The sequence below is a fragment of the Thiocapsa marina 5811 genome, from assembly GCF_000223985.1.
GTDB classification, from domain to species: domain Bacteria; phylum Pseudomonadota; class Gammaproteobacteria; order Chromatiales; family Chromatiaceae; genus Thiocapsa; species Thiocapsa marina.
The window spans coordinates 339,712-455,054 of sequence record NZ_AFWV01000001.1; the positions used below are offsets into that span (position 1 = coordinate 339,712).

Below are 115,343 nucleotides of genomic sequence, written 5' to 3' on the forward strand. Positions count from 1 at the left end.
TCCAGACCAAGGACGGGCAACAGGTCTATGTCGTCGGCAAGGACAACCGTGTCGCCCTGCGCACCATCAAGACAAGCGGCCAGGTCGGTACCGACTTCGCCGTCAGCGCAGGATTAAAGGAGGGCGAGATCGTCGTCGTCTCCGGCATCCAGAAGATCAAACCCGGAATGGTGGTGACGCCGACGCAAGCCGACGCGACCGGTGCAAAGGCCACAGGAGCGAACGCAACGACGCCTGCCGCAGCGGCAAGCGATAAGACCGCGGAGCCCACCGACCCACCGAGCAAGAGCGGATCGGCACCGGCTCAGCCGCCGGCTGCAGGCGAGACTAGCGAGCCCGAGCACGAGGGGGCAGACGATAGCGCCGCCGATCGCGCCACACCGGCAACGGAGCGCTGAGCATGATCTCCAAGGTCTTCGTCGATCGGCCGCGCCTCGCGGCGGTGGTCTCCACCGTCATCGTGGTGGCCGGACTCCTGGCGATGTTCAGCATCCCGGTGTCGCAGTATCCGGACATCGTCCCGCCCGTGGTTCAGGTCACGGCCAGCTACCCGGGTGCGGATGCTCAGACGATCGCCGACACGGTCGGCAGTCCGATCGAGCAGCAGGTCAACGGGGTCGAGGGCATGATCTACATGTCGTCGACCGCCTCCTCGGCCGGCACCTACAACCTCACGGTCACCTTCGAGGTCGGAACCGACCCGAATATCGCCCAGGTCAACACCCAAAACCGGGTCACCCAAGCCCTCGCGCAATTGCCGCAGGAGGTGCAGTCGCTCGGCGTCACGGTCCAGGCCGAATCGACCAACCTGCTCCTCGTCGTCAGCGTCTTCTCCCCGGACGGCAGCAAAGACCCGATCTTCCTGTCCAATTTCACCACCATCAATGTCCTGAACGAGATTTCCCGGCTGCCCGGCGTGGGCCAAGCCAGTCTCTTCGGGCCGCTCAAGTACTCGATGCGGATCTGGCTCCAGCCCGAGAAGATGTCGGCGCTCGGGATCACCCCGGGCGACGTGATCAACGCCATCGAGTCGCAGAATCTCCAGGCCGCACTCGGACAGATCGGCGGTCCCCCCATCGGCGCGGATCAGGTCCTCCAGTACGCCATCGTCACCGAAGGCCAATTGGTGCAGCCGAGCGAGTTCGAGCAGATCGTGGTGCGCACCGGGGCCGACGGGGCCATCGTTCGGATCCAGGACATCGCCGAGGTCGAGCTCGGCGCACAAGCCTATACCCAGATTTCCTACCTCAACGGAAAGCCGGCCGCGGCCATCGGCATCTACCAGTCGCCGCAGGCCAACGCGCTGGACGTCGCCGAATCGGTCCAAGCCGAATTGGAGACGCTCAAGTCCCGGTTCCCCGCCGGGGTCGAGGCCGAGGTCATCTATGACTCGACGCTCTTCGTGAAGGCATCGATCGAGGAGATCATCTTTACCCTCGGGATCACCTCGGTCATCGTGCTGCTGGTCGTGTTCATCTTCCTGCAGGATCTGCGTGCGACCATCGTCCCCGCGCTGACCATTCCGGTGTCCCTGATCGGCGTCTTCGTCGTGTTGATCGCGCTGGGATTCTCGGCCAACACCATCAGCCTCTTCGCGGTCGTCTTGGCGATCGGCCTGGTCGTGGACGACGCGATCGTGGTGGTCGAGAACGTTCAGCGCATCATGTTGGAGGAGGGACTGGACCGGCGGGCCGCCAGCCTCAAGGCCATGCAGCAAGTGACCGGGCCGATCATCTCCACCACGCTCGTGCTCTTCGCCATCTTCGCGCCGGTCGCCTTCCTGCCCGGCATCACGGGGGAGATGTTCCGTCAGTTCGCCGTGACCATCTCGGCGGCAGTGGCCATCTCCGCGCTGAACGCCTTGACCCTCTCGCCGGTGCTCTGCTCGCTGTTCCTGCGCAAGCCCAAAGAGGCCAAGCGCGGACCCTTCGCCTGGTTCAACACGGGCTTCGACAAGACCCGCGACGGCTACGTGAGCATCGTGCGCATCTTCGCCCGGCGCTCGGCGATCGCGGGTCTGCTCATCGTCCTCATCGGCGGCGCGGCGGTGCTGATCCTCGGCCGCCTGCCCACCGGCTTCATCCCCAACGAGGACCAAGGCGCCCTCTTCGTCGATGTCAGCCTGCCGAGCGGCTCCGCCCTGCCGCGCACCACGGATGTCCTGAAACAGGTCCAGGCGATCGCCTCGAGCACCCCCGGCGTCGCCAACGTCATGACCGTCTCGGGCTACAGCATGCTGACCGGCTCGGCATCCTCCAACAGCGGACTCGGGGTCATCGTTCTCGACCCATGGGACGAGCGCAAAACCCCGGAGCTGAGCATCAAAGGCCTGCTCGGCCGACTCCAAGCACAAATGAGCGCAATACCGGAGGCCACGGTCTTTCTCTTCCCGCCGCCGCCCATCCCGGGACTCGGCTCGGCCAGCGGCTTCGCCATGCAGCTAGAGGCCCTGGGCGGTCAGTCCCCGCTGGAGCTGACCCAGGTCCTCCAGGGTCTCATCGCCACGGCGATGGAAGACCCCCGCATCGGCAGGGCCTATTCCTCCTTCAGCGCCGATGTCCCGCAGCTCTTCCTGGAGCTCGACCGAACCAAGGCGCAGTACATGGACGTCCCGGTCTCAGATGTCTTCGAGACACTGCAAGCGACCTTCGGCAGCACCTATGTCAACAACTTTACCTATCAGGGGCAGACCTACCAGGTCAATGTCCAGGCCGACCAGAACGCCCGCATGACGGTCGACGACTTGTCGGGAACCTATGTCCGCTCCAACAACGGCGATATGGTCCCCATCGGCACCCTGGCGACAATCCGGGATGACTTGGGCGCGGATCTCGTCTTCCGCTACAACGAGTTCCTCACCGCCATGATCAACGGCACCCCCGCGCCCGGATATTCGGCCGGCGATGCCATGGCCGCCATGCAGGAGGCCGCCAAGAAGGCCCTGCCGGACGGCTACACCTTCGAATGGACCGCACTGTCGTTGCAGGAGTCGCAGCAGAGCGCGAGCTCGGAGATCGCCGTCTTCGGCTTGGCCGTCCTCTTCGGTTACCTGTTCCTCGTCGCCTTGTACGAAAGCTGGTCCATCCCATTCGCCGTCTTGACCTCGGTGACGGTCGCCATTCTGGGTGCGGGCGTCACGCTCTGGCTCGCCAAGCTCGACAACGACCTCTACACCCAAATCGGTCTGGTCCTGCTGATCGGGCTCGCCGCCAAGAACGCCATCCTGATCGTGGAGTTCGCCAAAGAGCAGCGCGAGGCCGGCAAAAGCCTACTGGATGCGGCCCTGATTGCCGCGCACATGCGCTTTCGCGCCGTGCTCATGACCGCCCTGGCCTTCATCATCGGCCTCATGCCCTTGGTGCTCGCGACCGGCGCAGGCGCCAACGCCCGCATCCACCTGGGCTCCACCGTGCTCGGCGGCATGCTCTTCGCGGTGATCTTCGGCATCCTGCTCATCCCCGCGCTCTACGTCATGTTCCAGTGGCTCGGCGAAAAGGGGGGAGCTTGGATCAAGCCCAAGCCGGAGGACGCGGACGACGATGCAGGCGCGCAGCCGACGGCCGAGGCCACGAAGGGGGGCGGATAGGCTGTCGCCCCGTCGCCGGCTGATCCACCGTCGGCGACGGGCTCAAGTCAAGGCGGGCGCGTCACGATTGTCGGGAGGATTCCGGATCGAAGGAGGTGAACTGCCGGATCCAGTGCAGCACGGCAGATGTGTCGAGACCGTTCGTTGTCGTTGTCGTCATCGACCATCGATGCGATGACGACAACGAAAATGATCTCGGACGGTGTCGGAATCTCTGCACCGCTCCACTAGGATGCCACACTTGTTCAAGTTCCTGAACAGGTTTAATGCCATGAAAGTCATCACCTACTCCCATGCGCGCAACGCCCTGAAATCCGTCCTGGATGATGTCGTTCGAGATGCCGACGTGACCATTATCAGCCGTCGAGATGCCGAAGGCGATGCCGTGGTGATGTCCCTCGACCACTACAAGAGCCTGGTGGAGACCCTGCATCTTCTCTCGACACCCGCCAATGCCGACGCCCTGGCCCGCGCGATTCGGCAGGATCAGGCGGACGAGGCCCAGCCGCGAACCTTGCTCGACGCGCACGGCGGTTGAGCGTGCGCGGGATCCGACGGCCATCCCCTCAATCGTGGATTCGGCCCGTAGCTGAATGTCCTTACTCATCAGGCCGGACCCTAAGATCGCCCCCGTCATGCTGCCGCAGCGCCAACACTAGCTGCCGCCCCGACGGCGTCAGCCGATACCCCTGCTTGGGGCTCTTCGGTGTCTCCGGACGCGTCAGCTCAAGCCATCCACCGGCAAGCGCTGGGTGCAGATAGTCGTAGAGAAACGTCGGCCGATGCGACAGCCCCGTAAGCGCCATCAACGCCTTGGCCGAGTAGTCGCCCTCACCCATCCGCGCCAACAGGTTCAGAACTTGTTCGCCAGCTTGTTCGGTGCCTTGTTCGGTAGCTTGTTCGGTCGAGGACATCAATGCCTCCCGAATCACCCCCAGCATGAACTCGACGAAGAGGGTCGACGCACCCTCGGCGTTGCTCTCGGCCAGCGCTCGGTAGTAATCCTGTTGATGCGCATGAATGATGCTCTCCACCGGCAAATCGGCGAGCAAAGGGTTCCACCGGCTCAAGATCAGGGTCTGCCATAAGCGGCCCAGCCGTCCGTTACCGTCTTCGAACGGGTGGATAAACTCAAACTCGTAGTGAAAGACACAACTCGCGATGAGCGGATGGACCTCGGCCCTGCCCAGCCAAGCGAACAGGTCCCCCATCAAGATCGCCACGCGATCGGCCGGCGGTGCCATGTGAACAACATGATCGCCCGACATGACGCCAACGCCCCCATGTCGATACGCGCCCGGACGCTCCACCAAACCCGTCATCAGAAGGGCATGAGCCGCAAGCAGATCCTCCTCGCTGGCCGGATTCCACGCCGGAAAATGCTCGTAGGCCAGGAGCGCATTCCTGACCTCTTGGATCTCGCTAGGCGGCGCAATCACCGGCTTGCCTTCCAGGATCGCGGTGATCTGCTGCTCACTCAGGGTGTTGCCCTCGATCGCCAATGACCCATGAATGGTCCGGATCCGGTTGACGCGCCGCAGACGCAGAGCACCCGCCGACTCGGCCGCCACGGCGGAGCGCCCCAGATGCTCGGCGATCTCGGCAACATCAGCGACGATGCCCGGGGTAATCACGAAAGGCGGCGAGTAGGTTTTGGTCATGGATTGCGGCGAGTACCCGCTTGGTATCTTGATCGAGTCAGAAAGCGTACGCGTTATGAAAGGCAAAGCGCAGCGTGCCCATCCTACGAACCCGGTGCCAGCCGGACGGGCAGACCCTATCGACGCCGATGCCCCACCCGGCAACTCGCGCCGGCTTGTGCCCACCCCTCAGCTTCGACATCGCACCAACCGACGATTGCCACGATCGAGGAGATTGAAGCCGCTGATATAGAGTCGTAGGTGCTATCCCGCCGAGGAACAACCACCCGTGTAGGGGCGACTTCAGTCGCCCCTACAAGACTAGCAGCCATACGCACTCTGGATGCGTCATCCCGGAAATCGCCCCAAGCCGCGGGTCGCCTATGGCTCTTGGTTCCGTTACCGCGAGGTTCATACGCCAACGTTGCCGGTTGCTACGAACCCGGCTCAAAGCAGCCCGCCGATGCGCCCCGCCACCGCCTCCCAATCGACAACCGGCGTGAGATGGCACCAACTCAGACGCACACAGCCATTCGCCTCGTCGTCACTCATCCCCATCGCCTTCAGCACATGGCTTGGTGAGTAGCTGCTCGACGTGCAGGCCGATCCGTTGGAGATCGCGACCAGGTCCTTCAAAGCCACCATCAGCGCCTCGGAATCCAACCCCGGGAAGGCCAAATTCAAGACATGATCCATCACCAGGGACTGATCACCCGTCAGGCGCGGGCCGAGCGGCATGAGCGCATCCAAAGCCTGCCGGCGGATATCCCGACAGATCGCATGCCGCCGCGCGCAATCCCGGACCGAAATCTCGGCCGCAGCCCCCAAGGCCGCGATCAGCGCAACCGGCAAGGTACCCGGTCGCAATCCCCGCTCCTGACCACCCCCGACCATCAAGGGCTGAAGCGGTATCCGCTCGTAGCCCCGGCGCCGGGCAACCAAGGCGCCGATGCCCTTCGGTGCATAGAGCTTGTGACCACTGATCGAGATCAGATCGATCCGCGGATTGCGCAGCGGCTCAAGATCCTTGCCGAAACCCTGAGCCGCATCGACGTGGAAGTACGCCGGATGGTCCGCGAGCCTCTCGGCAATCGCATCCAACGGCTGCCGAACCCCGGTCTCGTTGTTCGTCTGCATCACGGACACCAGAGCGGTCTCCGGGCGCAGCGCCACGCGGATCGCCTCCGGATCCACCGCGCCGCTTGAATCGACCGCAACCCGCGTGACCGAGAACCCGGACCGCTCCAGCAGATCGCAGGGCTCCAGCACCGCCTTGTGCTCGATTCGGGTCGTGATGACATGACTCCGCCCGGCATTCGCCTCCGCACGCAACCCGAGAATCGCGAGGTTGTTGCTCTCCGTCGCACCGCTGGTGAAGACCACCTCGTCGCGCTTCGCGCCAACCACCGCAGCGACCTGATCACGCGCTCGCTGCACCGCTTGCTTGGCCCGCGCGCCGAATTCATGGGTCCGACTGCCCTCGTTGCCGAAGTCTTCATCCAAGTAGCAGAGCAGGGTTTTTCGAACTTCGGGCGCAAGCGGAGTGGTGGCGTTGCAGTCCAGGTAGACGGGCATGGGTGACTCCCGGCGGAAACTCTTTGTTGACAGCTCATTTAGGATCAGAGAGCATTTGTTTGTCAAACATTTCACAACAAACATACTTTCCCGCATAAGACGCGGCTTGGCCGTTAACCTCGCTCATCAACCTGTCGAGCCGACCATGGATACAGCGCCCACCCTCACGTTCCCGGTGATTCGCGGTCTCGAAGCGGGCCGCGAGTACTTCGTCGCCATGTGGACGCTCCGCATGCTGCGCCGTATCTCCGTCTTTCACGAAGACGATCTGCCGCCCGAGATGCGTTCCCGACGTACTCTGAATCCTGCGCGAGTCCCGGAGATCTCGGAATACATCCTCGACAATCCCGACGATTATGTCCTTTCAGCGATCACGGTCTCGATCGATTCCGATCTGAGCTTCGATCCTCTCCCCGGTGAAAGCAGGCTCGGCATCCTCCGCGTCCCGATGGATGCACGCTTCGTCATGAACGACGGCCATCACCGCCGGGCAGCCATCATCGAGGTGCTCAAACAGCGGCCCGAGCTGGCGCAGGAAACCATTGCCGTCATGTTCTTCCGAGACACCGGGCTTGAGCGCTGCCGGCAAATGTTCTCGGATCTCAACCGCCACGCCATCCGCCCAAGCCGTTCCCTGGGTCTGCTATACGAGCAACGGGATGACAAGGCGCGCCTTGCCAAGCTGGTCGTGATGGAATCCGAGATCTTCCGGAACATCATGGACATGCAGAAGACCTCGCTCGCGAAACGCTCGCGGAAGCTCTTCACGCTGTCCGCCCTCCATAACGCCTGCGCGGACTTCATGACGGGAATGACCACAGGCAACCTCGCCGACGATGCAGCCTTGGCACGCGGGTTCTGGGAGGCGGTCGCGCTGGAGATGCCGACCTGGATCCAAGTCAAGGAAGGAAACCTGTCCGCGGGCGAGGTCCGAGAGGGTTTCGTCCACGCACACGGGATCACCCTGCAAGCTTTGGGACGGTCCGGGAACGCCTTGCTGCAAAGCCAGCCCGACGACTGGAGAGACCATCTCGTCGCCTTGAGGCGGATCGACTGGTCGCGCAGCAACACAGAGCTCTGGGACGGGCGTGCGCTCGTCGGCGGCAAGGTCGTCAGGGGGAATATCAACCTTGTATTGACCACGAACGTGATCAAGCAGGTCTTGGGGTTACCGCTGGACGCCGAGGAGCAGAACGTCGAGAACACTCACCGGGCTGCTCGCGAGCCGGTCGGTTGTATGCCGAAATGACAACAAGTGATGTCGACCAATCCAAGCTTCGAGACGACATGAGCGCGCCTGAACCACCGACCCGGACCGACATCCCCGGGGACCGGATCCAACCCGCCGCGGGCGCCAAACCCAGACGCTCGGCCTTCGACGCCCTCGGGTTCCGCGCGACCATTACTCAACTCCGAGACGAAATTTGCGCCCTCTATACCGCGGACAACGTCCCGTGGATCGTTGGCTACTCCGGCGGCAAGGACTCGACCGCGACCCTTCAGCTCATCTGGACCGCGATCGCCGAGCTACCGGCCGAGCGTCGCCATAAGACCGTCTATGTCATCTCCACCGACACGTTGGTCGAGAACCCCATCGTCTCGGCCTGGGTCGGCAACTCCGTCAAACGCATGCGCGCTGCCACCGATGAACAAGGTATGCCGCTCCAAGCCCGCATGCTGACGCCGAAGCTGCAAGATCGCTTCTGGGTCAACCTGATCGGCCGGGGCTATCCGGCACCACGGCACAAATTCCGCTGGTGTACCGAACGGCTCAAGATCGCGCCGTCGAACGACTTCATCCAAAGCGTCGTCTCGGCCAACGGCTCGACTATCATCGCGCTCGGCGTCCGTAAGGCCGAAAGCGCCCGCCGCGCCGCCACCATGCGCAAGCACGAGAAGGGGCGCGAGCGTGACCGCCTCAGCCCCAATGCGTCCCTTCCAGGGTCTTTGATTTATTCGCCGATCGAGGACTGGAGCAACGACGACGTCTGGTTCTACCTGATGCAGACCCCCAACCCGTGGGGCCATGACAACCGAGACCTGCTCGGCATGTATGCTGGCGCCTCGGCCGACGGCGAGTGCCCGCTGGTGGTCGACAATTCCACCCCGAGCTGCGGGGATTCCCGCTTCGGCTGTTGGGTCTGCACGCTGGTCGAGCAAGACAGATCCATGGCCGCGATGATCCGCAACGACGACGAAAAAGACTGGATGATGCCGCTCTTGGACCTGCGCAATGCGCTCGATTTTCGCAATGGACCGAAAGATGCCAAGGGTCGAAGCCAAACCGACCGGCACCTGCGCGACTTCCGCCGCATGAGCGGCGCCGTCCAGCTCATGAAAGACGGCCGGATCATCCCCGGCCCTTACACCCAAGAGGCGCGCGGCGCCTGGTTGAAGAAGCTCCTCGCGGCTCAAACCCATATTCGCCGGCGGGGTCCGGCGTCCGTCCGCGACATCGAGCTGATCGGCCTGGAGGACCTCCAAGAGATTCGCCGCATCTGGGTCATCGAGAAGCATGAGCTTGAAGACACCCTGCCCTCGCTCTATCGCGAGGCCACCGGCGAGCCCTACCCGGGCCGTCCCCTGGACGATAACCTCATGATCGGTGCAAAAGAGATGGACGATCTGCGCGCCCTGTGCGGCGACGACCGCCTGCATTACGAGATGACGCGCGACCTTTTGAGTCTCACACGCCAGCAGCGCAATACTGCTCGGCGCGCCGGTCTCAACAAGCGAATCGAACAGCTGATTCGGCGCAGCTTCTATGATGACCCCGACGACGCGATAGACCGCGTCCAGCGGCTTGGTGCGAAGCGAAAGGGCCTCACAGCAGAACAAGCGGAAGCGGGTCCGGATCAGCGGAGGTCGGTAGCCGCAGAAGCGACACCGGATCCGGCCTCGTCCGATACGCCCACCATGCCGAAGAGGGACGGGCTGTAATCGTGCGAAACCTGATCGATAATGAATCGGCTGAAGTGTCCAAGGTCCTTAAGCGATCGACGTCTCGGCAATCAACGCCGACCCAATCGGCAGAGAAGCTCACCACATTTATCGAGTTCTCGGCGATCCGGGGCACGCAGGCCGGCCGGCCCCAATACGCAGTGATCTGGCCGGTCGGGATGCTGATCCGTTTGAGCGCCGAATCACTCTCGCGGATGTCACGACGTCCGTCTGAGCCCATCGACGCACGCCTCGTAGATGATCTCGCCGAGCGTTGTGAAACCGAGCCGGAACGGGTGTTCAACCAACCGATCCTGCTCGGCGTTCTCGGGAGACTGGCGTTCCTTCCAACAGAATCGGCCCCGGACATGGGCGTACTCAGGCTCGATCCGGCCGCCCGGGTCGAGATCTTGGACGGATTTCACCGTCTCGCTGCGATCAAGCAGGCTGGCATATCAGAAGATCAGCTCGCCGATCTCAGCGCCGCAATTCTAATCAGCCCGATCCGGGACCTTTATGATCTGGCAAAGCGCCGCCGCGCGTTGACCAACTGCGCGGGCTCTGCAAAAACCGGAGAGGCGAGCCCGCTGGAGCGCAGAGTGCAGAGCGAGCAGATTGCTAACGAGAGTGTTGCACTCTCGCCTTTTCTCAAGAAGGCTGTCGACCTCAGCCAGCCGACCATCGCGCTGCGCTCGCGGAGACTCTTTACGTTCAAAACCTATGCACGCGCCTGCCGTCCGTTCTTCGACGCCCGAAGAGAGCACACAATCCCGATAACCGCCGAGCAACTGGCTGGCTACTGGCAATCTCTCGCGGACACGCTCCCGGATTGGCAAGGTTTTACGACTCGCCGGATCGGCGGGGGCGAGGTACGAGAAAAGACCGTCCTGGCCAACGCCGGCCTGCTCCGCGCACTGGGACGCCTCGGCGCCCGAGTCCTGGTCGAGCCGCCCGCGCAGCAACCGAAGTTGATCGCCCGGCTCGCCGGCGTCGATTGGCGACGCGACAGCCCGGCATGGCAAGGAACCCTCGTCGCCGACGGTAAGATCCGAACAGGCAGCGAAATCGAGGACGGGGTCTACCTGCACTTGCTCAAGGTATGCCGACTTGGCGCTGACGGCTGATACACCGATTAACCAGAAGGTCAGGCTGCGTTTCATCGGAAACGGGTCCAAAACCACCCCCCGGGAACGGCGCTCCGAAATCAAAGCAGGATCCCTACCGGCAAACTCGCGTCACTCATGGACCTAACGACGGGGAGCGAGCGTAACGAACAACTTGAAGACAGGCCCTATGGACAACCGCAAAACCTGGCTTAACCGACTCGCCAACCTCAACGTCGCCCGGACGGAGCGACGCGGGCTTGCTCCGCATAAACCCCTGATGCTCCTCACGATCATGGACATGATCGAGGACGGCATCATCGCAACCCGGTGGATCGCATACTCGCCCGAGCTGTTCTTCCGTTTCAGCTGCTACTGGGACGTCGTCTACCACCGTCAGCTCAACCGACCCGACATGCGTTTGCCCTTCCACGCACTCGGCGGACCCAGGGACCGGATCTGGGAGCGTTTTACCGACGAGCGACAGCAGTCGAGAGCGAGGGAAACCACCCGCCTCTGCCACATGGACGAATCCTTTTGGAACGCCCTTCAGGATCCGGACTTCCGCCGAGCCGCCCGCATCCAGCTGGTCGCAACATACTTCGAGCCCGGTGAGCAAATCGCACTCTGCGAGCAACTCGGCATTCCGGAGCCGACCACGGAGGCGATCGCCATCATCAAGCAAGACGCCGCCGAATATAGGAAAACTCTAGCCAAGGGTAGAGACTCGAAATTCCGAATCTCGGTACTGACCGGCTACCAGTTCACCTGTGCGCTGACCGGCTACCGGCTGTGTACCACGAAGGAATACCTGGTCGAGGCCGCACACATCCACCAACACGCCGACAGCGGAGACGACGACCCGCGGAACGGCCTCGCGCTGACGCCGGATGCACACTGGATGTTTGATCGCGGACTCTGGACAGTCGATTTCCAAGAGGGTAATTACCTTGTGCGGGTCGCGCATGGTCAATTCGAAGAGGCGTCACCACTCGGCCGAAATCTCGTCGAGCACCACGGCGAAAGACTCTACCTTCCTGGCACCCGCGGTCTGCGACCCGATCCCAAGAGGCTGGCTTGGCATCGAAAGAGCGTGTTTGTGGGTTCCGGGGATTAACCATCGTCAGACCGCACCAATCGCTGAGGCAACTTGAACCGACTCCCGCCGGAATCGATGAACCCCGACACCTTGTCGGTTCTGTCTACATTACGTCGATTGCCGACACAAAACCCTTGAGGAAATTACCCAACGCGAAGATTGGTGGGCCATAGGAAATACGGCCCAAACTTCTTTGAAAACCTAAACTCTCCTCCCGCACCTTTACCTTTTTCGGTCAGCTTGAAATGCTCTCCATCTCGCTCAAGCAGACCCGCATTGAGCAGTTTGTCATTCAGGTCTCCTGTCCGAAGCCCAAGTGCCTTGGCAAGCCGAGAGGTGGTCAGCTTTTCAAACGGGCTGTCTTCCGCGGACTCGACTGCCTGCTCGTGAATTTCGTCTTTGGGCTGCTCCACCTTTTCGGCAGAGAGCCGAACCTCGTCGCTGACCCGGATCAGACGCTGAGCCTCCTCGTAGGCTTCCCGATAGAGCTCGGACTCTTCGTCGCGATCCACAAGGACGCCCATCTCATTGTTGTTCACCTGGCTGAAGTCGTAAAGGTTCATCGACGTGATAATGGCGGAACGCTCGTTCAAGTAGCACTTGGCATGCAGGTTCTGACAGAAACTTGTACGAACAAATGCCAAGGAACGGAGCCAATTGATCTCGTGGGGTGCCAGCTCGCTCTTGCCATAAACGATCCGCACGTCGATCTTCATGCGGTCTTTGTCGGCCAGTAACTCACGGATACGGTCGTTGAATTTGAGGAACGGGCTGATGATGATAAGGCGCTCCCGAGCGGCCTTGATCAACTCTTCCAGAAAGTAGTTCGTCGCACTGGTGTTGAGAAATTTCGCCATTGGTGAATCCTTGTCCGGCTGCGAATACTGATGAGGAATTCGTGATTGGATGACCGTTGGGGCACCAACGGTGGGCAGATTATCTCCCATTACGGCACGGTGGTCTGCAAAGTCGTCGGAGTTTCATGACGACGGCCGCCGACCGTCGGGCATGACGCACCGTGCGGTCGGACGGGGCCGTGACGACGGCAGAGCACAGCGGTTTCGAGGCAGGGGACAAAAACCTCATGCCCCATGCGCTCGGCCGGGCACGGTCGCCGCGTAGTCATCGGCGGGCGGCGCCGACCCGACGGCCGGGGAGTCGACTGCAAGTCGACGATCCCGGGGTTGGGAGGCCAACTGCGCTAGGACACGCTTCGTAAACACGGGTTCGGCGCCTTACACTCGCCCCATGCGCCACCCCATTGATCCCAAAGTCGACTGCGTCTTCAAGGCCCTGCTCGGCTCGGAGGACAACCGCGCCCTGTTGATCCACTTTCTCAACGCCGTGCTGGTCGACGATCTGCCCGCTCCGATCACCGAGGTCGAGATCCTGAATCCCTACGACGAGCGCGAGACCTTTTTCGATAATTTGCGGCTGCACAGGTCGAAACCGAGTGTGAACGTTGGCTAAAATTCTCCAAGGAAGCTGCCCTCGCCGAGGTCGAACGTCTCAAAACGCTGCTGAAACAGAAGGATGTTTAGCGTTCAACCTCGACGCCAGGCTTTCGTTCCGCACGGCTGACGAGGTCGAGGCCCGCGACGCCGCGCGGCGTGTGTTCGTGACCCGAGCCGTCGCGGCACGTGGCGCAGAGCGCCACGGGGCATGCGTGACACCGCGGAGCGGGTGCCACGAGCTCACTTCGACATCAGGTCCACATGGGGCATGGCGGTGATTCCGTCCCGAGCACACGGGACGCCAACGGAGCGCGGCGTTGGCGGGCGGCGAGGATCGCGTCTCTCAAGACCGAGCCATCGCCGGATCGGCGCGCTGCCACCACGCGGGTAGATCTGCGATCGAGTCGATCACGCCGTCCGGGCGGATCTCCGTGTCGAGATCCGCGGCGCGGAACTTGCCGGTGCGCACCAACAGGGTCTTGAGTCCGGCGGCCTGCGCGCCGGCGATGTCGCTGCGGATATCGTCGCCGATCATGAGTGTGTCGGCGGCGGGGCTCCGCAGGGCGGTCAGCGCCGCCTCGAAGAAGGGTCGCGCAGGCTTGCCCAGCACGATCGGCTCGACGCCCGTGGCATGCTCGAGGGCCGCGACAAAGGGCGCGGTGTCCAGACGCAGACCGTCCGGCGCGCTCCAGTAGCGCGTCATGCCGAGCGCGATCAGAAGCGGCCTGGGCTCGGCCATCAGGAGACGGAAGGCGCAATTGAGCGTCGCGTAGTCCCAACCCGCGCCCAGGTCGCCGAGGATCACCGCCTCGGCACCCTCCTCGGCGTCCGGCGGAAGCGGTATCACGCCGGCGAAGTCGGCCCGAGTGGCCGGGTTCACGAACAGCGCCACCCGCGAGATGCCGCGCTCGGCGAGCCACGCGCGCGCCGCCAAAGGCGGGGTGAGGATCTCGTCCGCCTCCACGGCGATGCCGAGCCGCGCGAGCTTGTCCACGATAGCCGCACGGGGTCGAGAGGTGGTATTGGTCACGTACAGGTGCGGAATCGCGCGGCGTCGGACCCAGGCAATGGCCTGATCGGCCTTCTGAATCGGCTCATCGCCCTGATACAAGACACCATCGAGATCGATCAGAATCGCGTTCATCGAAACGGCCTCCTCGAACAAGCTTGTCGATGAATCTATGGCTTCGGGGGACGCGTTTTACACCCCGGACGCGGTCGATCATGATTCGGTCGGTCTGAAGTCTCGGCTACGGCGCGAGAGAAGGCCCTTTGGCCAGTTCCTATCGATGCGAACAAATTTGGTCATTCACGGGTCGAAGCCGATCACGAACCTTGGCCAACGGTCCCCGCGAGCCCCGGCGTCGAGCCGGCGTCTCGCCTGTCACTGGAGGAGCATGCGATGTCAGAAAAACCTGTCGCCGTCGTCACCGGCGCCAATCGCGGTCTGGGACTCGAGACCAGCCGTCGGCTGGCGGCTTTGGGCTACAGGGTCATCGTGACCGCCCGGCGCGAGGCGGAAGGCCGCGCCGCCGCCCGGGCTCTGGCGGATGCCGGTCACGATGTCCGCTTCCAGCCCCTGGAGGTGACCGACGAGACGTCGATTCAGGCCCTGGTCGAGACCGTTCGCGGGATCGGCCGGCTGGATGTCTTGGTCAACAACGCCGGAATCGTCCCCGACCCCAAGCCCGGAACAGAGGAGGCCAGTGTCTTTCGGGCAGACCTGGAGACGGTGCGCCGAGGTATGGAGACCAACGCACTGGCGCCGTTGCGGCTCTGCCAGGTGTTGATCCCCTTGATGGAAGGCCGAGGTCGCGTGGTCAATGTCTCGTCCGGCATGGGCCAGCTCGACGAGATGAACGGCTGCTGTCCGGGCTATCGGCTCTCCAAGGTCTCGCTCAATGCGCTCACTCGGATCTTCGCCGACGAGTTGCGGGAGACCGGAATCAAGGTCAACGCGGTCTGTCCGGGCTGGGTCCGTACGAACCTGGGCGGCGAACGGGCACCCTTGTCGGTCGAGGAAGGCGCGGAGGGCATCGTCTGGGCGGCGACGCTCCCGGATGACGGGCCGAGCGGCGGCTTTTTCCGACATGGAGAGCCGATCCCCTGGTAGCTCGAGCTCGATGTCCGGGGTGGTCGGCGACCCGAGCAGTCGACAATACCGCGAACGGCACGGCTCGCGTTTGCCTCGAGAGACGGGAGGCGCGGGCTGATCCGAGGCGAGCAACCGACCAAACGACCGTCCCGAGCAGGATCTTGCAGCCGTCCACATATCGTTTTATGGTCGCGCCATGAGCTCAAGCGTTGCACTCTATGAAGCCCTCACCACGGCACCCGACGACCGCACCCGTGCGCGCGTCATCGCCGAGGCGTTCGAGCGTCTGGAGGAACGTTACCCGCACCTTCCAGACTTGGCCACCCAAGGCCATGTCCGCGAGGCCGAGCTGCGGCTGCAGAAAGAGATCGAGCAGGTCAGAGCCGATCTGCGCGCCACCGAGCTTCGGCTGCAAGGTGAGATCGAACAAGTCCGTGCCGAGCTGAAGATCGACATCGAACACCTCCGCGCCGAGCTCAAGGCCGACATCGAGCAGATCCGTGCCGACCTGCATGCCACGGAGCTGCGGCTGCAGAAGGAGATCGCACACGTGAAGCTGGATCTGCTCAAATGGCTGGTCCCGCTGATGTTCGCCCAAGTGGCCGCCATTGCCGCACTGGTGAAGCTCCTTTAAGGCCTTGCAGGAAACGCCTTCCCTAGTGCGCAGCACAGGGCGGCACCTTGCCCTGCTCCAGGCCGAGCGCGATGGCGAGATACCGAAACTGTAGGTCCAACCCGCCCTGTTCGTTGCTCAGGGTGTTGTCCATGCCCTCGCGCACCTCTTGTGACAGGGACCATCCCAGAGGCGGCTCCACGTATCGGTTTGCCACTGCCGCAACCGTCTCGGCGTCGACGGCTCCGAGCGCGGCGAGCCTCGCCCGAAGCACGGCGGCGAGCGGGACCTCGATGACGGTTCCTCCCAGTCCCTCGACCAGATCCGCCGCGATGACTTCGGCCAGTTCTCCGCGCGCCGAACGTGTCTCCAGCAAGGCCTCCACGGGCGCCGTGACTTCACTGACGGTGGCGTTGAAGCCACCACCGCTCGGGAACCGGTCGACACTGCCGTCGCGCCGACAGAGATTCGGTGCGGTCGGGTCGTTGTCGACTCCGAAGATCGGTCTGCGCGCCACTAGAAGAGCAACAGCGCGAGACCCATCCCGAGGTAGAGCCACCCGAGCAAGGTCTCGCTGCTCGGCACCGCGGAGCCGATCCGCAGAAAGGTCCAGCCGATCGCGAGCGGCACCAGACTGCCGACGACGCGCGGCCACCAGCGTCGCCCGAAGGCCGCGTACTTGGGATCCAGCGGGTAGCCGGGATACTCCACGCCGAGCGTGAGCCGGGAGGTGTACCAGAGCGACAGGGAGCCGACCAGCGTGCCGATGAGGAACAAGAGGTTCCAAAGGAAACCAAGATCGGCGAGCGCGAAACCGCGCTCGGCGGAGATGCGCAGCAGATCCTGCCCCTGGGAGGTGAACGCAAACAGGATTACCAGAACGGCGGTCCCGCCCACGTTGTAGGCGATCAGCCAGGGCACCCGCAGCAGCGAGTCCCAGATGAACTTGCGCACCGGCGAATCCCAGTAAAACCTGACCCGCCGCACCAGCCTGCCGTCGTTCGTTCCCGGAGTGCTCATGGCTGTCCTCCAGCGCATCATGGACACGCATGGTGGGTTTAAACCGCGGCGGACAGCGGCCACCCCGAAGGCCCTCGGGACGAGGGCTCATCGCAACGGCACGGACGCCGCGCAAGCCTGTATACACAGCAAGTATAGAGTACGCCTGACGAGGAGCCAGGCCCCCTGACCCTACTGAAACCGATCATCCGATCGGTGGTCGGAGACCGCCGAGGCGACGTTCTCGAACCATCCGCTGCGCACCTCTTTCGGCGTGTCGAATGCCGGCACATAGGGCTTGATGTCCAGGAGCGGGGTTCCGTCGAGAATATCCACGTTTGTGATGTACAGCAGACCGCTCTCGATCTTGTCCAGTTGTACGATGGACAAGCCGATCGAATTCGGGCGCTTGGGTGCTCGGGTCGCGAACAGTCCGCGCGGCTCTCGATCCAAAAACGGCACGGGTTGAAGATCGAATCCGCGGCTATGGTGAAAGTGATAGAGCAGGATCAGGTGCGAGAAGCCGTCGAGATCCTTCAGACCCTCCCGAAACGCCTCGAGCACCTCGATCGTCCCCTGGACACCAAGCGCACCGGTCGGCTGGATCGGCATGTCCGTGGGCTTGGCAAAGGGGGAATGGATGGTGCCGATCGGGCTGTACTCGATGTTCATAGGGCCTAAACCGCGTCCGGAGTGCTATACGTAACGTTCATTTCGTGTCGGGCTCAAGGTTGTTTCCGATCGCTGTCGCGACGCGGGTTAGGTGACGATAACCCCTCGCTTGGTCAGCTCACGGCGGGTGTCTGGTGGATGAAGGTCGGGTCGGTCAACTGCCGCAAGACGAAATCCGCCACATCGGCCCGACTGATGCGTCCACCCTTGATCGAACGGTCGCGTCCGAAGCGGTAGGCGCCGGTGCGTGGACCATCGGTCAACCCGCCCGGGCGCACGATGGTCCAGTCCAGGCCGCTCGCCTTGATGAGCCGTTCTTGCTCTTCCTTCGCCATCATGATCGGTTTCAGGGTCAGATCCATGATGACGCGAAACGCCCAATTGATCTGCTCGCGACTGTCTCCGACGCCGAGCGAGGTCACGGCGATCAGCCGACGCACGCCGGTGTCGCGCATCGCATCCAGGATCACGCGCGTGCCGAGCGCCTCGATCGGCTCGCGGCTCCCGTGCGAGCCCAGCACACAGATCACGGCGTCGGCACCTTGAACGCAGCGGGTCGTCGCAGTCTGATCCAGGACATCCCCCACGACCAAGGTCAACCCTGTCCGCTCCGCGAGCTTCGATGGATCGCGCACCAGAGCGGAGACGGCGTATCCCTGCGCGAGTGCCTGATCCAGAACCTGGCGCCCGGTTCCACCGGTTGCGCCGAAAAGAGCGATATGCATTGGATGCTCCTCGTGAAAGCCGGCGGCCGTTCCGGTCTCGGATTAAGCGTCAGGTTACACCCCGCAGCCAGGCCGCACCACGCACGCCAGTCCGACGGTGCTCGCCTTCGCGGCGTCTGCGCGGACCTGACGGAGATCCGGCGGCACCCCGAACACGGGGTGACCGGGAGAGGCTCACGCCGCGGCGATACGCCAGGCGGGATCGTACTCGACCCGCGATCATCCCCTCGTACCCGACCGGCCCGGCTCGAACGACTCTTCCGTCCAATCGACCCCGGTCAGCAGCACCGAGAGCATCCGCGCACGCTCGGCGCACGACAGATAGAGATTCGTCACCAACCCTGACCGATAGGCAGGGTTCGGGAAAAAGGCCTGGAACGCGAGTACCTCATCCTGATAGCCGAAGCTACCGAACCCGTAGCCCATCGGGGTTTCGCTTAGGGCGCGGGCGTTCAGCTCGAGCGCCAGTCGTCGACCCTCCGCGTCCGATGAGACCGAAACGGGGAACCGTTGCCGTAGCGCCAGGCCGTGGCCGTACCAGGGGTGGGTCTGATCCGTGGCGAGCTCGCAACGCGAGGAGCCGCGTTTGCCGTGGGGAAACTCCGCCGTGAAGCCGGTCGCGTCCCCGGATCCAGTCATGGCCGGGGACTGATCCAGATAGGTCTCGGCGAACCCTTCGAGCTCCTCGCCCGGCCAGCGCGACGGCGCCCGGCCCTCGGCATCGAGCCGCAGCAGGGCCTCGGCGATCAGCGCACTCGGCTGGGCGCGCGCTCCTTGCTCGGGATGCGCGCTCTGCGCGGACACCGCGCCAACCGCCTCGGCGATGGCAGAGGCGCCCCGATCGGCATCACGGATCTGAAGCATGGCGGCCAGGCCGATCAGTCGACGCATCCAGCCGTCGATATCGGCGTACACCCGCACCAACGTGCAAAGATCCAGGGTGCGGCGGGCCGGATCGTAGACCGGGCCGGCCATCCCGGCCGTGCGCAGCGCGACCGCCTGCAGCACCTGCAGGACCTCCTCGTCGAGATGCAGCTCGCGCAGCAGCTCGGTGCGCACCAACACAAGATCGGCCGACGCGCCGCCCGGCCCGGTGTCCCGGCCGATGACCTCCAGCGTCTGCGCCTGCCGGTGCGGCCACCAGCGGAAACCGCGCGCGGTCTCCTCCGACCAGGCATCCTCGACCTGGAACAGCTCGGTGCGCAGCCAATCCAGCGTGTTCCCTCCAACGCTCATTGCGATACTTCCCTCGTTTAAGTCCCGGTCGATCCCGCCCGACGCTCCGCTCGGCCCGATCAGGATCCGGCGGCCGACTCCTCCAACACCACGTCGAAGAGCTCCAGTACCGGATGACCGGCATAGGTCCCCTGAGGCGCCTTCGCCTGTGCATGGGCCTTGTGGAACGCCTCGGACTCGCGCCACGCATCGAAGTGGCCGCGCGAGGCCCAGGTCGTGTGGGATGCGTACAACGTGGTCTCCTCGTCCTCCGGCCCCTTGAGGAGTCGAAAGGTCACGAACCCCGGCACCTGTGCGAGCCGGGACTGGCGCTCCCGCCAGAGGCGCTCGAAATCCGCCTCGAAACCCCGGTTGATGCGAAAGCGATTCATGGCGATGAACATCGATCTGGTACCCCGCGCTGTGGCTGTAAGGAACGGTTCAAAGACAAGTAAAAACAACGCGACGAGAGGCACCGGTACCCGTTCCCTAACGCTGCCGACGAAGACCCTTCGCCGACCCTCCTCCGGGCCTGCTCATTGCGGCCGGCACAACACCGGGCGGAGGAAAAACTGCCGACATCGGGCGTCGACTGACAATAGGCACGGCCCTGGGCAATCTTCCAAACGTCCTCGGCGGGCTCGTCACCCCGGTTGAGCACGGCAAGACCTCCGTCTTCGCGCCGGCGACAGGTGGCGGTCACCTGTTCCAGACCGCGTTCGACGCGGTGATCCAGACGGGCGATCTCATGCCGGTTGCCGAGGTCGCGCTCGGCGTCGAAGCCCGCACGGGCTCGATACCCTCCGGCACCCCTGTGCGGCCGATAGTCAGCAGGATCGGGAGCATGAGAAGGAGCAAGGGCGGCGACGGGCGAGGATTCATCGCGGGTATACCGGGTCGGGTGACTGTCGGTGTCGTTCGCACGTCCGTCGCGGCATCATACCTCGCTCGGAGGCCGGTCGCTCGATACGTTTTTGGGTCCATGCCGGGGAATCATGATTCCTTCTTCTACAGCCGAAAGAGCAGGCTTATTTCCAACACCGGCTCGCCACACCCTGGCAACATAGGTGCCGGCAGTTGGTTGCCAACCCTGTGGAATAAACTCATACCTCCAATCCGGATGCCCTTCTTCATGCAACTGCACATGGTAATGATTGTCCATATCCCAGCGAGTGATAGTGATAGAAGCAATTCCTTTTGAAGGAGTATCCGAGTCATAGGCGGATATTGCCGAAACGATATTGGGGCCAGCCTGCTTTTCGGAGAATCCTACAACAGCAAGGAAGATGGAAAACATAAGCGGTATCGGATTCCAAAGAAGCACCGAGGCAATGACACCAAGAGCAGCCCCGAGCAAGAACCACTTAGGCATTCGAGCCGCAAGCCTTATGGTTGGCCGCAAATTCTCGATTTGTTGTTCGACCGAGAGCCTTTCCATTCGGGTGGCCTGTCAGTTGATTCGACAAAGTGTCGGCCAAGCGGGATCGGCAGGGCCCGCTGACCCGAGTCGGGACGGATTCCGCCTAGCCGGCGCTTGGGCCTCGCTCGTAAGACCGACCACCCAAAACATCAGTCGCTCGTGACACCCGCTCTGCGGTGTCACGCATGCCCCTGGCGCTCTGCGCCACGTGCCGCGATGGCCGAAGTGACGAGCAAGGCCGGCGCTTGAGCGCCTTTCGGATTCGGCGAAACGCGTACGGGGTCCATACACGACATCCACCCGGTGCGCGCCGGCAGAGGGTCGGCGTTCAAATAAACCTCGCTGATCTTGGCGCTATTCCGCTCAATCGACTGAATCGTTACTAAGAACCCTCGCCGCCGCGACCGCTGCCTGACCCAAGGAGAGACCACCGTCGTTCGCCGGTACCTGTCGCTGCAACAGCACCCGGAGACCGTCCGCCTCGAGCCTGCGCGCGACGGATTCGAGGAGTAGCCGGTTCTGGAAGACGCCGCCCGAGAGTGCGACGGTCGAGATCTCGTGACGTCTCGCTAGATCCCGGGCTAGTGTTCCGAGTGCCGTCGCGAGTCCGACGTGGAAGGCGGCGGCGATCTCCTCGGGCGGACGGCCGCGGGAGATGTCTGCGAGCAGGGCGTCCCAGAGCGGTGCCGGATCCAAGATCTCGCCGGTCGGCACGATCGAGCGGGCGAACGGATAGCCGTCGCCGTCGCCGACCCGGTCCATGGCGACAGCGGCCAACGACTCCAGTGCGATGGCCGCTTGACCTTCGTAGGTCAGCACCTCGCCGCCGACATCCAGTGCCGCGGCGACTGCATCGAAGAGCCGCCCGGCCGAGCTCGAGAGCGGCGCGTTGAGTCCGCGCGCGATCAAGGTCTTCAGGATCCCGAGCGGTTTGGCGTCGAGCCGCTCGATCGGCTCGAGCCCGGCGAAGCGCGCGCGCCACGCCGCCCAACCGCCCGCGCTCTCCAGGTGCGCATAGAGGTTGCGCCAGGGCTCCAGGATCGCGCGTGTCCCGCCGGGCATGGCCACCGGTTTGAGATGAGCGACCCGTTGGAAATCCAGGTAGTCGCCGAGGAGAAACTCGCCGCCCCAGAGTGTGCCGTCGCTGCCGTAGCCGAGTCCGTCGAGCAGGATGCCGAGAACCGGACCGGCATCCAAGGGCCAGCCGTTGTCGGCCAACGTCGAGGCGAGATGGGCATGGTGATGCTGCACCCCGATCAGCGGCACGCCGTCGCGCGCGGCACGGTCGCGCCCGATCAGGCTGGAGCGATAATCCGGGTGCAGATCGACGACGAGCGCCTCGGGGACGACCTGGAAGAGGTCGAGATAGAGGGCGAGGGTCCGCTCGTATTCGCGCGCCGTCTTGGCGTCCTCCAGGTCGCCGAGGTGTTGGGAGAGGATCGCCTGAGCGTCGCGGATCAGACAGAAGGTGTTCTTGAGCTCGCCCCCGAGCGCGAGCAGCGGCGGTGCGGCCTCGAAGCCGGGCGGCAAGGCCAAGGGTGCTGGGGCATAGCCGCGTGCACGCCGCAGCAGACGCGCCTCCCCCGCCATCACCCGAACCACCGAGTCGTCGACCCGATTGAGGATCGCCCGGTCATGCAGCAGCAGGATATCGGCGAGCTGGCCGAGTCGTCCGAGCGCATCGGCGTTGTCGATACACTGCGGCTCTTCGCTCAGATTGCCGCTCGTCATCACCAAGGGCCGATCCCAGTCCGCCAAGAGCAGATGGTGGATCGGACTGTAGGGCAGCATGACCCCCAAGGTCGTCTGACCCGGCGCGACATCCGGCGCCAAGGGCCACGGCGGCGCACCGCGACAACGTAGGATGGGTGGAGCGCAGCGAAACCCATCCTCCAGGCCCGGATGGCCCGATTCGAGATCCGGTAGAGCGCAGCGAAACCCATCAGGCGCAACCGCATCATCCGCCGATGTCTCGACCCGATCCGTCCCGCCCGAATCGAGCCGATCCAAGAGCAGGATCGGCGCGGCCGGAGCCGAGAGCAGCGCCGCATCCTGCCCCGTCACTCGACAATAACCCCGGATCACCTCCAGGTCGCGCGCCATGAGCGCGAGCGGCTTGGCATACCGCCGCTTGCGCCGACGCAGCTCGGCAACCGCATCCGGGTTTGTCGCATCGCACGCGAGATGAAAGCCGCCGATCCCCTTGATGGCCAGGATCCGCCCATCGGCCAGGAACCGGCTCGCCGCGGCGATGGCATCCTCGACACCGAGCACCACCGGATCGAGGGGCTGCCCCGCGGCGTCCTGAAGCCAGACCCCGGGGCCACAGACAGGACACGCATTGGGTTGCGCATGGAAGCGTCGGTCAGCCGGATCCTTGTACTCGGCCGCGCAGTCCGGGCACATGGGAAACGCGGACATGCTGGTCCGGGCACGGTCGTAGGGGATGCCGGCGACGATGCTCAGACGCGGCCCGCAGTGCGTGCAGTTGGTGAAGGGATAGCGATGGCGCCGATCGGCGGGATCCCTGATCTCGGCGACGCAGGCCGCGCAGGTCGCGGCATCGGCGACGATCCCGGTGTGCACGGCGGTCGCCGCGCTCTCCAGGATGACGAAGTCTTGCTGCTGCGCGAGGTCCGCCAACCCCTGCGGATCCGCGATCGGGCGCCGCTCGACCGAATCGATGCGGGCCAGCGGCGGGCATTCCTCGTACAGACGCTTCAGAAACCCGCTCACGCCGGCATCGTCCCCGGCGGCGCTGCCGCGGACCCGAATCAGCACGCCCTCGCCGTCGTTGCGCACATCGCCGCGCAGGCCGCAGGCGCGGGCCAGTCGCCACACGGTGGGGCGAAAGCCCACGCCCTGAACCAAACCGCGGACCCGAATCGACTCGGCGGTCACGCTATTTGAGTCCGATCCTTTCGATCCCATCGCGCGCCGGGCCGGCCGAACAGGCGCGGTTGCGCCCGCAGCGCTCGGTCAAGAGCAGGGGCAGCGGATCGTCCGGCGCAAGGTCTCGACAGCGCCCGAAGGTGCGCGTGGCCTGGTCGTCGTCGCCGGCCCGGTAGAGGCGAAGCCCGTCGGACAATGCCTCCCGGGTTCGCAGCTTCTGCTCCCGCAGGGGCTCGGGATCTGCATCGAAGACCTCGTAAAGACGCACCGGGGCCTCGCGACCGGCCACGGTGACGAGATCGATCTCCCGGATCAGGTAGCGCTCGGGATCGTCGAGCGACGCATAGGTGTTGCCCCCGATCAGCAGACCCAATCCGTAGTGTTTGGTCAGGCCCTCGATGCGGGCGGCCAGGTTGACGGTGTCGCCGACCACGCCGCATTTGAGGCGGTTGGCGGCGCCGATGGTGCCGAAGATCATCTCGCCGGTGGCGATGCCCACACCGATGCGGATCGGCGACTGGCCCTGCAGATCCGGGGTCCGTGCCCAGTCCCCGAGACTGCGCAACATGGCGATGCCGGCACGTATGGACGCATCGGCGCCGCGATCGAACACCGCCATGATGGCGTCGCCGACATAGTTGTCGATGAATCCGCCCTCGGCCAGAACCGCAGGCTCCATCCGCGAGAGATAGGTGTTGATGAACTGGATGGCGTCCACGGGCGCCATGCCCTCGAGGAGCGAGGTGAAGCCGCGGATATCCGAGAAGAGGATGGATGCCTTGGTCAGGACGTGGTCGCCCAGCTTGATATCTCCGATGGACGGACGTCCCAGGGTTTCGAGGAACTGGTGCGGGACGAAGCGGGCGTGGGCGAAGGTCAGCTCGGCTTGGCGCTCCAACGAGCTGCGCAGCGAGTCGTAGAGACGGGCGTTCTCGATGGAGACGGCCGCTTGTGCCCCCAAGGTCTCCACCGTGACGCACCGATCCGCCGAGAAGGCCCCGCGCACGCCGGCATTCTCGAGATAGACCATCCCGACCACGTCGCCCTTCGACAAAAGCGGAACGCAGAGAATCGACAAGGCAGCGTGCGCACGGATGTGCGGATCGGATCGAAAGGTCGGATCCGCACAGGCGTCGTCCATCACCACCCGCTCCCGGGCGCGCCGAACAAAGCTCACCAACCCGGTCGGTATCCCGTGAAGGTCGACCGCCGAACCGTCGGGCAGGAGCCGCACTTCGCCATTGGCATCGCCCACGGCCGCGACCTGTAAGCGGTTCTCGACATCGAGCAGCAAGACGCCGCGGGTCGCACCGGCGTTGATCACCATGGCACGCATGACCTCGGTCACCACGTCGTTGAGCGAGACCTTGCGGGCCAGTGCCGCGGCGGCACGGATGAGGGTTGCGCTGTCGACGATCTGTCCGTGACCGCTGCTGCTCGTGCCCGTCTCGGTCAGGTCGGTCAGCACGCCGGTGCGCGGCTGGACCAGATCGGCGTAGCGCTCGGTCAGAACCTTGGACCAGGCGTTCGCACCCCAGACATCGAAGGCATCGACGGCATCACAGAGATAACCCGCCGCCGCCGTGCGGGCTCCTCGACCAAGATAGAAGCGCGCCGCCCGCTCCAGAAACAAGCCGACATCCTGCAGGGCGCCGGCCCGCCGAGCCGCCGCCACGGCTGCGTCGAAGAGCTCCATCGCGCGGGTCGATCGACCGTCGGCCGCGGCCAACTCGGCCCGCAACAGCAATGCCCGATGGGCGAAGTTGTCGGGGCCGTAGCGGGCCCAGCGCTCGAGCCGACGCGTGAGCCGCCACGCGCGGGTCCGCCGTATCACCGATGTTGCAGCGCCGTCGCTCCCACCCAGCTCGATCAGCGCCAGGGCCTCGTAGAACTGGTAGAAGGGCTCGAACGCCATCGAGACAATGCCGTTCAGATTCGCCCGCATGCCGTGTGCCCGCGCGAGTACCTCGCGAAAATCTTCGCGCATCAGGGCATCGAGCATCCGATACTTGTGGAAATAGGCGAGCGAGGTGGCGTCACGCTGCTCCGTCCAAACGGCGAAGCTCTCGTCTTCGCTCTCCCGCTCGTCGTCGGAGCGATCCGCCACATCCTCCAGACCCCGCATGCGCGCGATGCTGAAACCCGCCATCCGCATGATCCGCCGCGTCTTTTCGTGGCGCGCGCCACCCTCCGCGGCCTGATGACTCTCGAGATAATCCGACACCTTCGCCAGCGGCAGCCCCCCCATGAAGGCGTAGGAGGCATGTCCGTAATGATGGTAGCCGTGATGCTCCAGGTCACCGGCGCTGATCGCCTTCTCGGCCCCTTCCAGAAAGATCGGAAGGGTCTCGACCAAGGGGGCCGACCAGTGCTGGATGAAGCCCGCATAGATCATGAGAATACGGCCTTCGAGATCGCGTGCATCCAGGTCGACGGCGAGCTGCCGTGCCAGATCACCGTAGGCCAGGCCACGCACGGGATCCGCCAAGACGGCGCAATGGAGCATGCCGTAGAGGACATAGGCGTAGGCGGACTCAGGCGCATTGCCGTAGCGAACCGACATCTGAACCATGCGCAGCGCGATCAAAGGCAGCAGATTGGGCGCGCTGAAATAGGCCGGCGGCGCCAGCAGGACCATGATCTGCATGGCGGCAAGCTTACGCGGATCCTGCATCCGAGGCCCCTCCGCCAGGTCAAGAGTGGTGCGGCCCGCGAGACGCAGCTTGGCGCTTGCAAGCTCCGCCAGGACCCGAAGCAGATGCACCCGACGGGGCAGCTTCTCGCCGAGCAGCGCCAGCGCACGCAGACCGACATCGAGCGCCCTGCCGTAGGCCATCCGGGAGGTATGCAGCAAGACCATCAGCCCCAGCACCCGGACCTGGTCCAGCGCCGGGCGCCCGCGGCCGAGCAGGCCCTCGGCGATCTCCTCGGCGAGGTCGGTGCGATCCTGCAGATAGGCCGCCTGTGCCTTTTCAAGCGCGATCTCGAACGCGAGGTCAGGCTCGCGCAGCCAGGCGTCCTCACCCAGCATGGCATCGGCAACGTCCAGATACTGCAGGGCCGCGTCGTAGGCGATGGCGGATTTGGTCAAGCGCGCCGCCTGAAGAGCCAGATCGCGCAGACGCCGGCGCCCGTCGTGATCAAGCCGGCGCTGCCCCGCGATCAGATGGTCAGTGATCTCGGTCAGGCGGCCCACCGCGGCGGGGTCCGGGATCTTCTCGAGCAGCAGGGCACCGATGCGCGCATGGATCTGCTCGCGCAGATCACGCGACAAGAGATCGTGAGCCGCCTGCTGGACCCGGTCGTGTTGAAAACGGTAGCGTCGGAGCAATCCCCGATCGCCGACCTCGTCGTCCGCGCTCAGCAGGATATCGGCCGCGAGTGCCGGGGCGAGCAGCCGCACGATCTCGCTCGGATCGCGCTCGGCGGCCAAGCCCAGGATCTCTGTCTCGAACAGATTGCCGTGGCAGGCCGCGATCTGGACCATCTCGCGGGTCGGCGCGGGCAGCTCCAGGATGCGCTCGATGACCAGATCGGCAACGTTGTCGGTGATCTGCTCCAGATCCACCGCGGCGAGATCCCACTGCCAACGCCAGGTCGCCGAATCGTAGAGGAGCAAACCCTTGCGCTGCAGCGCCCGCAGGAACTGCTGCACGAAGAAGGGATTGCCGCCGGTCTTGGCGACCACCCGAGCCGCCAGACCCTCAACCTCGGCCGGCGGGTGTCCCAAGGCATCGGCCAAGAGCTCGGACACCGCGGCATGCCCGAGCGGCCCCACCTCGATCGCGGGAGGAAGCCCGAGCTTCTCCTCCAGGCTGGCGAACAGCGCGGCGACCGGGTGCCCGGCCCCGATCTCGTTGTCTCTGTAGGCGGTCAGGATCGTCAGATGACGGATCTCGGTGTCGGTCAGGAGCAGCTCGATCAGCGAGCGCGAGGCGCTGTCGGACCACTGAAGGTCATCGATGAAGATCACCAGCGGCGAATCCGCACGCGCCAAGGCGCCCACGAACCGGCGAAACACCAAAGACATGCGGATCTGAGCCTCGTTCAGACCCAGCTTGGCCACCGGCGGCTGAGGGCCGAGCAGGGTCTCGTATCCGGGCAGGAGGTCGAGCACCACGCGGGCGTTCGGGCTGAGCGCATCGAGCAGATGGGCACGCCAGGCATCGACCTGCTCGCTCGTCCCCGCCAGAAGACTGCGCAACAGGGCGTTGAAGGCCTGGACGAAGGGCGCGTAGGGGCGAGCCCGCTCGGTCTGGTCGAACTTGCCTTGAATGAAATGACCGCCGGCGGCGGCGATCGGCGCCACCAGCCGCTCGACCAGCGCGGACTTGCCGATGCCTGACTGGCCGGCGATGCGCAATAGGTTACCGCCGCGCTGGCTCTGGTCGGGGCCCGCCATGAGCCCGGTCAACCGCTCGATCATCGCCTCGCGGCCGTAGAGCCGATCCGGGATACGCAACATGCTCGGCACCGGAACAACGCCGTCGTCCGCACGCTCGACGGCATTGATGAAGTCCGTGGCCGTCTGGAAACGATCCTCCGGGTTCTTGCGGATCAGCCTCATCACCGCGTCCGAGAATGTGAGCGGGATGGCGTCGCAGAGATCGCGGGGGGCCGGCGGGATCTCGGTCAGATGCCGGTGGATCAGGGTCGCGGGGTCCGGGTCGGCGAAGGGAACCCGCCCGGTCAGCAGCTCGTAGAGGAGGATGCCGAAGGCGTAGAGGTCCGCGCGCCAATCGACCTGACGGTTCATGCGGCCGGACTGCTCGGGCGCCATATAGGCCAGCGTGCCCTTCGCCGCGAAGGCGCCGGCGGGCTCCTCGGCGAGGTCGGTGGCCCGAATCGCCAGGCAGTAGTCGATCAGCCGGACCCTGTTGAAGCCTTCGTCGACGATCAGGTTCGACGGCTTGATATCGCGATGCACGATGCCTTGGACCTGGTGAAGGTCGGCCAAGATGCGCGCGAGCTCCACAGCGATACGCGCGACGGTCTCGGGCGGCAGCGGCAAGGTCGTCACCGTATCCAGAGAACGATCGCCTTGATCGTCGGATACCAGCATAGGCCCGTTATCGGTCCTGATCAGGGCGCGTGCCGCGATCTGACCGGGGTGGGTCAGTCCGCGCGTAATGGCGTACTCGTTCTCCAGGCGTGCGATGGCGTCCGGCGTCCAGCGCCGCCCGCTCACCGTCTTGCAGATGACCGCTTGTCCGTCGGCGAGACGGCCTCGATAGACGGTGAAGGTTTGGCCACGGCGAATCGGATCCAGTAATGTCGGTGGAGCCGCTCGAGCGAGGATGGCCGGCTGGATCATGTCACGATACTTTGAGGGACCTGTTTCGGATCCAGATAGGTGTAGGGAACATCGCGGCTGCGGTTGCGCCCCTCGATCTCGAGGCTCAACGCGTGCAGGTCGCGCCGAAAACGTGTGACGATCGGCAGCACCGACTGGGTCCCGGCGAAAAAGGCCGGAGCATAGCGCCCGATCGGCATCTCGGTCCGCCTCGAGAGCAAGCGGACCATGAGGATCTGCGTGGATGCGGTGCGCAGATCGGGCAGCGCACGCTCGAGGTCCCTCTCGCTCCAGCTCAGATCCTTATCCCGCGGCGGCGGCCGATAAAGCGCACCCGGGACGTTCGGAATGAAGCCGAAACAGTCGTACTGGCCATTGTTCACGGCCGCATGGCCCGCGGTGGCCGTGTAGACGATCCGAGTCAAAAACCCGCTCAGCTCGTCGCGGCTGCGAAAACCCGCGTCGCGGCCCGGCATATCCGGGATGTTGCCGCCCCGCGGATCGCGAATCTCGGCGTGGAAGGCCTGCAGCTCGTCGTCATTCACGACATCGTCGTCGCTCGCGTAGAAGTGCGCGACCATCGCGGCGACATAGCCGCGGACAATCGTCCACAGTTTAAGGGCATCGTCGCGCCAGGGATAGTCGGGCAATGCCTCGACATCGTCCACGCCGCGCGCCTTCAGATCGAGCGGGACATCCTGCCCGTCCAGGATCGGGTGATCCCGCCAGGCCCGCGCCATCAGCTCGAAGGCCCCTTTCGAGCCGACGGCCATCGTGGAATCGATGGGACCGCCCGGCGCCAGCAGCTGGGTGCGTGCCGAGGTATTGACCGCCATGGTGTAGGCCAAATGGGGCGTCAGGAGCTTGTTGACGGGGTGCGCATCAGGGAGGGTGCGACGCATGGCGACCTTGAAGAGCTCCACGATCAGATGCGTGCTCAGAAGATGCTCCACCACCTCATGGACTTGGGCGTCGGCGGATTGCGTGAAGGTCTTCACCGCCAGCCAGAGCCCCGGATCGTCCTTCGGGGTAAAGATCGGCCCCGCCTCGGGACGCTGGAAGAGCTGGATGGCAACGGGCATCAATCGTCCCTCGCCGTTGACGTAAAACAGTGCAATGGGATGCGCAAGATACCGGCCGGGCTTGACCGAGATGCCTTCGAGCACCGCGTAGTTGCACCAATAGAGCCGCTTCTTCTCGATCGCCGAGGCCAGTGTCTCGTCCGCGTCGAGCAGGCCGGCGAGGGTCGCATCGGTGACCGGAAAGTTGGCGGGGATCTCGGTGAAGCGGCGAAGCATGCGCGGATTGACACCCGCCACCCGCTGGCGGGCAAACTCCGCATCCTCGCGCCAACGCGCCATCGTCGGCGGCTTGTCGCGAAAGCCCCAGAGCAGAAACCGATAGATGTCGAGACCGTTGCGCTTGGCGAGCCAGTTCTCGATCCGGCTCAACGCCAAGGCCAGGTAGGAGACCCCGACGATCCGGTAGATGCGGCCCTGGATATAGCGGCTATAGCGGTCGGCTTTCGGCAGCTCGCGCACGAAAGGCGGCAGTGGGACCGGAACGGTCTTGCGATCCTCGGGCTCGGGCTCGTAGATCTTGAAGACCCGGCGATACCAGGGCGGCGGCTCCCAGGGGGGCCGCTCGCCGGTCGGCTCGACCTGGATATAGCCGTGCAGGTATTGATAGACGCCGCGTGCCTTCTCGAGCTGCTCCCTGCGCTCTTCGCGCCGCTCGGGCGTGTCGTGTTGCGGGAGACAGGGCCGCCTGTAGACATCGTCGGAGACGACGGACGAGACGGTCTCGTCGGCGTAGGCATCGGCAGGCTCGCTGCGCTCGTCGGGGATCCGCGGCGGCTGGCCGCGCAGGCGATACATCAAGAGCCGCGCACGTCGCGGCCACCACCCGGCCAAACGCAGATAGTCGATGGACGGACCGTCTCTGAAGCACCGGGCGGGGATGGTCTGCAACACCGTCTGCGGCAGGTGACGCAGGCTGAACAGGCATTCGTTGCCCTCGGTGTCCTCGAGCGCCTCGGTGATGGTCACCTCGGCGAGATCCCGCCAAGGACAGTCGTCTTCGTTCCAGGGATAGAGCGAGGAGAGCTCGTAGTCCCGATCATCCGAATCGCGCCACTCGAGGAGCTGGATCTGGAACCGGTAACGCACATGTTGCTTGTCGAGACGCCTTCGATACGCGTCCTTGAGGTAATTTCGCCCTCGCCGCTCGTTCGGTTGCGCCTCTTGGAACCAAGGCGTCTGCAGATCGCCCTCGTCCGGGATCCCGTCCCGCTCCGGCGTCTCGTCCCAGGGGATCAGTCGAAACTTCGCATAGCGTTCGACCGCGTCTTCGGCGATGAAGCGCAAGGGGATTTGAGAATAGTAATAGAGGTTTGCAAAGCTCGACGGATCGCGACGCAAGGCATCGCGCACGTTCATGTAGCAGCGTGGATGTCGCTTGAAATAGCCGATCAAATGGGCGCGTCCTCCACGAATACGCGCAAGCGTAAACTGGAAAAACGTATCCATATTCCAGAACGGCGTGCTGTTGCCGTTGTTCATCAGCATGTCGAAGGGACTCTCGACGGCCTCGTCCGCAAACTTCACCGAGGCGCCGCGCACCACCAGAGCGGCATCGTCGAGGAAACTCACGGAGGCATGCCGAAGCCGACACGGAAACACCTTGCCCGGCGTGAAGAATCCGTTGGGCGGCAGATCCACATCCGCGAGGATCCTCGCCTGCCCCCGAACCACGAGCCCGTTCTCATGGCTCATACGCTGGCGGGTGACGATGGAGTTGAGCGTAATGAGGGTGATGATGATGGGCCGCAGCAGGACCATGAAGAACCGACTGCGCAGAAAACGCTCCCAGTACAGAAATCCATAATCACGGATAGCGTCGATCATGTCATCCCCCGGTGTCGTTTGGCCGAATCATGGTCGTGCTCGCCAGAGTCCGATGCTCCCGATTCCGAGATGTCCGCTTCAACGCTCGCCGGGATGAAAGCCTCTATCGAGGATGCCGTCGCGCACATCGGGTCGGGAAGTGCCGCGCAGACGGCGACCCGAGAACGGCGACGCCTCGGCAAGGTCTCGGGCGCTCACCAGCGCTCCGGCAGTTTGCGGTGAATGACGACGCGCTTGCCTTCGAGCGCGATGTAGCCGCCGGCCTTCAGATCCTTGAGGATTCGGCTGATCATCTCGCGGGAGGCGCCGACCAGTGCGGCGAGATCGCGTTGGGTGAGCGAGTCGGTGATGAGGCGACCGTTCTCCTCGACGGCGCGCCCCTGGAGCGTATCCGCAAGACGGCTGTAGACATCGCGTAGGGCGAGGCGCTCGACCTCCTCGGTCAGCTTTCTCACCCGTGCGGCCAGCGCACCGATCAGATGCAGCGCAACGCCGGGGCGCGAGATCAGAAATGCCTGAAACGCCGCCTTCGGAATGACGAGGAAACGCGACGGCGTGACGGTCATCACGGATGCCGAGCGCGTGGAATCCTCGATCAGGGCGAGCTCGCCGAGATAATCCCCTGGACCGAGCTCGTTGAGCACGATCTCCTTGCCGTTGTCGTCGGCGGAGAAGACCTTCACCCGGCCCGAGAGCAAGACATAGAGGGCGCTGGCCTCGTCGCCCTTCTGCATCACCACCGTGTTGGCGCGATAGGTCCGCATTGCGGCCTGATCGATGAGGTCGCCGATACGATCGATCCCGAGCTCCGCAAATAGCGGGATCTGCAACAGAATGTCGCGTGTTTCTTGGTTCATCATCGCTCTTTCCTGCATTCGGCCCGACAGTGCCTCGACAACGGATCGCCGCAGACGATTGAAATTCGGCTCGAAGAAGCCGGAGACCAAGAATCCCCCGGATTGTTGATCCAGAAAGGCCAGCTTCTCCGCCGGACCGACATCACGCCCTCCATTCTCTCGGACCAGACGCTGTTGACACAACATGCCGTAATCGTCGGTCAAGGCGACCGAGGGCAGCAAATCGGCCTCCGCAAGCACCACCGCCTCCACGGCCAGATCCGGGTCGGTCGCGAGACGTCGCAGCAGACTCGCCTCGCCCGCCCCGTCCGGCGGAGCCTCGGGCGGCGGGCCCGCAAGATGTAGGAAACGAAAACAGGAACGCGCATAGGGCACACCCGCCCTCACCTCGGTGGCAAGGACGATCGCGCCGATTCGCTCGATCTCCTCGGGCGCAACGCCGGCTCGCGCGAGAAAAGGCCCCGCCGCGGCAATCGCTAAACGCTCCAAGCGGAAGGACTCACCGTCATTGGTGGTGCCGTCGTGACGAAAATCATGCACGAGCGCGGCGACCACGACCCGCGCCAAACGCTCGCCCGAAAGACCTGCCTGCTGCCCGAGGAACAGACTGCAGAGAACGACCTCGCAGATGTGCTGGCTGTTGTGATACGCATTGTGCACTTGTCCCGCAACCCCGCGATCGATCTCGGCGGCGATGCAGGCACCGGCCGTGACCAATGGGTCACGCGGATCGAGCCCAAGCCTGGCTCCAACGGCCTCGAAGACCTCGGTAGTCGGCCGATCGAGCGCGTCGACCGCCCGAAAACAGGCCACGATCTGATCCGCGACGACGCCGGGCGAGGCCGACGGCGGCAAGACGAAGGGCGCTTTCGAGACGTCGGGAAAGAGGGCCTTCGTCGCACCGGGCGCCGTCACGCCCGAGGGCTCCGCGGCGAAACGCGATCGGACCGAGCCGCACCTCGGCGCGGCGCGATTCGATCGGACCGTATGGTGCGCCCGCAGGTCGAACCGATCGCCGGAGTCGTAAACACCAGACGTATCCTTAAGGGTCTCCGAACAAGCATCGTTGCCTCCGAACGAAGCGCAAACAGCGAAACAGCGATCAGATCAATCCGACCTCGCCGCATTCTAGCCACGACAGATCGCGACCGCGAGCCCGAATAACATTATTTAATCAATGGAATAAGGCGCCGAAGTGCATTCCGCGGCGCCCTTCATCGACAGTGCAAGTCGGCGATTTCGGCAGGCGACGAGCCCAGGCGAGAATCGCTATGATGGCGCCCGAGCCGTCCAACTCCATCGCCGGATGAACCCCATGCCCATCACCGATCCTTGTCGTCGAAAGCGGTTGCCCGCGTCCGTGCTCCTGCTGGTCGCAACAAACCTGATCGGCCTATCCTCGAGCGCTTTGGCCGGCGGGTTCTACGTCCCGATGAAGGGGGCCGCCGCGACCGGTTCGGCAAATGTCGGCCTCGCCTCGGCGGCACGCGACGGCAGCACGCTTTTTTACAACCCGGCCGGCATGACGCAGCTCGGCGGCCTCTTCGTCGACATCGGCGTGGATGCGATCAATGCCGACATCGCCGTCGATAACCGCGGCTCTCAGGCCCGCACGCTCGGCAGCGCAGGCCAAGACGCTCTCTATGCCGGAGCTCGAGGCCACGGCGAGGGTTGGATTCCGGTGCCCAATCTCTTTCTCGGGACGCCGATCATGGATGGGCGGATCTGGGTCGGACTCGCCGTCACCTCGCCGTTCGGGCTTGCATTGGATTACGGCCCGGACTGGTTCGGTCGATACGACTCCTACGACAACAGCATCAAGACCCTCGACATCGCCCCGACGCTCGCCTATCGGATCAACGACGCTTGGTCCATCGGGGGCGGCATCGACGTTCAGTATGCGGATGCGGAGCTGATCAGCGCCCTGCCCGACCCGCTTAACCCCGGCGGACCGACCCCCGGCTCGGACGGACGCTCCAAGCTGACCGGCGACGGATGGGATACCGGATTCAACATCGGCCTGCTCTATCAGCCGAGCGAGCAAACCCGCGTCGGGCTGCATTATCGATCCGGTATGCACCACACCCTGAAGGGCAGCGCCGAGGTCTCCGGCCTGCACGGGCCCTTGGCCGCGGCGAATGGACGCTTCAACACACGGACCGGGCTCGACCTGCCCGACATTTTGACCCTCAGCCTCACCCGGGCCGTGACCCCGCGCCTGACGCTGGCCGGCGAGGTGCAGTGGTTCGGCTGGGATGCGTTCGACGAGATCCGGGTCAGGTTCGCGAACGGCAGTCCCGATCTGGTCCGTCCCCAAGGCTTCGAGAACACCTACACGGTCGGCCTGGCCGCCGAGTACGCACTCCACGCGCGCTGGACGCTGCGCGGCGGCATCCAATACGACGAATCTCCGACCACCGATTTATTGCGCAACACCAGCATTCCGGACAGCGATCTGCTGTGGCTCGGTGTCGGTGCAAGCTACCGCGTCTCCGAGCAACTCCGCCTGGATGTCGGCTATGCGTACGGTCGCTTCGCGCGTGCGGACATCGATCTGACACTGCCCTTCTATGCCGGATCGCCGCTCGAGAGCAGCGTCGAGGTTCGCGGTGAAACGGACAGTCACGTGGATGTGCTGTCCCTTTCGGTGAGCTACCGCTTCGGGGGTTGAATCGCGTCCTGCCGGGCATTCGGTGGTCTCGGGTCGATCGGGCCTTGGCCCCGACTTCGAGCGCCGTGCCTGCCGCGATTCAACCCGGAGATCACCGAACCCCGCGCCTGCGGTAAACGTCCGCGGGGGCGTGGCGCCCCTAGCGGGGTCGCTCAGCTCGACGGCCCACTTCTCGTCCCGCGCCGGGTCCAGTCACCGGAGTCCGCGACCGGGACACCGCGCGTACTCTCCGGGCTGCCGCGCATACCCCGTCTCGGTCCCTCGTTGGATGTTCCGGCGGTCGCGGACTGCCGGGGCCCGCCGACCGGCCTCACGCCACGTCTGGTCCAACCCTCTGCCGAACCGACGGACGTCGTCGCGGCAGAGACCGGCTCGCGCGATCCGACCCCGGTATCGAAGACCGCGACGGTTGCTGCAATGCCCGTGGCGGCGGCGACGAGAACGGCGACAAGTGGCATGGACATGATGGTAGCCTCCGGTGAATGCTTCTTCTGGTATCCCCGATAAGCCGGGGAGGTTCGAGGCACTTGGCCTCGGGAACCAGATTAGACGCCCGCCCCCGCCGGAACACGTGCGCAAGACAGACCGAAAGTGTGTGGAATTCACCGAGGCAAAAGGCCTGCCGCGCCTCGGACGACGACGGGCTATACCGACGTCGACTCTCTATCCTATCCTCGGGCTCCAACCCACGAGGAATCGCCGTATGGCCCGCAAGAAGCTGCTCAGAAAGCGTCCGCATCGCAAGATCGGGGCACCGCCAGGGACACTGGTGCATGTCGGAGAGCCGAGTCAGGAGCCCATTACCTTCGATGTCGTGGCTTACGATGCCGAGCACTTCTCCGAGGTGACCTTCGGCATCGGGGAGGTCGAGCGCTGCTGCGGATTCGGCAAGACGCGGACCGTCTCCTGGATCAACATCAACGGGATCCATGAGGTCGCACACATCAAGACCATGGGTGACTGTTTCGGCCTTCACCCTTTGGTTCTCGAAGACATCCTCAACAGCGATCACAGGCCGAAGCTCGACGACTACGACGACTACCTGTTTCTGGTGCTGAAGATTCCGTTTTACGAGAAGGAGGGAGGATTCCGGGTCGAGCAGGTAAGTCTGATCCTTGGACCCAATTTCGTCCTTTCATTCCAAGAAAAGAGCGGTGCGGTCTTCAAGGGAATACGCGATCGATTGAGAAGCGGAAAGGTTCGTGGGCGCGCGATGGGAGCGGATTATCTGGCTTATGCGCTGATCGATGTCGTGGTCGACCGCTACTTCACGGCGTTGGAGAACATCGGCGACGACATCGAGGAGCTCGAGCAGGCGCTATTCGCGTCCCCGGACACCGACACATTGGAGTCGATCCATAACTTCAAGCATGAAATGATTCAGCTCCGCAAGTCCGTCTGGCCGCTACGCGAGCTGATCGGCAGTCTACAACGCGGGGATTCGAAGCTGGTCGGAGAGACCACACGGGTCTTCCTGCGGGATGTCTACGATCACACGATCCAAGTGGTCGAAACGGTGGAGACCTTTCGCGACATCATCTCCGGGATGCTCGATCTCTATCTATCGGGCATCAGCTATCGCACGAACGAAGTCATGAAGGTCTTGACCATCACGGCGACCATCTTCATCCCCTTGACTTTCTTGGCCGGCATCTACGGCATGAACTTCGAGTATATGCCGGAGCTCAAGTGGCACTGGGGCTATTTCGGCCTCTTGGGGCTGATGCTGATCCTGGCCGTGGGAATGCTGGTGTTCTTCCGCATCAAACGTTGGTTCTAAACCGCGTCCGGAGCGAGATGCTCGCGTTCGGGTAAGCTCGAGGTTTGATGCATCCATCGCCCTTAGCGGGGACGCGGTTTAAGAGTTTTATACTTTCTAAATCTTAAACCACGGCTCGGCACCGCGGATCCAGAAGCGATCGGGGCGACTTGAGTCGCCCCCGATTCAGCCCGGTTGCCGAGGCGAGTCTCCCGTCAGGAGATGCTCTGATAGTAGAGATTCTGCGGATGCTTGGCCTCGGCGAAGAAATACCAGCGCTCGGCGATGAGCCCGAGATACTGGACCACGAAGGCAAGGATCGGGAGGGTTGTCGATTCGATCGCGTAGGCGGCAACGATCAAGAGGATCGGAATCGGAAAGACCAGGACCAGGAAGGTATTGCGAATGAACCGCACGGTCGCCGGACTGCGTCCGTGAAAGAACTCGCGCGTATTGAAGCTGCCGCCCATCGCGCCTTGCGCCTTTTGGACGACAGCGGTGTGGCGCACGCCGATGGCGGTCTGCACGCTGCTCTTGTGCTTGAGCCGGGCGTTGCGCATGAGATGGGCGCCGCGAGAGACGAATGCAGCCAAGGTCAGTACGACCGCCCAAGTACCGAAGAAAGGCACCAGGGGATTGCCGATGTAGGCCGAGTAGGCAGCGGCCAGCATGAACCCGGAAGCCAGGCCCAAGAGCGTGAAGTTGGCGACTGTAAAGGTCGAATGCCATTCCTCGAGGAATTTGACGCTTGCGTAGATCATTGCCGTGGAGACGAAGAGCGCGAAGGAGGCGATCGTCCCGAGCAGCCCCACGAGCAGGGTAGCGTCCACGCCGAGCGACTCGCCGATGCGGAACCAGGGCTGTGTCCAGTGCATCAAGTGCGCAACACTGTAGGCGAATACCAGTGCCATCAGGATCGGCAGAATGATGACCTCGCGCGACAACCAAGAGGTTCTCCACATGGCGGCGGAGCGCCAAGCCCGTTCCGGACGGCCGAGGTGGAAGAAGGATGCACCGAGGCCGATCACCAGCAGAAGGAGTGCGACCAGGCTTCCGATCGCGTAGAACTGATCCTCTTGCGTCGGGAGAAATCGGGCGAGTGCATAGAGTTGACCGGTAAACATGGCCAGAAACAGACCCTGACCGGCGCCGAGCAGCGTGGTCAGAAAGATGACGGAGAATGCGGGGTGCATGGGTGGATGCCTTTGTCCTGTAACCAATGTCCTGTAACGAATGTCGCGTCGGCGAGTCGGATTCATCCGGATCGGCTCGAAGCGCGAAGACGGGTGTCGTTGTGCTCGATCCCTCTTGCGCGCTTGGATCCGCGGGCATCCCTACCAGGCCACGTCGTCCAAGGTCTCCTCACCCGTGTAGGTGGTGAGATCCTCTTTGCGTAATGGGTTGTCGACACGTGTCAGCTCTTCCGGACTGATGTACATCCGGTTCTTCTGACGCGGCAGGTAATGATTAGCCGGCTTGGTGCCCCATTCGGGCATCAACTGATAACCGCCGCGCTCGCGGATCGCCACCGAGACCTCCGAGTCCGGGTCGTGGACGTCGCCGTAGAGACGCGCACTGGTCGGACAGGCCAGAACACAGGCCGGCTGACGATCCCGATCGGACAGGGTGGCATCGGTGATGCGGTCGATGCAGAGGGTGCATTTCTTCATCACCTTCTCTTGCTCGTCCAACTCGCGCGCACCGTAGGGACAGGCCCACGAGCAGTATTTGCAGCCGATGCACTTGTCGTAATCGACCAGCACGACGCCGTTGTCGGCCCGTTTGTGCGAGGCACCGGTGGGGCAGACCGGGACGCAGGGAGGCTCCTCGCAATGCAGGCAGCTTTTGGGGAAATGGACCGTTTCGGTATTCGGGAAGACACCGACCTCGAAGGTCTGCACCCGATTGAAGAAGGTGCCCGTCGGACTGCCGTCATAGGGGTTTTGGTCCACCATCGGGCCTGCCCAGCCGGAGGTGTTCCACTCCTTGCAGGACGTCACGCAGGCATGGCAACCGACGCACACATTCAGGTCGATGACCAGGGCGAGTTGAGTCATGTGTAAATCTCTCCGTTGTCGGCCGTCAGCCGCGGGGTCGGATGTCGGCTTGCGAGCCGACGATGCATCTCATCGCCGGGCCCGAACCAACCGCTGAGGGCCGAAGCTACTTCTTCCCGAACACGCCAGCCATATAGGCCTGCCACTTGCCACGCTGCTTCTCCTGTCCGGGCAGTCGCGGCATGGCATCGAACTGGGGCGAAGTCACCCGCGGCTCGTCCGGACCGGCCTTGTAGACGCGGACCCGGACATCGAACCAAGCGGCCTGACCCGTCACCGGATCCGAGTTGGAGAGATGCTCGCCTGCCGGGCTCGGCGGAAGCTCCTCGGCGATCAGGTGGTTGAGCAGGAAGCCCTTGCGCGATTCGTCCGCGTTGCTCCCGAGCCCCCAAGCGCCGTTGGCCTTGCCGATCGCGTTCCAGGTCCAGACCGTGCCGGGCTCGACCGCCTCGGAGAAGCGACACATGCAGCGAACCTTGCTCAGCGTCGACTCGACCCAAATCCAGTCACCGTCGGCGAAGCCGTGCTTCTTGCCGACGAGCGGGTTGACGAAGAGATAGTTGTGGCTGTGGATCTGACGCAGCCAGGCGTTCTGGCTATCCCAGCTGTGGTACATGGCCATCGGACGCTGGGTGAGCGCGTTCAAGGGGTAGCGCAGGGTGTCGACCAGTTGGTCTTCCAGCGGGCGATGGAAGAACGGCAAGGGATCGAAGTAGGTCTCGACGCGCTCGCGCAAGCGATCCGGCGGCTGGCGTCCGGGCCACTTGCCCTGCGCGGCCAGTCGGAACTTCTGCAGGACCTCGGAATAGAGATGGATGGTGATGGGCTCGGCATACCGGACCATGCCGTGGGCGCGCGCCCAGTGCAGATAGCCCTTGTTCCAGTTGCGCATGTACTGGTAGCTGGGCGGCAGCTCGTGATGGAAGACGCAGCCGTTCTTGGCGTACATCTCCCACTGCTTCGGGTTGGGCTCGCCCTTGAGCACCTGATCGCCGTCCTTGCCGCGCCAGCCGGCCAGAAAGCCGATGCCGGAGCCCGGGGATGTCTCGTAGTTGACGATGAAGTCGGGATAGTCACGGAACTTGCGTTCCCCTTCCGCGGTGACGAAGGCCGGCAGCTTCAGGCGCGATCCCAGCTCGATGATGACGTCCTGGAAGGGCTTGCACTCGCCTTTCGGCGGCAGCACCGGGATGCGCACCGCATCGACCGGGCCGTCGAACTCGGAGATCGGGCGGTCGAGCATTGAGAGCGCATCGTGGCGCTCCAGATAGCTGGTATCGGGCAGCACCAGGTCGGCGAAGGCGACGGTCTCGGAGGAGAAGGTGTCGCAGACGACGATGAAGGGGATCTTGTATTTCCCCTCGACATCCTTGTCCACCAGCATCTTGCGCGTCTCGCTGGTGTTCATCGAGGAGTTCCACGCCATGTTGGCCATGAAGAGGAACAGGGTATCGATCGGATAGGGATCGCCGCGCCAGGCGTTGGTGATGACGTTGTGCATCAGGCCGTGGACCGAGAGCGGATACTCCCAGGAGAAGGCCTTGTCGATGCGCACCGGTCCGCCTTCGGCGTCGACGAACAGATCCTCGGGCTTGGCGGGCCAGCCGAGCGGCATGCCGTCGAGCGGCGTGTTGGGCTGAACGGCCTCGGGTCCGTGCGGCGGCTTGGCACAGGGCGGGATCGGGCGCGGGAAAGGCGCCTTGTGGCGGAAACCGCCGGGCCGGTCGATGGTGCCGAGCAGGGTCATGAGCACGCCGAGCGCGCGGATGGTTTGAAACCCGTTGGAATGGGCCGCCATCCCGCGCATGGCATGGAAAGCGACCGGGTTGCCGGTCACCGAGGGGTGCTCGACGTCCCAGCAGTCGGTCCAGGGAATCGGCAGCTCGATCTTCTGATCGCGCGCGGTGACGCCCATCTCGTGCGCGAGACGCCGGATGGTGTCGGCCGGAATACCGGTGATCTCGGCGGCCCACTCGGGCGTACAAGGTTCCAGCCGCTCCTTGAGGAGCTGGAACGCCGGCTTGACCGGGATCCCGTCGTCCATGTCGAGCTTGTAGCTGCCCATCAGACGCGGATCGGCACCCGGGGTGTGGGTGCTGATGGGGCCGTCGATGTTGCGGTCCCACCAGAGTTTGTTCTCCGGATCGAAGCAGCCCTCCTCCACATGCATCTCGGCGCGATAGAAGAGGCCGTGATCGTCGCGCGACGGATCGTCGATGACCAGCTCGGCGGAGTTCGTGTAGCGCACCAGGAAATCGCGATCGAAGAGACCCTGCTTGAGGATCTCGTGCGAGATGGCCATCAGCAAGGCACCGTCGGTGCCCGGCTTGATCGGCACCCACTCGTCGGCGATCGCCGAGTAGCCGGTACGGATCGGGTTGACCGAGATGAAGCGCCCGCCGCGTCGTTTGAACTCGGAGATGGCGATCTTCAGCGGGTTGGAATGGTGATCCTCGGCGGTGCCGATCATCACGAAGAGTTTGGCGCGATCCAGATCCGGTCCGCCGAACTCCCAGAAGGAGCCGCCGATGGTATAGATCATGCCCGCGGCCATGTTGACCGAGCAGAAGCCGCCGTGTGCGGCATAGTTCGGGGTGCCGAACTGTTTGGCGAAGAGACCCGTGAGGGCCTGCATCTGATCTCGACCGGTGAAGAGTGCGAACTTTTTCGGATCCTCCGCACGCAGGCGCCCGAGGCGCTCCTCCAGCATCGCGAAGGCTTCATCCCAGGAGATCGTCTCGAACTCGGAGGCACCCCGCTCCGCTCCCGCCTTGCGGCGCAGCGGCTTGGTGATGCGCCCCGGCGAGTACTGCTTCATGATCCCGGAGCTGCCCTTGGCGCAGATCACCCCTTTGTTCAGCGGATGATTCGGATTGCCGTCGATATAGCGGACCTCGCCGTCGCGCATGTGGACTCGGATGCCGCAACGGCATGCACACATGTAGCAGGTGGTTTCCTTGACCTCGACTCGCCCGACCGTGCTGTCGGAGTGAGCAATGGGATCCTGCATGTGAGCACCTTTATGCGAGGTAATGAGCCAGACGATTACCGCATTCTAATATTGCGGATGTCTATGTTTCAAACTTGATGCCAGCCCGGGAAATGGGTGACCAAGGGGGACCGAGCGCACAAGCGCCCCGTGAGCGGACCGGCTGTCGACGTGATGAGGAGGCGATCGTGCGTAAAGGCGTGCGGCGGGAGAGACCCCGCTTCGTATCGGCCGAACGAACGGTCGCATCTCCGGCGCTTGCGCCCCGAAGATGCGGATCTTGACGAGCGCCGGAGCCCGACGCGTGCGGCGTCGCGGACTAGGCCGCTTCAGCCAGGGTCGCCGGGAGCCACGAGGCCAAACGCTCGCGCTCTTGGGCGACGTCGATCGCGAAGAAGTGATTCAGCACCTCCAGCGCCTCGTCGAGGTCCTCGCACGGCCACTCGTTGGTGATACTGCGGAAGGTCCAGTCCTCGACGTGGAAGCAGCAATGACCGCCGTTGGCCGCGCCCTCGGCGTCGTAACGGAGCTTGAATCCGGTGTAGGTCCTGGGATCCCATTTGTAGCGGATCGTGTTTTCGGTTTGCTCGAACATGTTTTTCTCAGTGGAATCTGTTGCTTGGATGCCGATCATCCCGTTGGGGAACGTCGGTTGAGCTGCCCGCTCGGCAACGAGAGGAAACATGTCGACAACATGCCGTTTCCTTTTCGTCACACACCGCATCTCATGACTGAAGTTTAGTACCAAAATACAACAAACGACAACCTACCAAGCGCATTTTTTTCGCTAAACCGATCACATGCCGTCAAAAATCCGTCGCGCTGCTCGACGCATTTTTCAAGGAACCGCGAAACAACTGTTGTCGCGATGCGACGCCGAGACAATCAAATACCCCGCGATCGCGCCCCCGTTCGTGTGTCGGTGGCGCAAAACCATCGCATAGCGCGCCGGGCGCGGTTTAACCGCGGGATCGACGCCAACTCAGTGCAAGCGGGTCGTCGGGATCCACATGCGACATGAACGGAAGTCTGCGGTCGTTGTTGGTGATCTGATAGATGAGCCCCATCCAGTTGCCGAGCACGCCCTCGCCGCTGTCGTGCCAGGTATTGTCGAGCCTGTCGACGATGTGCTTCTCGGGGAAAGCCGGCAGGTCGCGCCCCTGATCGAGCGCGTCGAGGATGCGCTCGCGGTGCTCGTCCAAGATGGCGCGTGACTGGACGCCGAAATAGTTCTCGGGAAAAGGCGGGTACTGATCGCGCTCTCCGGCCGCGAAACGGTTGACCTCGCGCTTGTACTCCTTGAGCAGCGAGATGATGTCGTACTCGGGGTGGCCTTGAAAGAAGACCTGACGGAAGCCGTCCGGACTGACCGCGAGATGCACCCCGGCCTCCTCGCTCTCGGCCAGGATGTGTAGACCGGCCGCCTCGAACTGGTCGCGACCGATCGCGTTGAACCGCGAATGCGGCACGTCGAATCGCGTATTCACACTGCTCACCAAGGGGTGGCTGCGGTCGATGACGCGATGCACATAGACACCCCAGCGCTTCTCGCCGAGCGGACGGCGCCGCTGGCCGTAACGAAACTCCAGCACTGCATGCGTCGCCAAGCACGAGCAGAGGGTCGAGCTGACGTTGTGATGTGCCCAGTCGACCACCTCGATCAACGGCTCCCAGAAGGTCTGACTCGCCAGGTCCGGGCCCATGACGTTGGCCCCGGTGATCACCAGGGCATCCAGACCCTCGGCACGGATCTTCTCGAACGGCTCGTAGTAGCGCTCGACGTACTCGCGGGTGATGGGGCCACGGTCGAGCGCGTCGAGCGTGAAGGGGTGGACATAGAACTGCGCGATCTGATTGCTCTGACCGATCAGTCGGAAGAACTGCCGCTCGGTGGCGGCAAGCGCGGCATCCGGCATCATGTTCAGCAGGCCGATATGCAGCTCGCGGATGTCCTGCTGAATCGCATGATCGGGCTCGAGGATCTTGTGGCCCTCTTCGCGCAGACGCTGGAAGGTTGGCAGGTCATTGTGGGCGACGATCGGCATGGGGTCGGTCCTGTCGTTCGGGTTACTGCAACGGCGGGTTATTTCAACTGGGGATCGAAGACCGGCGTCTCGGCCTGTCCGATCGCCGATTCGATCAACTGCAGGAAATCCTGCTCGTCGCGCACGCGCGCGACATCCTCGGACGAGACCGTATAGCCGTATGGACGCGCGATCGCCTCGTAACGGGGCACCCGCGAATGGAACAGACGCGGGAAGACCCAGCGCGTGAAGTCGTCCGGATCCACCTCCGCGACATAATCCAGACCATGAACCGACAGATAGTCCTTGAGTGCTGCACGCAGGAACTCGGGGCGATAGTAGAGCGGCTTCGGATCGGCCTGTGCGCGCTGGATGAGCTTGATCTCGTCCGCCTCCGGGACCCGGATGTAGAGGATCAGGCTGTGCTTGGCGAGCAGATCGATGACCCGCGGCTCGTCGAGCTCGCAGAGGCTCCCCCCGACATCGTTGATGAGATGCGGATAGCTGTAGATCTCTTGGGCCTTCCGCACGAAATCGGGCACATCCATCATCGCCGCGATCTCCGCCTCGCGATAAAGGGCCTGCCGACGGTTGAACTCCCCGAGCGGAAGCCCTCCGCGCTCGGGATTCCCGAGCTTGCCGACGAAGCTGAGGACCGGCCCCAAATCCGTGACCTTGATGTTGTTGTGGATGGCGATCCAGTCCCGACGCAGCAGGTCGCGCAGGAAGGGATCGCGCATCGCGTGCGCCTTGATCAGGTCCAGGATGTGCTCGTTGAGATACCGCGTCCCGATCCGATAGTCCCCGGAGTAGTGGAACCAATCGTTGCGGCGCAACATCTCGGAGAGATAGGTCTTGCCCACCCCCGACATCCCGAGCAGCGTGATGCACTTGTGCTTCCAGCTGCGGAATTCATCGACCTTGAACTTCATTGGATTGAACCGCGCTCTAAGTGACAACCGATGTTTGGTGGGAAACGACCGCTTGAGGAGACCGAGAAAAGCCTGCCCGACGCGGTTCAATGATCAGATATCCAAAGCGTTGAACAGCGCATTTCGCAATGACGGTGGATTTGTGCGGAGCCGCGCCGACCGTGAAACACCCGTGTGATGAGGAACACGCGATCGAGCAAACCCGGACCGATCGATGATGGTAGTGCAGGACGCGGACGGCGACAAACGCGCCGTTCGGCGTTGGTCCGTAGGTCGGGCCGAGCGGGAGCGATTCCCGACACCCACCGGTCGGTCTGGCTGCGCATGCACGGCCTCGCGCCCGCCGGATCAGCGCCGCGCCTCGAGCGCCTCCCAGCGCGCGTAGGTGGTCTCGAGCTCGGACTCCAATGCCTCCAGACGCGCCTTGACCGCCGCGACCTCGTCGCCTGCACTCTGATAGAGGGCCGGATCGGCCAGGCGTTCGTGCAGCTCGGCCTGCGCGGCCTCCAATGCCTCGATTCGCGCCGGCAGCTCGGCAAGCTCGCGGGTCTCTTTGAAGCTCAGCTTCTCGCCCTTGGGCGCAGTTTTGGACCGAGCCGAACCGCTTGCGGGAGGCGACACCGGCGTTTCGGTATCCGCCGGCTTTGCCTTGAACTCCCCGGATCGGCGCGGATCACGTTGACGTACCCAGTCCTCGTATCCGCCGACATATTCGCGGACCCGGCCTTCGCCCTCGAAGACCAGTGTGCTGGTGGCAACGTTGTCGAGCAGTGCCCGATCGTGAGAGACCAGCAAGAGGGTGCCTTTGAACTCGACCAGCAGGTCCTCCAGCAACTCGAGGGTCTCGGTATCCAAGTCGTTGGTCGGCTCGTCGAGCACCAGCAAATTGGCCGGTCGGGTGAAGAGCTTGGCCAGCAGCAGGCGATTGCGTTCCCCGCCGGACAGCGCTTTGACCGGCTGGCGCGCGCGCTCGGGTGTAAAGAGAAAGTCCTTCAGATAGGACAGGACGTGACGGCTCTGGCCGTCGACCTCGATCTTGTCGCTGCCGCCCGCGACGTTGTCCTGGACGCTCCTGTCCAGTTCGAGCTGGGCGCGCAGTTGATCGAAATAGGCCACCTGCAGATTGGTCCCGCGCCGAATCGTCCCGCGTTGGGGCTCCAGATCGCCGAGCAGCAGCTTCAGCAACGTACTCTTGCCGGCGCCGTTCGGGCCGATGATGCCGATCTTGTCGCCGCGCAGGATCAGCGTGCTGAAATCGCGGATCACCGGGGTGTCGCCCCAAGCGAAGCCGATCTCCTCGGCCTCGACCACCAGCTTGCCGGAACGATCCGCCTCGCTCAGGCGCAGACGCGCCGTGCCTTGCAGCTCGCGCCGCTCGAGCCGTTCGCGACGCATGGATTCGAGCGCGCGCACACGGCCTTCGTTGCGGGTACGCCGCGCCTTGATGCCTTGGCGGATCCAGACCTCCTCCTCGGCGAGCTTGCGGTCGAACTGCGCCGCGGCTTGGGCCTCGGCATGCAGACGCTCCTCGCGGCGACGCAGGTAATTGGCGTAGTCGCCGGGCCAGTCGGTGATCCGCCCGCGATCGAGCTCCAGGATCCGGGTCGCAACCCGCTGCAGGAAGCGCCGATCATGGGTGACGAAGAGCAAGGAGCCCGGAAAGTCGATCAGAAAGTCTTCGAGCCAATCGATCGCATCGATGTCCAGATGGTTGGTCGGCTCGTCGAGCAACAGCAGATCGGGCTCGGTCACCAAGGCGCGGGCAAGCAAGACGCGACGTTGCAGACCGCCCGAGAGCGCTGCGAAACGGGCCTCGGCATCGAGCCCCAGCCGCGAGATGACGCGCTCGGTGCGCTGCTCGATCGCCCAGCCGCCGCCGTCCTCCAAGTGCTGCTGGACCCGTGCCAGACGGGTCAGATCCTCCTCGCTCGGGTCCGTACCCAAGCCATGGGAGAGCTTGAAGTAGTCGCTCAGAAGGACCCCGAGATCGCCCAGACCCGCGGAGACGACCTCGAAGACGCTCCCATCCTCCCCGCGCGGGATCTCCTGCGTCAGGCGCGCCACCTTGAGCCCGGCAGCGGCGCGGAGCTGACCCGAGTCGGCCTGGACCTCCCCGTCGATGATCCGCAGCAAGGTCGACTTGCCGGCGCCGTTGCGGCCGATCAGACAGATCCGCTCGCCTCGCTCGATGTTGAAGGAGACGTCCTCCAAGAGCGGCGGCAAGCCGTAGGAGAGGGCGACGGAGTCGAGGCTGAGCAGGGTCATCGGTCGTACCGTGTGGAATGAGAGAGGAAGCAAATCCGAGCACGAACGTGCAACAGCACCTGTCTCGGGTCTCGAGTGTCGGGCCAATCAAGGTAGAGAGGGCGAGGACAGGACGCAACCCCGCCCGGGAAATGATCTCCCCGAGCCGATCGGCTACACTGGGCCATCAGGCACCGCCGTGCCAGGACATGACGAGAGTCAGACGACCCCCAATGGTTAAAAGTGTCACGCTGCGAGATGCCTGGTCGGGCGAGGCCGATTGTCTCAACTGCTCGCTCCGCACCACCGTCCTGTTCGCAGGTCTAGCCGAGGCGGATTTCGAGCGGATCCACGATCCGATCGACCAATTCACCCTCAAGCCCGGTACCAGTCTCTACCGCACCGGTGATCCGGCGGACCACATGTTCACCGTGCGCTCCGGCGTCCTGAAATTGGTTCAGTATCTCCCGGACGGCAGTCAGCGCATCGTGCGGATCGCCCGGACCACGGATGTCCTGGGTCTCGAGGCCATGCTCGAGGGCGGCACCTACCAGCACGACGCCGTCGCGCTGCAACCAACCGAGGTCTGCCGCTTCCCCGCCCGATTGGTCCGCGATCTGGGCTGCAACAATCCGGACCTGCACCGCGAGCTGATCGCGCGTTGGCAACGTGCCTTGAACGAGGCCGACGCCTGGCTGACCGAGCTCTCCACTGGGTCCGCCCGGCAGCGCATCGCGCGGCTCTTGCTGCGCTTGGTCCGCGATCGCGAGAGCAGCGCCTGCCAATTGTTCAGCCGCGAGGACATGGGTGCGATGCTCGGCATCACCACCGAGACCGCCAGCCGCACCATCGCCGAGTTCAAACGCCAGAGCCTTCTAGTCGAGACCAACCCCAACCGCTTTCTGCTCGACATCCCCAACCTCAAGCGCATCGCGGAGGGTTGAAACGCGTCCGGTGCGATATGCGCTGTTCTCTGTGATGATCGGCATCGCGCACACCCGAGAGCGCCGCGGAGACGCGTTTCAAGAAACTAATTGATTTTATTATCCTGAACCGCGTCCCCACCGACACCTCCGACGCGCTCCACCGCCTTCATCCACGACCGAGATCCGCACACACCCCAGACGCGGTTCAGCGGGGTTGACCGATTTCAATGCCCCGAGCACCCCTCACACCCAATGATGCCGCATTCCGCGGTGCCGCGCCGCCGCTTGACCGAGGCCGGGAGGGCAGATCATGAAACAGACCCTGTTGCAGGAGACCTTTCCGGTCTACGTACTGGAGATCGACCGCGAGGAAACCCCGTTCGACTCGGTCGATGCGGTCTGCGGCTATTTCAGGGCCTGCATCGAGGCCCATCCCTCGGCCGTCTTCATCGCCGAATTCGACCATTTTCGACACACCCGATCGCTTCCGGACGGGCGTATCGACAAAGACATCCGCGCCGCCAAGAATCTGGTGTTTTGTTTCGGCATCACCCTGCCGAACCCGCAGGCACTCGCGATGCGACCCCGGTCGATCGGTATCGCCGAGACCGACGACGGCTTCGTGATCACCTTCATCGAACTGCCGATGCCGGTGGCCAACGCCGCGATGGAGGACTGGGCAATGCGCCTGCGTCAAAGAGAGCCGGCACCGGCGTGAGTCCAGCCGCTGCGCACCCGATCACGCACGACTTACGAGATCCGAAATCCATGACCAATCGAAGCGTCTTCGCCGTCTTGAACACGGGGAAATCCATGCGTATCGCCGTCACCAGCCAGAACTTTCGAACCATCACCGGACACGCCGGCAAAAGCCGTCGCTTCATCGTCTACGAGGCGGACAGCGACGGCCGTCCGAAGGAGGTCGAGCGGCTCGATCTGCCGATGGAGTTGTCCCTGCATGAGTATCACGGCGAGGATCACCCGCTGTTCGAGCTCGCTCTGAACGGGATCGTGACGCAGGGCGCCGGGAACGGGTTTCTGCAACGCATGGCCCGCCACGGGATTCAGGTCTACACCACCAGCGCGACCGACCCGTTACAGGCCGTGTCCGCCATCCTCGCAGGCCAACCGCTGCCCGCGGCAGCTCCACACACCCATGACCACGGGACCGACAAAGGCGAGCACCGCCACGGTTGACGCCGATCATCCTTAGCGCCGAAGAATCGCACCCCTGAAGCAAGCATTGACGCTGCCCGATCACAGGTTGCGATTCGTCATTTCCGATATCGCCTTTGCGGCATAACCTGATTCACCTTCCACCGGCGGGCTAGCCTGATCCGGACCGTCGGCGATCTCCGCGATCGCCGACACCCTGCCCGGCACCCGACAGCCCTCCTTACCGCCCCTGATCTCCAAACTCGGGAAGATCGCCATGCTTGACAGCACCATGATCGAGCTCTCGCGGTGGCAATTCGCCATGACCGCGATGTACCACTTCCTCTTCGTACCCCTCACACTCGGCCTCGCCTGGATCCTGGTGATCATGGAGAGCGTCTATGTCATGACCGGACGCGAGATCTACCGGGACATGACCAAGTTCTGGGGCAAGCTCTTCGGCATCAACTTCGCGTTGGGCGTGACCACCGGGCTCACCATGGAGTTCCAATTCGGGACCAACTGGGCCTACTACAGTCACTATGTCGGCGACGTCTTCGGCGCGCCGCTCGCCATCGAGGGCCTGATGGCCTTCTTCCTGGAATCGACCTTCATCGGTCTGTTTTTCCTCGGCTGGGAGCGACTCTCCAAACGCCAGCATCTGACCGTCACCTTCCTGATGGCGCTGGCGTCGAACCTCTCGGCGCTCTGGATCCTGGTTGCCAACGGCTGGATGCAGAACCCGGTCGGTGCGGAGTTCAGTTACGAGACCATGCGCATGGAGATGACCAACTTCATGGATGTCATCGTCAATCCGGTCGCGCAGGTCAAGTTCGTGCACACGGTGGCCGCGGGCTACGTGACCGCATCCATGTTCGTCCTCGGCATCAGCTCCTGGTACATGCTCAAGGGACGGGATCTGGCCTTCGCCAAGCGTTCCTTCTCGGTCGCCATCGGATTCGGTTTGGCAGGGATCCTCTCGGTCATCCTGCTCGGCGACGAGTCCGGCTACGAGGTCGGCGACGTGCAGAAGGTGAAGCTCGCGGCGATCGAGGCCGAGTGGCATTCCGAGCCCGCACCCGCAGGCTTTACGATCATCGGCTTCCCGAGCAACGAGGACGAGGAAACCCATGGGGCGGTCAAGATCCCCTGGCTCCTGGGCTTGATCGCCACGCGCTCGCTTGATACCGAGGTGAAGGGGCTGAAGGATCTGATGCGTGATCACGAGATCAGGATCCGCAGCGGCATGATCGCCTACGACTATCTGCAACGCCTGCGCGGGGATCAGGACACGCCGGAGAACCGCGCGGTCTTCGATGATCACAAGGACGATCTCGGCTACGGGCTCCTGCTCAAGCGCTACACGGACGACCCGAGCCAGGCCACCGAGGAGCAGATCCGCATGGCGGTCAAGGACTCGATCCCCGAGGTCGCGCCGCTCTTCTGGAGCTTCCGCGTGATGGTCGCGGCCGGATTCTGGATGCTGGGCTTGATGATCCTTGGCTTCTACTTCAATACCAAGCGCGTCATTCAGGAGAAACGCTGGCTGCTGCGGCTGTTCCTGTGGAGCATCCCGGTGCCCTGGATCGCGGCGGAGACAGGCTGGTTCGTAGCCGAGTTCGGCCGTCAGCCATGGGCGATCGGCGAGGTTCTGCCCACCAGCATCGCCGCATCGAGCCTGGCGCCGAGCGACCTCATCATCAGCCTCTCGGCCTTTATCCTTTTCTACACGGTGCTCCTGATCATCGAGATGTATCTGATGTTCAAGTTCGGCCGACAGGGGCCGAGCTCGCTGCACACGGGCCGTTATCACCATGAGGAGGCGGCCACGGCATCCCGTTCAAACATCGCGGGCGGCCCGGCACCCGTGCTCGCACCGCAGAAACGGCAAGACTAGGGGACCGATCATGATCATCGACTACGAAGTCCTGAAATTCATCTGGTGGGTGCTGGTCGGCGTGCTCCTGATCGGCTTCGCCGTGACCGACGGTATGGACATGGGCGTCGGCGCGCTCTTGCCCTTTTTGGGCAAGACCGACGACGAACGACGCGTCATCATCAACACCATCGGCCCGCACTGGGACGGCAACCAGGTCTGGCTGATCACGGCCGGCGGCGCCATCTTCGCCGCTTGGCCGATCGTCTATGCGACCGCCTTCTCGGGGTTTTACTTCGCGATGTTGCTTGCGCTCTTCGGGCTCTTCTTCCGGCCGGTCGGCTTCGACTACCGCAGCAAGATCGCCGATCCGCGCTGGCGCAATGCATGGGATTGGGGTCTCTTCATCGGCGGTGTGGTTCCGGCGTTGGTGTTCGGCGTCGCCTTCGGCAATCTGCTGCTGGGCGTTCCCTTCCATCTCGACGATATGCTGAGATCCTTCTACACGGGCAGCTTCTTCGGCCTCTTTCATCCGTTCGCGCTGTTGGCCGGCATCCTCAGCGTCACCATGCTGACCATGCACGGTGCGGTCTGGCTTCAGATTCGGGCGGCGGAGCCGATCGCGTCACGCGCAAAGGCAGCAGCCCGGATCTTCGCACTCATCAGCATCGCCGTGTTCGCGCTCGCCGGGGTCTGGCTGATCATCGGCGTGGACGGCTTCAAGGTGGTCTCCATGCCGGCGCTCGACGCCACGCCCAACCCGCTGACCAAAGAGGTCGTCGCGGACTCCTGGGCCTGGCTGGCCAACTACGCCAACCATCCCTGGACGTTGGTCTTCCCTGTGCTCGGCTTCGCGGGACTCTGGGCGACGATGAAGCTCGCCGCCGCCGATCGTCCGGGTTGGGGTTTGGTGAGTGGCAGTCTGGCGATCACCGGCATCATCATGACCGCCGGGGTGAGTCTCTTCCCCTTCATCCTGCCGTCGCGGACCGATCCGAACAGCAGTCTGATCGTTTGGGACGCCGTCTCCAGCCATCTGACGCTGACGGTCATGTTCTGGGCGGCGGTCATCTTCATCCCGCTGATCCTGGCCTACACCACTTGGACCTATACCAAGATGTGGCGGCGGGTGACGGTGGAGGAGATCCGCGAGCAGGAGCATCTGGCGTACTGAGACACCAGGGACGCGGGTCGGCTTCACGCAGCCCGCGCCCCCCCTCGAGCAACGAGAGCGATCAACGAGAGGCTGACCTCAATGTGGTATTTCGCCTGGATCCTGGGTGTGCTGTTGGCACTCGCCTTCGGCATCATCAACGTCATGTGGTACGAATCCGAGGAGTGTTTCAGACACACCGGAGATGCGCGACCCGACAACTAATGCAGCACCGCGGAAGGCTCGACTCCGCCTCCCGGGCACGCCGACTTCAATCGGCACCCGGGGAGGCGGAGCTCGGTCCGCCGTGGACTCGAGCGCGAAGTGCCTTTGACATCGCGCGGCGTTGCACCGGCCCTCGGCATGCCGGCCACGGCGGGCGACATGCCGTTGCAGCTGCGAGCACCGAACAGCACCGAACAGCACCGAATGCGGGCCTTATCGGCTGATCGAACCGCGACCGAACCGCCCTTGGGCCGGCTGACTACGCCGCGCCCGATCCATCTGCATCTGAAGGCGCTGGCTCTGTTGTTGCGCCTCCAACTCCATCAACTGCCCCTGCATGCGGATCTGACCGGCCCGAAGGTCCGGCGCATCTAGCCCGCCACGCGGCACCCGCCGATCCTCGCGACGGGCCGAGTCGAGGACGCGATTTTGCTGCTGAAGAAGCTCGCGGTAACGGATAGCCTCGTTCCACTCGATCGACTGCTGCCGCGCCGCGTCGGGGGAAGACCGCGGGCCGAACTGCTGTCTCGCCGCTCGTTGATCCTGCTGTAATCGCAGCCAACCGGCCGCGGCCCGCTGCGACTGGATCCCCTGCGCGCGCATCGCTTCCGTCTCGGCAGCGACAGGCATGGCCACCCCGAGTGTTGCGATGACGACAAAGAGAAAGGCCGTTTGTCGCAGACATCGCACCGATGCGGTGCGGAGGGGGCATTGAACCGTCTGAAACCTGTGCATCGCTCGGCTCCCATCGTGGACGTCACCGACCCGCATGTTCGCAAACTATTGTTTTAATTAAAGAACAGCTCTTGGCGGAAAATTGGCATCGGTTCTGCATTAAGTCGGTTAAGACGACGCTTCCGTTCTTCGGTTTCGTTCTCTGACCTCCTCAGTGGTGATTCGCCCCGCGTCAGCGGGGTTTTTTTTTATCTAAACCGCGCCGAGCGCGGTATGTGATGTTTTTGGATGGGATCGGCCTCGGCAGACTCGACGATTGTCGGAGCCGGCGCGGTTTAAAGTTCTAAAAAATCTAAGATTCTAAACCGCGTCTCCACGAGGTTCGGAAAAATCCCTAATCCCGACACAACGTGAAAATGACGCATGTCGCTCTGGACGCGGTTTAGACTATCCGGACGAAAAATCGCCTTTGGCTGCCGTTTTCGTTGTTTCCGGGGCATACCGGATTCGCCCCTTGGCAAACCCAACAGCCGGAGCCGAAATGACCCAGCACGAGCACTTGATGGACAGGCATCCCGGTCCTAGAGTTCAGTCAGGCTGAGGGCCTTGGAGTGGCATCCCGACATGGGCTGGCGGTGGTAAGGCGAGAGACCGGCGATTGTGTTGTTGCGGGCGTGACCGCCATTGACCCGTGGATCGCCAAGGCGCCGCAGCCGTCACCCACTTTGCGGTCGCAACGCCAACACAAACGGCCAGTCCCGAGAGCATCGTCAGCGACTGCCACGGGTCGCGAACGGACCCGTCCGCCGCCTCTCAGGCTGTGTTGCAATGCGACAAAAAGGAGCTCAGCAGTTGCTCTTGCAACCGAATCACCACCATAACCCATTCCCCTTTTTTTGTGTGGATTCCGCATTTTCCGAAGACCAGTGCGCTGTACTCGAAGGCCTATTTCTTCAAACCAATGATTGGCAGCATCGAGATGGTGAGTTTTACCGGTGCTCTCTTTGCGACACGACCAAGCATATTCCGGCATCGTTTCAAGCCAAAATACTCGCAAGAATGCGAGAGATTACCCGTTTGCCACTCGATAGTCGTATTGCAGTCACGGCTCAACGCATGCTGCCTGGACACGTTATCGGCATACATAGCGACCGACCACTCTTGGGCTACGAGGCTGTACGACTGGTCGTCCAAATTAATAAAAACTGGCAACCTGAGCATGGCGGTGTTTTGGAATTATTCTCATCGCCGGACAGCAAAGCCGTCTTCAGAGTTAATCCTGAATACAACAAGGCTTTTGGCTTTCCACTTCACGCGGATTCGTACCATGGAGTGACCGAGGTGAGCCAGCCGCGCCAAACAGTGGTCTTCAATTTCTGGCATATAGCGAACACACCCGAACTGGCTGCATACGTTCAAGCCTTGTTTGCCAACCTTCATTTCTCGGAGTTACCGGCGGCACTCAACCCGATTGCCTCGGCGGCAGAATCCACTCTTCCCGAAGATACGACATTTCGTGCAGGCACAGCGGCGATTGCACTCCATCGCTTGGGCTACGACGAGGCAACCATTGTGACCGGGTACCGGCACAGCGCCGGGCTTGCTTTCTGTGATACCGGCGACGCAGAAACCGATGCAGCCGTGCTCCTGGCGGACTGGATGGCTTACTTGCATCGAGATTCGTTTAATCTGGTACGCTGGAATATCTTGCGGAATAAGCTCCATGGAATAGAAACGGCGCCGCGCCTGCTGTCCGCATGGCAGCTTTGCCTGCCGAAATGGAGAGAGTCACAATAAGCCGTATAGGAATCCGGCCTCTGCCCCCCTTACCGCTGCGCTCGATGATTACTCTGCGAGAGAGCTCCACGTCATTGGTGCTCTGCCGACCGCATGCTCTCCAACGACGATGGCCTACACCAGATCACCGATGGAGAGCGTGACTATTTGATCAGCCTGACACGAAACGCGCGTCCCTTCAATTTGCCCACGGACAGTTTCTTCAATGCCGCCGCCACGCACTCCCGGCTGACCGCCACATAGGCCCAATGGTCCGCGATCTGGATTCTTCCCACGTGCTCACCGCGAAGACCACCCGGCCCCGTCAAAGCGCCCAGGATATCCCCGGGGCGAATCTTTTGCTTCTTTCCGGCATCGATCTGAACGGTCTCCATCGGCGGCACCATCGGACGCTGCTTTAGAATGTCGAGTGACGGCAATAACTCACTGTCCACGATAGGATCCACGGGGGTATCCAATGAGGCGACGCGATGCGCCTCCCCTTCATCGTAGAGAGAAAAGGCGGCCCCCGTGCTGCCGGCACGCCCGGTACGACCAACGCGATGGATATGCACCTCCGCATCCTGTGCAATCCGGTAGTTGATCACGGCATCGAGTGAATCGATGTCCAAGCCACGGGCCGCCACATCGGTGGCCACCAGCACCGAGACGCTCTTATTGGAGAACCGCACCAGAACCTCATCGCGATCCCTTTGCTCCAGGTCACCGTGCAGCGCCAGGACGCTAAAACCACTGTCCCGTAACCCCTGAGCCACTTGTCGCGTGTCGACCTTGGTATTGCAAAACACCAGGGTCGACACCGGTTGGTGCTGCAACAGCAAAAGGCATAAGGCTCGCTGCCGCTGTTGCTCGTCGGTCACGCGATAGAAGTGCTGGGCGATACTGCGATTGTCGTGGGTAGACGCCACTTGGGCCATGACCGGTTCAGTCATGATACGCCGGGCGATGGCTTGGATCCGACTGGGGTAGGTGGCGCTAAACAGCAGTGTTTGGCGTCTCGTCGGTATCCGATCGATGATCGCATCCAGCGCCTTCTCAAAGCCCATCTCAAGCATCCGATCCGCCTCGTCGAGCACCAGCATGGTCACATCATCCAACCGCAGTGTGCCGCGCTCCAGGTGATCCGCGATACGGCCGGGGGTTCCCACAACGATATGGGCGCCGTGCTCCAGCGAGACGACCTGAGGGCCAACGGCGACCCCGCCGCAGAGTGTCAGCACCTTGATGTTGTGCCTTCGGCGCCCGAGGGCACGGATCTCCTTGGCCACCTGATCGGCGAGCTCACGGGTGGGACAGAGTACGAGAGACTGCACACGAAAGCATCCGACATCGAGCCGCTCCAATAGACCGAGCCCGAACGCAGCGGTCTTCCCCGAACCGGTCTTGCCTTGTGCGATGACATCCCGCCCCGACAGGATATCCGGACAACTCAGTGCCTGGATGGGGGTCATGGTGTCATAGCCGAGCGAGGACAGATTCTCCAGCAGATCCGGGTTGAGGTTGAGAGAGGTGAATGACGTATTGGTCAAGAGGGGTGTCCCTCTGTGGCGCTGGAGTCGTCCTGTTGAGTGCGACCATCGCGGTACTCCAACTGGACGCCGCCGAGAAAGTTTCGCAGAATTTGATCTTTGCATTGGCGGTAGTGCTGATGGTCCGGCTTGCGAAAGAATGCACTCAACTCATGCTTGCTGATGCGCAGATTGCTTGCGGCCAAGAGACGCAGGATATCGTCCGCCTTCAGATCCAAAGCGATCTTGAGTTTTCTAAAGATGATGTTGTTGTTTAATGATTGCTCCGGCTCGGGCTGTTCGCTGTCTTTCTTGCCCCGTCGATCATTGATCAAGCCGTTGAGGAAAATCGCCAATTGTTGATCGCTACATTCCTCGAACTCTGGATCGTCGTCTTTTTTCAACCAATTGCTGACTTGCGAACGGGTCACCCGACTGTCCGCTGCGGAAAATATCGCTATCATCTTGAGATCATCGAAATCGAATGCGTATCGAAGACGGCGCAGGACGTCGTTGTTGGTCATATAGGGACTCGATGGTTAAATGGTTAAATGGATAGAGGGCGGAGATGAACCAGGCCATACCATCATCCACAACTCGTTGCAGAGGACCGTGCTCACTCGGAGGCACGACGCAAGAACAGGAAAAGGTCTTTCGCCGAAAAACGCCGTTGAATAGGGCCTATCCGGATGAAAAATCGCTTTCGGCTCCCATCTCATGCGCTTCGGGGCCTGCCGGAGTTACCCCTTGGCAAGCCCGACAGCCGGAGCCGACATGACACAGACCCACCCCATCGATACCGCCTTTCTGCAACGGCTCAGAACCCTGCTCGGTCATCGTTGCGAGCAGGACGGGCAGGTCTGGCGCCTGATCGACATTCTCCCCGGCGAGGGGCTCGCGGTGCTCGAGTCGGATCTCGCCCGCCCCCCGATCCAGATGGACCAATACGGCCGCGCCAGCCATCGCGCGAACGCGATCCTGCAGGTCCGAATCCTCGACCCGGAGTCGGGTGAGCTGAGCATCGAGATGCAAGACCTCCTGGAATGCCTTCGGTCGACGCTTCGGGCCTGAGTCACGGCCAAAAAGCCCGGTCGAACCGCAAAGGCGCAAAGATTGCCAAGAGCGTCGCATCGAGAATTTCACGTCTAAACCGCGTCGACGCCAACGCCGATCCGTGCGAAAAGGCACCGACTACAGCCACGCCAACCGCCGGGCAGAGGACGCGGTTTAGGCCAGATGCAACTCGGCCTTGGCCAGATCCGCGGCCGTATCCACGCCCGGCCCTGGCTCGGACGCGGCGACGGCGACATGGATGCGCTCGCCGTGCCAGAGCACGCGCAGTTGCTCGAGCGACTCCGCCACCTCCAGTGGCGAAGGCGCCCAAGCCAGATAGCGTTTGAGGAAGCCGACGCGGTAGGCGTAGAGCCCGATGTGGCGGAGAAAGGCAACCGATGTCGGCAGCTCGGCGCGATCGGCGAGAAACTCGTCGCGGTGCCAGGGCATCGGGGCACGCGAGAAATAGAGCGCGTAGCCCTTTGCGTCCGTGACCACCTTCACGACGTGCGGATCGAAGAGGATCGCGCGATCCGAGATCGGCGCAGCCAACGTGGACATGCCCAGATCGGCGATGCCCGCCAGGTCGCTCGCGACCTGATCCAACAAGGCCGCCGGCATCGCCGGCTCGTCGCCCTGCAGGTTGACCACCACCACGTCGTCGCCCCAGCCGCGCAGACCGATCACCTCGCTGATGCGCTCGGACCCGCTGCGGTGCTCGCTGCCTGTCATCACCACGTCGGCACCGAAGCCGTGACAGACATCGGCGATTCGCCGATCGTCGGTCGCAACCAGGATCTCCGCGGCGCGACTCTCGCGCGCACGCTCCACAACGTGCTGAATCATCGGCTTGCCGGCGATCGACAAGAGCGGCTTGCCGGGCAAGCGCGTAGAGCCGTAGCGCGCGGGAATGACGACCTTGAATCCGACGGAGTCCTCGGACATCTCTCGATCAGACATGGGTCTGTGCCTCCAGCTTACGAAAGAATGCCTCGACGAAGGCCTTGTCCAGCTCGGCCTCCACGGGCAGAAACCAGTGATCCTCGCCCGCAAAGGACTTGCACTTCACGGCGTCCTTCTCGGTCATGAGCACCGCGCAGGGCGGCCAAGCCGCGAGATCGGACGGTGCAAAGGGATAGTGATCCGGGTAGGCGCGGCCCTCGACCTCGAGACCCAGACCGCGCAGCATGGCGAAGAAGCGCTCGGGGTTGCCGATCGCGGCGACCGCAAAGACCGGCCGCCCGAGGAAGTCCGCGATCGGTGCGGAGATGCTTGGATTACGGAGATTGACCGCCTCGCCCGGAACCAGACGCATCCGGTACCCGCCGTCCTTGTCGATACCCGAGCCGTCGCCGTTGGTCAGCACGAGATCAACCGTATCCAGTCGCCCGCGCGGCTCGCGCAACGGCCCGGCGGGCAGACAACGGCCGTTGCCCAAACCGCGCGCGCCGTCGACGAGAGCGATCTCGATGTCTCGCGCCAACCGATAGTGTTGGAGCCCGTCGTCGGCGAGCAGGATGTCTACGTCGCCCCGAGCCAGTGCGAGCGCGCCTGCCGCGACGCGATCCGGTCCGGCGACGACAGGACAGCCGCTGCGCCGGGCCAGCAGCACCGGCTCGTCCCCGAAATCGGCGGGCTCGCCGTCCGGAGGTACCCGGCGCGGCGCAGCGGATCCGCGCCCGCCGCGCCGTGAACCATAGCCCCTCGTGATGATCGCGGGACGCCGACCGCGCGCCCGCAGGAGCCCCGCGAGTGCCAGAACTGCCGGGGTCTTGCCGGTCCCGCCGACGGTGAGATTGCCGACCACCACCACGGGCACCGGCAGGCGCCGGCTCGCGAGCCAGCCCTTGCGATAACCCAGGCGGCGCAGCTGGATCACCAGGCAATAGAGCCAGGAGAGCGGTGCGAGGACGAGGCCGAGCGGGTGACGGCCGTACCAGATCGCATTCGGGTCCACTACTTGCGCCCCCAACCCCTCACGGGTGTGCCGCGGCGCGCGAGGCTCGACGCAGCGCCGAGCGAGTCGTGCGGCCCGACGTCGGCACAACCGAAACCGCGTCCGGAGCGGCATGCGTCGTCTTCGTTTTGCATTTGGCTTTGGAGATGTCCTCGATCGCGTTGAGACGCGGTTTAAAATTTACTATTTTTTAGGATCTTAAACCGCGCCGACTCAAACGCTCGTCACGTCTGCAGAGGCCGATCCCATCCAAAAACATCGCATACCGAGCCGGGCGCGGTTTAAGACGCGGCCGGGGACTCGCCGGCATCGTGGAATTGGAGACGATGCAGCCGGGCGTAATAGCCGTCATGCGCCAGCAACTCAAGGTGGGTGCCCTGCTCGACGACGCGTCCGTTGTCCATCACCAGGATGCGGTCGGCGTTCTCGATGGTGGAGAGACGATGGGCGATCATCAGGGTCGTTCGGTTCGCCATCAACTCCTGCAGGGCGGCCTGGATATGGCGCTCGGACTCGGTGTCGAGCGCCGAGGTCGCCTCGTCCAGGATCAGGATCGGGGCGTCTTTGAGCATGGCACGGGCGATCGCGAGACGCTGGCGCTGCCCGCCCGAGAGCATGACCCCGCGATCGCCGATCCGCGTCTCGAAGCCCTCGGGCATCGCCTGGATAAAGTCGAGCGCGTGCGCATTCACGGCAATCCGCTCGAGCGTCTCCCGGGTCGGCGCAACGGCCTGACCATAGGCGATGTTGTTGGCGATGGTGTCGTTGAAGAGCACCACGTCTTGACTCACCAGCGAGATCTGGGCACGCAGACTCGCCAAGGTCAGCTCGTAAATCGGAATGCCGTCGATCAGGATCTCGCCAGCGGTCGCGTCGTAGAAGCGCGGCAGCAGGCTCGCGACCGTGCTCTTGCCGCTGCCCGAGCGCCCGACCAGCGCGATCCGCTCGCCCGGCGCGATCAGCAGATCGAGATCCCGGATTGCCGGCGGCTTGTCGGGCGAGTAGACATGGGTCACGCCGCGGTACTCGACGCGCCCCTCGGCACGCTCCAGGGCCTGCCGTCCCCGATCCCGCTCCTCCTCCGCATCCAGCAGCTCGAACAGGCTCTGGGCGGCGATGATGCCGCGCTGCAGATGGGCATTCACCGAGGTCAGACGCTTCACCGGCGGCAGGAGCAGGCCCATGGCGACCACGAAGGACATGAAGGTGCCGACCGAGATGTCTTCCTTGAGCCCCTGCATGGTCGAGAGATAGACGATCACGGCGATCGCCACGGCCGAGATCAACTGAACCAGCGGCACGCTCGCCGCCTCGGTCGCGATCATCTTCATCTGCAGCGAGCGGGTCTTCTCGTTGATGGCGCTGAAGCGTCGCGCCTCGAGCGGTTGGCCGCCGAACGCCTTGACCACCCGATGGGCCTCGATCGCCTCCTGCGCGACCTGGGTCAGCGCACCGACGCGGTCCTGGATGCGGCGGCTGTGGCGGCGAAAACGTTTGGTCGCGTACTTGACCGCGCCGGCCATGAGCGGGCCGATCACCAAGAAGATCGCCGACAAGGCCGCGTTCAGGTAGAGCATGTAGGCCATCAGACCGATGACGGTGAAGCCGTCGCGCACCAGTGTCGTAATCGCAGAGGTGGCGGCGGTGGCCACGTTCTCCACGTTGTAGGTCAGCTTCGCGAGGATGTGTCCCGAGCCCTGGTTGTCGTAATAGCGCGTCGGGGCGCGCAGCAGGTGCTCGAACATCTTTTGACGCAGATCGGCCACCACGCGTCGCCCGACCCAGCTCAGACAATAGTTGTTGACGAAGCCGGCGATCCCGCGAAAGACGAAGAGCACCACCAGCACGAACGGCATAAGGCGCACGATCTCCTCGTTGCGGTCCACGAAGCTACCGTCGATCAGCGGCTGCATCATGGCCGCGAAGAGCGGCTCGGTCGCCGCGAAGGCGATCATGGCGACGATCGAGACGCTGAACATGCGCCAGTAGGGTTTGACGTAGCCGAGCAGCCGTCGGTAGATCGGACCGGCCTCGACCTCGGAGCGGGACGCGTCATCGGTCATTCGGCGATCTCCCCTGCGGATGGCTGCACGGGCTGCGGGAAGGACGGCGGGGCGGATTGCCCGAACGCGGTTCGCGCCGGTTCGGCATCGTCGTCTCGGACGCGGGTCGCCGCGAAGGCGATCTGCACCAAACCCGCCTGACTGGCCGCGTCGAGCGCCGTCATCACCGCCTGATGCGGCGTCTGTGCATCGGCCTGGATCAGCACGGGTAAAGGCTCGTCCTCCCCGAGGCGTTCCTTCAAGGCATCGACCAAGGTCTCGGTCGTGCCATCGAGCACGGCCCGATCGTCGACATTGAAGGACCCGGTCCGATCGATCACGAGCCGGATCATCTCGGGCTCTTCGGCCGGAATCTCCTCGCCTTGCGCCTCGGGCAGCTGCACGCGCAGCCGCGCCTCGTCCTTGAAGGTGGTGGAGACCATAAAGAAGATCAGCAGCAGAAAGACCACATCGATCAGCGGGGTGAGGTTGATGTCGGCCGGTTCGCGACGGTGCGGACGCAGATTCACGCGGAGACCTCGCCGGCCTCGCGCTCGCCCTTCATCACCTCCACGAGCCGCAGCGAATGCTCCTCCATGTCGAGTGCGAGCCGTGCAACCTTGTTGTCGAAGAAACGATGAAACATCAGCGCCGGGATGGCGACCGACAGTCCGGCCGCGGTCGTGATCAGCGCTGTGGAGATCCCGCCGGCGAGCACGGCGGCATTGCCGACACCGGCGTCCATGATGACGCCGAAGACGTCGATCATGCCGAGAACCGTTCCCAGCAGACCCAAGAGAGGGGCCACCGAGGCGATCGTCCCCAGACTGTTGAGAAAGCGCTCCAGCTCGGCCACCACCTGCCGGCCGGTGTCCTCGATCGCCTCCTTCATGATCTCGCGCGAGTGGTTGCGGTTGATGAGTCCGGCCGCGAGCAAGCGCCCGAGCGGTGAACCGGTGCGGATCTCCTCGATCCGCGCGTCGGTCAGCTCGCCCCGACGGTGCCACTCCCAGATCCGGGTGACCAGATTCGCCGGCATGATCCTCGAGCGGCGCAGCGTCCAGCCACGCTCGATGACGACCGCGGTGGCGATGATCGAGCAGGCGACGATCGGCACCATCAACCAACCGCCGGCATACATCACGTCAAGCAAGAGGGAAGCTCCTTATTTAAACCGGCCGCATCGCGGCACGCACGGCGTTGCACGGACGCAATGGTACTCCCTCGACCCGCATCGGCAACCTGCCGCGGTGCAGCGAGGCCGGTCCGCCTTGCCCGAGCGGTCGCGCCATCCCTGCCCTCGGCCCTGTTTACCCCGCGTGAGTATGGTAGCCTTCCGCCGCATTGCCGAGGTGCGCACGCCGGCCTCGGCCGTACACCGGACCCGGCGACTGACGGGCTCGGGGGAATAGTCATCATCGAGGGGGAACACCGATGGGATGGACACTGCTTGGCCTGATCCTGCTGGCCGCGATTCTTGTCGTCGTCATCTACAACCGCCTGATTGCCGGACGCAATCGCTACAAGAACGCCTTCGCTCAGATCGACGTGCAGCTCACGCGCCGCTATGACCTCATCCCGAACCTGGTGAAGGTCGCCGAGCGCTACATGACCCATGAGCGCGACACCCTCGAGGCCGTCATCCAGGCCCGCAACCAAGCCGTCGGCAGCCTCAAGCAGGTCGCGGCCGATCCGGGCGACACTGCCGCGGTGGCAATGCTGGCGCAAGCCGAGATGGGCGTGGCCGGCGCGCTGGGCAAGCTGTTCGCGCTCGCCGAGGCCTACCCGGACCTCAAAGCCAATCAAAACATGATGCAGCTCTCCGAGGAGCTGGTCAGCACCGAGAACCGGGTCGCCTTTGCACGCCAGGCCTTCAACGACGCCGTCATGGGCTACAACAACCTGCGCGAGGTCTTCCCGAACAACCTGATCGCAGGCCAATTCGGATTCACGCCCGCACAGCTGCTGGAGATCGATGCGCCGGAGAAACGCGAGGCCGTCCCAGTCGCCTTCTAAACCGCGCTCGAGCGTGTATGGAAGGGTTGCGGTCGGGAACGACCTCGCCGCGACCCATGACCACGGCAGAGCGCGGTTTAGAATATTTTATTATTTTTTATATACTTAAACTGCGTCCGCTCCAACGCCGGCAGATGTCATCCAAGACCACACCCAAGCGAAAACCCCACATGAACACTAGGGACGCAGTTTAATTGGACTTCTTCGCGCATCAGGACCGGGCCCGGCGGCGCACGCATCTCCTCGTCGTCCTGTTCGCCCTCGCCGTGATCAGCATCGTTGCGGTCGTCGACCTGGTCGCGCTTGCGTTCCTGGGACTCGGCTCGGATCCGCAGGGGGTCATGCTCACCCCGGTGCTCTCCGGGGCCGCCGTGCGCGAAAGCCTCCCGCTGCTCATCTGGGTCTCCGTGCTGACCGCGGGTGCGATCGGGCTCGCCAGCCTGTTCCGCATCCTCACGCTGCGCAACGGCGGCGGTGCGGTCGCGCGCGGGGTCGGCGGGGTCATGGTCAACGCGGATACGACGGATCCGCAGCTACAGCGCTTGCGCAACGTGGTCGAGGAGATGGCCATCGCCGCCGGCGTGCCGGTGCCTCAGATCTACGTGCTCGAGCAGGAGGACGGCATCAACGCCTTCGCTGCGGGTTATTCGCCGGCCGATGCAGCGATCGCGGTCACCCGGGGTGCACTGCGGACACTGAGCCGATCCGAGTTGCAGGGCGTCGTCGCGCATGAGTTCTCGCACATCCTCAACGGCGACATGCGGCTCAATATCCGGCTGATCGGGATCCTGTTCGGGATCCTCGTGCTCGCCATCATCGGCCGACTCATGCTCTCGGTGCGACATGGCCGGGCCAGCAAGCAGACGGGCGCGATCCTCATGATCGGGCTCGCTCTGGTCGCGACCGGCTATATCGGACTCTTCTTCGGCCGGCTGATCCGGGCTGCCGTGTCGCGCCAGCGCGAGTTTCTGGCCGATGCGTCGGCCGTTCAGTTCACCCGCGAGCCGGAGGGGATCGCGGGCGCACTGAAGAAGATCGGCTCCGCGCCGGCCGGATCGGCGCTCGCATCCGACAGCGAGGAGATCGGGCATATGCTCTTCGCCGCGGGTCTGACGCGCCGGCTTCTAGCCACTCATCCGCCGATCGCCGATCGCATTCGTGCGATCGAGCCCGGCTTCGACCCCGCGGAGCTCGAGACGATGCACGTCATGCAGTCCGCGGCTGCGCCGAGCGAGGTCGGCGTCGTCGCCTCGATGGCCGAGCCCCGCCCGGCCGTCGAAGCTCGGCCGAGCGCCTCGAGCCTCGATGCCGATCGTATCGTGGAAGCGATCGGTCGGCCCGATACGGCACGGATCCAGGTGGCGGCTCGACTGACCCGGGCGATCCCGGAGCCACTCGCACGCGCCGCCCGCTCGACCGAGTGGGTGATGACGGTCGTCTGTTATCTTCTGATCGACCCGGACCCCGAGATCCGCGAGCGCCAGCTCTTGATGGTCGCCGAGACGCTCGGCAGCGAAGGCGAGCGCCAGGCGAGCACCCTCCTCTCCGCGGTACCGAGCCTCGCCGCGGATCTGCGCATCCCGCTGCTCGAGATCGCCTTCCCGTCCCTGCGCCGTCGTCCGCAGGCCGAGCTGACGCGACTGACGGCGCTGCTCGAGCGGTTGATCCATGCCGACGGACGCATCGATGTCTTCGAGTATGTGCTTGCACGCCTGCTCGCGCAGCAGATCCAGGACACCATCACCCCCGCCGATGCGCGCAGCGCCGGCACTGCCCGACTCTCCGACTGCGAGAACGAGGTCCGCGATCTGTTGGTCATCCTGGCGGTGCACGGCAACCCGGACCAACGCGCCGCGCGGACCGCATTCGCCGCAGGTCTGGCATCGCTCGGGATGCGTCCGCGCGAATTGGCCCGGATCGGACCGGACGACTGGCCGGATCGCCTCGACCATGCGCTCGCCCGGCTCGATCGACTGCGCATGGACGACAAGCAGCGTCTGCTCCGTGCGTTGATCGCAACGCTGAAACACGCCGGGATCAGCCGGACGGAGATCGAGCTGTTGCGCGCCGTCGTCGCGGCGCTGCATGTCCCTCTGCCGGTGTTGGACTGATGACGCGCCCCGAGATTCGGCGTGTGCCGAGCGCGGCGGCGCTCGCCGCCGCCCGCACACCCACCGAGCTGCTCGCCGGACTCTACTCGAATCGTGGCCTGAAGAGCGCGGAAGAGGCCGCACCCGGACTCTCTGCGCTCCACCCGGCAAGCGCGCTGCGCGGGATCGATCGAGCGGTCGATCTGCTGGTGCACACCATCCGCGGCGGCGGCCATCTGCTGATCGTCTCGGACTACGACGCCGACGGTGCGACCGGCGGCGCCTTGGCGGTCCGGGGCCTGCGTAGCCTGGGTGCTGCGCAGGTCTCCTACCTGATCCCGAGCCGGTTCGCGTTCGGCTACGGCCTGAGTCCGGCAGTGGTGGACGCCGCCGCTCCGCGCCGGCCGGATCTGCTGATCACGGTCGACAACGGCATCGCCAGTCTCGCCGGGGTCGCGCGCGCGGCGGAGCTGGGCATCCCGGTCCTGGTGACGGATCACCATTTGCCCGGCGAGCGGCTTCCGGATGCCGCGGCGATCCTCAACCCCAATCAGCCGGGCTGCAACTTCCCGAGCAAGCACCTGGCCGGCGTCGGTGTCGTCTTCTATCTCCTGGTCGCCGCGCGTACCCGTCTGCGCGCGCAGGGCTGGTTCGGTGCCGGACGACCCGAGCCCAACCTGGCCGATCTGCTGGATCTGGTCGCACTCGGCACGGTCGCGGACGTGGTGACCCTGGACCGCAACAACCGGATCCTGGTCGAGCAGGGACTCAGACGCATCCGCGCCGGGCGATGCAGCCCTGGCGTGCGCGCATTGCTGACGATCGGCGGCCGGGATCCGAGCCGTGCGACCGCGACCGATCTGGCCTTCTGCGCCGCGCCCCGACTCAACGCCGCCGGTCGGATCGAGGACATGTCGGTGGGCGTCGACTGTCTGCTGACCGATGACCCGCAGGTCGCCGCGGACCTTGCTGCGCGTCTCGATGCCCTGAACCGCCGACGCCGCGAGATCGAAGCCGAGATGAAGGACGCCGCCGAGTCCTCGCTTGCGGGGCTCTGTCTGGACGGTGCCGCACTGCCGCCCGGACTCTGTCTGTTCGGCGAGGATTGGCACCAGGGCGTTTCGGGGATCGTCGCGGCACGGATCCGCGAGCGGTATCATCGCCCCGTGATCGCCTTTGCGAACGGCGGAGACGGATTTCTGCGGGGCTCGGCGCGATCGGTCGAAGGGGTCCATGTCCGAGACCTGATCGCGCTGGTGGATCGGCAGGATCCGGGCTTGATCGAGCGCTTCGGCGGACATGCAATGGCGGCCGGTCTGAGCATCCGACCGGAGTCTTTACCCCGGTTTCGCGAGGCCTTTGCGGAGGCCGTGCGCACCGTCGTCGGCGACCGACCGCCGCAGCCACAGATCGCATCCGACGGTGCGCTGCCGCAGCGTCTCATGACCTTGGAGACGGCAGAGACCCTGCGCGTGGCCGGCCCCTGGGGGAAGGGCTTCCCGGAGCCCTGTTTCGACGGGACCTTCGATGTCTTGAGCGCACGTCTGGTGGGAGAGCGCCATCTCAAGCTCCGTCTTGCCGGACCCGCGGCCGAGGGCGCGCCGATCGAGGCCATCGGCTTCAACCTCGGCGAGCAGATCTCGGAGGCCGGCGGCACCGTGAGGCTCGCGTACCGATTGGACGTCAACGACTACCGAGGCAACCGCTCGGCACAATTGATCCTCGAGCATCTGGAGCCGACCGCATGAAGGATCTTAAACCGCGCCCCGTGTGGTATGCGATGTTTTCGGACGGGATCAGCCCCGGTCGTTTTGACGACCGCTGGAGCCGGCGCGGTTTAAGAGATTAAAAAATAGATTATTTTAAACCGCGTTCACGTTGAGGGTCGTGGATGCAACAAACGTCGCGCTCACTCGAAAGTGCGCATCTCGCTCTGGACGCGGTTTAAATCGCAAAGGCGCAAACAGCGCACAGGTTTTGTTTGACGTGATCACGCCGGCCGCCCGGTCGGGGTCCGACGCTCTTCTGTGGCACGACGCGAACCACATCGCGGCGTGCCGGTGCGGTTCGCAGGCTCACCGCACCCTACGCGGCTTATTTTTGGATTTCGCGATGAACGCTACGATCGACGACGAAGACGGGTACGAGGACGAAGAGCGCGGCCCGAGCAAGAGCCAGCTCAAGCGCGAGAAGCTGGCCCTGCAGGCATTGGCCGAGCGTATGGCCGGGATGCCTCGGGCCGAGCTGGAGCGCCTGAACCTCAGCGCAGCAACCTGGGCGGCCTTGGACGAGACGCCTCGGATCAAGGATATCCGCGCCCGCGGTCGCCACTGGAAACGCATCGCCAACCTGCTGGAGCGCGAGGACATGGCCGCCGTGCACGCCTTGGTCGACCAGGCCGAGGACCGCGAGCGCAAGGCGGCGGCGCATCTGCATGCGTTGGAGCGCTGGCGCGAGCGCCTCATCGCCGACGACGAGGGCGCGCTGAGCGAGTTCATCGACGCATGCCCGGAGGTCGACCGCCAGCAGCTGCGCACCCTGATCCGCGCCGCGCAGCGCGACCAGGAGCGCGGCCGGCCCGATGCACCGCGCAAGCTGTTCCGCTTCCTGCGCGATAGCCTGGAGTCCAGCACGGAAATGTAGGATGGGTTTCGCTGCGCTCGACCTGGACCGGAACCGAGATGTCGGAGCGGAGAGGATGGGTTTCGCTGCGCTCTACCCATCCTACGCATTGCTTGGTTTTTTGGCTCCGAATTTGCTGCCTGTGATCATTTGGAACTCACATGAATACCGCGATTGAACCGGCACCTGTGGCGGCGAGCTCGACCGGACAGCCGAGGGTAGACCATCCCTCGCTCTCCGTGGTCATCCCCATGTATCAGGAGATCGACAACGTCGAGCCCATGCTGAAACGCGTCCACGAAGGACTTGCGCAGTATCGCGGCGCTTGGGAGCTGATCTGTGTCGACGACGGCAGCCGCGACGGCACGGGGGAGCGTCTGCGCACGGTCGGCGAGCGTTACGGCGCGCATGTACGGGTGATCCGACTCAGGCGCAACTTCGGCCAGACCGCGGCCATGCAGGCCGGATTCGACGCCGCCCGCGGCGAGCTGATCGCGACCCTCGACGGCGATCTGCAGAACGACCCGGCCGACATCCCGCGCATGGTCGAGGAGCTGCTCGCACGCAACCTGGATCTCCTGCAGGGCTGGCGTCGTCAACGCCAGGACGCGTTCGTCATGCGCAAGCTGCCCTCGAAGATCGCCAATGCACTGATCGGCAAGGTGACCGGCGTTGCCTTGCACGACTACGGCTGTAGTCTCAAGGTCTATCGCGCCGAGGTGATCAAGGAGGTCACCCTGCTCGGGGAGATGCACCGCTTCATCCCGGTCTGGGTGGCCGGCGTCACCGCGCCGGAGCGTATCGGCGAGACCGAGGTCGCCCATCAGGCGCGCCGGTTCGGGACATCCAAATACGGGATCTCGCGCACCTTCCGGGTGCTGCTCGACCTCTTGTCGGCCTTCTTCTTTCTGCGGTTCGGATCGCGGCCGGGACACTTCTTCGGCTCGATCGGGATCCTCTTCGGCGTGGTCGGGAGCATCCTGATGGCCGAGATGCTCTGGGTGAAGTTCGGGCTCGGACAGCACATCGGGACACGGCCGATGCTCTTCGTGGCCATCCTCTTCCTGGTCGTCTCGATCCAGTTTCTGACCACCGGGGTGCTCGCCGAGCTGATGATGCGCACCTTCTACGCCTCCGGCGAGCACACACACCATCGGATTCGCTGGCAGTCCGATCCGGCGCACGCAGACTGGAGACACTCGACATGACCCCGACACTCGCCGATCGCAGCCAACGCGCAGTGCTCGGGCGCATCCTGACCTCGCCTTGGCTGCTCGTCGCGATCGTGCTCCTGAGCTTCTACTGGCAGTTAGGCGCGGTACCGCTCTACGATCTGGACGAGGGCGCCTTTACCGAGGCCACCCGAGAGATGCTGGCGAGCGGCAACTTCATCACCCCCCACAAGGACGGGGAGCCCCGCTACGACAAACCGGTGCTCATCTACTGGTTGCAGGCGGCCTCGACGCAGGCATTCGGATTCAACGAGCTGGCGTTGCGTCTACCCTCGGCGATCGCCGCAACCCTCTGGGTGCTCGCGGTCTGGGGCTTCGTGCGCGAGCGCCTGGACCGCGAGAGCGCGGTCGTCGCCGGACTGGTGATGGCCTTGAGCCTCCAGGTCTCGATCATCGCCAAGGGGGCGGTCGCCGATGCGGTGCTCAACCTCTTCATCGCGCTCGCCTTCTTCGAGATCTATCGCTATTACCTCGACCCGGACCCCGCAACCAACCGCCGCTTCGTGCTGCGCGCCTTCCTCTGGATGGGACTCGGCTTCCTGACCAAAGGCCCGGTGGCGGTCTTCTTTCCGGTGGTGGTCAGTCTTCTGTTCTTCGGGTCGCAACGCGCGCTGGGGCGCTGGGCGCAGGCAGCCTTCTCGTCCAAGGGTTGGCTGGTCTTCGTTGCGGTCGCCCTGCCCTGGTATCTCGCGGTCTATCTCGACGACGGGCCCGGATTCTTCCGCAGCTTCTTCCTGGAGCACAACGCCGGGCGCTTCGGCGATGCCATGCACGGCCACGCCGGGTTTCCGGGCTACTACCTGGTGATGCTGCCGATCATCCTGCTGCCCTTTACCGGCTGGTTTCTGCGGCTCTTGCCGGGGCTGCGCGCCGCCTGGTCGGATCCGCTCGAGCGCTTCCTCTGGATCTGGTTCGGCACGGTGTTCGTCTTCTTCTCCTTCTCCGGGACCAAGCTGCCGCACTACCTGCTCTACGGGGCTACGCCGGTCTTTATCCTGATGGCCAAGCATCGCGATCTACTGAAAGGCCGCTGGCTCGCCTTCGCGGCACCGCTGGTCTTCCTCGGCCTCCTGGTTGCGCTGCCCGGGGTTGTCGGCCTGGCCGAATCCCAAGCGGACCGGGCACATGAGGTCGCCATGTTCCAAGAGGCCCGCGGGCTCCTGGGGTTCGACTATCGGCTCGCCATGCTCGCCGGGCTGGCCGCGATGATCGGTCTGCTCCTGTGGTCGCGCCCGCCCCTTTGGCAACGGCTGGTCCTGGCCGGAGTGATCCAAACGCTGGTGGTCTACGGCGTCCTGGTCCCGCGGGTCTTCGAGGTGATGCAGGCACCGGTCAAGGAGGCGGGTCTGCTGGCGCGCGAGCTGGACCTCCCGACCGTGGCCTATCGCACCTCCATGCCGAGCTTCAGTGTCTATCGCGATGCCGTCACACCGAATCGGCCTCCGCTGCCCGGCGAGCTGGTCTTCCTGCGTGTCGACAAGCTCGACGCCCTGGCTGCTGATGTCCCGGGCCTGCAGCAAGACCTCGTCTATCGGCGAGGTCCGGTCGCGCTGGTGCGCATGGGTCGGGTTCAACCCTGACGACGTCGATGCATACCGATTTCATCGCATTCTGGAAACAGTCCATGCGCGAGGGTTTGGATGCGGGGGCCGCTCGAACCCCGCTCACCTCGCCGAGCGGTGCGGCCTGGTTGTCGGGGTGGGCCAGGGTCTGCCTGATCGTCGGCCTGACGCTCTATCTCGGCGTCGGATACGACGCCGGCTTCATCCGGATCAACGCCGCGGCATCGGCCTATCCGGACTGGGTCTGGCAGTGTCTGACGGTCTTGGGCGACGAGCGTGTGGCCTTCGCCTTGGCGCTCCTCTTCGCGCTGCGCTACCCGAGGATCCTCTGGGCGCTGATACTCGCCGCTTTGATCGCGGCCGCCTATAGCCGAGGATTCAAGGCGTTGTTCGACGCGACGCGTCCGCCGGGCGTGCTTTCGGCCGATGCCTTCAACCTCATCGGGCCGAGCCACACCCGCGCAAGCTTTCCGTCCGGTCACAGCGTGACGGCTGCGGTCTTTTTCGGGGTCTTGGTGTACTACGCACGCTGGACGGCATTGCGGGCGCTGTTCCTGGCGCTGGCCGTGCTGGCCGGGTTGAGCCGGGTCGCAGTGGGCGTGCACTGGCCGGTCGATGTGGCTGCCGGTTTGTTCGGCGGAGCACTCGCGGCCTGGCTCGGTGCGGTGCTTGCAGCCCGGTGGCCGGGACCGGCAACAAATCTATGGGTTCATGTCGCCGTCGTGAGCTTGGCGGTGATCCTGGCGGTCACGCTGCTTTTCGACGATGCGGGTTACCGCGCGGCGGCAACGCCCTTGGTCGTGCTCGGCGCTGTGGCGTTGGGGGTTGCGGGGATGCAGTATCTACTTCGACCCTGGCTCGGATATCGACAAGGCCCACGAAGCCCCGCGCAGCGCTGATCTGAGTGGTAGGGCGGACAAGCCCGTGGCGTCGGCGCGGGGTATGGTGGACTGCGCTGCGCTTGTCCACCCTACATCCGCGTCCACCCTGCAGGCTTGGCCAACCTACCGGCCGAACCCGAAGAAAGGCCGACCCGACAAACGAAGGATCAAAATTCGCCGGTCGCGCCGGCGGTAATGATGTCGAGCATCTGGCCGTTGATCCCGAGTGCCAGTGCCTGGAGCTCGGGCGGCAAATCATAGGCGCTGATCAGCATATCCAGGTTGAGCATCTGCAACCAGATCCGGCCGTCGTTGTCCTCGACCAGCGCGATACTGCACGGCATGTAGGCCGCGAAGATGGTGTTGAATCGCGCCATCTTGACCGCGTCTTCCGGATTGCAGAACTGGAAGATCTCCAGACGCATCGACTCGATGCCGCGATTTCCGACCTCTTGACCGACGTTCAGATGCGCAACCAAGCGCATATTGAGCTCGACCGCCTTCGAGAGCATGGCCTCGCCCGCCGCGTCGGCCGAGACACCGGGCGCAAGCCCGATCTTGAGCACCGTGTGCTCGACATCCGAGACGCGGATCTCGGGGGCAGCATTCTCGGCGGCCATCAGCGGCAAAGACGTCAGGAGGGCGAGTGCAACGACAAGGCTCAGGTGTTTCATTCTTGTATCCTCGAGATTTTCTTATGGGGTATCCGACGCGGGACTCAGTTCTTGTCGTCGCTCTTGTCATCGATGGTCGTCACGAAGCCGATGATATCGAGGATGTCCTGGTCGTTGTAGTCCACGAAGGTCTCGTCCTCCGGGTCGTTGGCATGCATCCGCTTGCCGGCCTTGAACTTTTCGATCTGCCGGAAGAGATAGCCATCGTATTGGCCGGCGAGCTTGGGACTCTCCTTGCGCTTGTTCCCTTCCGCCGAGCGTCCGTGGCAGGTCTTGCAGTCGCTCTTGTAGATATCCTCGCCGTTCTCGACATCCGCACCTTCCGGCGTCGGGACATCGAGCGGATGGACGGCGTCAAGGTCGATGCTCGCGATATAGGCGGATAGGCTGGCAAGATCATTGTCCGACAAGGTGCGCAGACCGCCGACCACGGTCATGGCCGCATGCTCGCGCGTGCCGTCGCGGTAGTCGGTCAGACTCTTCATCAGATAATAGTCGGGAAGACCCGCCAAGCGCGGGTACTTGCCGCCCAAGATGCCCTGCGAGTATTGGCCGTGGCAGAGCGCGCACTGGCGATGCAGGCGCTGCCCGTGATCCAAATCCGGCTCGAGATCGGTATCGGACGTGCTGGCGAAGACCGAAGGGGTGACGGCCAAGGTGCCCGAGAACGCGAGTGAGAACGCCAGCGCACGCAGAAAGGGAGAGCTCATACTCCAAACTCCAGGTGGATGATTGTTATCGTGAGCGGCTACGATAGGAGATCGGCCGCATAGGTGCAACCCATTCAGGATCTTGGGTTTTCTTGCCGATAGAACCCCTTCTTTCGGTAGGGTCGGAACCGGTCCGGCAGCGCCCGACGCGAGCGCCGGCGCGCTCCACGGCTCAGGAATCGGCCGAGGGTAGACTCCTGGTCCGCGGATCGGCATCCGGCTGCCCGATGCCGTCTCCCGCACGACTGCCGAGCAGGCTGGTTGCGATCTCTTCCGCCGCACGGCGCCCGGAATGCAATGCCCAGTGGATCGAGGGTGCCGATCGATACTCGCCGCAGGTCCAGAGCCAATCGGATTGGCGCAGCCGCACCGCACCCGGATAGACGACAGGCGGCGCCTGAACAGGCAAGGCACGCGGAATCCGATAGACCGCCAAGCGTGTCCAGGCCAGGGCCTGATCGCCGAACCAGCCGATCAGCTCCCGACGCAAATCGGTCTCGAGCGCATCCGGATTGTGCTCCGCACCGTGCACGTTGACCGCGATGAGGCTCTCGCCGCGCGGGGCATAATGATCCGAAAGATTGCTCGGACAAAGCAGGCTGTTGATCCGACCTCGCCCCTCGCCGTTGACCACGAGATACGGCCCCTCGATCGGCGGCGCGCTCGCCGCGAAATACGCGCAGGTGGTTCCCCGGCCAGCCATCGCGGCGCTGTGCGATCGACCCAGGAGACGCGCCGTTTCGCTGCCTTCGGTCGCCAGCACGATGGAGCCGGCGCGCAGCCGCTCGCCCGTGTCGAGCACGACCTGCTGATCCAAGATGCGCTCGACACGTGCGCCGGTTCGAATGGAGTCACGCGGCAGCTGCTGCGCAAGCTGTGCCGGAAGCTCGCCCATACCGCGCGCCGGCAACGCCGTGTCGCCCAGCGCGAAGGCGCGAAACACGAATTCGAAGGCGCGCGAGGAGACGCCCAGTCCAGGCTCGAAGAAGACGCCGCTGAAGAACGGCTTGAAGAAGCGCTCGATCATGCGGGCCGAGAAACCCAGCTCGCGCAGCAAGGTCAACGCCTCGCACTCCGGACGCGCATAGAGCGCTTGGAGATCGCCCGCCAGGGCGCGGCGACGCAGCATGAGGAGTCTTAGCTTATCGCCGAGGCTTCCGACCGGCGAGACCAGCATTTCGGGCAGACGTGTCGGCCGGCGCCAGATATCGCTGACGCGATGCAGCTGCCCCTGCGTGCGCACGAGCGCCCCCGGATAGAAGGGACGCAGCTCCAGACGCGCGTAGTCGAAGAAGCGCTGCGCCTCCGGATACCAGGTCTGCAAGACCTGAAAACCCCGATCCAGGAGGAAGCCGTCGCGTCGATCGGTGCGTACACGCCCGCCGGGGGCATCGGACGCCTCGAGCAGCAAGGGCTCGAATCCCTGCTCGCGAAGGGTGACGGCACAGGCCAGTCCGGAGAGACCGGCACCGATGATGATCACGTCTTTGCTCATGGTTGAACCGCGTTCGGAGTGCTGTGGATCCTGTTCATTTTAGCGTCGCCTTTGCCCGACCCGCATCGACGGCGGGAACGCGGTTCAACACGATTTCCGAAAGATTTCACCCAGGGAGTCAGTGCTCACGAGAGGAAGCACGACTTCCGCCGGCGGCTCCCCTCTGTCGGCTGCGCTCACCCGCGAGCGCTCTCTCCCGTCGCCAACCCGTCACGAAGCGCCGCCGCCTGCCGGCGAATCGCGCCGAGACGCTCGGAATCCATCCGCGCGAGATTCCGCCATTGCAACGCGGTGCGCGGGTGATTGGCGAACCGGTCCCGGTGCCGATCGAGAAAATCCCAATAAAGCGTCGTGAACGGACAGGCCGTCTCGCCGACGGACTCCTTCGGATCATAACGGCAGTGCCGACAATAGTTGCTCATCCGATTGATGTATTGGCCGGTCGCGACATAGGGCTTGGAGGCCAACAGACCGCCGTCGGCGAACTGGCTCATCCCGATCACGTTGGGCGCCTCGACCCATTCGACTGCATCGACGAACATCGCCAGGTACCAGGCATGGACCTCGCGCGGCTCCACCCCGATCAGCAGCGCGAAGAGTCCGGTCACCATGAGGCGCTGAATGTGGTGGCCGTAACCCTGCTCGAGCACCTGCGCGATCGACGCCCCGAGACAAGCGTAGTCGGTCTTTCCGGTCCAGTAGAACGACGGCAGCGGGCGGTGAGCCTCCAGGACGTTCAAGTCCAGGTAGGCCGGCCCTTCGCGCCAATAGATCCCGCGCACGTACTCACGCCATCCGAGGATCTGTCGAACGAAACCTTCGACCGACGCGAGCGGCGCTTGGTTCGCCTCCAAGGCCGCGTTCGCGGCATCGATCGCCGCGCGCGGGTCAAGCAGCTTGAGATTCAGGGCAGCGGAGATTCGCGCGTGATAGAGATAGGGCTCGCCGGTCCACATGGCGTCTTGCCAAGGTCCAAACGCGGCAAGCCGGTTGCGGATGAATTCGTCGAGCGCCTCCCGGGCTTGGACCGCAGTCACCGGCCAGTCGAAGCGCTCCAAGCTGCCCGGAGCATTCGCGAAGCGCCGCTCGACCAGCGGGATCAGGCCCCGCGTCACGGCGTCCGGCGGAAAGCCGATCGGCTCGGGTACCATGCCCGGGCCCTGCCGACCGAACGACTTGCGGTTCTCTTGATCCAGGTTCCACTGCCCGCCGACGGGCTGCGCGGCTCCCTCCGGGCCCTCCATCAGGATGCCTTCTCGCTTACGAAGGTGACGGTAGAAGTGCTCCAAGCGGAGCCCTTTGCGGCCGGCTGCCCAGCGATCGAAGTCCGCACGGGAGCAGATGAAGTGGTCATCCGGGCGAATCTCGAGCGGCACTGCGCCTGCCTCGGCGACACCCTGCAGGGCCGCGAGGACACGATGCTCCCCCGGCTCGGTCAGGATCAAGCGTTCCGGGCGCAGGATCCGAATCGCCTCGGCCAGACCCACTGCGAGCGACGGATCGGCCTCTGCATCCAGCGCCCGGTAGTGGACGCGGATCCCCTCGGCCTCCAAGGCATCGCGGAAGTGCCGCATCGCGGAAAGAAACAACAGGATACGCGCCTTGTGCGAGGGCACATGGGTCGACTCATCCACCGCCTCGCACATCCAGACGCGATCGCGTGCCGGATCCAGGTCACGCAACGCCGCAGCTCCGGCATCGAGCTGATCACCGAGAACGAGCACCAGATGTCGACAGGTTGGATGATTCATCGTTCCTCGGGGATTTCCCGGCCTGAGCACCTTCAAGACGAATCGGCGATCTGCCGCCGAAAGAGCGCCCGGACCGTGGCGATGTCGTCGGCCTGATCCGCGTTCTTGTCCGGACGATGGCGCCTCACCCGCGCGAAGCGCAAGGCCAGCCCGCCCGGATAGCGAGGGCTCGACTGAAGCTCGTTGAAGGCGATCTCGACGACCAGCTCGGGCCGCACATGCACCACCTGACCCTCCCGCGCCACCGCGAGCGCGCTCAGGTGCTCGGTCTGCCAGTTCAGCATCGCATCGGTCAGACCCTTGAAGGTCTTGCCCAGCATCATGAAACCGCCCGCCGGGTCGCGTGCGCCCAGATGCAGATTGCTCAGCCAACGGCTGCGACGCCCGCTGCCCCATTCCGCGGCCAGAACCACCAGATCGAGCGTGTGGGTCGGCTTGATCTTGAGCCACTGCCGACCGCGCGCACCGGCCGCATAGGGCGCGTCGGGATCCTTGGCCATGATGCCCTCGTGACCCGCGGCCAGTGCGCGCTCCAAAAAGACGCGGGCCTCGGCGGCATCGCTCGGCCGCAGCCGCGGGATCAGTGCGCGCTCCGGAAGGACTTCGGCGAGTGCACCGAAACGCTCCCGCGCCGGCGCGTCGATCAAGAGGGTGCCGTCGCATTGGATGCAATCGAAGAAGAAGGCGCTCAGCGGCAGCTCGGCACGCAGACGCGCGATGTCGAGCCGCCGACCGAAGCGGCGCATGCTGGTCTGAAACGGATGCGGCCGCCCGTCAGCACGCAACGCCAGCACCTCGCCGTCGAGCACCAGGTCGGCGACGGGAAGCGGCGCGATGAGCTCGGGGATCTCGGGCACGGCCGCAGTCACCTCATGGCCCTGCCGGCTGTAGACCCTGACCTCCTCGCCACGCTTGTGGACCTGAACACGGGCACCGTCGAGCTTGAACTCAAGGTCGGGCGCGGGGAGACAGGCCAGCGCGTCGTCGAGATCCTCCGCGGGTTGCGCGAGCATCGGCAAGATCGGTCGAAAGAGCTCCAGACCGATCGCCCGCAAACCCGCCGCCCCGGTGTCGAACGCGGTGCGGGTGACGCGCGCCGGATCGCCGCTCAGCATCAGGGCACGCCGCACCAGCTCGGGATCCAGCCCGGCGGCCCGGGCGACCGCTTCCATCACCAGACCCTCGACCGCCCCTTGCCGCAGCTCGCCGAGCATCAGACGGCCAAGAAATCCCTGTTCGTCGCGGGTCGCCTGCTCGAACAGCCCGTGCAGTAGCACCCGACGCTGTGTCTGCGCGCCGACACCCTTGACGGCGAGCAGTGCTGCGAACGTCCGATCCAGGTCGTCGAGGGTCAAGCGGCCCTGCTCGACCGGAACCAGACCGCGAAGCGCATCCACCTGCGCCGGACCCACCCCGACGCGGCCTTGCGGAATCGCTCCGGCGAGATAGCTCGCGGCAAGCTCGGTCTCGTGGCCGTCCAGCCGACCGAGCAGATCCGCAATCAGCCCGATCTTGTCGCGACGCGACGAGCGGGCAGCCACCTCGCCCGAGAGTCGGACCAGCGTTTCGAGCGTGCTCATAGAGGTATCCATCGGCATCCGGCTCGTCGATGCAATGGGTTCCGATCCCCGAATTCCGGATCGCCCGAGGCTGAACCGCGCCCCGAGCGAGAGGCTCAATTTCGAGTGAGCTCGGCGTTTGGTACATCCACGACGCTTCGCAGGGACGCAGTTTGAACCGATTGATCTCCTAAACCGCGCCGAGCGCGGTATGCAATGTTTCCGGATGGGATCGGCCCGGCGGATTTGACGGCCGCTGGAGACGCCGCGGTTTAAGGCATTAAATGTATTCTATTATTTTAAACCGCGTCCCCGCTGAGGATCGTGGATGCACCAAGCGTCGAGCTCACTCGAAATTGAGCCTCTCGCTCTGGACGCGGTTTAACATCCTAAACTGCGCAGACTCAAACGCTCGTCAAGTCCGCGAGGGCCGATCCCATCCAGAAACATCGCGGACCGCACCGGGCGCAGTTTAATGGTACTGCTCCGTCGTGTACTGACCGGGCGCGTGCCGCTTGTGACGAGCCAGACCGCGCTCTTCGAGGATGACCTTCACGTCCTTGATCATGGCCGAGTTCCCGCAGAGCATCACATGGCTGCTCCGAGGGTCGATGGTCGCTCCGACGTGCGCCTCCAAGCTGCCTGCCGTCAAGAGGTCGGTGATCCGCCCGGAGAGCGCACCCGGGACCGACTCGCGACTGACCGCCGGCACGAACCTGAACCGATCGCCATGTCGCTGGGCGATCGCGGCGAGGGTCTCCCCGTAGCTCAGATCCGTCGCCTGCCGTACCCCGTGGACCAGTACGACGCGCCGAAACAGATCCCAAGGCTCCGGCGAGCGCAGGATCGAGAGATAGACACCGAGCGCGGTACCGGTTGCGAGCAGCCAGAGCGTCTCCGCGGACTCGACCGTCTCGAGCGTAAAGATCCCCCCCGGTTTCTCCGACAGCCAGACCTCGTCGCCGGGATTCAGATCGGACAGACGCGGCGTCAGCGGGCCTTCCGGAACCTCGTTGAAATAGATCTCCACAGGACGCTCCTGCGGCGGATTGACCAGCGAATAGGGCCGCCCCACACGATCGCCCTCGATATCCAAGGCGACCTTGATGTACTGCCCTGCCTTGAAGTCGGCGACCGGACCTTCGAACTGCATGCTGTAGAGTCCGTCCGTCCAGGCATGCTTGCCCGTCACCTTCGCTTTCACCCAGTCGCTCATAACCGATCCTGCTCCTCGTTAGATCCCAAAAAATCCCGACGTCGTGATCGTGCGGGCGGTGTCGCCGTTGCCTGACCGGCCTTCGCCACGACATCCCGCGATAATGCTTGCAGTTTGGTGCCCACCACCCGTTTTCAAATCATCGTCATCGGACATCTCCCGTCGTTGGCGCAGGGCAACGCGTCGCCTCCCCGCCAAAGACGGGATTGTATTCGGCATTTTGCGCATTACCTCGCGGAGGACGACGCATGGCCGAGACCGCAGAGACTTGTCCCCATGATGAAAACCACACTATTTGCTTTAGGAATTGCCGTCATGAGCACCACAGCAAACGCCGCCGCTCCACCCTGCTCGCCCTTGCTCGATATCGAGGTCCGCCGACTCGCAGGCGACGAGGTCGTCAACCTCTGTGAGGCCTATCGGGGCAAGGTACTTCTTATCGTCAATACCGCAAGCAAATGCGGCTTCACCTCCCAGTACGAGGGGCTCGAAGCCCTCTACGACAGGTACAAGGATCGGGGGCTCGTGGTCCTCGGCTTCCCCTCCAACGACTTCGCGAACCAGGAGCCGGGAAACGAGGACGAGATCGCGACTTTCTGCCGCCTGACCTACGCGGTCGAATTCCCGATGTTCGAGAAGGTCGGCGTCAAGAAAGGGGCAGCATCCCCGCTCTTCGAGCGATTGGCCGGCGCCGGTGCGCCCTACCCGAAGTGGAACTTCTACAAGTACCTGATCGATCGCGACGGCAAGCTCGTTGACCACTATGTCAGCTTCACCAAGCCGGATGACCGCAAGGTCGTCAAGGCGATCGAAAAGCTGCTCTGACCGACCCGCGGCGCAAACCGGGGACCGCCGCTTGCCGGCCTGGCCGCGAACGGTTCGTCTCGACGATGATTCCGATACGCCCTATCGATTGGTACGCCGACACTGGCCCGTCTACAGTTAGATCGAGACACTCGGGTTCTCCGAAAAGCAGCGAAGATCCCGTGCGTGCCGGGCACGAAGGATCGTCGAGCGCGAAGAAGGATGCAGTTGTCGACCGGATCGGTTTGTCGAACCCGCCGGGCTCGTCCCGCGCTAGAGACGCGACCGGTGCAGCACCCGAGGGGGGCGAGGCGGCCTCGACGCGCTCGCACTACGGATACCACCGATTCAGGGGAGGTTAACGCATGGCGACGTCAATCAGCCGGGAGGGGAGTCTCGAAGCCCCGACCCGTCACCCGCTCGACTGGCAAAGCGCTGATTTCTATGATCAGGCTTCGCTCGACAAGGAGCTGGAGCGCGTCTTCGACATCTGTCACGGCTGCCGCCGCTGCGTCAGTCTTTGCCAATCCTTCCCGACGCTGTTCGATTTGGTGGACGAGTCCGAGTCGATGGAGGTCGACGGCGTCGCCAAGGACGACTACTGGAAGGTGGTCGACCACTGTTATCTCTGCGATCTGTGCTACATGACCAAGTGTCCCTACGTGCCGCCGCACGAGTGGAACCTGGATTTTCCGCACCTAATGCTCCGAGCGAAGGCCGTGAAGTATCGGCAAGGCAACGTGAAGAGGCGCGATCGCATCTTGACCAGCACGGACACCGTCGGCTCGCTCGCCGGGATTCCGGTCGTCAACGGCTTGGTCAACGCGGTCAACGCGAGCTCGCTCGGACGTCAGGCACTCCAGGCCGTGCTCGGTGTCCACAAGGACGCACGCGTGCCGCCCTATGTGAGCGATACGCTGCGCAAGACCGAGAAGGCACGCATCGGACGCTCCGCCACGGGCGAGGCGGCCGGTCCGACCACCGGCAAGGTCGCGCTCTTCACGACCTGTTACGGCAACTACAACGAGCCCGGCGTGAACGCCGACTTGATCGCGGTCTTCGAGCACTCGGGCATCCCGGTCACGCTCCCCGAGAAGGAGCAATGCTGCGGCATGCCCAAACTCGAGCTCGGCGACCTGGAGGCCGTCAAGGCCGCGAAAGACGCCAATATCCCGATGCTCAAGCGTCTCGTCGACGACGGCTGGGACATCGTCGCCATGATCCCGTCGTGCGTGCTCATGTTCAAACAGGAGCTACCGCTGATGTTCCCGGAGGACGCGGACGTGCAGTCTGTCAAGGCTCACATCTTCGATCCGTTCGAATATCTGATGCTCCGCCACAAACACGGCAAGCTCAACACGGACTTCAAGAAACCGCTGGGCAACGTCATCTATCAAGCGTCCTGCCATCAGCGTGTGCAGAACATCGGGCAGAAGACCCGTGAGGTCCTGGCACTCGTGCCGGACACGACAGTGGAGATCATCGAGCGTTGCTCGGGCCACGACGGCACCTACGCGGTCAAGGAGGAGTATTACGCCTCCGCGATGAAGATCGTGCGCCCGGTCGCGGGCCGCGTGGAGAAGGCGGCACCGGATCACTTCGGCAGCGACTGTCCGATGGCCGGCGCCCACATCGCGCATGCACTGGGCAAGGACGGCGAGCAACAGCATCCGCTGAGCCTGTTGCGGCTGGCCTACGGGCTCTGAACCGCGCTGAACCGCGTTCGGCGAGACCATGAAGCCCGGCGATTCGACTCGGTCTTCGTGGGCCAGGCATGCATCGGTGGCGACGCGGTTCAGAATGGGAAAGGGCTCTTGTTCATTCGGGCGGCCGAAGGCGACACCGGAGATCGTCGCGAAGCGGCGACACCCCGGGATCGACGACTTGCAGTCGTCCTCTTCGGCTGGCCTGACGGCCAGCGGGGTCGAGCGCAACTCGACCACCCCGGCATCCGCCCTGAACGCGGGTTGGGCGGGCGCATGAAGGAGGCGGAAAAGGCGTCGGATGGCAGGTACTCGCGACCTGCGGCGCTTTGTGGCTCGAGCGTTCGGACTCGGGTTCGCCGCAAAAGCGGCGGCATCGACATCTCAATCGGTTTGGAGACGACTATGCATCTGACACGAGACGACCTTTACAGCCTCGAGAAGTACGCCGAGGTTCGCAGTGATTTCCGGGCCCGCGTGATGGCCCACAAGAAGCATCGTCAGGTCGCGATCGGCGCGCATGCCACGCTCTACTTCGAAGATCGCCTGACCATGCAGTACCAGATCCAAGAAATGCTGCGAGCCGAGCGCATCTTCGAGTCCGCGGGGATTCAAGACGAGCTCGACGCCTACAACCCGCTGATCCCGGACGGCAGCAATTGGAAGGCGACCTTCATGATCGAGTACGAGGACGTCGACGAACGGCGCGATGCCCTGACACGGCTGCGCGGTATCGAGGATCGGGTGTGGGTCCAGGTCGCCGATTTCGATCGCGTCTATGCGATCGCCGACGAGGACATGGAGCGCGAGGACGCGACCAAGACGTCGTCCGTGCACTTCCTGCGCTTCGAGCTGTCGGCGCCGATGGCCGCGGCGATGAAACAGGGCGCAAAGCTCGCGCTCGGCACCGATCACCCGGAGTACGGCTATCAGGTCGAGGCAGCACCGGAGATCCGTGACTCGCTCGCCCGCGACCTCGCCGACTGAATGAAACGCCCCCCGCCCCGCGCCCTGCTGCTCGACATGGATGGTCTCCTATTCCACGGAGACCGGCCCCTGCCGGGCGCGCGGCGGCTGCTTGACCGGCTGCATTCGACACCGCATGCGTTCGTCACCAACAACCCGATTCGCACACCCGAGCAGGTGGCCGACGCCTTCGCCGCGATGGGTCTCCCGCGACCGAAGCCGCAGCGGATCATCACCTCCGCCTTGGCCACCGCACGCTGGCTGAGCCATGTTCGGCCAGGCTTCCGTTATTTCGCTGTCGGTGCCGGCGGGTTGGACGCGGCCCTTCGCTCGGTCGGAACGCCGGACGCCGAGTGTGCCGACGTGGTCGTCGTGGGCGAGGGCCCGGGGCTGGATTTCGAGCAGCTCACCGTCGGCATCAATCTCATCCTGAGCCGTGGGGCCCGCCTAGTCGCCACGAATCCGGACACCGCCGTCGACGGCATGCGCGACGGTCGTCATGTCGTGCTCCCGGGCGGCGGCGCCCTGGTCGCACCCTTTGCGGCGGCAACCGGGGTGACGCCCACCGTCGTGGGCAAACCCGAGCCCCTGCTCTACGAGATGTCGCTCGAAATCCTCGGCTGCACGCCGGCCGCTTGCATGATGGTCGGCGATCGTCCGGATACAGACATCGCAGGTGCCGAGCGGATCGGCATGTGGACCGCACTCGTACGCACCGGTCGGTTTGCACCGGGTCGTCCCTGGATGGAAGGCATGCCGCCGCCGGATTACGATTTGAACAGCCTGGACGCCCTGATCGACGCCTTGGACCGAGATGTCCCGGGGCTGCTCGCCTGATCCGACCCCTAAACCCGACGCGGACGAGCCCGGATGTCTAAGGCGCCGTCAACCGCGCGTCGCCGATGATGTCGGCATGTCGCTGCTGCGCTCCCGTGAGGGTGTTGCGAATCGTCACGTCACCCTTACCCATGCCCCGGGTACAGACATGTGCCCTGACACTCGACTCCGCGGCCAGCGTCGCCGACACCACGACCTCTCGGCAGATGTTGTCGACGACCTCGATCATGCGTTCATCGAAGCCGGGGTTTACGATTTCGACCGTGATCGGCTGGCCCAATCCATCCGCATTCGACATCGGAGCGACCGCCAGGAAGACCAGACCCATCAGGGCAGTGCGAGGGTGCATGGCGCGTCTCGTCGTTGTTTCGAGTCATGAAATCATAACGCCTTCACCCTATTGCCGAACGCCTTCAATCGTTGAAACGTCCGTACAGCCAACTGTAGGCGAGATGCTTCACGCGAAACTGTACGAAGGCATGCCCGCCCTCGGTGTCGATCACATAGCGCTCGACCGCCGCGGTCGCGACGGACGGGATCGTCGCGGCAACGGCGAGACACCAGATCGCGATCGGCAACATTTTGATATTGATTGCTTTCATCCACATTCCCTCGAATCGGCCATGGGCCCTGATAGACGCGGGTTGCCGCGCCCGAGCATCCGCAGCAGCGAGCGGTTGCGATCGATCAGACGATGCTTGAACCCGGCAAGCGAGAGAGCTCCGGCCGAAACGATCAACGAGCGCCCGGCTCACGCCGGGCGCTCGATCCGGGCCGAATACGATACCGATGTCGGCAAAGACGCGCTCGATTCGGCGCGTCGACGCCCCGCAATCAGTCGCGCGCCTGCTCGAGGGCCGCGATTCGCTTCTCGAGCGGCGGATGACTTGAGAACAGTGCCTTCAGACCTTCACCGATATTCCCCGAGATGCCGAAGGCCGCAAATTCACCCGCCGGCAGATCGTGCGGCTGATGGACGCGCTGCAAGGCCCGCAGCGCATTGGCCATCTGGGTGCGGCTGCTCAGACGCGCGCCGCCTTCGTCGGCCCGGAACTCGCGATAACGCGAGAACCACATCACGATCATGCTGGCCAGGAAGGAAAGCAGGATCTCGGCAACGATCGAGACGACGAAGTAGGCGATGCCGTGGCCTTCCTCGTTCTTGAAGACGACCCGGTCGACCGTGTGGCCGATGATCCGCGCCAGGAACACCACGAAGGTGTTGACCACACCCTGGATCAACGCCAGCGTCACCATGTCGCCGTTCGCGACGTGACTGATCTCGTGACCCACGACCGCCTCGACCTCGTCCTTGGTCATGTGCTGCAAGAGCCCCGTGCTGACGGCCACCAAGGCATCGTTGCGATTCCAGCCCGTGGCAAAGGCGTTGGGCTCGGGTGAGTCGAAGATGCCGACCTCCGGCATCTTGATGCCCGCCGCTTGAGACTGACGCGCCACCGTCTCCATCAACCAGCGCTCGAACGGGGTGGAGGGCTGCTCGATAATCTGCACGCCCATCCCGCGCTTGGCCATCATCTTCGAGAGGAACAGCGAGATCAGCGATCCGCTGAAGCCGATGATGGCCGACATGATCAAGAGCGCGTTCATGTCGAGCCCGCCGCTCTCGAGCAGCAGCCCGTCGATCCCCAGCAACCGGAAGACCACGCTGATGACGACGAGAATCGCCGCGTTGGTCGCGAGAAACAATAAGATCCGCATCATAGATTTAGGCTCCTTGAGGATGGATTTCGAAAGCGGGCATACGATGCACCGGCGGCGCGCCCCGCACAAGCGCCGATGCGGGCTCATGCCGAGTTGCTCAGCATATTGGGTCGCGCCGTCCGCAACAAAGCATGAAAACCGGTCTGGACAAACGAAAAGTCCGCCGGTAATATTCCGCGTCTCGACGACATCGGGGCCATAGCTCAGCTGGGAGAGCGCAACACTGGCAGTGTTGAGGTCGGCGGTTCGATCCCGCCTGGCTCCACCAATCAATCGATAAGGATCCGACACCGTGATTTCCGTCGGATTTTTGAGAACGGTCACCGTCCCCATCGTCTAGTGGCCTAGGACACCGCCCTTTCACGGCGGTAACCGGGGTTCGAACCCCCGTGGGGACGCCAATAAAAACAAAGGGTTAGCTCAGGCTAACCCTTTTTCTTTGTCTGCCGGGTAACAGACGGGTAAATCGAGTTTCGCGAACTGGATTCGCTACTTGGCATCCAGAATATCGAAGAGTCCAACCGAGTCCTTCCTCCCTCCATCAGCCGCAGGTGTTGTGACATCCCGCCGACTGCAGCATTGACGTAAGCGTCATGCTGGGCCATGAGCAGCTCGAAGGTCCGCTGATGAATGCCCTCGCTCCCAAGCCGGGGCCGTTCAGAATACCGGGCTCCCATCCCAAGCGTTGCCGAATGGTATCCGCCCGTTGCGCCGTACGATCATCTTGACTTTCGCGCTGACAGTCGCAGCCAAGACGCCAGCAATGCCGACAGGAGAAGATACCGACGCGACTGATGTAGAGATTCGCCATCCGGCGTCCGCAACCCTCGAACAACGAGCAGAATCGACGGCTGATCGCACCGGGCGATAGCGCGTGCGGCACGCCGACGATGCGGCCCTCGCCGACCACCCGATGGCGGATCCGATCTTTGACCGCCTACCGCGGCGAGCCCTCCGCCCCCCCGAGCATCCCCGTTCGACGCAGTGGATTGCGCTTTCGGCGCGGCATAGCGTTCGGGGACGCCGACCGCCTCCGGATCGCGTTTCAGCAGGCCGCTCGCTTCGGCCTCTGCATCGGGGAGATTTGCGGCGGGCTCGGTTACGGATAGCCGTTTCGACACCACGTCGCCGAGCGACACCACTTTCCGGAGTCGCACTTCAATTACAAAACGGCTGGCCGGCATGCGTGAGATTCCGTGCCCTCGCGACTCGTGGCCCTCCCGTGCAACATCGAAGCGTTCGTCGGGCGGGATGTCTTTGGCGCGGGTGGAGGGCCACGTATGCCAGGCGCCGTTCCATTTGCACCGGTGTCGGATCCCCGAACCGGTGGCATCACGCCTCCGGAGGTAGACGCGTTACGCACCCCGGCCAGGGGTCTCACGTCCCCGGAGGTAGAGGCGTCATACCCCCGGAGGTAAGGGCGTCATACCTCCGGACCAGGGGCGTCATGCCCACGGACTAGAGGCGTCACGCCCCCGGAAGTAGGGGCGTCATGCCCCCCGAACCGTCATATGAACCGTCATTCAACCGTCAGTGAACCGACGTCGTCGGCGCGCGCCCCCCCGCTTGTCGAATGACAACTCGAAACGCAGACTCGATCCGGTGCGCCGGATTCCGCCCGACCGGGGACCCGGCGTACGGGTCCTCACCCGGACCGCCACGCAGGGCACCGCTCGCGGCCGGGTCGACGCACGGGTCGACGAGCTGGTCGCCTCCCGGTCCGAAAACGAGGCACACCGCACGCGTCGGGACGCCACCGTCATCCAGCGCCTGCAGACGCTGCGGCACGCGGCAAAGACCCCGACTCGGCCGGTCGGCACCCGCCACCTGCACAACGAACGCACCACCCTCCCCGGATCCACCGCGCACGGGATCGTCGGGGCAGTCCGGACCCGGGCATTCCGCGACCGGCCGGCATTCCGCCCTGCCCTGTCGGGCGCTTAATCCCCTCGAGCACAGGTTATCCACACGACCGACCACAGGGATTGTGCACAAAAACCCCGTCGGCGCCTTGACGACCTCTTCGCTGTGCCGTCTGCGCAGCGGCCGACACACCTGCGAGTAAAGCCGCGTTTTCGAGCGCTTAGCGCCGTCGCCGTCACGCCCGTCGGCCGGCACTCTGTCCGCACCTTCACGGACAGGGCAGCGGCATGCGACAGAAGCTCGATTCACCCTTCGACGAGACGCCCGGGCGTATTGCCCGACACCTCGGTGCCTCGCTGGCCGCCCTCGGGTTGGCGGCGGCGTCGCTGGCGAACCCCGGGATGGCCGAACCGTTGCCGAGCACGTCGATCGCGCGCATGGCGCAGCTGCCGTCCGGCGGCCTGCAGGCGGTGGAGACCACCGACGGGGAGCTGCTGTTCTTCTCCGAGAACGGACGCTACGTGCTGCGCGGCAGTGCCGTGGATCTCTGGCACGGGGCCAAGCTCACGGCGTTCGATCAGACCCAACACCTCGCCGGGCGGATCGATCTCGCACGACTGAAGCTCGACGTGGCCGATCTGGGGGCGATCGACGTCGGCGAAGGCCCCGAGGTGGTGGTCTTCGTCGATCCCTTCTGCCCCCATTGCACCGCGCTCTACGCCGATCTGGCGCCGTTGCGCGCGACCTATCGCTTCCGGCTGGTCCCGATTCCGGTCCTGGGCGAGTCCTCGCAGCGCGCCGTGCTCGCGCTGGCGTGCCTGTCCGGATCCGCTCCCGAGCAGGCGCGCGACGCGCTGCTCGGCGGGCAGACCGCAGACCTCCCGGAGCCCGCGGCGGGATGCGGCGAAGCCGTTGCCCAACGCACCCTGATCGCGGCCCAAATCCTCGGGATTCGCGGCACGCCCTTCCTGATCGCGCCGGACGGGCGCCTGCATCAAGGTCGCCCCGCCGACCTGGCAGCCTGGCTCGCCGCGGTCGAGGAGCGCGGCGAATGATCCATGCCACACCCCTGCTGCTGTGCGCAGCCCTGCTCGGGGGTTGCGCCTCGGGCAACCCCGAATACGCCTGTCCCGGCTATCCGGGCAAACCGCTCTGTCTGCCGCCGAGTGCCGTCTACAGCCTCAGCGACGGGGCCGGGCCACCGCCCGCGTCGGTCGCACGCGCCCTGCCGATCGAAACCGAAAGCGGGTTTGCAGCCGGGTCCGGTTGGGCGTGGACCACACGCCTGCGCGATTAGGAGACCGCCATGACCTCACGCCTCACGCTGCCGCTCATGCTCTCGGCGCTCGCCGCCCTGAACGGCTGCGCCACCCGAGCACCCGTCCCGGAATCGGTGGCGGCTCAAGACCAACGCCCCGCCGAGTATCAACCCAAACGCGCCGCCGCCTCGGCGATGCAGGCCTGGATCGCCCCTTGGGAGGATGCGACCGGCGATCTGTATCCGCCCTCCACGGTGTACATCGAGGTGCTGCGCGAGCACTGGCACTACGACGGCGAACCGCACGGGGGTTTGACCGTACTGCGACCCTTGCAGGTGCAGCCGCGATCGGCCGCGCCGGGCGGTCAGCCGGTCCTGCCCCCGGATGCGGTTCCGACGGATCCGGCACACGCACCCGCGCACCTGCCGCGGGCGGACAAGCGCGGCGCCTGAACACCGTGGTCCGGTGCAGACCGGACGATCGGCCCACCCGAACCCGCGCGGCGCGGGTTCCTCAACCCTTCGGAGAAGCGTTTCATGTTGTCCCCGCCCCCGTTGTCCGGTCGCGACCGCCGGACCCTGCTGTTCGCGGGCCTCGCCGCGACCCTGGTTGTTTTGGCGATCTCCGCCACCGCCTCGGCCGGTACCACCGGCACCGAGTTCTCGGCCCTCTACACCCTGCTCACCGGTTGGATGACCGGCTTTCTGGGCCGCGTGGTGGCCGTGATCTTCATCATCATCGGCGTCATCGCCGGTGCCGCACGCCAGTCGATCATGGGCTTCGTCCTGGGCATCGCCGCCGGCGTGGGCATGTTCCTGGCCCCGGCGATCGTCGACGGCGTCGTCACCGCCACCCTGCCCGTCCTCTGATCGGATCGTTCCGATCGCCCGGACCCCGACCATCGGGTCCATTGCCGGGTCCCGACCACGGGACCCATTTTCCACGCGAGGTCTTCATGGTCGGATTCCACTGGCGCGCCATCGCCGGCGTGGCCCTCGTCATGGCAATTGCGGTCGCGCATGCCGACGCTGCCCCGCGGCTTCCCGAATCCCTGATCGGCGTGTTGCCCGGTGTCGGCGATCTCGTCGTCTATCCGCGTTCGGGCGAGGTCCACGTCTGCCGGCGCATGCCCTTACTCGCCTCGGCGGGCTGCACGAGCGCGCTGCAGGTCATCGACGGCGCGCTCGCCCATCGCGACGCCTGGCTCGCGGGCACCGCCGATCTTCTTTATCCAACGGATCCGGACATCGCGGTGCTCGATCGTGCGATCGCCCTCGCCTCGGACGGCGCGGACGGTCTCTTCGTGGTCGCCTACCGGATGGCACGGCACCACGCCGACGGCGTTGCGTCCCGGTCACAGGAGCTGGTGATCACGCGCTGCGGCGTAGCCCCCGGTTCCCACGCCGAGGCGACCCCCGGCGCCTCGGCGCTCTGCAGCGAGGCGGAATATTCCGTTGAACCGACCGGCGAAGCGCAGACGACAGGCGCGCATGCACACAACAGTGCCGGTCGCCTCGCCGTCGCCACGACCGCCCATGGCCTGGCCGTCCTGCTCCCCGACGGTGGCGCGCTCTTCACGGCCGACGCGGTCGACCCGCTCGCCTGGAGCGCGGCGCACATCCGACGTCACCCGCAGCCGATGTTCGCGTCGGCCTCGGACACCGAAGCGGGTCTGGACGCGCGCGGAGCCGTCTTCCGGCTTCATCCGTCCGCCATCGCCGATGCGCTAATCGTCACGCGCGAAGTCGCCGCCGTCGACGGCGCGACCCTGGTGTCGCTCGGCTCCCTGCCTGCCGACCCGAGCAACCGCACTCCGATGGTCCGACTCGCGGAGACCCGCCTGTTCGACAGTGCTCACGGGGCACGGCCATGAGCCGCTCCCGCAGCGCCTCGGTCCAGGTGCGCTCGCCCTCCGGCAAACCCCTGAGCGACTGTGCCCGCCGCCGCGCCCGGGAGATGGTCCGCCGCGGCCGCGCGACCTGGATCTCGACCTCACCCCCGATCATCCGCCTGACCGAGCAGCCCTCATGACGACACCGCGCCGTTTTACCGGCTCGCGCGCCAACGCGCTCTTCCCGACCCTGGCCTACGACCCGGACAGCCATCTGTTTCTGCTCGACGATCAGTCGCTCGCCTTCGGCTATCTGTGCGAGCCCCTCTCCGCCGCCGATCAGTCCAACGCCGACCGGCTGCTGGTGCTCGGCAATCTCGACTGGCCGCCCGAGACGCTGCTGCAGGTCGCGCTCTGGACCTCGCCGGATATCGAGGAGACGGTCGCGCGCATGGAAGGGCTGCGCATCGAGACCGCCACCGCGCTGTTGCGCGAATCCACGCGCCGCACCGCCGCCTATCTGCGCGCCGGCAGCAGCGCTCCGGTCTCGCCGTCGAGCGATCTGCGTCTGCGCGAGCTGCAGGTGTTGGTCACGGCCAAGCTGCCGCTGGCCGCCCCGCAGCCGAGCGCGCACGAGCTGCGCGATGCCCGCGAGCTGCAGGCGACCGCCCTGCAGGTGCTGGTCACCGCCGGGATGCGCCCGACGAGCCTCACCGCCGACCGCCACGTGCGGATCATGACGACCCTGCTCAACTGGGGGCCGCAGGCGGGGTGGCGCGACCGCATCACGCCCGAGTGCGATGCCCGGCGTCCGGTCCGCGATCAGTATCTGGACTACGACGTCGGCATCGACGTCGACGCCAAGGGCATCACGCTCGGGGAGCAACGCATCCAGACCTTCTCGGTCAAACGCTTTCCCGACCGGGCCGGCTTCGGGCTGGCCGCGCGCTTCCTCGGAGATCCCTTCTCGGGCTCGCGCGGGGTGCGCCACACTGCGCTGATCACCCTGAACCTGCATTTCCCGGATGCCGAGGCGACGCGGGTGAATCTCACCTCGCGCGCCCAATGGGCGGCCCATCAGGTGAGCGGCAATCTGTCGCACTACATGCCGCGTCTGGCCCATAACAAGCGCGATTTCGACGCCTTGTTCGCCCGTCTGGATCATGGCGACCGCCCGCTCCAGGCCTATCTGGGGATCGTGCTCTTCACCGCCCCGGAGGAGGCTGCCGGGGCGGCCTCGAACCTGCGCACCTATTGGCGCGAGCTCGGCTTTCAGGTCTTGACCGACCGCTTCTTCGTGCTGCCGCTGTTTCTCAACTGTCTGCCGTTCGGGGCCGATCGCGGGGCGATCCGCACCAGCTTTCGCTACCGCACCCTCTCCGCCGCCCACGCCGTCGCGCTCATGCCGGTCTTCGGCGACTGGAAGGGCACCGGCACCCCGGTGCTGAACCTGATCGGGCGCACCGGTCAGCTCGTGGATCTGAGCCTCTTCGACTCGGCGACCAACTACAACGCCGTGATCGCCGCCTCCTCGGGCTCGGGCAAGTCGTTCCTCGCCAACGAGCTGCTCTCGACCAACCTGAGTGTCGGCGGGCGCTGCTGGGTGATCGACGTCGGGCGCAGCTACGCCAACCTCTGCGCGTCCCTCGGCGGGCAGTTCGTCGCCTTCACCGCCGATTCGGACATCGTGCTGAATCCCTTCGAGCTGCTTCGCACCTGGGAGGAGGACGCCGACGTGATCGCCGCCATGGTCACGGCGATGGCCGCCCCGACCGAGCCGCTCGGCGACTACCGCACCGCCGGGCTCAAACGCGCCCTGCGCGAGCTGTGGGACACCCACGGCACGACGATGACCGTGGATCTGATCGCCGCGGCCATGCTCGCCTGCGCCGACGAGCGCCTGCAGGACGTCGGCGTGCAGTTGCATCCCTTCACCTCGCGCGGGGAATACGGACGCTGGTTCCACGGGCGCAACACCATGGACTTCAGCGCGGATCTGGTGGTGCTCGAGCTCGAAGAGCTCAAAGGACGTAAACACCTCCAGCAGGTCATCCTGCTGCAGCTGATCTTCCAGATCCAGCAGGCGATGTACCTGGGCGAGCGCGCACGCCAGAAGCTGGTGCTGATCGACGAGGCCTGGGATCTGCTCACCCAGGGGGATGTCGCGACCTTCATCGAGCACGGCTACCGGCGCTTTCGCAAGTACAACGGGGCCGCGATCACCGTCACCCAGTCCCTCGCCGACCTCTACGCCAACCCCACCGGGCGGGCGATCGCCGACAACAGCGCCCACACCCTCCTGCTCGCCCAGCCCGGTCACGCCATCGATCGTCTCAAGGCCGATCACCGTCTGCCGATGACCGCCGCGGGGGCGGAGATGCTCAAGACCGTGCATACGGTCCCCGGTGCCTACTCCGAGATCATGACCCTCACCGACAGCGGCGCGGGGATCGGCCGGCTGATGGTCGACCCCTTCCGGCAACTCCTCTACTCCACCAAGCCCGCGGACGTGGCGGCGATCCGGCGTCTGCGCGAGCGCGGGATGAGCGTCGAGCAGGCGATCAACCGGTTGCTGGCGGGGGCCGAGACGGAGGCGTCCGATGCTGCCTGAGACCACCGTCCCCGAGATTCGGCACCCGGAAACCCGGGTTCCCGCGGATCGCCGTGCAGGTTCCATCCTGTTGTTCGCGGCGATCCTGCCGGCGGCACTCGCCGGCGGTTACCTCGGTGCCGAGATCACGGCCCGGCCGCTGCGCGAGGCCATCGCCACCCGCCCGCCGGTGCTGATCATCGATGTCGCGGCCGCCCTTGACGGGATCGCGCCGGAGGACGTCGGCGAGGCGATCGCGGACCTCAGGACAACCGCCGTGCGTCTCGCCGACGGTGGCGTTCTGGTGTTGGACGCCCAGGCCGTGCTCGCCGCGCCGGAGGATGTCTATGTCCGGCCGCGGGATGTGCCGTCGAGGGGGCAGCCGTGAGCGCAGACACCCACATCGCCGCCTCGCCCGCAGCCCGCCTGGCGCGCACCATCCGGCACGGTCTGCCGGCGCTGCTCGTCGTCCTGGCCTCGATGCTGTATTTCGGGACGCGCTTTCGCATCGCGATCGACGATCAGGTCGACAAGTGCTTGCCGCCCTACACCGTTTTTCTGGTGGATCGCCACGACAGCGCGATCGCGCGCGACGGCCTCTACGCCTTCCCCGCCGGCGAGCGCATGGCGCCGTTCTTCCCGATGCAGATGCAGGTCATCAAGCGGGTCGTCGGATTGCCCGGAGAAACGGTCTCGGTCACTGAACAGACCACGCGGGTGGACGGGCGAACGGTCGGCGAAGGACTGGATCTGGCCGGCACGCTCGGCACGCCCGCAGCGACGTTCGTCCGCGAGGTCGTGGTCCCCGCCGATGCGCTCTGGATCATGGGTGCCACCCGCGACAGCTTCGACTCGCGCTACTGGGGGCCGCTGCCCCGTCATCAGATTATCGGGCGGGCCTATGCGGTGTTCTGACCTTCGCTACCCTGCTCTGCTTGGCGCGTTGCTCCAGATCGCAACGGCGGCCTCCGTCCAGGCGAGCGAGCGCGCCGACCTGCGGGCACTGCGCGATCAGGCCGGTGCCATCCAAGAGGCGGTCTCCGGCACGCCACTCCCGGACTGGCTCCGGCCGGGCTCCGAGACCTCGGCGCGCGCGGGCGAGGTGCTCGGCGTGGCCGAACGCGAACGAATGCAGCGACTGACCACCGCGCAAAAGCCCGCCGTCCCAGGTCCGGACGCAACCCCAACGCAGACGATCACGCTCCTGGTCTCGCGCGCCTTGGGCGCGGCTGCCCTGCGCGACATCTTCGCCACGGCCGCCCGACCCGACGTGCGAGTGGTCTTTCGGGGTGTGGCCGAAGGCGAACCGCTGATGGATTTCATGCGCGCGATCCATGCCGAGCTTGAGGGCCTCGATCCGCTGCCCACGGTTGAACTCGACCCGACACCCTTTCGCGAGGCCTGCGCCGAGGCCGTCCCGCTGATGATCCTGTCCGGACCCGACGGGGAGATCGCGCGGGTCGCCGGCCTGTCGGATCCGGCCTGGCTGCAGGCGCAGGTGGCGGCCGGCCGGACCGGGGATCTGGGCGTGCGCGGACCGGTCGAGACGATCTCCGAACCGGACATGCTCGAGGAGATCGCGCGTCGGATCGCCGCGCTGGATCTCACGGCACTGCGCGAGCATGCGCTCGCGCGCTATTGGACACGCGCGGCCTTCGAACATCTGCCGGCCGCGCGGGAGGCTCGCACGCGGGTGATCGATCCCGTGATCGAGGCCAAGGCCGATATCGCCCTGCCGGACGGCACCGTCCTGGTGCGGGCCGGCGAGCGGCTCAACCCGCTCGATCGCCTGGCCTTCGGGCTGCGTCTGGTGGTGTTCGATCCGACCGAAGCAGCCCAGGTCCGCACGGCCCATCGTCTGGGCGAGAGCGCCGGGACGTTGCGGACGGTCTATCTGGCGACCCGTTTGGATCGCGAGGCCGGCTGGGAGGGCTTTCGCGCGATCGAGGATGCCCTGGAGGAGACGGTCTATCTGCTCACCCCCGACGTGCGCGAACGCTTCGCCCTGGAGCGCGTGCCGGCGAGCGTCGAGGCCGCCGGTCGTGTCTTCCTGGTGCGCGAGCATCCCCCGGAGGAACCCCGATGAAGGCACCCACCCTGCCCCGCCTCGTCGGCCCTGCTCTGCTCCTCGCGGCCCTTCTGACGGCACCCCTCGGCGTGGCCGATGCCGCCGATCCCGCCTGCCCGGACGCCGAGTTGTTCTCGGGCAAACTGATCACCGACATCTGCTGGGCCTGTCTGTTTCCGATCCGCATCGCCGGCATGCCCCTGTTCGGAGGAACCGCACCGGCGGGTGCGGCCTCGGCTCCGTTCTGCGCCTGCAACGACGGCCTCGGCGTGCCGCATCCGGGCTTCACCGTCGGGATGTGGGAGCCCGCACGGCTGATCGAGCTGGTCCATGCGCCGCGCTGCGCGCCGGCCTTGGGCGGGATCCGCCTGCCGCTCGGCAGTCGCCGGCTGCTCGGCACCGCGGGACAAGCGGAATACGACGCAAGCGATACGTCCTTCTACAACTTCCACTGGTACGCCTTCCCGCTCCTCATCCTGCTGGATCTGTTCTGGGACGACCGCTGCAACCCGGACGGCTACGTCGATCTGGACCTGCTCTATCTCTCCGAGCTGGATCCGACCTGGAACCACGACGAGCTGGCCTTCTTCACCAATCCGGAGGCCGCCTGGCTCGCCAATCCGGTCGCCCTGGCCGCCTGTTTGGCCGATGCCGCGGCAGCCACCGCGGGCACCCCGATCGACGCGCTCTTCTGGTGTGCCGGGACCTGGGGCAACCTCTATCCCTTCACCGGGCGCGGGCCGACCCTCGGCTCGCGTGCCCGCGAAACCAGTCTCGCCGCGGCCCGGTCGCTGGCGGCCCTGCACCGCCGAGGACTCGCGCGCCGCACGATGGGCGACGACGCGCTGTGCGGCTCCCCGATCGCACCCTTCCTCCCGAAGAGCCAGTACAAGCTCTCGATGTTCTACCCCCTGCCCGAGACACAGCGCGCCCATGTGATCGGCGAGAGCCCGCTGACCTGGGGGGAGTGGCGCAACATCCCGGCGGTCGGGGAGGACCATCTCTATCTGCTGTGGCGTTGGAACGACTGCTGTGCAACCTTCTGAACGGTATCCCCTCCCGGTTCGGGTCCTGACCGGCCTCCTCTGCATCGCCCTGGCCTGGACCCCCTGGGCGTTGGTGTGGGGCGATGACTTCGCCGACGCCGTCGACGCTGGCCAACAGGCAGGGCGCGACGCGGCCGGTACGCTGACGCTGCCGGCGCTCTCCGGCGATGCACTGACAATGCCCGGCGGAAACCTGCGGCTCGACGCACTCTTTCCCGGCGCCGCCGGCGGCGATCCGGCGCGCTTCTCGGAGCTCTACGGCAATCACCACGGCACCCTGATCCAAGGCCAACAGGCCCAAGTTGAGTTGATCTCCGAGGGCTCGCCGACCGGCGAGGCGTACCGCACCCTGCGCGGATCGGTGGAGCGCTCCCGTGCCGACATGCGCATCGACCCGCTGTGGGCGCAAACCGACGACGTGCTCGACGACTTCGAGGCGATCGCCGAGACCTTCGGCCACTGCGAGACCGAGACGACCTTCGAGAACGGGACCCGCGAGGTCCACATCCCGGACCTGCGCACTTGCGATCGGTTGACCCCGCAAGGCGGGTCCTGCTCCTGGTATCACGACTATGTGCTCCCGGCCCCGGACAGTCTCGTGTCGGTCACCGGCGGAGCTGAGTTGGAGAGCTGCGGACCCGGCTGCAAGCGGGTCGTGCTGGAGCGCGCCGGAGCCTGGCACGGATCCGCGCCGCTGGACCTGCAGACGCCTTTGGAGGGCGGCTTCGGCGTGAGCGATCCGTCGCGCGTGACGGACATTCGGGTGACCCTTGCCTTCGAGGAGCGCCCGGCGCAGCCCGAGCCCGAGGAGGGATTCTTCTTCGAGCACTATCAAGGGCGGTATTCGGCGACCTTTCCGGGCACGAACCGCGTGCAGAGCACCGCGTTCGGCTATTCGGCGCAGCCGATGACCCAGGCGCTGCGCAACGGGGGCGATTTCACCCTGCGCCACGGCCATGTCTGGACCTTCGGCGACGGGACCCTGCCGGAGCCGGGCTGCGCCTGGTGCATTCAGCAGCTCTACGATGCCGCCTGGACCGGCGGCATCCGGCTCGAGGTGGAGATCCGTTATGCCTCCCCGCCGCTGCGCAGTCTCTGGGGTCCGAACGACGGCTGCTACGACCTGCTCGAAATCCTCGGCAGCGACTTCTGCAGCGGGACGCTCGAGTGCTTGGGCTCGCCCCCGCTCGCCGCGGACGGCTGTTACGAGAACGCCGACGTTCGCGTTTGCCCGGACGCCATGGCCGCTCCGCCCGTGGCCGATCAGAACCCCTTCTGCACCGAGATCAAGGTCACCGCGAGCTGCTCGGGCTTCAACCAAGGGCCGATGCCGTGCTGGACCGATCCGCAGGGACAGCTGCAGTGTCCCTACAACGACGGCGATCAACCCTCCGACTGCATCGCCTTGGAGGCCGATCCGGCCTGCGGCTTCATCAAGTCCGAATGCGTCGAGGGGGCCGTCGACAACCGCGGCATCTGTTTTCTGTTCGAAGAGACCTGGGACTGCGGCACCGCGCGCACCATCCCGTCTCTGGAGCGCAACCGCACGCTCGACTGTGCCGGTCCGGTGCGCTGCCTCGGCACGGATTGCGCCGAATTTCCCGAGGAACAGTCCGCGGACTTCGCCAAGGCGGTCGGGGCCTTGCAGACCGTGCAGATGGCGGTCTCGGACATGCAGTGCACACCGGGCGGCAGCTGTCGGGTGTTCTCGGGCAGCGCCCATCAATGCAAACGCGCGGTCGGGGGGATCGTCAACTGCTGCACGCGACCCGAAGGCGTTTCGCTGGCGGATTACATCAGTCTGATCTTCGCGCTCGGGAAGATCGATGCGGCGATCATGGGGCTCGACAAAGGGGCCATGATCCGCGGCTCCTGGGAGACCCTGCGCCAGCCGGTCACCGCCACCTGGAGCGCGGTCAAGGAGTCCTTCGTCAGCGTCGCCAACAGCTTCACCGGCAAGACCGCGGCGGCCGCGACCGATGCCGCGGCCGAGTTTGGAGTGAATGCGGTCAAACAAGCGCTTCTGAAGCAGACCGCGGAATGGGCCGCGCAGCTCTTCGGCGATGCCGCGGTCAATGCGCTCTTCTCGACCACGAGCGGCGGGGTGGCGGTCACCGGCGGCGTGGTGGCGGAAGGCTCGGTGCTGCAGCTCGGCGGCGGCACGGCCTGGCTCGGCACGGCGATGGCCTGGGCGATGTATGCCTACATGATCTACACGGTCGTGATGATCCTGATCCGCATCATCTGGACCTGCGAGCAGAGCGAGTTCGAGCTGGGTGCGAAGCGGGAGCTGCGCGCCTGCCATCGCGTCGGTTCCTACTGCAGGAAGGAGGTGCTGACCTGGTGCGTAGAGAAGCGCGAGAGCTATTGCTGCTTCAACACCCCGCTTGCGCGGATCCTCAACCAACAGATCCGCCCGCAGCTCGGGCGCGACTGGGGCGAGGCGCAATCACCGGAGTGCTCCGGGATCGACATCCGGGACTTCGCGCGGGTCGACTGGACCCGGGTGAATCTGGACGAGTGGCTGGCGATCCTTTACGAGACCGGACACTTCCCGACCCTGGACACCCTCACCGTCGAGGACCTCACCGGCGCGGGCAGCGCGCTGAGCGTCCGAAGCGAGGGCCGGGCGGATGCGGCGACGCGCACCGTGCAACGCAGCGACGGACTCGACAGCGAGGAGGTCCGCAAGGAGGCCGAGTCCGAGTTGTGGCGCGAGACGCTTCCGGCTCTGCCGGCCGAGTAGGCGCGGGTCGGGATCGTTCACCCCGAGATCCTTCGCCGCCGAGCCGTGAATGCGCCCGCTGCGCGCCTCCGCGCGAGCGCTTCGGCATCTTGATGCCGTCCGGAAAAGCCACACCGGTCGATCATTCACGGAATTCGAACCAGGTCAAAGAACGGCTTGCCATCTTCCGCATCATTCGGATCTTACGTATCATATCGAAATGACAGATCTCGAGGACGCAAGGTTATGGTCACCATTAGTTCCGCCGAATTTCAGAGACACTTCGGCCGTTATCAAGATGTTGCCCTCACGGAGCCGGTCGCGGTCACGCGCAACGGACGCGAGCGGCTGGTGGTCTTGTCGGTGGATGAATACCAACGGCTGAAGAAACGTGACCGGCAGGTCATGCAGCTGGCGGATTTCACCGAGGCCGACCTCCAAGCCATCCGCGCCGTCGAGGCATCACCTCACGCCGCCACGTTCGACGCTGAAGTGACCGGCTAGAACAGTGACATTGCCGGAGCCAATCCCGGGTCTGGTGATTCGCTACGCCTACTTATGGGGAGATGCACACCGACGCGGCCAAGAGGAAGGACTCAAGGACCGCCCCTGCGCCGTGATTTTGGTCACGACAAACCAGGAGGGAGAGCGAATCGTCACGGTTCTGCCGGTCACCCACAGTCCGCCGGCAGACCCGTCCCTGGCCGTCGAGCTTCCGCCTGCGACCAAGCGCCGTCTCGCACTGGACAACGAGCGATCCTGGGTGATCTTAACCGAAGCCAACCGATTTACGTGGCCGGGTCCGGATTTGCGCTTCGCGCGTCCCGGCGACTTGGGGAGCGTGGCCTATGGCGAGTTACCCGGGGTTCTGTTCAAGGAGATCAAGACCAAATTGCTGCGAGCACTCGAGGCCCGCCGCGTCGGTCTCGTGCCGCGAACCGAATGAGGATGCCATGACCAAGCTTGTTTCGCTGCTCGCGGCATCCGCCGGTCCCGGCCGACCTCCATCGGCAACGCCGCTACCGGAGTTGGAAGCAACTTGACGCCATATTTGAAATCGCCCCGCTCTTCCTGGCCAGATGTACAACTGTCCTGTTTCACAAACCCGACGATTATTCTTTGGAAGGGCCACGGCCGCTTCGGCCGATGAGCCGGCAATGGTGGGCGCCGCATCAAAAGCAGCTCAACCCCCTGAAGCCGCCATTCATTACCCCGAAGTCTGAATGGCCCTTGGGGTTGTTACTTGTCACTGGTTGAAGCGCGCTCGATTTTCCGTTGCCAGGATCGAACGGTCACTCGTGGTCTCTCCGGAACTGACCGAGTCGACGACGCCGACTTCGTCATCCCTGCTTTCTGTCGATTGACAGGTCACGCATGCACCTTGGAAGAGCGGCCGGAGAGGCCGAGTAAGCAGACACCTTCGCCAGGCGCTGTATCCAAGCGTCAGATCTCCGCGGTCAGGTCATCGCTGTCAGCCAGCGGCAGCGAAACAGCTCAGCAGACGCGGTCGGCGACCGTCCGAAGATCTAACTGACCCCCGGCGCCGTGCTCGCCGCGAGCGCGGACGCAATCACAGATCCGCGATAGGGAGTAGCCGGCGCAGGTTTTTGACCAGGAGGAACAGATGAAGCGGATCGGTCGGCGAGGGCGCAAAACCAAAGTGAGCGTAGAAACGCCGGGCGTCGTCGTCCTTTTCATGGACCGCGAAGGCGCGGATACCGCCAGTCTCGGCGGCCTGTAGCGTGCGGCGCATAGCGTCTTTGAGCAAGCCCGCGCCGATCCCACGACGCTGGCAAGTGACGGCGACTGCGAGCCGGGCGAGCAGCATGATGAGCACGGGATGGCCGGCGAACCCCTTGGTCAGTCGCTCCGGAGCATCGTCATACGCCACCTCACCCACCACGAGGGTGTAGAAGCCGATCACCTCTTTATCATGCAGACCGAGATAGGTCTGCGAGGCGTTGGCCTGCTGATTGGTGAAGGCATAGCGCAGGAGGAAGCGATCGAGCGTCTCACGGCCGCTCAAGAACGCGTCGAGCAGATGGTCGCGCCGCAGCTTCTCGATCCGGAAGCCGACCGTCATGCAGAGTCGGGCGGATCGAAGGGCGTCGGCTCACGTAAGAGACGCTCGAGGCGCGGCAGCGCGCGGGGCGGCATCTCAAGCGCGGCCATGAAGGCGCTCCAGCGCTCGGCATTGAGCCCAAAGTGGCGCCGATCGGCCAGGGTCTCGTCGGCGCGCTCCAGTGCGCTGCTCAATACAAACTGGCCCACCGATTGGTGGCGCTCCCAGGCCGCAGCACTGAGCCGCGCCTTCGCCTCGGGCGTGAGCCGCAGATCGAGCTTCGTGCTTCGGGCTTGAGGGTTCGGCATGCTCGTCTCCAGTTGATCTATCTCCATGATATTCGACAGACATTGTCATGACAACACGCACTTCATTTCGTATCGGGTCCCGGTGACCGAAGAGCGCAAGCGGCCTCTGTGCACGATGGAAAGCTGGTCGCTTTCTGGGCGAGGCGCTTGCGCGCGACCATCCCTATGGCGGCATCTCGCCGCTGCACTATCGGGGCGGCGAGGAAAGACAGACAAACAGCACGGTCGTCAATCGTGCTGCCGTCGAGGAGGAAGAGCCGATCTCTGCTGCCGGGAGGTTGGACGATCCAGCGCCGTTACGGGCGGCAGCTCTGTGTCGCATTGCGGCCAATCACTGGCTGATTTTCAGTGTCAGCTCTGGGTCGTGACTTGTCACTCGTTGAGCCGCGAGCGACTTTCCGTTGTCAGGATTGAAGAGTCACCGCCTTTCGGGCGCTGGGTGACCGCTCATGGCCGTCCCTTACCCCCAGACCTTCCGGATACAGGAACCGCTCCTCGGGCCCAGATGCCAGTGATCAACCCAACAAACTCGATAGGTCTGACCAACCCCCATTCCCGGCCCCCCAGCCACGTGCCGCGACGCAGGTCCCCTGTCGCTTTATGACGCTCCGCTGCGCCCTCTCCTTCGTGATGACAGGAACTACCACTGTCGGCGGAGTACCGATCACGAATCAGTCAACCGGCAACGCGACGGCAAGGTGAGGCGACGACGAGGAGCCCGCCGCGGATCCCTCCGTCAGGCCGCAAGGTGCATGGGCTTAATCTGTTCAAGTGAATCGCCGAGCAGATCCTTCGCGCGTTCCAGATCCTAACGCTATTGAAGGTTCCTCCAGAGATCCACCTCGGTTCCGAAAAAGCGGGCGAGCCGCAGGGCGGTCTCGGCCGTGATCCCGCGCTTTTCGCGCACGATCTCGTTGATCCGTGCCGGAGTAACGCCGATCGCACGCGCGAGGGCGTTGCTGGAGAGGCCCAGCGGCAGCATAAAGTCCTCGCGCAGGATCTCGCCGGGGTGAATCGGGGGCAGTTTGTCGGTCATTGCAGTGGTACCCTAATGATCGTCGACGATCTCGACCTCCGTCGGCCCGTCGGCTGACCAGACGAAGCACACACGCCATCGATCATCGATCCTAGAAAGAGCAGTTGACCGCTTCGTGCACCGTGCAACCGATTGAGTGTTTGAACATCCCCAGCAAAATCTGAGCGCCTTGTGGACTCGACCAGCTCGCCCGATTCAGCTCCCGATGGTAACGCTCGAAGCGTCGCACCTCCCCGATCCTCATCACCCGCAGCGCCCCGTCACCGTGCGCGGTCCTTGGGCCAGCAACGTGCCGACCAACAGCACGCGCGCATGCTCCCGGGTCGGACGTGTGAACAGGCAGGCAAACGGCTGCAGAACGGATACAATCGAGGCAGGCAGAACGGGCATCGGCGGTCATGGATGGGGTTTTGGTCGACATCAGACCATATCGCCTGCCTCCCTTTGCCGCCAACTCAACCAATCTCAACATTACCCTTATGGGCATCACTCAGCTCTTCCTCCAAGGCCCGAAAACGGCCAAAGCCGAGCTAAAGCGACCCGTTTGACTCAACCAAAACGGAGGATGCGAGGCGGGCAGCCTAGCCGCGCTGCGCGCTCTCCCTCCCGGCCTTGACGGCTGGGTTTCTCGCGTAAGATCAATGAAGACACACCGCGACGACGGCCTTGTCCGAACCGCAATCCCGAGCGAGTCGACACCTGTCCCGAGCGCTTTGGCCTGGCTGCAGGTCTGGGTCATCGGCTCGGTCGCGGCCGTCTTGATGGTCATGATGGGCGGTGTGCATCCGGGCCCGCGCGCATTGGCGGGCGCGGCGATCACCGGGCTGTTCTTCTTGACCTGGACCTGGCGCCTCGCTCGCGGCTCGGGGGCGGATCATCGGGACCGCGGTTGGTTGTGGGTCTGGCTGGCTGTGTCGGGGTGGGTCGGGTTGCAGCTTCTGCCGTTGCCGCGGGCGGTCTTCGATTGGATCGGCGCCTATCCGCTCGATCTGCTCGCGCAGTATTCCGAGCTGCCGATCACCCGCCTTTCACCCAACATCTCCGCCACACTCGGATACTGGGGGATGTTTACGACCTATTGGGCTGCGGCCTCCTTGGTAGCGGCGCTGCCGCGGCGACAGCTGGCGGTGTTGGTGGGGATTCTGGTTGCGCTGGTTTTCGCCGAGGCCCTCTACGGATTCATTGCCCACATGGGGCGCTTCGAGACTGTCCTGGGGCTTTGGCCGGCGCCTGCCAATCACGGTGTCGTGGTCGGCACCTTTTGGAACCGCAACCACCTGGCGGGACTCCTGGCGCTCGGTTGGTCCCTCGGGATCGCGTATCTCTTGTTCGGCACCCGGATGCGCCCGGTGCGCGTTCATGAGGTGCGCTACCTTCTTGTCCTCATCTTCAGTCTGGTCATGGCCTTGGCCCTGTTTAATTCGCTGTCCCGCTTGGGGACGGCCTCGGCGCTCTTCGGGCTGTTCGTCTTCGTTCTGCTGGCGCGGGCGAATCGGGTCGGGCGGGTGGCCGGATTGGAGCGGTTGTGGCTGTTCTCGGCGGGGTTGGTGGCCTTGGGATTGGCGATCGCCTTCGGGCTCGCGCCGTTGTTGCTGAGGTACTCGACGGTTGTGACCGACACCGGCCGTTTGGAGGCGCTGCTTCCCCTGGGGCACCTGCCGGCGAAGACGTGGATCGCCGGCGCCGGCGCCGGCGGGTTCGAGGACATCTTCAAATTGGTTCAGCCGGCTTCGCTCGCCCCGACCTTCGACTATCTGCACAACGACTGGGTGCAGTTTGTGCTCGAATTCGGCGTGCTCGGGACCGTTCTGGTGTCGTCGGCGTTGGTGGTGTGGTGGTGGCGGGCGTGGCCGAGCCGCCTCAACCGGCTGCGCGCCGGCGCGGCCGGCGGGATCGCCGCGATCGCTCTGCATAGCTTGGGTGATTTCAACCTGCAGATTCCGGGCACCGCCTTCGTTTTCTGGGTGGTCGTCGGGGTTGTGTGCAACCGGGCGCTCGAGCGCGAGGACGCCGCGCTCAGCGACGCCAAGGCAAGAAGCCGAGCCAGCGGCGTCGGGCCGGCGCCGTTCGAGGGTCGGCGCGGGGCGCGAGGCTCACGAGATCCTCGCCGTTGAGCAAACGTCGCGGGTTCTCGCAGGTCAGCAATGTTGCTGCCTCCTCGCCCAGCCACTCGGCGACGCTGGCACGCCCGGCTGCCAGGGTGTCCGGGCTGCGCCCCGCCGCGCGATGCGCGTCCGAGGCGATCAGATGCACCCATCCCGACTCCAGCCAGCGCCGGCAGAGGCGCTGCATGCGCTCGCCGAAATCACCGCTGCAACTCTGTGCCGTGAGCTGTGCCTTGCATCCCCGGGCGATCCATTCCGCCAGTTGTTCCGGTCGTCGCGCAAGCCTCAGATTGCGCTCGGGATGGGCGATCACCGGCGTCACCCCGCGATAGAGGAGCTGCTCGAGGATGGTCTCAGCGCCCATCGGGATCGTGGCCTTGGGGAGCTCGATCAGCGCGGCCTTGCCGAGGTCGTTGTAGGTCATCGCGGCGCCGTCCAGCAACTGGCGCGGCAACTCGGGCACCAGATGCAGCTCGGAGCCGGGATAAACGCGAAGCGGGATACCGACCTCGAGCAGACATTTCTGCAGGTTTGCCGACGCTTGCCGAATCGCGTCGGCGGGGTTGTCGTAGACCCCGTTCAGGTGATGAGGGGTGCAGACGAGCTCCTCGATCCCGCTCGTGGACGCGGCGCGGGCCATGTCCAGGGCTGCCTCGAGCGTGTGCGCGCCGTCGTCGATCCCCGGGAGGATGTGGCAGTGGCAATCGATCATCGATTTCTATTCCAGTCCATTCCGTTGTGGGCCTGCTCCGCTCCTTCCAGTGCCCAGCCCCGCGAGCGGCCCCCTTCGTCAGGCAGCGCCTCGGGCCGCCGGTCGGTCATACGGGAAGCAATACTCGCGCCACAATCGGCCTAGTCGCGTGCAGACATCGACCGACATGCCGGTTCGGAACGAACGCGGCCCCTATGCTTCATCGTCTATACTTGGAGAACAGCGTTTCTTGACGTAAGCTCGCGAACATCAACACATGGATAGGAGATTTGAGATGCCGATGCGCCAATCCCGCGGACTTTCAGTCGTCGCGCTTCTCGTGTCCCTCGGCTTGTCGCTCGATGTCGGGGCGGCGGAGATCATCGGCAACCTGGCGACCGATCAGGCGGCAACGGTGACCGGGCAGGGCCTCGAGGTCAAGGTGCGACCCGGTCAGGATTACGTAGTGTTCTCCGGCGACAACATCCAAACCGTTGCTGGTGAGGGATTATCCGTTCTGACGATCCCCTGCAGGGGTATCGTCAAGCTCTCCCCGGATTCCGCGGCCAGCGTCGAGCTCTCGGATGGCCGCTATCTGCTCGCGGTAGCGCACGGCGAAGTCGGGTTCGAGGTCCACCCGGGCGCGAACGTCTTCCTGGTGAACGGCGACGGGCTGATCGATCTGGGGCAGGGTACGGGCAAGGGCGGTGTGGCCGTCTCCGCCGATGGCGAAGATGGTTATTTGGTGTTGGTCGATGCGTCGGGCGGCGTCCAGGTCATCCAGCTGCAGACGAGTGCCTTGGTCTACGAAGGTCAGCCGAAGATCGACATGATCGAGGCTAGAGCCGGTGCCGCCGGCGGCTCCGTCGGCGTTGCCGGCGCTACCGGCGCCGCGGGCGGCTCCGTCGGCGTTGCAGGTGCCGCCGGCGGTGCCGGTGCCGCTGGCTTTGGCGTTGCCGGCGCGGGTGTTTCCGGGGCCGGCATCCTCGGGGGCCTCGGTGCAGCCACCTTGCCGTTAGCGGTGACCGCGACAGTTGCCGCAGTCACGGTCGCCGAGACCGTGAGGAGACGGAACGATGACGCCGGGCCGGCGAGCCCGGTGGTCCCCTGATTCAAGGCGAGGCGGTGTTCCCGTGATCTCGAGTCGATCGGGCGGGCGCGCCGCGACCCACTCCGGGTGATCGTCTCGAGCGCCTTTACACCCTCCGAGTGCTTTGATGTCCTCTACTGCCGGTCTCTCGGCGTGCCTTTCCGCTCCGACGTATCCGCGACGAGAACCACTGGTTCACGGGCGGATCGCCTTAACGGTGTCTGAAGTGATGAGTCGTAAGCCCTTCGCCGGCTGGTGTGTGCCGTTGCTAGTGTCCGTGATCGCGCTCGCGGGTTGCGCGACTCCCCGGAGCGATGGATCGGACGCCGCCGCGGCCGCGTCGATTGCCGCGGAGGCACAGGCTCGTGCGGACCAGGCGCGGGTGATGGATCTCAATCGCCAGCTCACCATGGCTGCCGCGGCGCAATCCTCGAACCTCTCCAGCCACGACTACCGTCTGGGTCCGGGCGACGTGGTCAAGATCGAGGCCCCTCAGGCACCGGAGATCAATAGTCTCAGCGTGCGCATCACTGGTCCGGGCACCGTGAATCTGCCCCTGGTCGGGGAGATTCGCCTGGGGGGTCTCACCACCGCCGAAGCCGAGCAGGCGTTGATGCAGCGCCTGAGCAGGTACATCCATTCGCCCCAGGTTGCGATCTTCATCGACCAATATGCCTCCCAGGAGGTCACGGTGACTGGAGCGGTCGCCAATCCCGGCGTCTTTCCGATGCAGCGACCGAGGACCCTCTTCGAGGTGCTCTCCATGGCCGGCGGCTTGGCGCCGAATGCAGGCTCGACGGTCAGTGTGCGCACCGGGGTGCGCGATCCGCAAACCGGCCAGGTCGCGACCCATAACCTCATCGTCGACCTGCGCGACCTGGTGAAGGATCCGGGCGCCCAGGCGTTGGCCCTGCGCGGCGGCGACAGCGTCTATGTCCCGGAGGCAGGCGTCTTCTTCGTCGAGGGCGCGGTCGGCAAATCAGGCTCCTTCCCGCTGCGCCCGGACATGACCGTCCTCAAGGCGATCGCCATGGCGGGCGGAACGGATTGGACGTCGGTCGAGAAGAATATCCGGGTGATCCGGCACGACGGGACCGGGTCGCCTCGGGAGATTCCGGTCGACCTCGTCGCGATCCGCGATCTCGGGCAGGAGGATATGCTTCTCCAGGACGGCGACGTGGTGGTGGTCGATACCAACTATGCCAAGAAGGGCGCCGTGGTGATGTGGAACCAAGCGCTCAGAGTGCTCTCGCTCGGCATTCTCTACCAATAAAACACTCGAAAAGGACGATCGCGTGAAGCCTCTGCCGCCGCCCACCCCGTCAGCCTCGGCGCGGGTCCCCCAGTTGCGCCAGCCGGATCGGTTGGCGCCCTACGAGCCGCTGTATTACCCGGAGGCGGTGGAGGACGACGGCCTCGATTTGCGGGAGCTCTGGCGGATCGCGCTGAAGAATCGGCGAACCATCCTGCTGTTCGCCGCGATCGTCATCGTCACCGTGGCCTCCGCGACCCTCATCATGCGCCCGGTGTATCGGGCCACGACGGTGCTCGAGGTCTCGCCGCAGAGTCAGGGGATTGTTCAATTCCAGAATGTTCAAAGCACCACACAGGATTCGGCCACCTTTCAGCGCACCCAGATCGAGATCATCAAGAGTCGAGTCGTCGCCGAGGCCGTCGTCAAACGATTGGATCTCGGCGAACACCCGGCCTTCAACGGCGAGCTTCGGCAACGCGATCTTGCGGCCGGACTCCGCGAAATCTCCGGGATGCTGATTCGTCCGATCAAGGACGGTATCACTGGACTCTTCACCGGCGGTGCAGGGGGGCAGACCGCGAACGCCGATCTCTCCGGGAACAGTGCGGCCCCTTCCGAGGACCGCAAGATGCGTGCCCTGGTTGGCAGGGTACAAGGCGGCCTCACGGTGAACCCGATCCGCGCATCCAACCTGATCGAAATCAGTTTCGAGAGCCTCGATCGTCAACTCGCGGCCACCGTGACCAACGCGGTCGCCGACGCCTATCTCGCGCTCAGCGCCCGCAAGCGATTCGAGCTGTCGAGCGGCGCCGAGTCCTATCTCAAGAGCGAGATCGAGGAGCTACAGGGCAAGCTCGAGACCTCCGAGAAAGACCTTTACGCCTTCGCGCGCCAGAATCAAGTCGTGGATCTGGAGGACCGCAACAACATCATCGCAACCCGTCTGACCGAGCTGAACATCAACCTCTCCAAGGTCAAGGGCGAGCGGATCGCGGCCGAGTCGCTCTATCAACAGTTGGCGCAGGCGAACGTCGACAGTCTGCCGACCGTCCTGCAGGACAGCCGGATCACGGACCTCAAGGGCCAACTCTCCAGCCTGCGCGGCGAATACGCGCGCTTGGGCCAGACCTACACCTCCGAGTACCCGCGCATGCAGGAGCTGCAGCGCCAGATGGACGACATTCGAGCCACCCTGGAAAAAGAGCTCGGAGATCTCGTGGAGAGTCTGGAGGTGAATTACCGCCAGCTCGCCGATCGCGAGGAGCGGCTCACCCAAGCGGTCGAGCAGCAGAAGCAGGATCTTCTGGAGCTCCAGGATCGTGCCGTTCAATACAATATCCTCAAGCGCGAGTGGGAAACCAACAGCCAGCTCTACAGCGGACTGCTCGAACGCATGAAGGAGGTCGGTGTCGCCGCAGGCATGGAGCGCGACTCGGCCTCGGTCATCGACCGTGCGCTCGTGCCCAACGGCCCGTTCGCGCCCAGGCTCAGCAGAAATCTCGCGATCGCGACCGTGCTTGGCCTGATGGGCGGGATCGGGCTCGCGCTGCTCCTGAATCTTCTGGACAACAGCGTTCGAGACCCCGAGGAGGTGGAGCGCTTGGTGCACCTCGTCAGTCTCGGGTTGTTGCCGCGCGTCGATCCCAAGGCGAACGTGCCCAGCGTGCCGATCGAGCTGATGGCCCATCTGCAACGCGATCAGGGTCTTTCCGAGGCATTCCGGTCTATTCGCACCAGCCTCATGTTCGCGACCCCAGGGGGTGCTCCGAAGACTCTGATGGTCACCAGTGCCGTACCAGGGGAGGGCAAGAGCACCTCCTCGGTCAGTCTGGGCATCGTCCTGGCGCAGACCGGTGCCTCCGTCCTCTTGATCGACGGGGATCTGCGCAAACCGCGTCTCTACGGGATCTTCAATGTGCCGCGCGCCCCGGGGCTTACGGAATATCTGGTGCAGGGCGAGTCCGATGTCTTTTACCCGACGGCCATCGAAAATCTAACCCTGATGGTCGCCGGGACGCCGCCTCCGAATCCCGCCGAGCTTCTGAGCTCGGGCGCGACCGACCGGATGCTCGAGGAGATGTCGCGTCGGTTCGACTATGTGATCGTCGACAGCAGCCCCGTCATGGGACTCGCCGACCCTATCGTGCTGGCGACCAAGGTTAAGGGCGTACTTCTGGTTTCGGCTGCAGGATTGGTGAGCCGCGGTGCGTTGCGCGAGGCCGTGAAACGCTTGCGGGCGGTCGATGCACCCTTGGTCGGCTCCGTGCTCAATATGGTCGAGCCGCACAGCAGCGAGTACAACTACTACAACCGCTATTACTACAACTACGGTTCATACAAAGAGACGGCCCTGTATCGCGAGGTCGCCTGAGCCGAGGCGATGCGCAGACCGAAAACACTTGTTTCAGGCCCCCGGAGGCTGCACGACCAACCTTCGGCAGACGCCGTGTTTCCGATCGTCGGGGCGCCGTTCACAATACCGGCCGGTCGGGTGGACGAGGCCGGACGGGTGGACGAGGCCGGTAGGGTGGACGAGCGAGAGCGAAGTCCACCGAACCCCGCGCCGGCGCCGGTGGACTGCGCTGCGCTTGTCCACCCTACAACGCAACGTCATCGCGGTGGCCGGCGTTATGAGGCCGGTAGGGTGGACGAGCGAGAGCGAAGTCCACCGAACCCCGCGCCGGCGCCGGTGGACTGCGCTGCGCTTGTTCACCCTACAACGCAACGTCATCGCGGTGGCCGGCGTTATGAGCACCGCGCGATCGTCGGCATAAACGGCGGGGGTCGGCGTTTTCGGCAATGGCCTGAGTGCGATCCGCAGGGATCGTTCGCTCGGGGTCTCCTCCGTCCCTTCGACAAGGCGTCCGTAACCCGTGTCCCGTGCTCTCGCCATCGTCGCCTTGACCCTCTCTACCCTGCTCTGGGCGACGGCCGCCCTTCAGGGTTGGTGGGTGGATCGCCTGGCGGGAGAGGCGACACGCGATGCTCTCCCCGTCGATACCCTCGTCGATCCTGCGGCCCTGCCCACGCCGCCGCGTCTGCCTTGGAGCGGCGGCGAAGCCGCACGCGAATGGGCGCGTCGTCTCGTGCCCCTGTCAGGCGACACGTCCGAGCCTCGCGCGCTGTTGGAGGCCAGTCTACGCGAACGCCCCCTCTACGCCCCGATCTGGCTCGACCTCGCCGAGCTGCTTGCGTCTTCGGGTGATCAGGAGGGTGCCGCACGCAGTATTCGCGTCGCCCGCGCATTGTGGCCCGAGCGCGCGGTCCTGCAGCAGCGCGCAGCTTGGATGCAGGTCGTCTTGGGGCCGCCCGATGCGGCACTGGCCGCGCTCATGGACTATTGGGCGATTGCCCCCGGGGATGGGCTGCGGACATTAGGTCTCGCACGTCGTCTCGAGCCGGCGCCCGAGGCCCTGGTCGATGCTGCGGCGCACGTCTGGTCGCGTGCCCCGAACGAGGCCTCGGTGTATCAGCGTGGCCTCCTCGACCTCGCTCGCCGAGCCGGTGATTTGGCATTGGCCCAGGCCCTCTGGGCTCGGCTCGACGACAAGAGTCGCGCCTCGGAGGACCTCTTGTTTCCCTATCTTCAAATGCTCGCGACCCAAGGACGTCACGCGCAGGCCGATGCGGTTTGGGAGCAGGCGCTCGGTGAACCCCCCGGACTCGTCAACGGTCGCTTCGAGGAGCCGCTTGTGCCGCTCGGTCCCGACTTCAGGCCCGGTTGGGCCACGCCCGGGTGGCGCTATCACGCCACGGGCGACGGTTTCAGGATCGGCGTCGAAGGCCCGCAGGGCGATGCGCGGCACCACAGCCTGCGCATCGATTTCCTCGGCACCGAGAATGTCGATCTCGCTCAACCCAGCCAGATCATGCGCGTGCGGCCGGGCAGCTCCTACCGTCTGCGCGGCTACTGGTCAGGCGAGGACATCACGACGCGCTCGGGGGTCTTTGTCGAGCTTTACACCATCGCGACCCGTCCGGTGGTCCGGGCGCAAACCCCGCCGCGCCGGGGAAGCTGGGCCCGTGAACCCTTCGAGCTCGAGATCCAGGTACCGGAAGACTGTCTGCTCGTCACCATGCGGATTCGGCGCGTCGCGACCAACGCCCTGGACCGACGCTTGAGCGGGACACTCCGACTCGACACGCTTGAATTTCAGCCCCTGCCCAATGATTGACGACTGGCCACGACATCTCGCGCGGACCCTGGTGTCCGGCATCGCCACAGCCACGCTCGAGCAACAGCTCGATGCCCTATTGATTTGGCTGGGCAACCCGGACAATCCGAAAGTCGCTGCGCTTGACGAGGCGATTGCACGAACGGGACTCACGCGTTTGGAAGCCGCGAGGCGTGCCTACGACATCCTGGATCGTCTTCTCTTCGCGCGACCGAGCGGGTCTCCCGAACAGATCCTCGGCCTGCGCGACACGGCCGGCGTCGTGGCCGCGAAGCAGCGCTACCGCTGTTTGATCCAGGCTTACCATCCGGATCGTCACCCCGCGCGCGCCCTCGTGCACAACGAGCGCACCGAGCAGATCAATATCGCCTATGCCGCCTTCGAACGCGGCGCGTCGGCGTCCGGCCCCTTGTCGACGCGACAAACGGTCCGCGCTCGTCGCGGTCGATCACCGAAACAGGTCGATCCCTACCCCATGGGTGCCGCGAGGGTGAATCAGTCATTCGGCGCGCGACTGCGTCGGTACCTGGGCGGCGCCGAGTCCTTCCAGGTACGTTTCTTCGTCGGCTTGATCCTCTTCTGCGCCTTGATTCTGGCATCCTTGCTCTACCCCGAACCCTCTCCGCACCGGGTTGCGTCAGCGCGCGAGGTTACCGCGATGCCGGCGTCCGAGGCACGGCTCGACGGTGTTGAAAGGCCGGACGCCTCGTCGGACAATGCGATTCTGCGGCTCGATGCGCCGCCGACGGCGATTGCCCCGATACGCGCTCCAAACCCGACTCCGCCGGTCTTGGTTGCTGCACTCGCCGACGCTGGGACGGAGGCGATCAACAGGCCAACGCCCGATGCGCAGGTGCCGCCGCCAGCCCCTTTGGTTCCGCCTGGGCCCTGGCCCGAACCAATACGCGCACCTGAGCCGGCGCTTGTGCCCGAGCGCAAGGCGGTTGAGCGGCTTCCCCCGGCACCGACGCCGCCCCGCCTGCGCGCTGTGCCGCCCCCGGCGCTGTTCGATCAGTCCCGATCCCAAGTTGCAAGCCGCCCGGATGCGCCGGCTCTTCCGATTCGGGTTGCGCCGATCCGCCCGATACCGGCGCTCGACAGTGGGCACGCGTTGGGACGATCGCCGGATTCCTCGACCCACGAGCCCCTCGTCGAGGTCGACGCGCGCATGCGCGCCCCGTCCGCAGCGTCCGTGATTCCGCCGGTCGCGATGGCCAAAACGGCCGAGCATCCGACCAGCCCGGCGGTAACCGAGAGGGTGCGTCGGGCCGATCCCCCGGCGAGCCCTGCCGCGCAGGCACCGGCCCGATCGAAGGTTTCCGCAGACGCGCCCGTCCAGCCGCTTCGCAAGCGCCCCTCCGCGGTCGAGGAGACATCGAGTGCCGCGGCGGTCAAGACGCCGCCCGTGACCGGCAGGGTTCCGGGACCGACATCGACACCGCGCCGATCGCCCGTGGCGACATCCGAAACTCCCGAGATTCCGGGCTGCGAGCCGACAGCCGGTGTGCTCGATCGCTTCCGGAGTGCTTACAATGCAGGCGCACTCGACCGCCTCATGGCCCTCTACAGTGCGAATGCGCAAGAGAACGAGACACGCGGTCGGTCGGGCATCCGCCAGCTCTACGTGCGTTGGTTCGACCAAACCAGCGATCGTCGAATCGTCTTTGCCGGCACACGTATCCGCCCGGAAGGAAACGGCCGTTGCGGCGCACGGGCAGGGTTCAGCGTGAGTTATCGCGACGCCCAAGGACGCAAGATCGATCGCACGGGCACCATCGACATCCTGTTCGACGGTCGGGGGGCGGACGCTCGGATCCTGCGGATCGCGTACTGACGTTTCGGGGGCGGCCGTCACCGATCCGCTTTGAGGCAGACGGCGCGTTGACCGGATAGCGTTCGGGGGTAAATTGTTGCGTATTCACAATAAAAATTCACGGCTTGTGGTTTTCCCCTGAACCCGTTTAAATGTCGCTTTGTGTACTTGGGATCAAACTTTCCTCCCCTTGGTTACGCGGGATCTGGACAAAGGGATCCCGGTGTCGAGAGGCACGCTGTGGAATTCTGTGCAAGGAGATGGATATGTTCGCACATGATCTGAAGACGCCTCCTGATTTCACGCTGGAAGGCATCCGGTGATGACAATTCTGGGTATTGTCGTCGCGTTTCTCGCAAGCAGCATTGTTCTCGCAGTGCTTTATCCGTTGGCGCCCGTGATCGGCCTGATGGATCACCCGGGCGAGCGGCGCAAAGTTCACAGCCACGCCGTGCCGCCGATCGGCGGGATCGCCGTTTTTTTGGGTCTCGTCGCGGGCAGTCTGCTGAGTCTGCCGCTGATCACGCCGCAGCACCTCTTCAGAATGGCAGGGGCAGCGCTTCTGGTGGTGGTCGGTGCCTTCGACGACCGATTCGGTCTCGGACCGAGGTCGCGTTTCGTGGCGCAAGTCGTTGCTGCACTCTTTTTGACCCTCGGGTGCGAGGTCACGCTCACCTCGCTCGGCGATTTGCTGGGCTTCGGACCGATCGATCTCGGTGTGCTTTCGGTGCCTTTCACCGTGTTTGCGATGGTCGGTCTCATCAACGCCATCAATATGATCGACGGTATTGATGGCCTGGCCGGCGGCCTGGTCCTGATTGCGCTCGGAACACTGCTCCTCCTCGCACCCGAGATCGGCGCGATCCAAATCCTGTTGCTCATGACGATCGCGGCGCTGGTGCCCTATCTGATCTGCAATTTGGAGCTTTTCGGCGTCACCGGGCGCAAGGTCTTTCTCGGGGACGCCGGGAGCCTCCTGTTGGGCTACATCCTGGTTTGGGCGCTGGTCGATGCCGCCGGACCGGCCGGGAGCATCGACCCAGTGACGGCGCTCTGGCTTGTCGCCATCCCCCTGCTGGACACGCTGCGGATCATGGCCCGGAGGATAATGCAAGGGGTGTCTCCCTTCAGTGCGGATGCCGGCCATCTCCACCACTTTTTGTCCCGCGTCTTCGGAAGTGCACGTAAGGCGCTGGTCCTGATCCTGGCTGCCGCGATTGTGTTGACGGGGGTCGGGGTCTTCGGCTTGCTGACCCAGATCGGCCAAGCCGTCATGTTCTACGCGGCCTTGTCGGTTTTCGTCGCCTATCTGCTGGTTGCGCGCAACGTGCGCAGTCTGTCGGATGCGTTGGAGCAACGGAGTCGAAGTATGGTCAGTGAACTGACCTGAACGAGGCGCTGCAGGATGAACCGCGAGACCGGCATCGAGGCCGTGCCCCAATGGTATCTGGTCCAGTCC

The 115,343-nt window shown here is 64.6% G+C and carries 96 protein-coding genes, 2 tRNA genes and 3 pseudogenes (2 of these 101 only partly in view); 56 read left to right on the plus strand and 45 right to left on the minus strand.

The genetic code is table 11. The annotated features are described in order from the left end of the window. The 3 genes from THIMADRAFT_RS01525 to THIMADRAFT_RS01535 all read left to right on the plus strand — a co-directional run. Positions 1–398, plus strand: the 3' end of a protein-coding gene (locus THIMADRAFT_RS01525; RefSeq protein ID WP_007191180.1) for an efflux RND transporter periplasmic adaptor subunit. It extends 991 nt beyond the left edge of the window; 398 of the gene's 1,389 nt are visible here — the last part of the coding sequence; its start codon lies off the left edge, out of view; its stop codon occupies positions 396–398. 2 nt (positions 399–400) lie between these two features. Beyond that, positions 401–3,586: an efflux RND transporter permease subunit gene (locus tag THIMADRAFT_RS01530; RefSeq protein ID WP_007191181.1), complete on the plus strand. Its 3,186-nt coding sequence runs from the start codon at positions 401–403 to the stop codon at positions 3,584–3,586. A gap of 271 nt (positions 3,587–3,857) precedes the next feature. Beyond that, positions 3,858–4,124 (plus strand): type II toxin-antitoxin system Phd/YefM family antitoxin, encoded by a 267-nt coding sequence (locus THIMADRAFT_RS01535; protein WP_040729198.1) that lies wholly within the window; start codon positions 3,858–3,860, stop codon positions 4,122–4,124. Between the two features lie 61 nt (positions 4,125–4,185). Here the strand turns inward: THIMADRAFT_RS01535 and THIMADRAFT_RS01540 are convergent, their stop codons facing one another. Together THIMADRAFT_RS01540 and dndA are read right to left on the minus strand one after the other, a co-directional pair. Next, positions 4,186–5,247 (minus strand): Fic family protein, encoded by a 1,062-nt coding sequence (locus THIMADRAFT_RS01540; RefSeq protein WP_007191183.1) that lies wholly within the window; start codon positions 5,245–5,247, stop codon positions 4,186–4,188. Positions 5,248–5,673: 426 nt separating this feature from the next. Continuing rightward, entirely contained in the window at positions 5,674–6,801 is a 1,128-nt protein-coding gene (gene dndA / locus THIMADRAFT_RS01545) for a cysteine desulfurase DndA (RefSeq protein ID WP_007191184.1), read from the minus strand. Positions 6,802–6,946: 145 nt separating this feature from the next. Here dndA and dndB point away from each other — a divergent pair, with 145 nt between their 5' ends. From dndB to THIMADRAFT_RS01565, 4 genes are all read left to right on the plus strand, one after another. Next, positions 6,947–8,050, plus strand: coding sequence for a DNA sulfur modification protein DndB (gene dndB, locus THIMADRAFT_RS01550; RefSeq protein ID WP_007191185.1), 1,104 nt, complete (start codon positions 6,947–6,949; stop codon positions 8,048–8,050). A gap of 38 nt (positions 8,051–8,088) precedes the next feature. Beyond that, complete coding sequence (dndC, locus tag THIMADRAFT_RS01555) at positions 8,089–9,741, plus strand: DNA phosphorothioation system sulfurtransferase DndC (RefSeq protein ID WP_007191186.1); 1,653 nt, start codon at positions 8,089–8,091, stop codon at positions 9,739–9,741. Positions 9,742–9,743: 2 nt separating this feature from the next. Beyond that, entirely contained in the window at positions 9,744–10,865 is a 1,122-nt protein-coding gene (locus THIMADRAFT_RS01560) for a DNA sulfur modification protein DndB (protein WP_007191187.1), read from the plus strand. A gap of 169 nt (positions 10,866–11,034) precedes the next feature. Next, complete coding sequence (locus THIMADRAFT_RS01565) at positions 11,035–11,961, plus strand: HNH endonuclease (protein WP_007191188.1); 927 nt, start codon at positions 11,035–11,037, stop codon at positions 11,959–11,961. A 125-nt stretch (positions 11,962–12,086) separates the two neighbouring features. Here THIMADRAFT_RS01565 and THIMADRAFT_RS01570 read toward each other — a convergent pair whose 3' ends face one another. Further along, positions 12,087–12,800 (minus strand): phospholipase D family protein, encoded by a 714-nt coding sequence (locus THIMADRAFT_RS01570; protein ID WP_007191189.1) that lies wholly within the window; start codon positions 12,798–12,800, stop codon positions 12,087–12,089. 391 nt (positions 12,801–13,191) lie between these two features. On the opposite strand from THIMADRAFT_RS01570, the pseudogene THIMADRAFT_RS01575 reads away from it, so the two are divergent. Continuing rightward, a pseudogene (locus THIMADRAFT_RS01575) lies at positions 13,192–13,374 on the plus strand (PD-(D/E)XK nuclease family transposase); the annotation flags it as partial. A gap of 366 nt (positions 13,375–13,740) precedes the next feature. Here THIMADRAFT_RS01575 and THIMADRAFT_RS01580 read toward each other — a convergent pair. Beyond that, positions 13,741–14,541 carry a TIGR01458 family HAD-type hydrolase gene (locus THIMADRAFT_RS01580; protein ID WP_007191191.1) on the minus strand — a complete coding sequence of 267 codons (801 nt, stop codon included), beginning with the start codon at positions 14,539–14,541 and terminating at the stop codon, positions 13,741–13,743. Positions 14,542–14,799: 258 nt separating this feature from the next. On the opposite strand from THIMADRAFT_RS01580, the gene THIMADRAFT_RS01585 reads away from it, so the two are divergent. Continuing rightward, entirely contained in the window at positions 14,800–15,510 is a 711-nt protein-coding gene (locus THIMADRAFT_RS01585; protein WP_007191192.1) for an SDR family NAD(P)-dependent oxidoreductase, read from the plus strand. A gap of 178 nt (positions 15,511–15,688) precedes the next feature. After that, the gene (locus THIMADRAFT_RS01590; RefSeq protein ID WP_007191193.1) at positions 15,689–16,126 is read left to right on the plus strand and encodes a CCDC90 family protein; all 438 of its coding nucleotides are present in this window, start codon (positions 15,689–15,691) and stop codon (positions 16,124–16,126) included. A 22-nt stretch (positions 16,127–16,148) separates the two neighbouring features. Here the strand turns inward: THIMADRAFT_RS01590 and THIMADRAFT_RS01595 are convergent, their stop codons facing one another. The 12 genes and pseudogenes from THIMADRAFT_RS01595 to THIMADRAFT_RS24315 all read right to left on the minus strand — a co-directional run bounded on the left by THIMADRAFT_RS01595 (position 16,149) and on the right by THIMADRAFT_RS24315 (position 33,999). Further along, a complete protein-coding gene (locus THIMADRAFT_RS01595; protein ID WP_007191194.1) occupies positions 16,149–16,622 on the minus strand; it encodes a hypothetical protein in 474 nt (157 codons plus the stop codon). Further along, positions 16,622–17,125 (minus strand): hypothetical protein, encoded by a 504-nt coding sequence (locus THIMADRAFT_RS01600; RefSeq protein WP_007191195.1) that lies wholly within the window; start codon positions 17,123–17,125, stop codon positions 16,622–16,624. The genes THIMADRAFT_RS01595 and THIMADRAFT_RS01600 overlap by 1 nt, the downstream gene beginning before the upstream one ends. Before the next feature lie 171 nt (positions 17,126–17,296). After that, positions 17,297–17,776: a tRNA (N6-threonylcarbamoyladenosine(37)-N6)-methyltransferase TrmO gene (tsaA, locus tag THIMADRAFT_RS01605; protein WP_007191196.1), complete on the minus strand. Its 480-nt coding sequence runs from the start codon at positions 17,774–17,776 to the stop codon at positions 17,297–17,299. 113 nt (positions 17,777–17,889) lie between these two features. Continuing rightward, complete coding sequence (locus THIMADRAFT_RS01610) at positions 17,890–18,501, minus strand: NAD(P)-dependent oxidoreductase (protein WP_007191197.1); 612 nt, start codon at positions 18,499–18,501, stop codon at positions 17,890–17,892. A gap of 219 nt (positions 18,502–18,720) precedes the next feature. Continuing rightward, positions 18,721–19,737: a hypothetical protein gene (locus THIMADRAFT_RS01615; protein WP_007191198.1), complete on the minus strand. Its 1,017-nt coding sequence runs from the start codon at positions 19,735–19,737 to the stop codon at positions 18,721–18,723. A gap of 59 nt (positions 19,738–19,796) precedes the next feature. Beyond that, positions 19,797–20,108, minus strand: coding sequence for an antibiotic biosynthesis monooxygenase family protein (locus THIMADRAFT_RS01620; RefSeq protein ID WP_233490115.1), 312 nt, complete (start codon positions 20,106–20,108; stop codon positions 19,797–19,799). Then, positions 20,105–20,482, minus strand: a pseudogene (locus THIMADRAFT_RS28470) (lipocalin family protein); the annotation flags it as partial. The gene THIMADRAFT_RS01620 and the pseudogene THIMADRAFT_RS28470, both read right to left, overlap by 4 nt. 171 nt (positions 20,483–20,653) lie before the next feature. Further along, positions 20,654–21,154: a hypothetical protein gene (locus THIMADRAFT_RS26365; RefSeq protein WP_139052649.1), complete on the minus strand. Its 501-nt coding sequence runs from the start codon at positions 21,152–21,154 to the stop codon at positions 20,654–20,656. A gap of 345 nt (positions 21,155–21,499) precedes the next feature. Next, on the minus strand, positions 21,500–24,037 hold the full coding sequence (locus THIMADRAFT_RS01630) for a carbamoyltransferase HypF (RefSeq protein WP_007191200.1): 2,538 nt from the start codon (positions 24,035–24,037) through the stop codon (positions 21,500–21,502). Between the two features lies 1 nt (position 24,038). Further along, entirely contained in the window at positions 24,039–29,342 is a 5,304-nt protein-coding gene (locus tag THIMADRAFT_RS01635) for an AAA family ATPase (protein WP_007191201.1), read from the minus strand. Beyond that, positions 29,339–32,227, minus strand: coding sequence for a lipoxygenase family protein (locus tag THIMADRAFT_RS01640; protein WP_007191202.1), 2,889 nt, complete (start codon positions 32,225–32,227; stop codon positions 29,339–29,341). The genes THIMADRAFT_RS01635 and THIMADRAFT_RS01640 overlap by 4 nt, the downstream gene beginning before the upstream one ends. 194 nt (positions 32,228–32,421) lie before the next feature. Further along, positions 32,422–33,999 carry a Crp/Fnr family transcriptional regulator gene (locus THIMADRAFT_RS24315; protein WP_007191203.1) on the minus strand — a complete coding sequence of 526 codons (1,578 nt, stop codon included), beginning with the start codon at positions 33,997–33,999 and terminating at the stop codon, positions 32,422–32,424. A gap of 400 nt (positions 34,000–34,399) precedes the next feature. Between THIMADRAFT_RS24315 and THIMADRAFT_RS01650 the strand changes: the two genes are divergently transcribed. Beyond that, positions 34,400–35,755 carry an OmpP1/FadL family transporter gene (locus THIMADRAFT_RS01650; RefSeq protein WP_007191204.1) on the plus strand — a complete coding sequence of 452 codons (1,356 nt, stop codon included), beginning with the start codon at positions 34,400–34,402 and terminating at the stop codon, positions 35,753–35,755. A gap of 703 nt (positions 35,756–36,458) precedes the next feature. Continuing rightward, complete coding sequence (corA, locus tag THIMADRAFT_RS01655) at positions 36,459–37,535, plus strand: magnesium/cobalt transporter CorA (protein ID WP_007191206.1); 1,077 nt, start codon at positions 36,459–36,461, stop codon at positions 37,533–37,535. Between the two features lie 194 nt (positions 37,536–37,729). On the opposite strand, the gene soeC is transcribed toward corA, so the two are convergent. The 7 genes from soeC to THIMADRAFT_RS01690 form a co-directional block, all read right to left on the minus strand. Then, positions 37,730–38,707, minus strand: a complete 978-nt coding sequence (gene soeC, locus THIMADRAFT_RS01660) for a sulfite dehydrogenase subunit SoeC (RefSeq protein ID WP_007191207.1) — start codon at positions 38,705–38,707, stop codon at positions 37,730–37,732. Positions 38,708–38,848: 141 nt separating this feature from the next. Continuing rightward, positions 38,849–39,571 carry a sulfite dehydrogenase subunit SoeB gene (gene soeB / locus THIMADRAFT_RS01665; protein ID WP_007191208.1) on the minus strand — a complete coding sequence of 241 codons (723 nt, stop codon included), beginning with the start codon at positions 39,569–39,571 and terminating at the stop codon, positions 38,849–38,851. Positions 39,572–39,677: 106 nt separating this feature from the next. Then, complete coding sequence (soeA, locus tag THIMADRAFT_RS01670) at positions 39,678–42,581, minus strand: sulfite dehydrogenase subunit SoeA (protein ID WP_007191209.1); 2,904 nt, start codon at positions 42,579–42,581, stop codon at positions 39,678–39,680. 298 nt (positions 42,582–42,879) lie between these two features. Then, positions 42,880–43,155 carry a hypothetical protein gene (locus THIMADRAFT_RS01675; RefSeq protein WP_007191210.1) on the minus strand — a complete coding sequence of 92 codons (276 nt, stop codon included), beginning with the start codon at positions 43,153–43,155 and terminating at the stop codon, positions 42,880–42,882. Positions 43,156–43,519: 364 nt separating this feature from the next. Continuing rightward, positions 43,520–44,605, minus strand: coding sequence for a homoserine O-succinyltransferase MetA (gene metA, locus THIMADRAFT_RS01680; protein WP_007191211.1), 1,086 nt, complete (start codon positions 44,603–44,605; stop codon positions 43,520–43,522). Between the two features lie 38 nt (positions 44,606–44,643). Then, positions 44,644–45,516 (minus strand): hypothetical protein, encoded by an 873-nt coding sequence (locus tag THIMADRAFT_RS01685; protein WP_007191212.1) that lies wholly within the window; start codon positions 45,514–45,516, stop codon positions 44,644–44,646. Between the two features lie 348 nt (positions 45,517–45,864). Further along, positions 45,865–47,781 carry an ATP-binding cassette domain-containing protein gene (locus tag THIMADRAFT_RS01690; protein ID WP_007191213.1) on the minus strand — a complete coding sequence of 639 codons (1,917 nt, stop codon included), beginning with the start codon at positions 47,779–47,781 and terminating at the stop codon, positions 45,865–45,867. A gap of 212 nt (positions 47,782–47,993) precedes the next feature. On the opposite strand from THIMADRAFT_RS01690, the gene THIMADRAFT_RS01695 reads away from it, so the two are divergent. From THIMADRAFT_RS01695 to THIMADRAFT_RS01705, 3 genes are all read left to right on the plus strand, one after another. Further along, complete coding sequence (locus tag THIMADRAFT_RS01695) at positions 47,994–48,704, plus strand: Crp/Fnr family transcriptional regulator (RefSeq protein WP_007191214.1); 711 nt, start codon at positions 47,994–47,996, stop codon at positions 48,702–48,704. 292 nt (positions 48,705–48,996) lie between these two features. Further along, positions 48,997–49,404, plus strand: coding sequence for a DUF6858 family protein (locus tag THIMADRAFT_RS01700; protein ID WP_007191215.1), 408 nt, complete (start codon positions 48,997–48,999; stop codon positions 49,402–49,404). 50 nt (positions 49,405–49,454) lie between these two features. Next, a complete protein-coding gene (locus THIMADRAFT_RS01705; protein ID WP_007191216.1) occupies positions 49,455–49,883 on the plus strand; it encodes a NifB/NifX family molybdenum-iron cluster-binding protein in 429 nt (142 codons plus the stop codon). 60 nt (positions 49,884–49,943) lie between these two features. Here THIMADRAFT_RS01705 and THIMADRAFT_RS26370 read toward each other — a convergent pair whose 3' ends face one another. Further along, positions 49,944–50,135, minus strand: a complete 192-nt coding sequence (locus THIMADRAFT_RS26370; RefSeq protein WP_139052650.1) for a hypothetical protein — start codon at positions 50,133–50,135, stop codon at positions 49,944–49,946. Between THIMADRAFT_RS26370 and THIMADRAFT_RS01710 the strand changes: the two genes are divergently transcribed. The 3 genes from THIMADRAFT_RS01710 (at position 50,119) to cydX (ending at position 53,095) form a co-directional block, all read left to right on the plus strand. Beyond that, the gene (locus THIMADRAFT_RS01710; RefSeq protein WP_007191217.1) at positions 50,119–51,738 is read left to right on the plus strand and encodes a cytochrome ubiquinol oxidase subunit I; all 1,620 of its coding nucleotides are present in this window, start codon (positions 50,119–50,121) and stop codon (positions 51,736–51,738) included. The two genes, THIMADRAFT_RS26370 and THIMADRAFT_RS01710, sit on opposite strands and share 17 nt — an antisense overlap. Positions 51,739–51,748: 10 nt before the next feature. Then, positions 51,749–52,891, plus strand: a complete 1,143-nt coding sequence (gene cydB, locus THIMADRAFT_RS01715; RefSeq protein ID WP_007191218.1) for a cytochrome d ubiquinol oxidase subunit II — start codon at positions 51,749–51,751, stop codon at positions 52,889–52,891. 81 nt (positions 52,892–52,972) lie between these two features. Continuing rightward, positions 52,973–53,095, plus strand: a complete 123-nt coding sequence (cydX, locus tag THIMADRAFT_RS25240) for a cytochrome bd-I oxidase subunit CydX (RefSeq protein ID WP_007191219.1) — start codon at positions 52,973–52,975, stop codon at positions 53,093–53,095. Positions 53,096–53,308: 213 nt separating this feature from the next. Here the strand turns inward: cydX and THIMADRAFT_RS01725 are convergent, their stop codons facing one another. Continuing rightward, positions 53,309–53,725: a hypothetical protein gene (locus THIMADRAFT_RS01725; protein ID WP_233490116.1), complete on the minus strand. Its 417-nt coding sequence runs from the start codon at positions 53,723–53,725 to the stop codon at positions 53,309–53,311. Positions 53,726–54,622: 897 nt separating this feature from the next. On the opposite strand from THIMADRAFT_RS01725, the gene THIMADRAFT_RS01730 reads away from it, so the two are divergent. Next, on the plus strand, positions 54,623–55,567 hold the full coding sequence (locus tag THIMADRAFT_RS01730; protein WP_199484192.1) for a 2OG-Fe(II) oxygenase family protein: 945 nt from the start codon (positions 54,623–54,625) through the stop codon (positions 55,565–55,567). Between the two features lie 143 nt (positions 55,568–55,710). On the opposite strand, the gene dbpA is transcribed toward THIMADRAFT_RS01730, so the two are convergent. Both dbpA and THIMADRAFT_RS01740 read right to left on the minus strand, forming a co-directional pair. Next, positions 55,711–57,096 (minus strand): ATP-dependent RNA helicase DbpA, encoded by a 1,386-nt coding sequence (gene dbpA, locus THIMADRAFT_RS01735; RefSeq protein WP_007191222.1) that lies wholly within the window; start codon positions 57,094–57,096, stop codon positions 55,711–55,713. Beyond that, positions 57,093–57,599 carry a YehS family protein gene (locus tag THIMADRAFT_RS01740; RefSeq protein WP_007191223.1) on the minus strand — a complete coding sequence of 169 codons (507 nt, stop codon included), beginning with the start codon at positions 57,597–57,599 and terminating at the stop codon, positions 57,093–57,095. Before THIMADRAFT_RS01740 ends, dbpA begins: the two co-directional genes overlap by 4 nt. A gap of 250 nt (positions 57,600–57,849) precedes the next feature. Here THIMADRAFT_RS01740 and THIMADRAFT_RS01745 point away from each other — a divergent pair, with 250 nt between their 5' ends. Further along, positions 57,850–58,146 (plus strand): hypothetical protein, encoded by a 297-nt coding sequence (locus THIMADRAFT_RS01745; protein WP_007191224.1) that lies wholly within the window; start codon positions 57,850–57,852, stop codon positions 58,144–58,146. Positions 58,147–58,302: 156 nt separating this feature from the next. On the opposite strand, the gene kdsB is transcribed toward THIMADRAFT_RS01745, so the two are convergent. The 5 genes from kdsB to THIMADRAFT_RS01770 form a co-directional block, all read right to left on the minus strand. After that, positions 58,303–59,088, minus strand: a complete 786-nt coding sequence (kdsB, locus tag THIMADRAFT_RS01750) for a 3-deoxy-manno-octulosonate cytidylyltransferase (RefSeq protein WP_007191225.1) — start codon at positions 59,086–59,088, stop codon at positions 58,303–58,305. Continuing rightward, positions 59,081–60,085, minus strand: a complete 1,005-nt coding sequence (gene lpxK, locus THIMADRAFT_RS01755; RefSeq protein ID WP_040729205.1) for a tetraacyldisaccharide 4'-kinase — start codon at positions 60,083–60,085, stop codon at positions 59,081–59,083. Before lpxK ends, kdsB begins: the two co-directional genes overlap by 8 nt. A 281-nt stretch (positions 60,086–60,366) precedes the next feature. Further along, a complete protein-coding gene (msbA, locus tag THIMADRAFT_RS01760) occupies positions 60,367–62,148 on the minus strand; it encodes a lipid A export permease/ATP-binding protein MsbA (RefSeq protein WP_007191227.1) in 1,782 nt (593 codons plus the stop codon). Further along, on the minus strand, positions 62,145–62,657 hold the full coding sequence (locus THIMADRAFT_RS01765) for an ExbD/TolR family protein (RefSeq protein ID WP_007191228.1): 513 nt from the start codon (positions 62,655–62,657) through the stop codon (positions 62,145–62,147). Before THIMADRAFT_RS01765 ends, msbA begins: the two co-directional genes overlap by 4 nt. Beyond that, positions 62,654–63,280, minus strand: coding sequence for a MotA/TolQ/ExbB proton channel family protein (locus tag THIMADRAFT_RS01770; RefSeq protein ID WP_007191229.1), 627 nt, complete (start codon positions 63,278–63,280; stop codon positions 62,654–62,656). Before THIMADRAFT_RS01770 ends, THIMADRAFT_RS01765 begins: the two co-directional genes overlap by 4 nt. A 281-nt stretch (positions 63,281–63,561) precedes the next feature. Between THIMADRAFT_RS01770 and THIMADRAFT_RS01775 the strand changes: the two genes are divergently transcribed. The 7 genes from THIMADRAFT_RS01775 (at position 63,562) to THIMADRAFT_RS01805 (ending at position 72,548) form a co-directional block, all read left to right on the plus strand. Beyond that, positions 63,562–64,143, plus strand: a complete 582-nt coding sequence (locus THIMADRAFT_RS01775; RefSeq protein WP_007191230.1) for a LemA family protein — start codon at positions 63,562–63,564, stop codon at positions 64,141–64,143. 194 nt (positions 64,144–64,337) lie between these two features. After that, complete coding sequence (locus tag THIMADRAFT_RS01780) at positions 64,338–66,254, plus strand: M48 family metallopeptidase (protein WP_007191231.1); 1,917 nt, start codon at positions 64,338–64,340, stop codon at positions 66,252–66,254. Further along, a complete protein-coding gene (gene recJ / locus THIMADRAFT_RS01785; protein WP_007191232.1) occupies positions 66,254–67,981 on the plus strand; it encodes a single-stranded-DNA-specific exonuclease RecJ in 1,728 nt (575 codons plus the stop codon). Before THIMADRAFT_RS01780 ends, recJ begins: the two co-directional genes overlap by 1 nt. Positions 67,982–68,345: 364 nt before the next feature. After that, positions 68,346–68,876, plus strand: coding sequence for a ribosome biogenesis factor YjgA (gene yjgA, locus THIMADRAFT_RS01790; protein WP_007191234.1), 531 nt, complete (start codon positions 68,346–68,348; stop codon positions 68,874–68,876). Positions 68,877–69,016: 140 nt separating this feature from the next. Beyond that, positions 69,017–70,063 carry a glycosyltransferase family 2 protein gene (locus THIMADRAFT_RS01795; RefSeq protein WP_007191236.1) on the plus strand — a complete coding sequence of 349 codons (1,047 nt, stop codon included), beginning with the start codon at positions 69,017–69,019 and terminating at the stop codon, positions 70,061–70,063. Further along, positions 70,060–71,667, plus strand: coding sequence for an ArnT family glycosyltransferase (locus THIMADRAFT_RS01800; protein ID WP_007191237.1), 1,608 nt, complete (start codon positions 70,060–70,062; stop codon positions 71,665–71,667). Before THIMADRAFT_RS01795 ends, THIMADRAFT_RS01800 begins: the two co-directional genes overlap by 4 nt. A gap of 8 nt (positions 71,668–71,675) precedes the next feature. Then, on the plus strand, positions 71,676–72,548 hold the full coding sequence (locus THIMADRAFT_RS01805; protein WP_007191238.1) for a phosphatase PAP2 family protein: 873 nt from the start codon (positions 71,676–71,678) through the stop codon (positions 72,546–72,548). Positions 72,549–72,697: 149 nt separating this feature from the next. On the opposite strand, the gene THIMADRAFT_RS01810 is transcribed toward THIMADRAFT_RS01805, so the two are convergent. The 6 genes from THIMADRAFT_RS01810 to THIMADRAFT_RS01835 all read right to left on the minus strand — a co-directional run bounded on the left by THIMADRAFT_RS01810 (position 72,698) and on the right by THIMADRAFT_RS01835 (position 79,935). Next, positions 72,698–73,204, minus strand: coding sequence for a DUF302 domain-containing protein (locus THIMADRAFT_RS01810; RefSeq protein WP_007191239.1), 507 nt, complete (start codon positions 73,202–73,204; stop codon positions 72,698–72,700). Positions 73,205–73,248: 44 nt separating this feature from the next. After that, a complete protein-coding gene (locus THIMADRAFT_RS01815) occupies positions 73,249–73,914 on the minus strand; it encodes a c-type cytochrome (protein ID WP_007191240.1) in 666 nt (221 codons plus the stop codon). Between the two features lie 172 nt (positions 73,915–74,086). Further along, on the minus strand, positions 74,087–75,409 hold the full coding sequence (locus THIMADRAFT_RS01820) for a protoporphyrinogen/coproporphyrinogen oxidase (protein WP_007191241.1): 1,323 nt from the start codon (positions 75,407–75,409) through the stop codon (positions 74,087–74,089). Positions 75,410–75,585: 176 nt separating this feature from the next. After that, complete coding sequence (locus tag THIMADRAFT_RS01825; protein ID WP_007191242.1) at positions 75,586–77,160, minus strand: cryptochrome/photolyase family protein; 1,575 nt, start codon at positions 77,158–77,160, stop codon at positions 75,586–75,588. A gap of 32 nt (positions 77,161–77,192) precedes the next feature. Then, positions 77,193–78,740, minus strand: coding sequence for an ATP-dependent DNA ligase (locus THIMADRAFT_RS01830; RefSeq protein WP_040729206.1), 1,548 nt, complete (start codon positions 78,738–78,740; stop codon positions 77,193–77,195). Positions 78,741–79,191: 451 nt separating this feature from the next. Continuing rightward, positions 79,192–79,935 (minus strand): ferredoxin--NADP reductase, encoded by a 744-nt coding sequence (locus THIMADRAFT_RS01835; protein WP_007191244.1) that lies wholly within the window; start codon positions 79,933–79,935, stop codon positions 79,192–79,194. 315 nt (positions 79,936–80,250) lie between these two features. On the opposite strand from THIMADRAFT_RS01835, the gene THIMADRAFT_RS01840 reads away from it, so the two are divergent. From THIMADRAFT_RS01840 to THIMADRAFT_RS01860, 4 genes are all read left to right on the plus strand, one after another. Beyond that, a complete protein-coding gene (locus THIMADRAFT_RS01840) occupies positions 80,251–80,760 on the plus strand; it encodes a glutathione peroxidase (protein ID WP_007191245.1) in 510 nt (169 codons plus the stop codon). 344 nt (positions 80,761–81,104) lie between these two features. Further along, positions 81,105–82,445: a (Fe-S)-binding protein gene (locus tag THIMADRAFT_RS01845; protein WP_007191246.1), complete on the plus strand. Its 1,341-nt coding sequence runs from the start codon at positions 81,105–81,107 to the stop codon at positions 82,443–82,445. Between the two features lie 402 nt (positions 82,446–82,847). After that, a complete protein-coding gene (locus THIMADRAFT_RS01855) occupies positions 82,848–83,429 on the plus strand; it encodes a DUF3501 family protein (RefSeq protein WP_007191247.1) in 582 nt (193 codons plus the stop codon). Beyond that, positions 83,430–84,245, plus strand: a complete 816-nt coding sequence (locus THIMADRAFT_RS01860; protein WP_007191248.1) for an HAD-IIA family hydrolase — start codon at positions 83,430–83,432, stop codon at positions 84,243–84,245. 37 nt (positions 84,246–84,282) lie between these two features. Here the strand turns inward: THIMADRAFT_RS01860 and THIMADRAFT_RS01865 are convergent, their stop codons facing one another. The 3 genes from THIMADRAFT_RS01865 to htpX form a co-directional block, all read right to left on the minus strand. After that, entirely contained in the window at positions 84,283–84,594 is a 312-nt protein-coding gene (locus THIMADRAFT_RS01865) for a hypothetical protein (RefSeq protein WP_007191249.1), read from the minus strand. A gap of 64 nt (positions 84,595–84,658) precedes the next feature. After that, the gene (locus tag THIMADRAFT_RS01870) at positions 84,659–84,847 is read right to left on the minus strand and encodes a YceI family protein (RefSeq protein ID WP_007191250.1); all 189 of its coding nucleotides are present in this window, start codon (positions 84,845–84,847) and stop codon (positions 84,659–84,661) included. Positions 84,848–85,079: 232 nt separating this feature from the next. After that, a complete protein-coding gene (htpX, locus tag THIMADRAFT_RS01875) occupies positions 85,080–85,967 on the minus strand; it encodes a protease HtpX (RefSeq protein ID WP_007191251.1) in 888 nt (295 codons plus the stop codon). A gap of 192 nt (positions 85,968–86,159) precedes the next feature. Here htpX and THIMADRAFT_RS01880 point away from each other — a divergent pair. The 17 genes from THIMADRAFT_RS01880 to THIMADRAFT_RS01965 all read left to right on the plus strand — a co-directional run bounded on the left by THIMADRAFT_RS01880 (position 86,160) and on the right by THIMADRAFT_RS01965 (position 100,295). Next, positions 86,160–86,235, plus strand: a tRNA-Ala gene (locus THIMADRAFT_RS01880). Positions 86,236–86,292: 57 nt separating this feature from the next. Then, positions 86,293–86,368, plus strand: a tRNA-Glu gene (locus THIMADRAFT_RS01885). 1,165 nt (positions 86,369–87,533) lie between these two features. Further along, a complete protein-coding gene (locus THIMADRAFT_RS01900; protein ID WP_040729209.1) occupies positions 87,534–87,911 on the plus strand; it encodes a hypothetical protein in 378 nt (125 codons plus the stop codon). Between the two features lie 206 nt (positions 87,912–88,117). After that, a complete protein-coding gene (locus tag THIMADRAFT_RS01905) occupies positions 88,118–88,885 on the plus strand; it encodes a DsbC family protein (protein ID WP_007191253.1) in 768 nt (255 codons plus the stop codon). After that, the gene (locus THIMADRAFT_RS01910) at positions 88,882–89,127 is read left to right on the plus strand and encodes a hypothetical protein (protein WP_007191254.1); all 246 of its coding nucleotides are present in this window, start codon (positions 88,882–88,884) and stop codon (positions 89,125–89,127) included. Before THIMADRAFT_RS01905 ends, THIMADRAFT_RS01910 begins: the two co-directional genes overlap by 4 nt. A gap of 9 nt (positions 89,128–89,136) precedes the next feature. Beyond that, the gene (locus THIMADRAFT_RS01915) at positions 89,137–89,541 is read left to right on the plus strand and encodes a TraV family lipoprotein (protein ID WP_007191255.1); all 405 of its coding nucleotides are present in this window, start codon (positions 89,137–89,139) and stop codon (positions 89,539–89,541) included. An 84-nt stretch (positions 89,542–89,625) separates the two neighbouring features. Further along, positions 89,626–89,958 (plus strand): TraA family conjugative transfer protein, encoded by a 333-nt coding sequence (gene traA, locus THIMADRAFT_RS01920; RefSeq protein WP_007191256.1) that lies wholly within the window; start codon positions 89,626–89,628, stop codon positions 89,956–89,958. Between the two features lie 86 nt (positions 89,959–90,044). Then, on the plus strand, positions 90,045–90,962 hold the full coding sequence (locus tag THIMADRAFT_RS01925) for a hypothetical protein (RefSeq protein WP_007191257.1): 918 nt from the start codon (positions 90,045–90,047) through the stop codon (positions 90,960–90,962). After that, positions 90,959–91,120, plus strand: a complete 162-nt coding sequence (locus THIMADRAFT_RS27325; protein WP_007191258.1) for an RRXRR domain-containing protein — start codon at positions 90,959–90,961, stop codon at positions 91,118–91,120. The genes THIMADRAFT_RS01925 and THIMADRAFT_RS27325 overlap by 4 nt, the downstream gene beginning before the upstream one ends. Next, complete coding sequence (gene traC / locus THIMADRAFT_RS01930; RefSeq protein WP_007191259.1) at positions 91,117–93,531, plus strand: type IV secretion system protein TraC; 2,415 nt, start codon at positions 91,117–91,119, stop codon at positions 93,529–93,531. Before THIMADRAFT_RS27325 ends, traC begins: the two co-directional genes overlap by 4 nt. Continuing rightward, positions 93,521–93,898 (plus strand): hypothetical protein, encoded by a 378-nt coding sequence (locus THIMADRAFT_RS01935; RefSeq protein ID WP_007191260.1) that lies wholly within the window; start codon positions 93,521–93,523, stop codon positions 93,896–93,898. The genes traC and THIMADRAFT_RS01935 overlap by 11 nt, the downstream gene beginning before the upstream one ends. Continuing rightward, the gene (gene lepB, locus THIMADRAFT_RS01940) at positions 93,895–94,425 is read left to right on the plus strand and encodes a signal peptidase I (RefSeq protein ID WP_007191261.1); all 531 of its coding nucleotides are present in this window, start codon (positions 93,895–93,897) and stop codon (positions 94,423–94,425) included. Before THIMADRAFT_RS01935 ends, lepB begins: the two co-directional genes overlap by 4 nt. After that, entirely contained in the window at positions 94,412–95,596 is a 1,185-nt protein-coding gene (locus THIMADRAFT_RS01945) for a TrbC family F-type conjugative pilus assembly protein (protein WP_007191262.1), read from the plus strand. Before lepB ends, THIMADRAFT_RS01945 begins: the two co-directional genes overlap by 14 nt. Continuing rightward, a complete protein-coding gene (locus tag THIMADRAFT_RS01950) occupies positions 95,593–96,624 on the plus strand; it encodes a TraU family protein (protein ID WP_007191263.1) in 1,032 nt (343 codons plus the stop codon). Before THIMADRAFT_RS01945 ends, THIMADRAFT_RS01950 begins: the two co-directional genes overlap by 4 nt. After that, positions 96,611–99,370, plus strand: a complete 2,760-nt coding sequence (traN, locus tag THIMADRAFT_RS01955) for a conjugal transfer protein TraN (RefSeq protein WP_007191264.1) — start codon at positions 96,611–96,613, stop codon at positions 99,368–99,370. The genes THIMADRAFT_RS01950 and traN overlap by 14 nt, the downstream gene beginning before the upstream one ends. 225 nt (positions 99,371–99,595) lie before the next feature. Beyond that, complete coding sequence (locus tag THIMADRAFT_RS01960; protein WP_007191265.1) at positions 99,596–99,853, plus strand: type II toxin-antitoxin system Phd/YefM family antitoxin; 258 nt, start codon at positions 99,596–99,598, stop codon at positions 99,851–99,853. A gap of 4 nt (positions 99,854–99,857) precedes the next feature. Then, entirely contained in the window at positions 99,858–100,295 is a 438-nt protein-coding gene (locus THIMADRAFT_RS01965; RefSeq protein WP_007191266.1) for a hypothetical protein, read from the plus strand. A gap of 624 nt (positions 100,296–100,919) precedes the next feature. Here THIMADRAFT_RS01965 and THIMADRAFT_RS01970 read toward each other — a convergent pair. The 3 genes and pseudogenes from THIMADRAFT_RS01970 to THIMADRAFT_RS01980 form a co-directional block, all read right to left on the minus strand. Beyond that, positions 100,920–101,432 carry a GNAT family N-acetyltransferase gene (locus tag THIMADRAFT_RS01970; protein ID WP_007191267.1) on the minus strand — a complete coding sequence of 171 codons (513 nt, stop codon included), beginning with the start codon at positions 101,430–101,432 and terminating at the stop codon, positions 100,920–100,922. Then, on the minus strand, positions 101,429–101,719 hold the full coding sequence (locus THIMADRAFT_RS01975) for a type II toxin-antitoxin system TacA family antitoxin (protein WP_007191268.1): 291 nt from the start codon (positions 101,717–101,719) through the stop codon (positions 101,429–101,431). The genes THIMADRAFT_RS01970 and THIMADRAFT_RS01975 overlap by 4 nt, the downstream gene beginning before the upstream one ends. Before the next feature lie 817 nt (positions 101,720–102,536). Beyond that, positions 102,537–102,755: pseudogene (locus THIMADRAFT_RS01980) on the minus strand (HigA family addiction module antitoxin); the annotation flags it as partial. A gap of 641 nt (positions 102,756–103,396) precedes the next feature. Here THIMADRAFT_RS01980 and THIMADRAFT_RS01985 point away from each other — a divergent pair. Further along, positions 103,397–104,869, plus strand: a complete 1,473-nt coding sequence (locus THIMADRAFT_RS01985; protein ID WP_007191271.1) for an O-antigen ligase family protein — start codon at positions 103,397–103,399, stop codon at positions 104,867–104,869. Here THIMADRAFT_RS01985 and THIMADRAFT_RS25255 read toward each other — a convergent pair. Then, entirely contained in the window at positions 104,772–105,572 is an 801-nt protein-coding gene (locus THIMADRAFT_RS25255; RefSeq protein ID WP_007191272.1) for a tyrosine-protein phosphatase, read from the minus strand. The two genes, THIMADRAFT_RS01985 and THIMADRAFT_RS25255, sit on opposite strands and share 98 nt — an antisense overlap. Positions 105,573–105,846: 274 nt before the next feature. Here THIMADRAFT_RS25255 and THIMADRAFT_RS24320 point away from each other — a divergent pair, with 274 nt between their 5' ends. The 7 genes from THIMADRAFT_RS24320 to rfaH form a co-directional block, all read left to right on the plus strand. Then, positions 105,847–106,662 (plus strand): hypothetical protein, encoded by an 816-nt coding sequence (locus THIMADRAFT_RS24320; protein ID WP_007191273.1) that lies wholly within the window; start codon positions 105,847–105,849, stop codon positions 106,660–106,662. Between the two features lie 208 nt (positions 106,663–106,870). Further along, positions 106,871–107,914, plus strand: coding sequence for a polysaccharide biosynthesis/export family protein (locus THIMADRAFT_RS02000; protein ID WP_007191274.1), 1,044 nt, complete (start codon positions 106,871–106,873; stop codon positions 107,912–107,914). A 22-nt stretch (positions 107,915–107,936) separates the two neighbouring features. Next, positions 107,937–110,267, plus strand: coding sequence for a GumC family protein (locus THIMADRAFT_RS02005; protein ID WP_007191275.1), 2,331 nt, complete (start codon positions 107,937–107,939; stop codon positions 110,265–110,267). Positions 110,268–110,769: 502 nt separating this feature from the next. Beyond that, positions 110,770–112,071 (plus strand): tetratricopeptide repeat protein, encoded by a 1,302-nt coding sequence (locus tag THIMADRAFT_RS02010; protein WP_007191276.1) that lies wholly within the window; start codon positions 110,770–110,772, stop codon positions 112,069–112,071. Then, positions 112,064–113,905 carry a J domain-containing protein gene (locus THIMADRAFT_RS02015; RefSeq protein WP_007191277.1) on the plus strand — a complete coding sequence of 614 codons (1,842 nt, stop codon included), beginning with the start codon at positions 112,064–112,066 and terminating at the stop codon, positions 113,903–113,905. Before THIMADRAFT_RS02010 ends, THIMADRAFT_RS02015 begins: the two co-directional genes overlap by 8 nt. A 301-nt stretch (positions 113,906–114,206) precedes the next feature. After that, entirely contained in the window at positions 114,207–115,274 is a 1,068-nt protein-coding gene (locus tag THIMADRAFT_RS02020; RefSeq protein ID WP_007191278.1) for an undecaprenyl-phosphate alpha-N-acetylglucosaminyl 1-phosphate transferase, read from the plus strand. Between the two features lie 15 nt (positions 115,275–115,289). After that, a protein-coding gene (rfaH, locus tag THIMADRAFT_RS02025) for a transcription/translation regulatory transformer protein RfaH (RefSeq protein WP_007191279.1) crosses the window boundary here: on the plus strand, positions 115,290–115,343 show its 5' portion. The gene runs 462 nt beyond the window's last position; 54 of the gene's 516 nt are visible here — the first part of the coding sequence; the start codon lies at positions 115,290–115,292; its stop codon lies off the right edge, out of view.

Coding starts and splice junctions, on each gene's coding strand:
- THIMADRAFT_RS01530 (WP_007191181.1), top strand. CDS start 401: ATGATCTCCAAGGTCTTCGTCGATCGGCCGCGCCTCGCGGCGGTGGTC.
- THIMADRAFT_RS01535 (WP_040729198.1), top strand. CDS start 3,858: ATGAAAGTCATCACCTACTCCCATGCGCGCAACGCCCTGAAATCCGTC.
- THIMADRAFT_RS01540 (WP_007191183.1), bottom strand. CDS start 5,247: ATGACCAAAACCTACTCGCCGCCTTTCGTGATTACCCCGGGCATCGTC.
- dndA (WP_007191184.1), bottom strand. CDS start 6,801: ATGCCCGTCTACCTGGACTGCAACGCCACCACTCCGCTTGCGCCCGAA.
- dndB (WP_007191185.1), top strand. CDS start 6,947: ATGGATACAGCGCCCACCCTCACGTTCCCGGTGATTCGCGGTCTCGAA.
- dndC (WP_007191186.1), top strand. CDS start 8,089: ATGAGCGCGCCTGAACCACCGACCCGGACCGACATCCCCGGGGACCGG.
- THIMADRAFT_RS01565 (WP_007191188.1), top strand. CDS start 11,035: ATGGACAACCGCAAAACCTGGCTTAACCGACTCGCCAACCTCAACGTC.
- THIMADRAFT_RS01570 (WP_007191189.1), bottom strand. CDS start 12,800: ATGGCGAAATTTCTCAACACCAGTGCGACGAACTACTTTCTGGAAGAG.
- THIMADRAFT_RS01580 (WP_007191191.1), bottom strand. CDS start 14,541: ATGAACGCGATTCTGATCGATCTCGATGGTGTCTTGTATCAGGGCGAT.
- THIMADRAFT_RS01585 (WP_007191192.1), top strand. CDS start 14,800: ATGTCAGAAAAACCTGTCGCCGTCGTCACCGGCGCCAATCGCGGTCTG.
- THIMADRAFT_RS01590 (WP_007191193.1), top strand. CDS start 15,689: ATGAGCTCAAGCGTTGCACTCTATGAAGCCCTCACCACGGCACCCGAC.
- THIMADRAFT_RS01600 (WP_007191195.1), bottom strand. CDS start 17,125: ATGAGCACTCCGGGAACGAACGACGGCAGGCTGGTGCGGCGGGTCAGG.
- tsaA (WP_007191196.1), bottom strand. CDS start 17,776: ATGAACATCGAGTACAGCCCGATCGGCACCATCCATTCCCCCTTTGCC.
- THIMADRAFT_RS01610 (WP_007191197.1), bottom strand. CDS start 18,501: ATGCATATCGCTCTTTTCGGCGCAACCGGTGGAACCGGGCGCCAGGTT.
- THIMADRAFT_RS01615 (WP_007191198.1), bottom strand. CDS start 19,737: ATGAGCGTTGGAGGGAACACGCTGGATTGGCTGCGCACCGAGCTGTTC.
- THIMADRAFT_RS01620 (WP_233490115.1), bottom strand. CDS start 20,108: ATGAATCGCTTTCGCATCAACCGGGGTTTCGAGGCGGATTTCGAGCGC.
- THIMADRAFT_RS26365 (WP_139052649.1), bottom strand. CDS start 21,154: ATGGAAAGGCTCTCGGTCGAACAACAAATCGAGAATTTGCGGCCAACC.
- THIMADRAFT_RS01635 (WP_007191201.1), bottom strand. CDS start 29,342: ATGATCCAGCCGGCCATCCTCGCTCGAGCGGCTCCACCGACATTACTG.
- THIMADRAFT_RS01640 (WP_007191202.1), bottom strand. CDS start 32,227: ATGATCGACGCTATCCGTGATTATGGATTTCTGTACTGGGAGCGTTTT.
- THIMADRAFT_RS01650 (WP_007191204.1), top strand. CDS start 34,400: ATGCCCATCACCGATCCTTGTCGTCGAAAGCGGTTGCCCGCGTCCGTG.
- corA (WP_007191206.1), top strand. CDS start 36,459: ATGGCCCGCAAGAAGCTGCTCAGAAAGCGTCCGCATCGCAAGATCGGG.
- soeC (WP_007191207.1), bottom strand. CDS start 38,707: ATGCACCCCGCATTCTCCGTCATCTTTCTGACCACGCTGCTCGGCGCC.
- soeB (WP_007191208.1), bottom strand. CDS start 39,571: ATGACTCAACTCGCCCTGGTCATCGACCTGAATGTGTGCGTCGGTTGC.
- soeA (WP_007191209.1), bottom strand. CDS start 42,581: ATGCAGGATCCCATTGCTCACTCCGACAGCACGGTCGGGCGAGTCGAG.
- THIMADRAFT_RS01675 (WP_007191210.1), bottom strand. CDS start 43,155: ATGTTCGAGCAAACCGAAAACACGATCCGCTACAAATGGGATCCCAGG.
- metA (WP_007191211.1), bottom strand. CDS start 44,605: ATGCCGATCGTCGCCCACAATGACCTGCCAACCTTCCAGCGTCTGCGC.
- THIMADRAFT_RS01685 (WP_007191212.1), bottom strand. CDS start 45,516: ATGAAGTTCAAGGTCGATGAATTCCGCAGCTGGAAGCACAAGTGCATC.
- THIMADRAFT_RS01690 (WP_007191213.1), bottom strand. CDS start 47,781: ATGACCCTGCTCAGCCTCGACTCCGTCGCCCTCTCCTACGGCTTGCCG.
- THIMADRAFT_RS01695 (WP_007191214.1), top strand. CDS start 47,994: ATGGTTAAAAGTGTCACGCTGCGAGATGCCTGGTCGGGCGAGGCCGAT.
- THIMADRAFT_RS01700 (WP_007191215.1), top strand. CDS start 48,997: ATGAAACAGACCCTGTTGCAGGAGACCTTTCCGGTCTACGTACTGGAG.
- THIMADRAFT_RS01705 (WP_007191216.1), top strand. CDS start 49,455: ATGACCAATCGAAGCGTCTTCGCCGTCTTGAACACGGGGAAATCCATG.
- THIMADRAFT_RS01710 (WP_007191217.1), top strand. CDS start 50,119: ATGCTTGACAGCACCATGATCGAGCTCTCGCGGTGGCAATTCGCCATG.
- THIMADRAFT_RS26370 (WP_139052650.1), bottom strand. CDS start 50,135: ATGGTGCTGTCAAGCATGGCGATCTTCCCGAGTTTGGAGATCAGGGGC.
- cydB (WP_007191218.1), top strand. CDS start 51,749: ATGATCATCGACTACGAAGTCCTGAAATTCATCTGGTGGGTGCTGGTC.
- cydX (WP_007191219.1), top strand. CDS start 52,973: ATGTGGTATTTCGCCTGGATCCTGGGTGTGCTGTTGGCACTCGCCTTC.
- THIMADRAFT_RS01725 (WP_233490116.1), bottom strand. CDS start 53,725: ATGCCTGTCGCTGCCGAGACGGAAGCGATGCGCGCGCAGGGGATCCAG.
- THIMADRAFT_RS01740 (WP_007191223.1), bottom strand. CDS start 57,599: ATGACCAACAACGACGTCCTGCGCCGTCTTCGATACGCATTCGATTTC.
- THIMADRAFT_RS01745 (WP_007191224.1), top strand. CDS start 57,850: ATGACACAGACCCACCCCATCGATACCGCCTTTCTGCAACGGCTCAGA.
- kdsB (WP_007191225.1), bottom strand. CDS start 59,088: ATGTCTGATCGAGAGATGTCCGAGGACTCCGTCGGATTCAAGGTCGTC.
- msbA (WP_007191227.1), bottom strand. CDS start 62,148: ATGACCGATGACGCGTCCCGCTCCGAGGTCGAGGCCGGTCCGATCTAC.
- THIMADRAFT_RS01775 (WP_007191230.1), top strand. CDS start 63,562: ATGGGATGGACACTGCTTGGCCTGATCCTGCTGGCCGCGATTCTTGTC.
- recJ (WP_007191232.1), top strand. CDS start 66,254: ATGACGCGCCCCGAGATTCGGCGTGTGCCGAGCGCGGCGGCGCTCGCC.
- yjgA (WP_007191234.1), top strand. CDS start 68,346: ATGAACGCTACGATCGACGACGAAGACGGGTACGAGGACGAAGAGCGC.
- THIMADRAFT_RS01795 (WP_007191236.1), top strand. CDS start 69,017: ATGAATACCGCGATTGAACCGGCACCTGTGGCGGCGAGCTCGACCGGA.
- THIMADRAFT_RS01800 (WP_007191237.1), top strand. CDS start 70,060: ATGACCCCGACACTCGCCGATCGCAGCCAACGCGCAGTGCTCGGGCGC.
- THIMADRAFT_RS01805 (WP_007191238.1), top strand. CDS start 71,676: ATGCATACCGATTTCATCGCATTCTGGAAACAGTCCATGCGCGAGGGT.
- THIMADRAFT_RS01810 (WP_007191239.1), bottom strand. CDS start 73,204: ATGAAACACCTGAGCCTTGTCGTTGCACTCGCCCTCCTGACGTCTTTG.
- THIMADRAFT_RS01815 (WP_007191240.1), bottom strand. CDS start 73,914: ATGAGCTCTCCCTTTCTGCGTGCGCTGGCGTTCTCACTCGCGTTCTCG.
- THIMADRAFT_RS01820 (WP_007191241.1), bottom strand. CDS start 75,409: ATGAGCAAAGACGTGATCATCATCGGTGCCGGTCTCTCCGGACTGGCC.
- THIMADRAFT_RS01825 (WP_007191242.1), bottom strand. CDS start 77,160: ATGAATCATCCAACCTGTCGACATCTGGTGCTCGTTCTCGGTGATCAG.
- THIMADRAFT_RS01830 (WP_040729206.1), bottom strand. CDS start 78,740: ATGAGCACGCTCGAAACGCTGGTCCGACTCTCGGGCGAGGTGGCTGCC.
- THIMADRAFT_RS01835 (WP_007191244.1), bottom strand. CDS start 79,935: ATGAGCGACTGGGTGAAAGCGAAGGTGACGGGCAAGCATGCCTGGACG.
- THIMADRAFT_RS01840 (WP_007191245.1), top strand. CDS start 80,251: ATGAGCACCACAGCAAACGCCGCCGCTCCACCCTGCTCGCCCTTGCTC.
- THIMADRAFT_RS01845 (WP_007191246.1), top strand. CDS start 81,105: ATGGCGACGTCAATCAGCCGGGAGGGGAGTCTCGAAGCCCCGACCCGT.
- THIMADRAFT_RS01855 (WP_007191247.1), top strand. CDS start 82,848: ATGCATCTGACACGAGACGACCTTTACAGCCTCGAGAAGTACGCCGAG.
- THIMADRAFT_RS01860 (WP_007191248.1), top strand. CDS start 83,430: ATGAAACGCCCCCCGCCCCGCGCCCTGCTGCTCGACATGGATGGTCTC.
- THIMADRAFT_RS01865 (WP_007191249.1), bottom strand. CDS start 84,594: ATGCACCCTCGCACTGCCCTGATGGGTCTGGTCTTCCTGGCGGTCGCT.
- THIMADRAFT_RS01870 (WP_007191250.1), bottom strand. CDS start 84,847: ATGAAAGCAATCAATATCAAAATGTTGCCGATCGCGATCTGGTGTCTC.
- htpX (WP_007191251.1), bottom strand. CDS start 85,967: ATGATGCGGATCTTATTGTTTCTCGCGACCAACGCGGCGATTCTCGTC.
- THIMADRAFT_RS01905 (WP_007191253.1), top strand. CDS start 88,118: ATGCGACAGAAGCTCGATTCACCCTTCGACGAGACGCCCGGGCGTATT.
- THIMADRAFT_RS01910 (WP_007191254.1), top strand. CDS start 88,882: ATGATCCATGCCACACCCCTGCTGCTGTGCGCAGCCCTGCTCGGGGGT.
- THIMADRAFT_RS01915 (WP_007191255.1), top strand. CDS start 89,137: ATGACCTCACGCCTCACGCTGCCGCTCATGCTCTCGGCGCTCGCCGCC.
- traA (WP_007191256.1), top strand. CDS start 89,626: ATGTTGTCCCCGCCCCCGTTGTCCGGTCGCGACCGCCGGACCCTGCTG.
- THIMADRAFT_RS01925 (WP_007191257.1), top strand. CDS start 90,045: ATGGTCGGATTCCACTGGCGCGCCATCGCCGGCGTGGCCCTCGTCATG.
- THIMADRAFT_RS27325 (WP_007191258.1), top strand. CDS start 90,959: ATGAGCCGCTCCCGCAGCGCCTCGGTCCAGGTGCGCTCGCCCTCCGGC.
- traC (WP_007191259.1), top strand. CDS start 91,117: ATGACGACACCGCGCCGTTTTACCGGCTCGCGCGCCAACGCGCTCTTC.
- THIMADRAFT_RS01935 (WP_007191260.1), top strand. CDS start 93,521: ATGCTGCCTGAGACCACCGTCCCCGAGATTCGGCACCCGGAAACCCGG.
- THIMADRAFT_RS01945 (WP_007191262.1), top strand. CDS start 94,412: ATGCGGTGTTCTGACCTTCGCTACCCTGCTCTGCTTGGCGCGTTGCTC.
- THIMADRAFT_RS01950 (WP_007191263.1), top strand. CDS start 95,593: ATGAAGGCACCCACCCTGCCCCGCCTCGTCGGCCCTGCTCTGCTCCTC.
- THIMADRAFT_RS01960 (WP_007191265.1), top strand. CDS start 99,596: ATGGTCACCATTAGTTCCGCCGAATTTCAGAGACACTTCGGCCGTTAT.
- THIMADRAFT_RS01970 (WP_007191267.1), bottom strand. CDS start 101,432: ATGACGGTCGGCTTCCGGATCGAGAAGCTGCGGCGCGACCATCTGCTC.
- THIMADRAFT_RS01975 (WP_007191268.1), bottom strand. CDS start 101,719: ATGCCGAACCCTCAAGCCCGAAGCACGAAGCTCGATCTGCGGCTCACG.
- THIMADRAFT_RS01985 (WP_007191271.1), top strand. CDS start 103,397: ATGAAGACACACCGCGACGACGGCCTTGTCCGAACCGCAATCCCGAGC.
- THIMADRAFT_RS25255 (WP_007191272.1), bottom strand. CDS start 105,572: ATGATCGATTGCCACTGCCACATCCTCCCGGGGATCGACGACGGCGCG.
- THIMADRAFT_RS24320 (WP_007191273.1), top strand. CDS start 105,847: ATGCCGATGCGCCAATCCCGCGGACTTTCAGTCGTCGCGCTTCTCGTG.
- THIMADRAFT_RS02000 (WP_007191274.1), top strand. CDS start 106,871: ATGAGTCGTAAGCCCTTCGCCGGCTGGTGTGTGCCGTTGCTAGTGTCC.
- THIMADRAFT_RS02015 (WP_007191277.1), top strand. CDS start 112,064: ATGATTGACGACTGGCCACGACATCTCGCGCGGACCCTGGTGTCCGGC.
- THIMADRAFT_RS02020 (WP_007191278.1), top strand. CDS start 114,207: ATGACAATTCTGGGTATTGTCGTCGCGTTTCTCGCAAGCAGCATTGTT.